Source organism: Streptomyces sp. HmicA12 (assembly GCF_000373565.1).
Classification (GTDB): domain Bacteria; phylum Actinomycetota; class Actinomycetes; order Streptomycetales; family Streptomycetaceae; genus Streptomyces.
The window spans coordinates 55,804-171,146 of record NZ_KB891806.1 but is presented as its reverse complement, the minus strand read 5'-3'; the positions used below and the strand labels follow the sequence as shown (position 1 = coordinate 171,146).

Sequence of the window (115,343 nt, the reverse complement as noted above, 5' to 3'; positions counted from 1 at the left end):
CGCGCTCCGGGACGAAGCGGACCGTCGGGTCCGGGGTGTCGGGGGCGTTCACGAAGGAGACGAAGCGGGCCAGGCGCTCCGGGTCGTTGATGGTCTGCGACCACTCGTCGCGGTAGCCCGCGACGTGCTCCCGCATCAGGGTCTCCAGCTCGTCGCAGAGGCCGAGCGAGTCGTGCACGACGACGTCCCGTACGTGGTCGAGGCCGCCCTCGATCCGCTCCAGCCAGACCGAGGTGCGCTCCAGGCGGTCGGCGGTGCGGATGTAGAACATCAGGAACCGGTCGATCAGCCGGATCAGCTCGGCATCGCTCAAGTCCTGTGCCAGCAGGTCCGCGTGACGGGGTGTCATGCCTCCGTTGCCGCCCACGTACAGGTTCCAGCCGTTGGCGGTGGCGATGACGCCGAAGTCCTTCGACTGGGCCTCGGCGCACTCGCGGGCGCACCCGGAGACCGCCGACTTCAGCTTGTGCGGGGACCTGAGCCCCCGGTACCGCAGCTCCAGGTCGATCGCCATCCGGACCGAGTCCTGCACCCCGTACCGGCACCAGGTCTGCCCCACGCACGACTTCACCGTCCGCAGGGCCTTGCCGTACGCGTGCCCCGACTCGAAGCCGGCGTCGACCAACCGCGCCCAGATCATGGGCAGTTGCTCGACCCGGGCGCCGAACAGGTCGATGCGCTGGCCGCCGGTGATCTTCGTGTAGAGGCCGTAGTCGCGGGCGACCTCGCCGATCACGATGAGCTTCTCCGGGGTGATCTCACCGCCCGGGACGCGCGGCACGACCGAGTACGAGCCGTTCTTCTGCAGGTTGGCGAGGAAGTGGTCGTTGGTGTCCTGCAGCGCCGCCTGCTCGCCGTCCAGGACATAGCCGTCGGCGCCGATCGAGGGCGCGAGCGAGGCGATGACCGAGCCGACGGTCGGCTTGCAGACCTCGCAGCCCTCGCCGCCGCGCGCCGCCTCACGGCCGTGCTCGTCGAGCAGCTGGGCGAAGCTCGTGATCCGCTTGACGCGCACGATCTCGTACAGCTCCTGACGGGTCTGCCCGAAGCAGCCGCACAGTCCGTCGTCGCCGGACTTCGGCAGCAGCTGGCCGATGAGCTTGACGCAACTCCCGCACCCGGTACCGGCCTTGGTGCACTTCTTCACCTCGGGCAGCGTGCCGTGCTCGCAGATCTCGCCCTTGGTGACGTTGTGGCAGGAGCAGATCACGGCCTCGGCGGGCAGGGCGTCCGGGCCGAGCTGGGCCGGACCGCCGGCCCCCGCCGGGAGCACGAGGGACTCGGGTGCGACGGGCGGCACGGTGCCGGTGAGGGCGCGCAGCGTGCTGTAGGCCTCGGCGTCGCCGACGAGGATGCCGCCGAGGAGTTCCCCCTCGCCGCCGATGACGAGCTTCTTGTACGTGCCCGAGCGCGAGTCCGAGTAGACGACGTCGAGGCAGCCGTCGGCCGTGCCGTGCGCGTCGCCGAAGGAGGCCACGTCGACGCCGAGCAGCTTCAGCTTGGTGGAGAGGTCGGCGCCGGTGAACGCCGCGTCGGCCTCGGCGATGGTGTCGGCGGCGGTCAGCGCCATCTCGTACCCGGGGGCGACGAGCCCGTACACCCGCCCGTCGGCGGCCAGCGCGCACTCGCCGATCGCGAAGACGTCCGGGTCACTGGTGCGGCACTGCTCGTCGACGCTGATGCCGCCCCGCTCGCCGACCGACAGGCCCATGTCGCGGGCGAGCTGGTCGCGCGGCCGGACACCGGCGGAGAAGACGACGAGGTCGGTGGCGAGTGCGGAGCCGTCCGACAGCTTCATCCCGGTGACCCGGCCGTCCGCGTCCGCGACGATCTCCTGGGTGCCGACGCCGGTGTGCACGTCGAGGCCCATGTCGGTGATGGTCCGCAGCAGCGCCTGGCCGCCGCCCTCGTCCACCTGCACGGGCATCAGGCGCGGCGCGAACTCGACGATGTGCGTCGCCAGTCCGAGCCCTTGCAGCGCTCCGGCCGCTTCCAGACCGAGCAGCCCGCCGCCGACCACGGCCCCGACGGTGGAGTTGTTCTTCGCGTACTCCTCGATCGCGTACAGGTCCTCGATGGTCCGGTACACGAAGCAGCCGGTCGCGTCCTTGCCGGGGACCGGAGGCACGAACGGGTACGAGCCGGTGGCGAGGACGAGCGTGTCGTACGGGACCTCGAGCCCCGAGCGCGCGTGCACGGTCCGCGTCTTTCGGTCGACGACCACGGCCGGGTCCCCGACGTACAGCTCGATGCCGTGCTTCTCGATGAACTCCGGGTCCGTCATGGACAGTTCCTCGGGCGACGTGCCCGAGAAGTAGGAGGTCAGGTGGACGCGGTCGTAGGCGGGCCGCGGCTCCTCGCACAGCACCACCACGCGGTGCGATGCGGTGAGCCCGCGCTCGGCCGCCGCTTCGAGGAAGCGCTGGCCGACCATGCCGTGGCCGACGAGGACGAGCGTGGGCATCGCCGGGGCGGGCGATGTCTTTTCGGTCGGCATGATCAGAGGCCTCCGTCGTGGGTGAGCAGGTGGAGCAGCGGCGCGGCGGTGGTGTCACCGGCGGCGGGCAGCGGTTCGTTCGACTCCCAGGCGTGCGCGAGCGCGCCGACGCTGGCGAGCTCGCCGACCAGGACGCCGCCGACGAGCCGGTCGCCGCGGACCACGACCTTGCGGTACGTGCCGCGGGTGGCGTCCGCGAGCTGGACGACGTCGTCGCCGGGCAGCGCCTCGGTCTCGCCGAACGCGGCGAGATCCAGAGGGCCCGCCGTGTGCGGCAGGGTGAGGCGGGTCAGGGCACGGGTGCCGGTGTACGCGTCCGCGCCACCGGTCAGTACGCCGGCCAGCGCGTCCGCCTGTTCCAGCGCGGGCGTCGCCAGGCCGTACACGGTGCCGGCGTGCTGCGCGCAGTCGCCGACGGCGTGGATACGGGGGTCGGAGGTGCGCAGCGCGTCGTCGACGAGGACGCCCTTGCCGACGTCGAGGCCCGCGGCCTGCGCGAGCCCGGTGCGCGGCCGCACGCCGCAGGCCAGCACGGTCACATCGGTGCCGAGCACGTACCCGTCGTGCAGTTCGACGCGGCGCACCCGCCCGTCGACGACCCCGACTCCGCGCACCCGGCACTCGGTGTGGATCTCGACGCCGAGGGCCGTCAGGTGCCGGCGCACGAGCTCGCTCGACCGCGGATCGAGCTGACGCTCCATCAGCCGCTCGGCCTGCTGCGTGAGGACGACCTGGGCGCCGCGCCGGGCCAGCGCCCGGGCCGCGGAGACGCCGAGCAGACCGCCGCCGATGACGACGGCCCGGGTGCCCTCGGTGACCGTCCCGGACAGCGCGAGGCAGTCGTCCATCGTGCGGAACGCGTGCACCCCGCCCGGCAGTTCGCGCGCCCCGGGCTCGAACAGGCCGCGCAGCGGCGGCAGCACCGGGTTCGAACCGGTCGCCAGGACCAGGGTGTCGTACGGGACCTCGGCGCCGCTCTCGCACTGCACGACGCGGCGCTCGCGGTCGACGCGGACGGCGCGGGTGCGCAGCCGGGGGCCGGGGGTGGCGGGGAGTTCGATCACGTCGGGGGTGTACGTCCCCGCCAGGACCTCGGCGAGCAGCACCCGGTTGTACGGGGCGTGCGCCTCCTCCCCGATGAGCACCGCGCGCTCGCCCAGGCGCTGGGCGAGCCGGGTGCCGGCGAGGCCGGTGCCGATGACGACGACGCGGGACCCGTCCCGGGGCGGCGTGCCGTCGTGCTCGTACGGTGCGGTCATGCTCCGCAGCCTGCGGGGTGGGTGTTTCCCGGTGGCGTCCCGCTGGTTTCTCGTGAGGAACGCGTCCCTCAGCGGTGCGGGCGGGCGGATGTGAGGGCTCGCTCCGGCACCGCCGGGGCCGCGGCTTAACCCGTGTTCAGGCGTTCCTGAAGAGGACCTTAAGGATCTCCCCGGCGGCGCTGACCAGCCCGATTCCCGGCCCGGCGGAGCCTAGTGTGCCGGGCGTGACCACCGAGGCCGTCGAACCCGAACTCTCCCGCTACCCCGCCCTGTCGGCCTACCGCCGGCAGACCGAGGGACCCGCACCCGCCCGCCCCGTACCGCCGCGCCCGCGCCGGGCCCCGCGCATCCGGCCCGCCGCCCCGGTGCGGGTCACCCCGGCGGCGCTGCGGGCCGGCATCGCCGCCGGCGCGGCCGCGGTGAGCGTCCTGTGGGCCGCGCAGGCCACCTTCTCGCCGCGGCTCGACGCGCTGTTCGCGTCCGGCGCCCATCTGACGGGGCTGCTCGCCGGGTACGGGATCCTGGTCATGCTCTTCCTCATGGCCCGGGTCCCCGCGGTGGAGCACGGCGTCGGCGCCGACCGGCTCGCCCGTCACCACGCCCGCGGCGGCCGGCACGTCCTGACCCTCTGCGCCGCCCACGTCGTCCTCGCCCTGCTCGGCTACGCCGCCCACACCGGAACCGACCTGGTCACCACGGTCACCGACCTGCTCGGCTACCCCGGGCTCGCCGCGGCGGCGGCCGGCACCCTGCTGCTCGTCACGGTCGGCGTGAGCAGCGCCCGCGCGGTGCGCCGCCGCGTCGGCCACGGCCCGTGGCGGGGCCTGCACCTGCTCACGTACCTCGCCGCCGCCCTGACCTTCGCGCACCAACTGGCCGGACCCGACATCGCGTCGAGCCCGGTGAGCCTCGGCCTGTGGTCGCTGCTGCACGCCACCGTCGCCGTCCTGCTCGTCTGGTACCGGCTCGTCGTCCCCGTACGGCAGGCGCTGCGGCACGGCCTGCGCGTCGTCGAGGTGCGGACCGAGGGGCCCGGCGTCGTCTCGGTCCTGATGCGCGGGCGCGACCTGGGCATGCTGCGCGCGGAGCCGGGCCAGTTCTTCCGCTGGCGGTTCCTCACCCGGCGGCTGTGGAGCACGGCGCTGCCCTTCTCCCTGTCCGCGCCGGTCGACGGCGACCACGTCCGCGTCACCGTGCAGGCCGTCGGCGCGCACACCCGGCGTGTACGCAGGCTGCGCCGCGGTGTCCGGGTCGTCGCCACCGGACCGTACGGCGCGCTCACCGCCCACCGGCGCACCCGCCGCAAGGTGCTGCTGCTCGCCGGGGGAGTGGGCATCACGCCGCTGCGCGCCCTGTTCGAGACGCTGCCCGGCGAACCCGGCGACCTCACCCTCCTGTACCGCGCGAGCAACGCCGAACGGCTCATCCTGTGCGAGGAGTTGGAGTCCATCGCGCGCACCCGCCGGGCCGCCCTGCACTACCTCCTCGGCCCGTCCGACGCGGCCTTCGACCCGCTCGCGCCGCAGGCCCTGCGCAACCTCGTGCCCGAACTCGCCGACCACGACGTCTACGTGTGCGGTCCGCCCGGCATGACGGAGGCCGCGACGACGGCGCTGGCACGGGCCGGCGTCCCGGCGGACCGCGTCCACGTCGAGTCCTTCACCTACTGACCCGCGCACCGACCCGTACCGACCCGCGCACCGACCCGTACCGACCCGCGCACGACCCGTACGTTCGGAACCTTCGGAGAACCCCCATGGGCCGCCACGCCAGTCCCGTCCGCACCACCCACGCCCCCACGGTCCAGTCCCGCCGCAGGCTCACCGCGGGGCTCGCCTCGGCGAGCGCCCTCGTCGCGGCCTGTCTCGCCCTGACCGTCGACCCGGCCGCACCGGCCGCCCCCGACCGGGCCACGCCCCGCGCCGGGACCGCAACCTCAGAAGAGTCTCAACTCTCCACACATTCATGGACCGCACACGTATCGCGTCCATAAGCTCGCGATCATGCCTGACATATCCCTGGCCACCATCGTGGTCCTCTGCCTCGCCGCCCTGGCGGCCGGCTGGGTCGACGCGGTGGTGGGCGGCGGGGGACTGCTCCTGCTCCCCGCGCTCCTGCTCGGCCTGCCGAACTCCGCGCACGCGGGCCCGTACGCACTCGGCACGAACAAGGCCGTCGCCATCGTCGGGACCACGGGCGCCGCCGTGACGTACGCCCGCAAGGCCCCCGTCGACGTACGCCTCGCCGTGCGCATCGGCGTCGCCGCGCTCGCGGGCTCGACCTGCGGCGCGGCCCTCGCGGCGGGCATGAGCACCGAGGTCCTGAAGCCGATCGTGATGGTGGTCCTGGTCGGCGTCGGCGCCTTCGTGATCTTCCGGCCCGCCTTCGGCACGGCCCCCTCGGCCGAGCCCGCCTCGCCCCGCCGCATCCTGGCCGCGATCGGCTTCGCGGGCCTCGGCATCGGCTTCTACGACGGACTGATCGGCCCGGGAACCGGCACCTTCCTGGTCCTCGCCCTGACCGCGATCCTCCACCTCGACCTGGTGACCGCGTCCGCCACGGCCAAGATCGTCAACTGCTGCACGAACGCGGGGGCGCTGGCGATGTTCGCGTGGAAGGGGACGGTGTACTGGCAACTGGCCGGGCTGATGGCCGTCTTCAATCTGGCGGGCGGGATGATCGGCGCGCACACGGCGCTCAAGCGCGGCGCCGGGTTCGTGCGGATCGTGCTCCTGACGGTGGTGTGCGCGCTCGTGGTGAAGATGGCCTACGAGCAGTGGGTGGCCTGAGCAGGCCTGTCGCCCCGTTCCTACCGACTGCCCGTCAGATGCGCGAACACGACGACGTTCCCCTGGTAGCCGGTCCGGCGTGAGTACGGGCCGCCGCAGGTGATCACCCGCAGCTCGGGCCGCTTCGTCGCCCCGTACACCTTCTTGTCGGGGAAGGCGTCGGCCTCGTAGACCTCCACGGCGTCGACCGTGAAGACCGCCACCGAGCCGTCCCGGCGGTCGATCTCGATGGTGCGGCCCCGGGTGAGGGCGCCGAGGCCGTAGAAGACGGCGGGGCCGACGGCGTTGTCGACGTGGCCCGCGACCACGGCCGTGCCGCGTTCGCCGGGGCGGGTCCCGGCCTCGTACCAGCCCGCGAGGTTCTTCTTCTCCGGCGGCGGGACGTCGAGGCTTCCGGCGGGCGTCAGGCCGAGGCCCATCAGCGGGGCGTCGACGTGCAGCGACGGGATGCGGACGCGGTCCGGCGGGGACGGGGACAGCGGGGCGGCGGCGGGGGAGTTCCCGGTGGGGTGGGCCTGGGCCGCGGACGGCTGGGGCGGCGGACGGCCCTCGGAGCCGCTGGTGAGGAGCCAGCCGCCCGCGCACAGGGCGAGTGCGGTGACGGTTCCTATGGCGGCGTTGACGGGGTTGACGCGGGTGCGGATGCGGGTGCGCACGGCGGCTCCTGGACGCGAGCCCCGGCCCCTCCGGCCGCGAGGGGGGGGTGCGGCCGGAGGGGCGGGGAGGTGGCGGTACCGGTGGACGAGGACGGGCGCGCGGACGGCGGAGGGGGTTCGCGCGGCCCGCCGGCGTCGTCCTTCAGATCCCATCGCCTCTCGCCCGGCGATGAAGGAGCCAGGTACCGCCCGCGGCGGCGACGGCCAAGGCCGCCACACCCGCCGCGGTCTGCACGGGGTCGGGACCGAGCGCGCCGCCGACCCCCGTCTCTACGTGCCCTCTGGGCATCTGTGCCCCCGCCGCGCCCGGCTGGGCGAGGGACACGATCAGGTCACCCGTCACCCGGGTGCCGTCGGAGCAGCGGGCGACGATCTCGTACGTGCCCGGCTGCGCGGAGGCGGGCACGGTGAACCGGCCCGCGGCGTCGGCGGCCTGTTCCTCGGGGGCGAGGGTGAAGGTGCCGGCGCCGATCGCGCCGGCGTCCCCGGACGCCATGCCGTGCGCACCGCAGGCGGTGGTGTCCACGGTGACCGTTGAGCCCGGTGCCGCCGTCGCCGGGAAGACTTCCAGGCCGCCCTGCGAGGCACCCGCGGGGGTGGCCGCGAGCCCGGTGACGGCGACGGCGAACGCGGCGGCGATCAGCGGTCGGCCTGTGCGCATCGTTGCTTGCTCCTTACGCGTGCTGCCCGGGCGTCGGACGCGCCCTGCAAGCACGAGGTAAGTGGCAGTCGCGACACCGCGCCTCCTGATGCCGCGTCAGAAACGGTGGAGCGGGTGCCTTTCTGACGGTCCGGCGGGAACATTCCAGCAGGTCATCGGCGTGTCGACGAAGAAATGCCCGAAAGGCGGCGCCCCGCGTGCGACCGGGTGATCCGGTGCGCGTCGCGGGGCGCCGTCGGCGAGGTGGCGGGGCGTCAGTTCACCGACACCGCAGCCCAGGCGGCGGCCACGGCGGCGTACTCCGTGCCGCCGGCCCCGTACAGGTCCTTCGCCGCGCTCAGCGTCGCCGTGCGCGCGCCCGCGTACTTCGTCGACGACGTCATGTAGACGGTCAGCGCCCGGTACCAGATGGCGCCGAGCTTGTCCTTGCCGATCCCGGCGACGGTGCTGTTGTCGCAGGTGGTGCCGTTGTGCTGGACACCGCCGATCACCTTGGGGCCGCTGCCCTCGGCGAGGAGGTACGCGAAGTGGTTCGCGATGCCCGAGGAGTAGTGCACGTCGAGGTTGCCGACGGACGAGCTCCAGCAGTCCGCCGAGTTCCCGTCCTTGCTCGGCCGGTCCATGAAGCGCAGCGCCGCCTTCCCGAAGCCCGGCTTGACGATCTTCTCGCCGATGAGCCAGTCCCCGGGGTCGGAGGCGTTGGCCGCGTGGAACTCGACGAGGGTCCCGAAGATGTCGGAGGTGGCCTCGTTGAGACCGCCGGGCTCACCGGAGTAGGTCAGAGCGGCGGTCTTGGACGTGACGCCGTGGGACATCTCGTGGCCGGCCACGTCGAGGGCGACGAGCGGCCCGAAGGTCGTCCCGTCCCCGTCCCCGTACGTCATGCAGAAGCAACTGTCGTCCCAGAAAGCGTTGTTGTACTTGTTCCCGTAGTGGACGCGGTTGTACGAGCCCTTGCCGTCACCGGCGATGCCGTTCCGGTGGTGGACCTGCTGGTAGTAGTCCCACGTCTGGTCCGTGCCGTACTGCGCGTCCACGGCGGCCGAGGCGCGGTCGGCGGTGGCGCCGGTGCCCCAGTGGTTGTCGGCGTCGGTGAAGAGCGTCGCGGGGGCGCGGCTGAGGCAGATGCCGAGGATGCACAGGTCGGTCTTGTTCTGGGCGTCGCCGGTGTAGGTGCCGCCGCGGGTGGCGTCCTTGAGCTGGTACGCCGATCCCGACTGCGTCGTCCGGAGGGGCACGGTGCCGGAGTAGAGCGAGGCGCCGTCGCCGGCCGCGGTCTCGATGCTGTCCCAGGCGTCGATCCGGCGGCCCGTGCGGGCGTCGGTGAGGACGGTGCGGCCCACGGGGTTGCCCAGCGAGTCCTTGCCCGCGGCGTTCGTGCGCCAGGCGAGGCGCGGGGCGCCGTGCAGGGCGTCCACCACCAGCTCGGGGCGGGCTCTGAGACCGCGCAGCACGGTGCCGGGGGTCGCCTCCCGCAGGGCGTCGGCGGCCAGGTCGGCGGCCCGGGGAGCGCTGACCTCGGGGGTGGTCGTGGGGACGGCGAGAGTGCCGCGCACCGCCCGGTCCGCGCTCTCGTAGGCGCCGTCCGGGGCGAGATGGACGACCAGATCCCCGCCGAGGACCGGCAGATGGCGGTACGAGCGGTCGTAGCGGACGTGCTGGGTGCCGTCCTTGTCGACGATCACGTCGCGTACGGAGGTGCCCTGGGCGGAGGTCAGGGAGAGCGTCGCGGCATGCCGCGTCAGGGCGGTCGCGGCGTGGGTGACGGCCTCGGCGCGGGTGGGGAGGGGGGTGTCCGTGGCGGCCGCGGCGGGGGACAGGGTCGCGGCCAGCAGGGTGGCTGCGGCCGCGACGGTCGTGGCTATGCCGGCGGTGGATCTCATCGGTCTCCTCTGCTGAGGGTGACGACTCGCTGATGGCGTTTCAGTTTTAAGCGGTCATGACAAGTCGCGTCCAGGGTGCCGGTGTGCCGGGACTGTGAAAGAGACAATGGGCGGCGTGCCGAAACCTGAACCCAGCGAGTCGTCATCCGTCCTGACCGTGCTGACCACGGTGGACACCGCCGAGAAGGCGCAGGCCCTGGCCCGCGGGGCCGTCGAGGCGCGGCTCGCCGCGTGCGCCCAGATCTCCGGGCCCGTCACGTCCGTGTACCGGTGGGAGGGGGTGCTGGAGACGGGGCAGGAGTGGCAGGTGCTGCTGAAGACGACGCGGGCGCGGTACGCGGACCTGGAATCCTGGCTGACGGAACATCATGACTACGAGACGCCGGAGATCATCGCGACGCGGGTGGAACGGGGTGCCGGTGCGTACTTGTCCTGGGTCGCGGCGGAGGTGACGCCGGCCGTGGAGTGACGGTGCGGGCCGGTGGGGCTTCTCGCGCAGTTCCCCGCGCCCCTGAAGCATGCGCTGCGCGCAGCTTCCCCTGGGCGAGCGGAGCTCGCTTCAGGGGCGCGGGGAACTGCGCGACCGGCCACGACGAGAGCCGCAGCCGCGAACTGAACCGCTGGGTCAACGGCGATCAGGGGCGCGGGGAACTGCGCGAGAAGCCACGACGAGAGCCGCAGCCGGCAACGAACCGCAACCTCACCCGTCGACCCGCTCCACCCGTACCGCGCAGACCTTGAACTCCGGCATCCGGGACGTCGGGTCGAGGGCCGGATTCGTCAGGGAGTTGGCCCGCCCCGCCCCGGGCCAGTGGAACGGCATGAACACGGTGTCCGGCCGAATCGTCCCGGTGACCCGCGCCGGAGCGACCGCGCGGCCGCGCCGGGACACCACGGCCACCTCGTCCCCCTCCACCACACCCAGCCGCGCGGCCAGCCGAGGATGCAGCTGCACGAACGGCCCCGGCGCCGCCTTGTTCAGCTCGTCGACCCGGCGGGTCTGCGCCCCCGACTGGTACTGGGCCACCACCCGCCCCGTCGTCAGGTACACCGGGTACTCCGCGTCCGGCTCCTCCGCGGCGGCGCGATGCGTCACCGGCACGAACCGCGCCCGCCCGTCCTCCGTCGCGAACCCGTCGAGGAAGAGCCGCGGGGTGCCCGGGTGTTCCGGGGCCGGGGCGGGCCAGAACACCCCGGTCTCCTCGGCGAGACGCCCGTACGAGATCCCCGCGTAGTCGGCGGGCCCCCCGGCCGACGCCCGTCGCAGCTCCTCGAAGACCTCCTCCGGATCGGCCGGGAACCCCTTCTCGAGGTGGGGCTCGAGGCGCGCGGTCAGTTCGCGCAGCACGTCGAGGTCGGACCGCACCCCCGGCGGCGGGTCGAGCGCCCGCCGCCGCAGCAGCACCCGCCCCTCCAGATTCGTCAACGTGCCCGTCTCCTCGGCCCATTGGGTCACCGGCAGGACCACGTCGGCCAGCTCCGCGGTCTCGGACAGCACCACGTCCGCCACGGCCAGGAAGTCGAGCGACCGCAGCCGCTCCTCCACGTGCGCGGCACGTGGCGCGGACACCACCGGGTTGGAGGCCATGACCAGCAGGGCCCGTACGTCACCGCCCAGCGCGTCCAGCAGCTCGTACGCCGAACGGCCGGGCCCCGGAAGGGAGTCGGGGTCCACGCCCCACACCCCGGCGACATGCGCCCGCGCCGCCGGGTCCGTCAGCTTGCGGTACCCCGGCAACTGGTCGGCCTTCTGGCCGTGTTCGCGTCCGCCCTGCCCATTGCCCTGCCCGGTCAGACAGCCGTACCCGGACAGCGGCGTGCCCGGCCGTCCGGTGGCGAGCGCGAGATTGATCCACGCGCTGACCGTGTCGGTCCCCTTGGAGTGCTGCTCGGGGCCGCGCGCGGTGAGGATCATCGCGTTCTCGGCGTCGGCGAACATCCTTACAGCGTCGCGGAGTTGAGGGACAGGAACGCCCGTCACCCGCTCCACGTACTCCGGCCAGTGCGCCATCACCCCGGCCCGCGCCCGCTCCCACCCGCGCGTCCGCTCCCGTACGTACTCCTCGTCGACCCGCCCCTCGGCGACGACGAGATGCAGCAGGCCGAGCGCCAGCGCGAGATCCGTCCCCGGGCGCGGCGCCAGATGCAGATCCGCCTGCTCGGCCGTGCGCGTGCGGCGCGGGTCCACGACGATCAACGTGCCGCCGTTCTCCCTGAGTTCGGTGAGATAGCGGAGCGCGGGCGGCATCGTCTCCGCGAGGTTGGAGCCGACCAGGATCACGCACCCCGTGCGCGGAATGTCCTCCAGCGGGAACGGCAGCCCCCGGTCGAGCCCGAACGCCTTCTGCCCGGCCGCCGCGGCCGACGACATGCAGAAGCGGCCGTTGTAGTCGATCTGCGAGGTGCCGAGCACGATGCGCGCGAACTTGCCGAGCGCGTACGCCTTTTCGTTGGTCAGGCCACCCCCGCCGAAGATCCCGCACGCGTCCGGGCCATGTGCCGTACGCGTGCGGGACATCCCCTCGGCGATCGCGTCGAGGGCCTCCTCCCAGGATGCGGGCGCGAGCCGTCCGGTGGCGGGGTCACGCACCAGCGGCTCGGTCAGCCGCACCCGGGAGGAGAGCACGGCGGCGGCGCTCTGCCCCTTGCCGCACAGCGCCCCGCGGTTCACGGGGAAGTCAGGCAGGCCCGTCACCGCCACCGTCCCGGCCGCCGCGTCCGGCGTGAGCCGCATCCCGCACTGCAGGGCGCAGTACGGGCAATGCGTCGAGACCGCGGCCGTCGAGGCGACCGTGGTGGCGGGGGAGGGCGGGGCGGGGCGCGCGGGCGAGTGCATACGGGCCAGCGTGCGCGCGCGGTGTTACACGGCGACGGGCCGGCCGGTTACGCGGCGGGGACGCGCCCCTCCCCGCGCCACGGGCGCCCCTGTGAGGTCGGCGCCCGCCCCCTCCCTACCGTGCCAGCGCCTCGCGCACACCGTTCTCCCGGTCGCCCAGGAAATGCGGGTCCGGGCGGACCGTCGCGTCGAGGAACGCCTTGCCCGCGGCCAGCACCTCGCGCGCCCCGCCCGCGTACCAGGTCACGTCGTGCGGCTCGTCGACCCCGACGCCGTACGAGGAGACGCCCGCGGCCTCGCACAGCGCCACCGCCCGGCGGACGTGGAAGCCCTGGGTGACCAGGACGGCCCGGTCGACGCCGAAGATCTTCTTGGCGCGTGCGCACGAGTCCCAGGTGTCGAACCCGGCGTAGTCGCCGACCACGGCCCGCGACGGCACCCCGTGGCGGGTCAGATAGGCGCGCATGGCGTCCGGTTCGTCGTACTCGGCGCGGCTGTTGTCCCCGGTGACGAGGACGACGCGGATCCGGCCCGCGCGGTACAGCTCGGCCGCGGCGTCGAGGCGGTGCGCCAGGTACGGCGACGGCTCCCCGTCCCACAGGCCCGCCCCGAACACCACCGCCACGTCCGTGCGCGGCACGTCCGCCACCGACCGCAGCCGGTCGCCGGTCGTCGTGAACAGCCATGTCGCGGGCAGCAGCCCCAGCACGCACAGCGCCATGACCGCCTGCACGGCATGTCGCCGGCCCCGCTGGGTACGGGGCAGGCGCGGACGGGGCAGACGCATGAGAGACCTCCGGGCAGAAAGCGGCTTCCGCAGGCACAGGACGCCTTCCGGGCCCCTGCGGTTCACGCTCACGGCGCCCATGAGCGCCCGGTGAACCCCGCGCAACGACCCGTCACCACCCCGCAACAGCCCGGCAACCCCCACCAGGCAGGATCGCTCCATGACGGATGAGTCGTACGGCACCACGCACGCTGGCACGACCCACATCGACAGCACGGCGAGCACGGCGGGACTCCTCACCATGATCAGCGACCAGCTCGGCACGCAGCTCAGCAACCGGCCCCTGCGCAGCCGCACCCGGCCCCCGGCCCTGGTGCTCGTGGCACACGGCAGCCGCGACCCGGGCGCCCTCGCCACGGTCACCGAGCTGGTGGAGCGGATCCGGGCACTGCGCCCGGGACTGACCGTCCGCCTCGGCCACATCGAGCTGAACGAGCCGCTCCTCACCGACACCCTCGCCGCCCTGCCCGCCGGACGCGCCGTGCTGGTCCCGCTGCTGCTGTCCCGAGGCCACCACGTCAAGCACGACATACCCGCGGCCGCCGACGCCGCGAGCCACCTGCTCACCCGGGTCGCCGCGCCCCTCGGCCCGCACCCGCTGCTCGTCGACGCGCTGCACGACCGGCTCGTGGAGGCGGGCTGGCCGGAGCACGGACTCACCGAGCGCGCCCGCCGCAGGACCGGGATCGTGCTCGCCGCCGCCGGGTCCCGCGACCCGCAGGCCGCCGTCGACACCGGCCGCACCGCCGGACTCCTCGCCCTGCGCCTCGGCGTCCCGGTCGTCCCCGCCTACGCCTCCGCCGCGACGCCCGACGTGACGGACGCGGTCCGCTCCCTCGCCGCGCGCGGCCGCGACCGGGCCGTGCTCGCCTCGTACTTCACCGCGCCCGGCCGGTTCGCCACCGAGTCCGCGAAGGCCGCACCCGGGATCGCGGCCGCCCCGCTGGGCACGCACCCGGCGCTGGCCCGCCTGGTCCTGCACCGCTACGACACCGCGCGGGCGGCGGCTCCCGACACCGCGCTCACCCGTCACCTCGCGTCGGCCTGATCACATCACCCTCCATTGTCGGCGGGTGCCCTTACTGTCAGTACATGGAAGGCAGCAACACGTACGACGAGGGGGCGACCGAGCGCTGGGCTCCCGAGCCCGACAAGCGCCCCGGCCGCACCGCGTTCCAGCGCGACCGGGCCCGGGTCCTGCACTCGGCGGCCCTGCGCCGCCTCGCGGGCAAGACACAGGTCGTCACCCCGGGCACCAGGAGCCGGCACTGGGACGCGAGCCCGCGCACCCGGCTGACCCACTCCCTGGAGTGCGCCCAGGTGGGCCGGGAGCTGGGCGCGGCCCTCGGCTGCGACCCGGACCTCGTCGAGACGGCCTGCCTCTCGCACGACATGGGCCACCCGCCCTTCGGGCACAACGGCGAACAGGCGCTCAACGAAGTGGCCCAGGACTGCGGCGGCTTCGAGGGGAACGCCCAGTCGCTCAGGCTCCTCACCCGCATCGAGCCCAAGCGCTTCGTGCGCGCCGAGGGCTCGGGCGAGCTGATCAGCGTAGGGCTGAACCTGACCAGGGCGGCCCTGGACGCGGCGACGAAGTACCCGTGGCCGCGCGGCGAGCACCCCACGGACCCGGCGTCCGTGAAGTTCGGGGTCTACGAGGACGACCGGCCGGTCTTCGACTGGCTGCGCAAGAGCGCCCCCGGCCGCCGCACCTGCTTCGAGGCACAGGTCATGGACTGGTCCGACGACGTCGCGTACTCCGTGCACGACCTCGAGGACGGCCTGCACGCGGGCCACTTGGACCCGAACGTGCTGCATGCCGAGCCGGAGCGGTCCGACATCTTCGAGGTCGCCATCGGGCGGTACGTCCCCGCGGACACGGACCCGGCCGAGCTGTCCGCCGCCCTCGACCGGCTCCTCGACCAGGAGTGGTGGCCGCACGGATACGACGGCACGGCGGTCGCGCAGGCCCGCCTCAAGGACGCCACCAGCCAGCTCATCGGCCGGTTCTGCCTCGCCGCGGAGAGCGCGACCCGGGTGCGGTACGGGACGGGACGCCTCACCCGGTACGACGCCGAGCTGGTCGTCCCGCGCGAGGCCCGGCACGAGTGCGCGGTACTCAAGGCGGTCGCGGACCGGTACGTGATGCAGCGCCCGCAGCAGGAGCGGCTCCGCGCCGACCAGCGGATCGTGGTCGCCGAGCTGGCCCGGGCGCTGACGGCCCGCGCGCCGGACGGGCTCGACCCCCAGTTCCGCGCCCTGTTCGACACCGCGCCCGACGACCGCGCCAAGAAGCGCGTCATCGTCGACCAGATCGCCTCTCTCACCGACGCCTCGGCCCGCTCCCTGCACGCGAGCCTCACCGCCGACCGGTCATGAGTCCCGCGTCCGACCACTGGGCGTGACGGAACGTACGCGCGAATCGAGCGCAAGGCGGGGAAAAGGTGCCCTGATCGGGCCATGCCCCCTTCCCGCATTACGCTCCGTGCGGGACGCTCGCATATGACGCCATGGCAACGAGGAGGCACCAAGTGGTCGACGCGGACCAGACGTTCGTCATCGTCGGAGGAGGACTCGCGGGCGCGAAGGCGGCCGAGACGCTCCGCTCGGAGGGTTTCACCGGGCGAGTGATCCTCATCGGCGACGAACGGGACCACCCCTACGAACGGCCGCCCCTGTCCAAGGGCTACCTCCAGGGCAAGGAGGAACGGGACAGCGTCTTCGTCCACGAACCGGCCTGGTACGCGAGCCACGACATCGAGCTGCACCTGGGACAGACGGTGACCGTGATCGACCGCGAGGCGAAGACGGTGCGCCTGGGCGACGCGACGCTCATCGGCTACGACAAGCTCCTCCTGGCCACCGGCGCCGAACCGCGCCGCCTCGACATCCCCGGCACCGACCTCGCGGGCGTCCACCACCTGCGCCGCCTCGCCCACGCCGAGCGCCTGAAGCACGTCCTGGCATCCCTCGGCCGGGACAACGGCCACCTGGTCGTGGCCGGAGCCGGCTGGATCGGCCTGGAGATCGCCGCCGCCGCCCGCGAGTACGGCGCCGAGGTCACCGTCGTCGAGCCGGAGGAAACCCCGCTGCACGCGGTCCTCGGCCCCGAGATCGGCCAGATCTTCACCGAGCTGCACAGCGACCACGGCGTCCGCTTCCACTTCGGAGCCCGGCTCACCGAGATCTCCGGCCAGGACGGCATGGTCCTCGCCGCGCTCACCGACGACGGCGAGGAGCACCCGGCGCACGACGTGCTCGCCGCGATCGGCGCCGCCCCGCGCACCGCGCTCGCCGAGGCGGCGGGCCTGACCCTGGCCGACCGGGAGCACGGCGGCGGCATCGCGGTCGACGCGGCGCTGCGCACCTCGGACCCGGACATCTACGCGGCCGGGGACGTGGCCTCCCTCCAGCACCCCCACCACACCGAGCGGCTCCGCGTCGAGCACTGGGCGAACGCGCTGAACGGCGGCCCGGCCGCGGCCCGCGCCATGCTCGGCCAGGACGTGACGTACGACCGCGTGCCCTACTTCTTCTCCGACCAGTACGACATGGGCCTGGAGTACTCGGGCTGGGCGCCCCCGGGCAGCTACGACCAGGTGGTGATCCGCGGCGACGCGGGCAAGCGCGAGTTCATCGCGTTCTGGCTGAAGGACGGACAGGTCCTGGCCGGGATGAACGTGAATGTGTGGGACGTCACCGACCCGATCCAGGAACTGATCCGCTCCGGGGCCCGGCCGGGCACGGAACGCCTGTCGGACCCGAGCGTTCCGCTCACCGATCTCCTGGACGATCTTCCCGGAGAGTGAGGCGCGGTGACGGGAGTGTCAGACCTTGCCCGTAGAATTCTGGCGTGGCAGGCAGGATCAATGACGAGGACGTGAAGGCGGTTCGGGACGCGGTCCCGATCGACGCCGTCGTCTCCGAGTACCTGCAACTGCGCAACGCGGGCGGTGGAAACCTCAAGGGCCTCTGCCCCTTCCACGACGAGAAGTCCCCGTCCTTCCAGGTCAGCCCGAGCAAGGGGTTCTTCCACTGCTTCGGCTGCCAGGAAGGCGGCGACACCATCACGTTCGTGATGAAGATCGACCACCTCTCCTTCTCGGAGGCGGTCGAGCGCCTGGCCGGCCAGGCGGGCATCACGCTGCGCTACGAGGAGGGCGGGTACAACCCCACCCACCAGCGCGGAGAGCGCATCCGCCTGGTCGAGGCGCACAAGGTCGCCGCGCAGTTCTACGTCGATCAGCTGGAGTCCCCGGAAGCCGAGATCGGCCGCGCGTTCCTCGCCGAGCGCGGCTTCGACCAGGCCGCGGCCGCCCACTTCGGCGTCGGCTACAGCCCGGCGGGCTGGGACCACCTCACCCGGTACCTGCGCGGCAAGGGCTTCAGCGACAAGGAACTGACCCTCTCCGGCCTCTCCCAGGAAGGCCGCCGAGGGCCCATCGACCGGTTCCGCGGCCGTCTGATGTGGCCGATCCGCGACATCGGCGGCGAGGTCGTCGGCTTCGGCGCCCGCCGCCTGCGCGAGGACGACAACGGGCCGAAGTACCTGAACACCCCAGAGACCCCGATCTACAAGAAGTCCCAGGTCCTCTACGGCATCGACCTCGCGAAGAAGGACATCGCCAAGTCGTCCCGCGCCGTCGTCGTCGAGGGCTACACGGACGTCATGGCCTGCCACCTCGCGGGCGTCACCACGGCCATCGCCACCTGCGGCACCGCCTTCGGCGGCGACCACATCAAGATCCTGCGCCGCCTGCTCATGGACAACGGATCGGCGCGGGTGATCTTCACCTTCGACGGCGACGCGGCCGGCCAGAAGGCGGCCCTGCGCGCCTTCGAGGACGACCAGAAGTTCGCCGCCGAGACGTACATCGCGATCGCCCCGGACAACATGGACCCGTGCGACCTGCGCCTCGCCAAGGGCGACGAGGCCGTCGCCGACCTGGTCGAACCCCGCACCCCGCTCTTCGAGTTCGCGCTGCGTCAGATCGTCTCGCGCTACGACCTGGAGACCCCGGCGGGCCGCGCCTCGGCCCTCGACGAGGCCGCGCCGATCGTCGCCCGCATCAAGAACAGCGGCGCCCAGCACGAGGTCGCCGTCCAGCTCGCCGGCATGCTCGGCATCCTCGACACCCAGTTCGTCGTCAAGCGGGTTGCGCAGCTGGCCCGTTGGGCCCGTGACCGGGGCGGCAAGGGCCCGGCGCCGGACCGCTCCGCGCAGGCCGCTCCGATGGGCGCCTCCCCGCACGCGTTCGGAGGCCCCGCCCTGACCCTGCGCAACCCGGTGTTCACCACCGAGCGCGAACTGCTCAAGCTGGCGCTGCAGAACCCGGACCTGGTGTCGCCCACGTTCGACGCGTACGGCATCGACGAGTTCACCGCCGCGCCCTACGCCGCCGTGCGCTCCGCCATCCTGGACGCGGGCGGCGCCGAGCAGGGTGTGCACGACGCGCACGCCTACCTCGTCGCGGTCCGTGAGGCCGCGCCCGACGACGCCGTGCGCGCGATGGTCACCGAGCTGGCCGTCGAGGCCATCCACCGCAAGACCGTCGACCAGGCCTACGCGGACATGCAGCTCGTCACCGTGCGCCGACGTGCCGTGGAGCGCCGCATCCGCGACGTCCAGGGCACGTTCACCCGCCTCCACTCGGCGGGCGACCCGGCCCAACTCGCTGCGGTCCAGAACGAGTTGTGGGTCCTCCAACAGTACGACCAGGCCCTCCGGGAGCGCGGCGCGGACGCGCTCTAGCTCCGCCGCCTCGGCCCGGGTCGCCGCCGCCTTGGGCTGCGCCCCCCATTTCGGGCTGCGCCCATCGCCTTGGGCAATCTGCCTTCCCCAAGCTCTCGAACTTCGCTCGAGCAGGGGAGACCCCATTGGGCGGCAGGGTGGGCAAGGCGGCACCCCGGCGCGGGGTGAGCGCTTCATCGGGCGGCCCGTACAGCGCCGTACGCGGCTGATCGCCCGGTGGGGGCTGAGCGCGCAGTTCCCCGCGCCCCTGACGGGGCTGACCCTGGCCCGCGATCCAAGCGCACCCTGACGGGGCTGACCCTGGCCCGCGCCGCAAGCGCACCCTCACGAGGCGCACAACCCTCACTACATCCCCGCGCCGTTTGTCACCGTTCGGGACCGGGAAGCGCGGGCACTCGTACAGCTCGGTAACCGTGCGGTCACGCACCGGACTCAGAAAGTCATCGCACGCCCCTCGTGGCGGCACTGTGTCGTACTCCACACTGGGTTGCGGTGCCTGAGTCCTCGGAGCGCGGCTGGAACCCGGACAACGGGTCCGACACCCCCGCGGTTCCGCTCATCGCGTACGGGACGGGCAACGGCGAAGCAGCCGTTCCCGCCCCCCTGCCGCACGCCTCAGATGCGATCACCTTGGAGGTCGCCCCCGTGCAGACCCAGACCCTCAGTCAGAGCGACAGCACAGCGCAGGCCCTGACCGATCCGGAACCCCGTTCCGATACCGCGGACGGCGACGTCCTGACCACGGTCCCGCCACAGAGCCGCGCCACGCACCACCCCGAGTCCGACACCGCCGAGCCCGTGACCTCGGACGAACCCCCGGCGCCCGAGTCCCCCCGGACCCCGGAGCGCCCGGAGTCCGTCGACCCGCCCGAGCCGGTGCGCGGCGCCCGCGCCGACACCAGCGGCCCCTCGTCCGACCTGTTCCGCCAGTACCTGCGCGAGATCGGCCGCATCCAACTGCTCACCGCCGCCGAGGAAGTGGACCTGGCGCGGCGCGTCGAAGCGGGCCTGTTCGCCGAGGAGAAACTCACCAGGTCCGGCGATCTGGACTCCCAACTCGCCCTGGACCTGGACCGTTTGGTGGTACTCGGCCGGATGGCCAAGCGCCGCCTGATCGAGGCGAACCTGCGCCTCGTCGTCTCCGTCGCCAAGCGCTACGTGGGCCGCGGCCTGACCATGCTCGACCTGGTCCAGGAGGGAAACCTCGGCCTGATCCGGGCGGTCGAGAAGTTCGACTACGCCCGCGGCTACAAGTTCTCGACGTACGCCACCTGGTGGATCCGCCAGGCCATGAGCCGCGCCCTCGCCGACCAGGCGCGGACGATCCGGGTCCCGGTCCACGTGGTGGAGCTCATCAACCGGGTGGTCCGCGTCCAGCGCCGCATGCTGCAGGAACGCGGCTACGAACCGACCCCCGAGGAAGTCGCCGCCCACCTCGACCTGCCCCACGAGCGGGTCAGCGAAGTCCTGCGCCTCGCCCAGGAACCGGTCTCGCTCCACGCCCCGGTGGGCGAGGAGGACGACGTGGCACTCGGCGACCTGATCGAGGACGGCGACGCGACGAGCCCCGTGGAGTCCGCGGCGTTCCTCCTGCTGCGCGAGCACCTGGAGGCGGTCCTCTCCACCCTCGGCGAACGCGAACGCAAAGTGGTCCAGCTCCGCTACGGCCTCGCCGACGGCCGCCCCCGCACCCTGGAGGAGATCGGCCGCATCTTCGGCGTCACCCGCGAACGCATCCGCCAGATCGAGTCGAAGACCCTGAACAAACTCAGGGACCACGCCTTCGCCGACCAGCTGCGCGGCTACCTGGACTAGGAAGGCAGCCCCGAAGGGGCGCCTTCAGGGGCGCGGGGCTGTGTCGATGTGCGGCTCCGCCGCGTGGGCGCGACCAGCCACACACGGCCGGCACCCGACAAGCCCCCACGCCCCTGCGGCGATCAGTCGACCTCAGCCACGGCCTGCGCGAACTGGGCCTCGTACAACCGCTGATACGCCCCGCCGGAGGCGACCAGCGCATCGTGCGAGCCCTGCTCGACGATCGCCCCGTTCTCCATGACCAGAATCGTGTCGGCATCGCGGATCGTCGAAAGACGGTGCGCGATGACGAACGACGTCCGCCCGGCGGCGAGCCGCGCCATGGCCTTCTGGATCAGCACCTCGGTCCGGGTGTCGACCGAACTGGTCGCCTCGTCGAGGACGAGGATCACCGGGTCCGACAGGAACGCCCGGGCGATCGTGATGAGCTGCTTCTCACCCGCGCTCACCCCCGTGCCCTCGTCGTCGATCACGGTGTCGTACCCCTCCGGCAGGGTCCGGATGAACCGGTCGGCGTGCGCGGCCTTCGCCGCGGCCTCGACATCCTCCCGCGACGCGTCCTTCGCGGCGCCGTAGGCGATGTTCTCCGCGATGGTCCCGCCGAACAGCCAGGTGTCCTGCAGCACCATGCCGATGCCGGCCCGCAGCTCGTCGCGCGACATCTTCGCGATGTCGACCCCGTCGAGCGTGATGCGCCCGCCGGTGACGTCGTAGAACCGCAGCAGCAGATTGACGAGGGTGGTCTTGCCGGCCCCCGTCGGCCCCACGATGGCCACCGTGTGACCCGGCTCCGCCGTGAGGGAGAGGTCCTCGATGAGCGGCTTGTCCTTCTGGTAGCGGAAGGCGACGTGCTCGAACTCCACGTGCCCGCGCAGGTTCCGCGGCTTCTCGCCCGGCACCGGGTCGGTCGACTGCTCGTCGGCGTCGAGGAGTTCGAAGATCCGTTCGGCGGAGGCGACACCCGACTGCACCAGGTTCGCCATCGAGGCGACCTGCGTCAGCGGCATCGAGAACTGCCGGGAGTACTGGATGAAGGCCTGCACATCACCGATGGACAACGAGCCGCTGGCCACCCGCAGACCGCCCACCACCGCCACGAGCACATAGTTCAGGTTGGAGATGAAGAACATCAGCGGCTGCATGATGCCGCTGTTGAACTGCGCCTTGAACGAGGCCTCGTACAACGCCTCGTTCTGCTCGGCGAACTGCTCCGCCGACTCCTTCTGCCGCCCGAACACCTTCACCAGCGTGTGGCCGGTGTACATCTCCTCGATGTGCGCGTTCAGCACACCCGTGGTCTTCCACTGCTGCACGAACTGCGGCTGCGACCGCTTGCCGACCTTCGCCGCGACGAACACCGACAGCGGCACCGTCACCAGCGCGACCAGCGCGAGCAGCCAGGAGATCCAGAACATCATCACGAGGACGCCGATGATGGTCAGCAGCGAGTTGAGCATCTGCCCCATCGTCTGCTGCAGCGTCTGCCCTATGTTGTCGATGTCGTTGGTCGCCCGGCTCAGCACCTCGCCGCGCTTCTGCTGGTCGTAGTACGACAGCGGAAGGCGCTGCAGCTTCGCCTGCATGTCCCCGCGCAGCTTCGCCACGGCCAGGTTGATGGCCCGGTTGGCGAGCCGGGTGCCGATCATCATCGAGAAACCGGCCACCGCGAACACGGCGAGCGCGAGCAGCAGCACCTGCCCGATCGCGTCGAAGTCCACGCCCTGGCCGGGGGTGAAGTCGACGCCGCCGAGCATGTCGGCCATCCCGCCGTCACCCTTGGCCCGCAGGCCCTCGATGACCTGCTCCTTGGTCTGGCCCGGCTCCATCTGCCCGCCGACGATCCCGCCGAACAGCAGGTCGGTGGCGTGACCGAGGATCTTCGGCCCGACCACCGACAGACCCACACTGATCACCACGGCGATCAGCACGCTCACCACTGAGGCGCGGTGCGCGGCGAGCCGCTTCAACAGCCGCTTGCCGGAGTTCTTGAAGTCCATCGAGCGCGAACCGGGCGCACCGGCCGCCATCCGCGCCGCCATCGGCCCGCTCATCAGGCGGCCTCCGCTTCCGTCAGCTGGGAGAGGACGATCTCCCGGTACGTCTCGTTGTCCGCCATCAGCTCGTGGTGGCGGCCGGTGCCGACGACGCGGCCCTCGTCGAGGACGACGATGCAGTCGGCGTCCCGGATCGTCGCGACCCGCTGCGCCACGATCACCACGGTCGCCTCTGCGGTCTCGTTGCCGAGCGCCCGGCGCAGCGCCGCGTCGGTGGCGTAGTCGAGCGCGGAGAACGAGTCGTCGAAGAGGTAGATCTCCGGCCGCTGCACGAGCGTGCGCGCGATGGCCAGGCGCTGGCGCTGACCACCGGAGACGTTCGTCCCGCCCTGGGCGATGGGCGCGTCGAGGCCGCCCTCCAGCCTGCTCACGAAGTCCTTGGCCTGCGCCACTTCGAGGGCGTGCCACAGGTCCTCGTCCGTCGCGTCGGGCCGCCCGTACCGAAGGTTCGAGGCGACCGTCCCGGAGAACAGGTACGGCTTCTGCGGCACGAGTCCCACGGTCCTCGCCATCAGCACCGGGTCGATCCCGCGGACGTCCTCCCCGTCCACGTACACGACGCCGGCGGTGGTGTCGTAGAGCCGCGGTACGAGCCCCAGCAGCGTCGACTTGCCGCTGCCGGTCGAGCCGATGATCGCGGTGGTCTCCCCGGGCCGCGCCACCAGGTCCACGGACCGCAGCACCGGCTCCTCGGCGCCCGGGTAACCGAAGTCGGCGCCCCGGATCTCCAGGTGCCCGTGCCGCCGCAGCTCGCGTACGGACGAGGCCTCGTCGGGCGGTACGACGCTCGACTCGGTCGAGAGCACCTCCTGGACGCGCTCGGCACACACCTCGGCGCGCGGCACCTGCATGAACATGAAGGTGGCCATCATGACGCTCATCACGATCTGCATGAGGTACGCGAGGAACGCGGTGAGGTCACCGATCTGCATGCCGCCGCTGTTGATCCGGTGCGCGCCGAACCACACCACGGCGATGGACGCGACGTTCACGATCGTCATCACGAACGGGAACATCAGCGCCATGATCCGGCCGGTGGCCAGCGAGGTCTCGGTCAGATCGCGGTTGGCCTCGCCGAACCGCCCCTTCTCGAAGTCGTCCCGCACGAAGGCACGGATGACGCGGTTGCCGGTGATCTGCTCGCGCAGCACCCGGTTCACGGTGTCCAGCTTGGTCTGCATGGACCGGAACAGCGGCCGCATCCTGCGGATGATCAGCGACAGCACGATCGCCATGACGGGCAGCACGGCGAGCAGCACGCCCGACAGCGGCACGTCGAGACCGAGCGCCATGATCACACCGCCGACGCACATGATCGGCGCGGACACCATGAGCGTGAAGCCCATCAGCACCAGCATCTGGATCTGCTGCACGTCGTTCGTGGTGCGGGTGATCAGCGAGGGCGCCCCGAAATGGCCGACCTCGCGGGCGGAGAAGGACTGCACCCGGTCGAAGATCCCGGCCCGCACATCGCGCCCGACGGCGGCGGCGGTCCGGGCGCCGAAGAACACGGCACCGGTGTTGCAGACGACCTGGACGACGGTGACGCCGAGCATCGCGGCGCCGTAGGTCAGGATGTAGCCGGTGTCGCCGTTGACGACACCGTTGTCAATGATGTCCGCGTTCAGAGTGGGCAGATACAGCGCGGCGCAGGTCTGCAGGAACTGCAGCAGCACCAGCAGCCCGATGGGTTTCTTGTACGGACTGAGATGGGTCCGCAGGAGTCGTATGAGCACGCTCGGTCTCTCGTGGTCGGCGATCTGGAGTGTGAGCGGTTGGGGAGGGGGACGCGCCTTCGCCGAAACGCAGACGCATGGACCCCTATCGTCGGACACTCCACCCGCGTTACCTCAACCGATTAACCCAAGAGAGCTCAAAGACCGGATCGAGTCGCTACGCGAACGCCCCGGGATGTATCTGCTCCCGCACCGCCCGGAACTGCTGGCGCACCGCCTGCCCCACCGGCAGCTCCTCGCCCGGCTCGAAGACCTGGGTGGCCGCGCCCTGCCACATCGGCAACTGGCCGGACATCGCCCACGCGGCCTGCCGGGCCGCACCGATCGCCGCGTAGTCCGCGGGCTGCGGCACCACGACCTGCGTGCCGAACAGCATCGGCGCCACGGCCTGCACGGCCTGCAGCTCGGCAGCGGCCCCGAGCAGGAACACCCGCCGCACCTCGACGCCGCGCCCGCGCAGCACGTCCATGGCGTCGGCGAGCCCGCACAGCATGCCCTCGAAGGCGGCCCGCGCCAGGTGCTCCGGCTTCATCGACTCCCGCCGCAGCCCGCTCAGCGTCCCCGCCGTGTGCGGCAGATTCGGCGTCTTCTCGCCCTCCAGATACGGCAGCAGTACGAGACCGTGGGCGCCCGGCGTCGACTTCATGGCGAGCTCGGACAGCTCTTCCGGGCCCCCGTCGAGCCCCAGCATCTCGGCCGTTCCCCGCAACGTCCGTACCGCGTTCAACGTATGCACCACCGGCAGATGCATCCCGGTCGCGTCGGCGAGCGACGTAATGGAGCCGCTGGAGTCCACCAGCGCCTCGTGGTGCACGGCCATCACGGACCCGGAGGCGCCGAGCGAGACGACGGCGTCGCCGGGGGAGACCCCGAGGCCGAACGCGGCGGCCATGGTCTCCCCTGTCCCGGCCGAGATGATCAGCCCCTCGGGGGTGGTCCCGGCCGCGTCGCCGGGGCCGAGCACCTCGGGGAGCGCGGCCCGCTGCCCGAGCGCCGTCTCCACCAGGTCGGGCCGCCAGGAGCCGGTGGCCGCGGACCAGTACCCGGTCCCCGAGGCCCCGCCCCGGTCGGTGGTCCGCCGGGTCGGGCGGCCGAGGAGCTGCCACACCAGCCAGTCGTGCGCCTGCATGAGGAAGGCCACACGCCGCGCGTTCTCCGGCTCGGCGCGCGCCATCCAGCGCAGCTTGGTGACCGGCTGCGCCGCCTGCGGTACGCAGCCCACGGCCTCGGCCCACGCCTCGCGCGAGCCGAGCCGGTCGATCAGATCCGCGGCCGCGGCCTGCGCCCGCTTGTCGCCGCCCACCAGGGCCGGGCGCACGGTGTTGCCCTGGGAGTCCAGCGGCACCAGCGCGTTCTGCTGCGACGAGACCCCGATGGCCTGCACGCCTTCGAGGAGTCCACCGCCGGCCGCCTCGCCGAGCGAGAGCAGCCAGGCCTGGGGATCGACGTCGGAGGGCCGTCCGCCGCCCTCCGGCGTCTCCAGCGGATGCGGGGCGTACCCCTGCCGGAGCACGGCCCCGGTGTCCGCGTCACAAACCACGATGCGCGTGAAATCGGGCGAACTGTCCAGCCCGGCGACTATCCCCATGCCTGAAATTCTGCCGTACCACCCGCGCGAGCGTGCCGTCAGGTGTTACTGGTGCCCCAGTCGTCGTCCTCGGGGCCGCCGCCGCGCTCCCGCAACGACCGCACCCGGTCGGCCACCGAGTCCGGAACCTTGCTCTCCACCTTCGCGCTCACCGAGTGGAACGCCTTGCCCGCGTACTCGCGCGTCTGCTGCGCGGCGGACTCCGCGGTGTTGCGCACGGCCGGGTTCTGGGAGATCTCCCGGGCGGTCTTCTTGAGCTTCTCGTACCGCTCGCGCCCGGCCCTCGTCCCCAGCACGTAACCCAGGGCCAGACCGGCGATGAATGTGAGCCGGTAGCGCATGTCGGCCACCCTTTCCGAAGTGAGGCGTCGTGGTCGTGGCGATCCTCGTGGCGGTCATCGCGGAGCCTGATGATCGCCGGGGGGATACCGATTGGCGGAGCACCCCCCTGCTTGCGCTAATGTATGTGTCGCAGCGAGCGCACGCCGCCTGGCAAGTACCCGGGTAGGTGCGTTCGAAGCAATCAAGCATTCCCCTGTAGCTCAATTGGCAGAGCAGCCGGCTGTTAACCGGCAGGTTACTGGTTCGAGTCCAGTCGGGGGAGCTCGATCTCCTGTAGCTCAATTGGCAGAGCAGCCGGCTGTTAACCGGCAGGTTACTGGTTCGAGTCCAGTCGGGAGAGCTGTGAACAAGCCCCTCGGAGTCCACTCCGGGGGGCTTTTTCGTGCCTGGTGGAACCATGTGCGCGCGCCGGGAGTCCTCAAGGTCGTGCAGAGCCGAACCATCCGAGGCAGGAGATCGTATGAGCGGCTATGCTGCGGCAGACGGCGCGCACAAATGTGCGCGGCGCGCCGTAAGGGGCGGTAGCTCAGCCGGTTAGAGCAGCGGACTCATAATCCGTCGGCCGTGGGTTCGAGTCCCACCCGCCCCACAGTGGAAAAACCTTTTGACCTGCGAAAACGCGGATTATGGGGTGATTTCCGTGTGGCGCTCGCCTCCCACGTGTGTGGTGGGGCGGGCGCCGTCGATGGGATGCGTTGTGCAGCAACCGTGCTGAGCTGCGGTTTTCGGTTCGGCTTCGACGTGGTGCCGTTGTGATCATCCCACGGCGCTCCCACGTCTCCCTCGTGTGACACGCCGCACATTATCTCGGATTGTGTGACTGTGTCGGGTGTCGTCGGGTGGACGTTCCGGCAGGGCCGGGACGGCGGCGACGTCCCGGCCCTACTGCCCTTGCCCTTGCCCTTGTCGTCCCCAGGGCGCTGCCGATCGTGATGCTGTGCGCGTTCGGATGTCGGCGCTTGCGCAACGGCCTCACGGCAGGGTTCTGCACGTGATCGGCTGGTGGGGACCGGGACTGCCTACTCCAGGGCCTGTGCCGGGTCGACCGGAATCTCGGGTGCCGTCTCCTCGGCGCGCTTCTCGGCGCCCAGCTTCCGCGCCGCGGTGTTGCAGCAGCGGTTGTACTGACTCTGCCAGTCCGTCATGAACGCGTCGTAGTCGGACTGGCCGATGAACTGCAGGTCCGACTCGTCGTTGTGCCAGATGCCGTTGCTCGTCCAGTTTGAGGAGCCGACGAACACGATTCTGGTGTCGGACGCACTCGCGTAACCTCCGCTGACCAGCATGTATTTGTCGTGTGTGTAATGCAGGGCGTTGCCGTTCGCGTCGGTGCCGCGGGTGGTGTCGTGCACGTCGATGTTCGGCTGGTCCTTCAGGTAGTCCTGCACGCTGTCATCAACCATGCCGGCGGTGAAGAGTATGTGGATCTTGACGCCAGTTCCTGCCAGACTGACGAGCTTCTTCGGCAGCTCCAGGTAGTTCCGGTCGCCCGGTTCACCGTGAGAGGTCCACTCGAACATGGCGAGGTTGATCGTGGCGGGCGCCTTGACGTTGTTCAGGAAGTCGACCCAGGTGTCGCTTCTGTCGCGTGCCTTGGGCCACTGGTAGGAGGCTGGGTACAGTTTTCGGGCGGCCAGGCCGCTGTCGGAGTTGTAGTAGTCGGGCACCAGCGGGCCCGGGCCGCCCAGTGCCCCCTTGGACATGGCTGTGAAGTAGCGGAGATAGGAGTTGTACAGGTCGACGTTGCCCTTGACGGTGGCGGCACTGTTCCATGCCGTGTTGGCCTGGGCGGAGGTGGGGTTGGCGCTGCTGACCGTCACCGTCCTGTTCGCGTCGCTCCCGCCGCTGAGCATGTAGTACTTCGCGTGCAGGGCGGAGCCGGAGAAGTGGGTCAGGCAGCCGCCCGGGCACAGCGCGGCGAAGCTTTCGGCTTGTGGGTCGTTGCCCAGTTCGGCGACCATCGACTGCCATACGGCGTTGTCGCTGTGGGAGTCCATCAGTGCCTTGACGATGACACCGCGCTGGTGTGCGGCGATCAGGGCGGCTGCGAAGTCCGGGCCCGGCTGCGTGTTGCCTATCGAGTACATGGCGACGCGTATGGTCTGCCCGCAACCAGCGCTGTTGATGGACGCGATGATGGGTCCCATGATGTTCATCTGGGCGTCGGGGTCCTCGGGGTCGCTGAACTGCGGGCCCGGTGTTGAGGTGAACGTCCGAGACTCGCAGCTGAGCGGAGACTCGGCCTGCTTGACGGCCGCCTGCGCGGTGGTCGGGGTCAGCGCGGTGAGGGCCAGCGCGGTGATCAATGTGAGTGTTCGCTTCATGAGAGTGCCTTTCGTTGGGGTGTTGGCGATGGCAAGTCGGGGTGTTGCGGTGCTGGCCGACCGATGACGTCAGCTTGGAACCAGCCCGGAGCCCTGAACGCTGAACGCTTCCCAGCGGCTGGCGAACGGGAATTGGCTCTCCAGGAAGTCGCGGAGGGTGCCCGCCACGCGCTCCAGCTCAGGGGCGGCGGTGTCGACGTCGTTGAGGCACAGGAAGTCGTATGTGTGACCCGGGCGGAACTCGTCGAGAGCCGCGGCCAGGTCCGCCTTGCCTACATCGATGTAGCGCAGTTTGAATGTGCCGGGCACGGCACGGCCGGTGAGATAGGCGTGGTGGTGGTGCAGTGAGGTCGCCATGGCGATGTCCGTCGTGGCGCGGAACCGAGACCGGCTCGTGCGCTGCACATGATCCGCGAACTGCTCGTCCAACTCGGCTAGCACGCGCCGGAGTTGGGGGTGGGGAGTGTGCTTGAACTTGCTGACGGTGAAGCGGCCGTGGGCGTTCAGCATCAGCTCGCGCACGTTCTTCCCCGCCGAGTTCGGTGCGGGGTCATCAGGGTGCGGGGCACTGATGCCGAGCTGGAAGGGTGAGAAGGGGAGCTTGGCGATGCCGTTGCCGTGGAAGAACTGGCCGGCTGAGGAGGGGCGGGTGAAGAAGACGTCGTCGTTGAGGTACAGGTAGTGCTCAGACAGGCCCGGTATGTGGTGCAGCTGGGTCTCTATGGCCTGGGAGTTGAAGACGGGCAGCACCGTCGGGTCGGTGAAGATGTCCTTGTGGTCGATGACCTGGAGCCCGACCGCTTCCGTGTCGAGCCAGGCGGGTGTCTGGCCGTCGGTGACCAGGTAGATGTTCCGCACGAACGGGGCGTACATCTCCACTGAGCGCAGGGAGTACTTGAGCTCGTCGCGACTGGTGTAGCGCGAGGCACCGGATTCGCGGGAGTGGATTCGCGGGACCGCCGCTTCGGCGCGGAAGGAGTTTCGGCGGGCCGCGAGATCAGGGTCGTCACCGTCGACCCAGGTGTAGACGAGGTCGATGGGGAAGTCGACGGTGTCGATGCGGGGACGGACGAAGCTCTCGTGGGTGGGGTGGTCGCGGCCTTCGACAGTCTGGACGGCAGCGGTGCACGCGTCGGCGGGTATCACGTCGGAGACCGCGTTGGGACGGGGGGCCACCAGAGCGTCGGCGAGCACGGCGGGCGGAGCCTGCGTACGCAGGGTGTCCATGCGGGCAGCTCCGCGTTCACTGTCGTCGAGCAGGGTCTGACCGTAATTCCAGAACTCGACGTCGCAGCCGTAGGTGAGGTCGGCGAGGATCTGTCCGGCGGGACCGAGCAGGATCTCTCCGAAGCGGATCACGTCCTGGCGTTTGAGGGCGGTGGGCAGGGAGCCGTCGGCGTAGAGCACGGCCTCTGCGGGCAGGGGCTCGCTGCTGGGTCTGAGGGCGTAGAGGGGGCTCGACCCGTGTGTGGCGCGCAGGGTGTCCAGCAGTTTCTTGCGGTCGACGCGGCGCAGGGCGACGACGTGGCGGGTGCGGGAGCGGCCGGGGACGAGGAAGTACTCGACCCCGGCCTGCTCCAGGGCGTCGGCGACAAGGGTGAGGTTGCGGGCACTGGCACCGGCGGCGGTGAACTGACTCACGACGCGGCCGTAGTAGGTGCGGTCCTCGAAGGTGACCGTGCGCACTGCGGAGTCCGAGTCCAGCATCGCGCGCCGCCGGGCCTCGATCCTTTCCGCATGCTTGCGGGCCACCTCTGCGGCCTGTGCCGCCTCGGCCTGCGCGGCTTGTTCCTCGCGGGCGCGTGTGCGCCCAGGCAGCAGTTGGTCGGCGAGGCGGTGGAGGGGGGAGGGCACGTGGGGTTTCCTGTCTGGGGTGCCGACCTGGTAGGGACTTCGACCCGTCGAGCCGGCGTGAGTGGGGGCACCTGCTGATCAGGTCGCTTGACCGCCAGTCAGATGCACGTGTGCTGTGAGGGCAGACGTGAGGTCTGATCCAGGCGAGGGCCTTCTCGGGCATGCCCGGGGATATCCGGCCGGGCGCCGCTGAGGGCGCTGCTCCCGGCGGCAGTCTCGACGGTGACTCCGTCTGTGAGCACGGATATGAAGTCGCCGTCGGAGATCAGGTGCACGGGGGTGACGTCGGCGCCGGGGGCGCGATCCTCGACGACGTTGCCCTTCCCGGTGTCCCAGCAACTCGCGTGCAGCGAGGCGTCGGTGTCTGCGGGGGAGGGGAAACAACCGGCGAGAACGGTGGCGTCGTTGTCACGGAACTTGCGCTGCTTGTCGGTGCTGGTGTCGTGATTTCCGTCGGTCCGCGCCCGGTAGGGCGAGGTGACCGGGGACAGGGCACGACTCCTCTGGCGCGATCGGTGGGCGGCCCCGTTGGCGGCGAGCGCCGTCGCGATCCGGCCACCGGCCGAGGAGCCGACGCGCTGCGGATCGAGGTCGAGCTTGGCAACGTTGTCCCTGGTGCAGTCGATGGCGGAGATCACGTCGGTGCGCCGGGCAGGCCAGGAGTCATCGAAATTCAGCCGAGAGCCGACGGAGAAGACGGCATCGACCTGGTCGGCGAAGTGGCGCGACCAGGTCGTCCACGCGGAGTTTTCGCACCAGGATCCGCAGTACAGAAAGTTGATTCCCGGCTGGCTGGAGTTCGATCTATTCCAGTCGGTGTCGATTTTCCGTCGAGTGTGCGTGCCGTATGAATACGTCGCCTCGCTGCGGACTGCAGCGGCGCTGGAGTGTGCGTCAAGGAATAGCAAACTGACGACAAGTGCCGCACGCGCAGGCAGGCACACCCGTAGGCGCTTCACTGGTTTTCCGTTTCCGTCCCGGCTCGACGGCGGGCGACGTGCAGGATGTATCGGTTCGCACCATTACGAACCCTTCGGCACGCCTCTGACGTGCCGAGATTTCGAACAGCCTGCGTGTTCCTGGTGAGGGAACTATGAAGGGCGGGCCAATGGCCAGTCAAGTGCAAACAAGCAAACTTGTCCGACTTGTCCGCGATTTGATTTAAAGGGGGCGATCCGGTTCTTTGTGGGAGTTGGGTATAATTCTTAAGCGCAAATAGGGTATGAGTTTGACATGGGAGCCGTGGGGGTCGATAACTTTACGTCCGTTTGATTGCCTGCGGCGGGAGATTCGGAAAGTTTCCGGATGCATGCATCAAGATTGGGCAACAACGACATACCGAGGGGTGGGGTGGATGACTCATGCGTAGAAGCATGAGCGCGGCCGGTCTGGCCGCGATAGTGGCCACGGTTTTGGCGACGGCCGGGGGGCTGGTTTCGCTGCAGCAGCCTGCGGCTGCTGCAGCGACGTGCACAGGCGGTACGTCGACCGATTTCAACGGTGATGGTGTGACCGACACGATCATCGCGGACCCGAATGCCACCGTGAACGGTGCCGTGCGCGCCGGCCTTGTGCGTGTGGTGCTCGGCGGCGGCAAGGGTGTCTTCGAGATCTCGCAGGCAACCGCAGGGATGAACGCGGAGCCGGAGCGAGGTGACCAGTTCGGAGCGTCCCGGGCTACGTTCGACGCAGACGGCGACGGATGCGCGGACCTGGTGGTCGGCGCGCCGTACGAGGACGTCACCAAGGACGGCACGGACCTGCACGATGCCGGTGCCGTCTACGTGATCCACGGTATGCCGACCGGGATCGGCGCGGGGTCGAAGATCGACAGCTACACCCAGGCTCAGTTCGACCCGAGCACGGTCACCGAGGAGTACGACCGATTCGGGTTCGCGCTGGCATCGGGCACGACCTCGGGCGGTTCCCCCTACCTGGTGATCGGTGCGCCCGGCGAGAACGTCACCAGCGGCGGCAAGGACTACGCGGACGCCGGCTGCATCCACTACATGCAGGGCACGACGAAGTACACGGTCAACGAGGACGACACCGGAGTACCGGGCGTCGTGGAAGCGCATGATCGCTTCGGCTACTCGCTGGCAGGAACGAACCGCTACTTCGCGGTGGGTGCCCCCGGCGAGACCATCGGCGACGACGCGGTCTTCGCCGGCGCGGTCACCGTCTTCAACCACACGATCACCGGTGGCGTTCCCACCGGCCTGGTCGGCCTCGACCAGGGCGCTTCAAGCGAGGGACTGGCTGGCGTCGCGGAAGCCAACGACCAGTTCGGCACCTCGATCGACATGACGAACTACCGCCCCAGCGACCAGACCTACAACTCGGATGCGCTCCTTGCCGTCGGTGCCCCCGGGGAGGCCATCGGTTCGGCCGCCGGGGCGGGCACGGCAACAGTCGTCCGCATTCAGCCGTCCGGTGCGTACACCGAGGTCGCACCCATCGACGCGGACAAGGCCGACGTTGAAGGCACCGCCACGGAAGGTGACTTCTTCGGGCAACGGGTGGCGATCACCAACACGGACACTTCAGTCGTCAGCAGTGATGCCACCATCCGGCTGGCCGTGGGCGTACCGGGCCGTGATGTAGGCAGCGCCAAGGACGCGGGGGCGCTGCACATCTTCCGCCCCCTGGACACCGCGATCGGCGCCAACGACAAGATCATCAGTCGCGCTGCGAGCGGCAGCGTCCTGCCTGGTACGGCGACGGCGCGCGACTACACCGGCATCAGCCTGACGTCGGGCAGCGCCAACCTCTATGTCGGCGTGCCGTACAGCAAGGAGTCCGCCACCTCGAAGGGTGTCCTGTACGTGATCCCGTGGACCGACATCAACGGCACCACCAGCACCGGGACGACGACCTTCAAGCCGGGCGCGGGCGGAATCCCTGACGCCGGTGCCTCCTTCGGCGTGGTCGGGTGACGGGCACCATGGCCAGAGAGAAGCAGAACACTGTGAACCACCGTCCCGCACGCGGCACTCGGGGTAGACGACGGGCCGTCGTGATCGCCGCGACGCTGACCGCACTTTTGGCGTCCGGCCTGGGCGCGCTGCCCAGCATCGGAGGCGACGCCCCGGCCGCGGCCGCCGCGGACAAGGACACGTCGCTGACGGCGGCGGGCAGCGGCGATGCGCAGGCCAAGGCGGCCAAAGCTGGCAAGAAGGTCGAAGTGCTGGCCCTGCGTGACGAGCGCAGCACCACCACGGCCAACCCGGACGGCACTTTCACCACCATCGAATACGTCCAGCCCATCCGTACCCGCAAGGACGGCAAGTGGCAGGACATCGACACCACGCTCGTCAAGCAGGCCAACGGCACCTACGCGCCGAAGGCCGCGCTGACGGCCATGGCGTTCTCCGGGGGCGGGGACGAGACCTTCGCCCAGTTGGAGAAGGACGGGCGGTCGCTGTCCCTGGGCTGGCAGGCCAAGCTTCCCAAGCCGAAGATCGACGGCTCCACGGCCACGTACGCCAACGTCCTCGACGGCGTCGACCTGAAGATCACCGCCAGCGCCGAGGGATTCTCCCACGTCCTGGTGGTCAAGAACGCGAAGGCCGCGGCCAACCCGGACCTTGCCAAGCTCCAGCTCCCCGTGGACACCGACTCCGTCACGCTGAGGAAGACGGCGAGTGGTGGACTTGAGGCCAAGGACAAGACGAGCGGCGGCACCGTGTTCGAGGCGCCGCAGCCGATGATGTGGGACTCCAGCCGCGGCACGGCACCGGACGGCGACGCATCGGCCAGCCCGTCGCCGACGGCGACCGCCTCGGCCACGGCCGGCACGGACGAGGGCGACACAGTCACCCCGCCGGACGGCGCCCAAGTCGCCGACGTGGCATTGGACGCCTCCGCGGACAGCGTGACCCTCACCCCCGACACGGATCTGCTCCAGGGCAAGGACACCGTCTACCCGGTCTACATCGACCCGGTCTACAAGACGGCGAACCGCACTAGTTGGACGATGGTGTCCTCGTACTGGTCCGGCAATTCCTACTGGAAGTTCGACGACCACGAAGGCGTGGGGCACTGCCCCTCCGACGTCTCGTACACGTGTGCCGACCCCAGCGACGTGAAGCGCCAGTTCTTCGCGCTTCCGACCGGCTCGTTCGAGGACAAGGACATCGTCGCTGCCGAGTTCGCGGTCACGATGGTGCACACCTACAGCACCTCCGCGCGTTCGGTGGAGCTCGGCCGGGTCAACTCCTCCGGCGCCAGCGCCATCAACTCCGGTACGACCTGGAAGAACCAGCCTTCGCTGAAGGACGCGATCACGTCGCAGTCGCCCACCAACCCGGCGGGCTCGTGCACGTCCACGAACCAGAACGTGCGCTTCAACGTGAAGAGCACCGTGCAGAAGGCCGCCGACAGTGGCTGGGACACCACGACGTTCCGGCTCAAGGCGGGCAGCGAGAGCGACACGTCCTACTGGAAGCGGTTCTGCGGCAACGCCCACCTCGAAGTCACCTACAACCGTCCGCCGTTGCAGCCGGGCATGGACGACCTGACGATGGCCCCGGGCGGTGTGTGCGAGTACGGAAACGCCGCCGAGCACTATGTCGCCGAGGCGCCGAAGCTGACCGCCGTCATCAAGGACCTCGACCACGGCGACACGGGCAGCAACACCGAGACTCTGCAGGCCCAGTTCCACGTGTGGTGGACCTCCGGCAGCACAACCGTCGACAAGTACACGCTATCGAAGAAGATCACCACGAGGGACGCCACATCCAGCGGCCAGACCGGACAGGCGACGTTCAACTACACGGCGGGCACGAACTCGGCGGACGACCCGAACGACGCGGCCTACACCATTCCGCAGAACGCCACCATCGGCTGGGCGGTACGGGGCAGCGACGGCACCTCATGGGGGCCGTGGTCGACGACCGGTGACGCCACACGCTGCGAGTTCATCTACGACTCCACCGCCCCCAAGGCCCCGGTGATCGCCTCTAGCGCATACCCGAATGACGACGTGGCGCATGCGGGCGTGGGGGACTACGGCAGCTTCACCTTCGACTCGCCGTCCGCAGACGTGGCGTCCTACAAGTACCGGTTCAAGGGCGACAGCACCTGGACGAGTGTGAAAGCGGAGTCCACCGGTGGTCCGGCCACCGTGCGCTGGATGCCGCCGGACGAGGGCACGATGTACGTGGAGGCGAAGGCGGTGGACGGCGCGGGCAACGCGGAGCCGACGCGCAATGCGTACACCTTCCTGGTCAGCGACGGCCGGGCCCCGGCGGCCGGCTGGACGCTCGGTGACGCGAAGGGCTCCACTGCGGCGGTTGGTACGTCCGGTTCGCCGAACGCGACGCCCGGCTCCGGCGTGGCCTTCGGCAACGAGGGCCCGCTGGGACCGACCGACACGGCCGCGACGCTCGACGGTTCAAGCGGCGCCTACCTCGACGCGGGCAAGGCGGCGGTCGACACCAGCAAGACGTTCTCGGTGAGCGCCTGGGTGAACCTGCCCGAGAGGCCCACCGACGACGTGACCATCGTGAGCCAGGACGGCACCGGAGCGCCCGGCTTCGACCTCGGCTACGACGTGGACACTCAGTCCTGGACGTTCCGTACGCCCATGAACGACATGGAAGGCATGGGCACGTGGAAGGTGTCCGGCGCGACTGCTGTCCCTGGCAGCTGGATGCACCTCATCGGCGTCTACGACGACGAGCTCGGCACGCTGAGCCTCTTCGTCAATGGCGATCTGTTGGAGGAAGACGTCCAGAAGCGCCGCACGACGTGGAACGCGACCGGGCCGCTGCAGATCGGACGCAAGCTGTCACTGGACGGCTACACCAGCAACTTCAAGGGCAGCATCGCCGACGTCAAGGTCTACGACCGAGTCGTTCCCGAGGCTGAAGGCGAGGAGCTGGGCGGCATCTCCGCGAGTCAGCTCGCCTACTGGCAGGTCGACTCCGCGACCGGCGGCGTCGCCCCGGAGGACACTGGCGGAACCGGTCTGACGCTGGGAGGCGGCGCCTCCATCTATCTGCCGGACGACTCGTGCGACCCGGCGGAAGACCCGGATTGCGTGCCGCCTGCCGAACCGCTATCGGGCGATGGCCACTTGTCTCTCAACGGCACCGACGCCTACGCGACCCGGGCTGCAGGCCTGTTGGCCAAGGAGGACAGTTTCACCCTCACCGCGCGGGCCAGGCTCGCCACCGCCGGATCGACGAAGGACCAGACGGTTCTGTCCCTGGCGGGTGCGAACGGCAGCGCGGCCACGGTGAAGTACCTGGCATCGGCTGATCGCTGGCAGCTGACGACCACCGACAAGGACGCCACCACGGCGGTCTCCTCGGCTGTGAACGCCGAGGGCGTACTGCCCAGCAGCGAGGGCGACGGCGACCACCTGGCTCTCGTCTACTCGGCGGTCTTCGGCGACGTACTCCTGTATGTGAACGGAACGCTCGCCGCGCAAGCTCCCTGGGACAACGCGTGGGACTTCACCACCGCGTCGCTCCAGGTCGGACGGACCCTCTCCGGCTCCACCGGGTCCGCCTACTTCGATGGCGCCGTCGACGAACTGCGCGTGTATCGCGGTGCGTTGGACGCGAGCATGGTGCCCACGGTGGCCGTGCTCCCGGCAGGCGCAAGCATCGAGGAAACCGTCACCTGACAGAAGTGACACCAGGCGGGTGTCCAGCGACCAGGCCATAAGGCCGGTCGCAGGACACCCGCCCCTCTTCGTGATGCCTGATTCCAGGTCTCTGTCATGTCAACAGTCCATTTCTCCCTACGGAGTTGTGATGCAATCGCCCTTCCGGTCACGGTGGCGAATACCGGCGCGGAGCACTGTGCTCGGCGTTGGTATCGCCCTGGCCGTCGGCTTGTTGCCGCAGTACGCCCCCACGGCTGCGGCCAAGGACGGCGGTCTGGCCAGACCTGCAACCCAGAAGAACCTCGACGATCCGGTCGACGGCAAGAACATCAAGGCCAAGAAGTACGGCAAGACGGATCTGGCCGCCAGAGCGGCGGTGAAGTCTGCCGACGACGTGAAGTGGCCCAAGGCCGCAACCGACGACATCACCTTGGCTCCTGCTGCGAAGGCCAAGAAGACGGCCGCTCAGGCTGACGGGCTACCGGTCGAGGTGGCCGCCACCGGCGAGACCAGCCCCGGGTCGGTGCGCGTGGCCATGCTGGACCGCAAGAAGTCCAAGGCCGCCGGCATCGACGGGCCGCTGATGACGCTGTCCCGTACGGACAGCGAGGACAAGTCCGCGCCCGTACAACTGGCTCTGGATTACGCAGCCTTCGCGAGCTCCTACGGCGGTGGCTACGGCTCGCGGCTGCGCCTGGTCCAGTACCCGGCGTGTGTGCTGACGACGCCGCAGAAGAAGGCGTGTGCCACGCCGAAGCCGCTGGCCAGCAGCAACGACACGACCAAGCAGACGCTGACGGCCAAGGTGACCGCGGCCGCTGACACGTCCGGTACCAGCACCCAGCTGGGCAGCGCGGACTCGGCGTCCAACGACGCCGCCTCAGTGACGGTCCTCGCCGCGACGGCAGGCTCCTCCGGCGACCAGGGTGACTTCGCGGCCACGCCGCTGAAGGCTTCCTCGAAATGGAGCGTGTCCAACGCCTCGGGCGCCTTCAACTGGTCCTACCCGATCACCGGCCCGCCGGTGCCCGGTGGTCTCGCACCCGACGTATCGCTTGGCTACAGCTCCCAGTCCATCGATGGCCAGACTGCAACCACCAACAACCAGGGCTCGTGGATCGGCCAGGGCTTCAGCTACGAGCCCGGCTACATCGAGCGCCGCTACAAGCCGTGTGCCGACGACGGACACGACGACACGTACGGCGACCAGTGCTGGGGTGGCGACAACGCCACCATCTCGCTGAGCGGTGGCACCTCCGGCGAGTTGGTCAAGGACGACACTACCGGCGAGTGGCGCATCAGTTCCGATGACTTCTCCAAGGTCGAGAAGCTCACCGGCGCCACGAACGGCGACAACAACGGCGAGTACTGGAAGGTCACCACCAAGGACGGCACCCAGTACTTCTTCGGCCAGAACCGCCTGTCGGGCTACGCGTCCGGCGACGAGGAGACGGACTCCGCCTGGACCGTCCCGGTATACGGCGACGACTCCGGTGAGCCCTGCTACGACGCAACCTTCGCGAACGCGGCTTGCACGCAGGCGTGGCGCTGGAACCTCGACTACGTCGTGGACCCGCAGGGCAACGCCATGTCGTATTTCTACGGCAAGGAGACCAACTACTACACCCAGGGCCTGAAGACCGACGAGAACGGCAAGTCGTACGTCCGCGGCGGTTACCTCAAGCGCATCGACTACGGCCAGCGCGACGGCAAGGTCTACGACACCAAGCCCGCCGCCCGTGTCGCCTTCACCACCTCCGAACGCTGTATCGGCGACCTGACCGACTGCTCCGCCTCCGCGCTGACGGACTCGACGGCGGCCGACTGGCCGGACGTCCCGTGGGACAGCAACTGCAAGGTCGACACCAAGTGCGCCGGTCAGAACTCGCCCACGTTCTGGACCCGCAAGCAGCTCGACAAGATCACCACACAGATCCGCACCGGCGACTCCACCTACGAGGACGTCGACGCCTGGACCCTGGGCCACGTCTTCACCGACAACGGTGACGGCTCCAAGTCCCTGTGGCTGAACTCGATCGACCACACGGGCAAGGTCGGCACCGACACGAACGTGCCCTCGGTGAAGCTGTACGGCAAGCAACTGGCCAATCGCGTTGACGTCGCAGGGGACAACATTCAGCCGTTCATCCGCTTCCGCATGTCGGCGGTGGAGAGCGAGTCCGGCAGTGTGATGTCCGTCAACTACGCGGACAAGCAGTGCACTTCGTCGAACCTGCCCACCCCGGGCAAGTCGACCGTGCGCTGTTACCCGGTCAAGTGGAACCCTCCGGGCGAAGAGGACCCGATCACGGACTGGTTCCACAAGTACGTCGTCTCCTCCGTCGTGGAGCAGGATCTGGTGACGGGCAGCCCCGACCAGGTCACCTCGTACACCTACCTCGGTGATGCGGGCTGGCGGAAGGCCAAGGCCGACGGCTTCACCAAGTCCGAGTACCTGACCTGGAGCGACTGGCGCGGCTACGGCAAGGTCCGCGTCGAGACCTCCGACGGCACCGAGAACGCCTCCAATACCAAGACCGAACACGTCTTCTTCCAGGGCCTGGACGGTGACACCGACCCCGACGGCGGCACCAAGGCGTCGACGGTGAAGGACTCCACGGGCGCCAGCTACACCGACTCCGACTGGAAGTCCGGCATCGAGCTGGAGACCACGACGTACGACGGGGACAAGGTCGTCTCCAAGTCGATCAACACGCCGTGGACCAAGGTCACCGCCACGCACGCTGAGGACTGGGGCACCCGCTACGCCCGGTTCGGCGGGATCGAGCGGACCGACAACTACGAGGCGCTCGCCGCCGGCGGCTGGCGTCAGACGGCCTCAGTCACCACCTACGACGACACCACTGGACGCGTCACCCAGGTCAACGACCTCGGTGAACTCGACGTCGCCGACAACCAGTGCACCCGCACCGAGTACGCCGACAACGCCTCCAAGCACCTGTACGCGTTCACCGCACGGGTGGAAGTGGTCAGCGTCGACTGTGCCACCACGCCGGACCGCACCAAGCAGGTCCTCTCCGACGACGTGACGCTGTACGACGACACCACGACCGTCGGCGCTGCCCCCACCCTGGGCAACGCGACCACCGTCAAGCGGCTCGCCTCGCACAACGGTGTGACCGGCACCTACCAGACGGTGTCCACGACGAAGTACGACGAGTACGGCCGTCCGCTCAAGGTTACGGACGCGCTCGGCACGCCGAAGACGATCGCCTACACCGACACCTACGGTCTGGCGACCGGCAAGACCGAGACGAACGCGCTCGGCTGGATCACCAAGACCGAGTACGCCCCCGAGTGGGGTGCCACGGCGGCCCAGGTGGACGTCAATGGCAAGCGCACCGACTTGGCCTACGACGGCCTGGGCCGCCTGACCTCGGTCTGGCTCCCCGACCGCCCGAAGGCGTCGAGCTTCTCCGCGTCGCTCAAGTACACGTACGGCATCCGCACCACCGGACCCAACTACGTCAAGACGGAGCGGATCGAGAACGGCGGAACCACGTACGGCAGCGAGTACACGCTGTACGACGGCCTGCTCAGGCCCCGCCAGGTCCAGACGGAAGGCCTGGACGGCAGCCGTCTGATCGCCGACACCTACTACGACGGCTCCGGCCGCACGGTCAAGACGAACGACACGTACTCGACGACCGGAGCCCCCAGCTCCACGCTCTTCGAGCCGCTGAACGCGGACATCGACGCGCAAACCGTCACCGAGTACGACGGCGACAGCCGCACCAAGGCCACCATCTTCAAGGTCGCCGGCCAGGAGAAAAACCGCACCACGTACACCTACGGCGGCGACCGCGTCCACATGGACCCGCCGACCGGGCAGACCCCGACCACCACGATCACGGACGCCCGTGACCAGACGGTCGAACTGCGCCAGTACAAGGGCGACACCCCGCTGCCCCTGGGCACCGCGTCCGACTACGTCTCCACGAAGTACGGCCACACGCCCGACGGCCAGCTCAACAAGGTCACCGACAACGACGGCAACACCTGGACGTACGCCTACGACCAGCGCGGCCGCAAGACTCAGGCCGTCGACCCGGACACCGGAACGACAACGTTCGGCTACGACGACCTGGACCGCCAGACATCGGTCACCGACGCCCGCAAGAACACCACGACCACGGTCTACGACCAGCTCAGCCGGGTGAAGTCGACCTGGCAGGGCGCAGCGGACACCGGGACGAAGCTGTCGGTGTCGACGTACGACACGGTCGCCAAGGGCGAGTTGTATGGCACCTACACCTACAAGAACGGCGCCGTCTACTCGTCGGTGACCTATCCGGTCCTGGACGAGAAGAATGACTACAAGCCGACCTCGACCAAGTACCTGCTGTCCAAGACGGCGGAGCCGGAGCTCGGCGGCACATACGAGTTCAACACGCAGTACAACGACGACGGCACGGTACAGGGGACCAACTTCCCTGCGGCGGGCGGCCTTGAGGCCGAGGCCGTCTCCTACCAGTACGACGATCTGCAGCGTCCGACAGCCCTGAACACCTCGCTCGGCGGCGGCACCTACGTCTCCGACACGTCCTACTCGCCCACGAGCCAGCTCGAACAACTGGAGCTGTCCACAGGCGATTCGGGTGCGAAGAAGACGTGGCTGACCTACTCCTACGAGCAAGGCACGAAGCAGCTCACCAACGCCCGCGTCGATGTCGAGGGCGCCACTTCGGTCGCGTACGACGCCGACTACACGTACGACGACGGCGGCAACGTCACCTCCATCGTCGACAACCCCACGGGCGGCACCCGTGACGTGCAGTGCTTCCGCTACGACAGCCTGCGCCGCATGACCGCGGACTGGACGTCCTCGCAGACCCCCGATGGCGCTGTCGGTACCGGTGGCACGGACGCGGCCTGCAAGCCGGATGCCTCTTCGACCACGGTCGGTGGCGCGTCCCCGTACTGGAACGCCTACACGTACGACAACACCGGCAACCGTAAGACGGAGACCAACCACGGCATCAACGGTGGCGCGACCTCGACCAAGTCGTACACCTACGGCGAGAACGGCGACGGCCCGCACCAGCTGACCACGGCGGTCACCGACACCACGGCCACCAGCACCACGCCGGCCGTCAAGTCCCAGAACACCTACACCTACGACGACGCGGGCAACACCGAAACCCGTGTCCTGGGCGGAGACACCCAGAGCCTCACCTGGGACAAGAACAACGACCTCACCAAGGTCACCAACGCCGACGGCAGCGAATCGTCGTACACCTACGACGCGAGCGGCTCCCGCCTCCTGCGCACGTCAGCGTCGGAGAAGACGTTCTACCTGCCCGGCATGGAACTGAGTCTCGACACCTCCACCAAGGCGGTCACGGCCAAGCGGTACTACTCACTGGGCGACCAGACGGTGGCAGTCCGCGACTCCAAGGGCGTCACGTTCCTGGCGGGCGACCATCACGGCACGTCGCAGCTCGCCATCAACGCTGCTACCGGCGAAACCCAGCGCCGCCGCCTCGACCCGTTCGGCAACGGCCGTGATGACAACTCCGCCGACAGCTCGGACTGGGTGGACGACAAGGGCTTCGTCGGTGGCACAAACGACACCACATCGGGCCTGGTGACCCTGGGCGCCCGTGAATACGACGCATCGACCGGCCGCTTCATCTCGGCCGACCCGATCGTCGACTACACGGACCCGCAACAGATCAACGGGTACGCCTACAGCAACAACAACCCGGTCACCCTCTCCGACCCCGACGGTCTCAAGCCCGACGACTGCATCAGCGTCGGTGTCCAGTGCAATCTGAACGACAAGGGCGGCTGGGACGTCAAGGTCACCAAGACCTACTACACGTACTACGGCGTCCAGGCACCGAAGGAATCCACGGCCAGCTACAAGGCCCGCCAGGAACAGGCCAAGGCGGACGCGGCCAAGCAGCGCGCGATCGCCATCGCCAAGGAACTCGGCAAGATCATCGCCGATGAACTCGGCATCACTGATGCGCTGGACTGCTTCACCACGGGCTCCCTGGGCGCCTGTGGCGCCACGGCGGGCAACATCGTCATGTCGCTGATCGGCGGCGGACCGGTCACCAAGCTGATCGGAAAGTACTGGTACCGCGTCAACAAGGCGTACGCCCTGGGTAAGCGGATTGTGAACCTGGGCAAGCGGCTGTGGGGGGCGTTCAAGGATTGGAACAAGAGCCGGAAGCTCGCGAAGGCGTGCAACAGCTTCGTGCCCGGCACCTTGGTCTTGATGGCCGACGGCAGTACAAAACGCATCGAGGACGTCGACATCGGCGACAAGGTGCTGGCCACCGATCCCAAGACCGGCGAGACCAAAGCCGAGACAGTCACGGCCGAGATCAAGGGGCAGGGCCTCAAGCACCTCGTCAAGGTCACCGTTGACACCGACGGGAAGAAGGGCAACAAGACCGCATCGATCACGGCCACCGACGGGCACCCCTTCTGGGTCCCTGAGCTCGGGAAATGGATCGACGCGACCGAGCTGAAGACCGGTGAGTGGCTGCGCACCAGCACGGGGACTCGCGTTCAGATCAGGGCGATTGAACGATGGACGGCCCAGAACGCCACCGTTCACAACCTCACCGTCGCCAGTGAGCACACGTACTATGTGGAGGCCGGGGGCACCCCGGTATTGGTTCACAACACTAAGTACGGCACTCCTGGGGAACTTTGCACGGTCCGGCCCGGCTTCACGCCAACGGAAGGGCGCGGCGGAGGGCCTGGGACGCGAGCTGGAAAGAAATTCACGCCCGCCGGCAAAGATGAGGTTATTCAGCGCAATGCGCTGGGGCAGGAAGATGGGATCGCGAGATGCGTGAACCCAAACTGTAATGTCGAACTCGTCTACCCAGCGAAGTCGCAGACTGGTGTGACGCCTCCTACCAATGAGGCGCAAGTGGATCACATAGAACATGAAGCCGGTGGTGGTTCGGGTGATCCATCAAACGGTCAAGCGACGTGCCGCGTTTGCAACAGGGATAAAAGCGACGGTCCGCAACCGTGGTGAGCTTGCGCCTGGCTTGCGCGGCAGATGAAGAAAGGTGACTCATGGAGCACGCGACCAAGGTTCACGTCCGATTGGCTGTCGAAGGCGGATGGCCACCGGTCGCCTTCGAAGAGGTAAGCGTGAAGGCCTTGGGGGATCACCTCTACGAACTCGCCTCCCCGCCCGCTTTCGCCAACCGGTTGGCGGTCGGTGACGTCGTCCGCGTCGTGCATCACGGATCGCCGGAGCAGGTCTGGGTAGATTCCATCATCGAGTCGAGTGGTCATTCGACGGTACGTGTGGTCTTCTTTCGGGCTGCCGGTCAGGACTCGGAGGATAATCTCAGGCGTGAGCTTGTGCGGCTCGGAGCGAAGATTCATGAGACTACCTTGGACGGGATGATTTCAGTAGATATTCCCGCCGAGGTGGATTATGAGGCTGTGCGCACCGTTTTGCAGGAAGGGGAATCTCGGAACTTCTGGGAGTTCGACGAAGGTGCGATTTCGTCTCTGCACGACCGTGATGCATAGAATAGTGCCTTGCGATTCGATTCATTAGAGTCGTCGAAATGAGATCGCAAGGAACTGCTAGGTCGATGCCATTCGTCGAATAATCGAAGACCCCCTACATGATCCTATTGTGGAGGGGGTCTTTGTCTTTCTGACGCTGAGTTGAAAGGTCAGGGTGACGAGGTGCCGAGGGTGAGTCCGGTTTCGGTGATGAGTCCGGAGAGTGGCGGGCGCTTCTACTGACTGACCGTAAACCGAGATCGCAAGCGGGGTTAAGCTGGGCATCAGCCTCAAGCATAACTGGGACTACGAGTGGTCTCTGCGCGCGCAGGGATGGGCCCGACGTGGCGCAGTCGGCCGGGAACCAAGCCGCTGTTCCCCGCCCTAGTACTCCAGCAGCGTTTCGCTATCTGGCCTGGTCAGAGGCATCGTCGGGAGTGTAGTGGGCTGATGCCGTGTCAGGGGCGGTCTTGCCGGAGCGCCCCTCCAACGAGTGGCATCGAGAACTGTCCGAGCTGTGATGAGGGCAGCCTCCCCGAGTGATCGACGACCTTGCCGACGCGACCTGGGACCGTGAACTCGACGACCTCTTCTTGCGTATCGGCCACCGCTTCGGCCGCGCCGACCTGCGACGCCGCATGCGCGACTACGTCCGCGCCCTGCTGGGCCCGGTCGGCCGCAAAAACGGCTGGCAACTGGCCGAACATGCAGGCCACCGCACCCCGACGGCCTGCAACGGCTGCTGAACGGAGCCACCTGGAACGCCGACGACGTCCGCGATGACCTGCAGACATGCGTTGCCGACAAGCTCGGCGAAGCCGACGGGATCCGCATCCTCGACGACACCGGCTTCGTCAAGAAAGGCACCACCTCCGCGGGCGTGCAGCGCCAGTACTCCGGCACCGCCGGCCGCACCGAGAACTGCCAGATCGGCGTCTTCGCCGCCTACGCCACCACCCGCGGACGCGCCCTGGTGGACCGCGAGCTGTATCTGCCCAAGTCCTGGACGGACGACCGCGAACGCTGCCGCGCCGCCAAGATCCCCGACGAGAGGACCTTCGCCACCAAACCAGAACTGGCCAGGGCCATGGTGCTGCGCGTACTCGCCTCGCCGCTGCCGATCGCGTGGGTGACCGCGGATGCCGCCTACGGCCAGGAATGGCGCTTTCGCCGGATGCTGGAAGAAACTGCCGTCGGCTACGTGCTCGCCGTCCCGAAGTCTCAGCAGGTGCCGCGCTTTGGCCGCATCGACCACCTCTTCACGCAGGCGCCGGACGAGGCGTGGGAGAAGCGCTCGTGCCGCGACGGTGCCAAAGGCCCGCGTGTCTATCACTGGGCGGCCCTCCAGCTTCCCGTGATCGAGGAGTTCGACGGCGAGCGGCCCACCCATCACCGCTGGGCGCTGGCCCGGCGCAGTATCAGCAGACCCGATGAGATCGCCTACTACCTCGGATACGCGCCGGTGGGCACAGGCGTCGACCGGCTCGTGCGCGTCGCCGGGCGCCGGTGGGTGATCGAGGAGTGCTTCCAGGCCGCGAAGAACGAGTGCGGCCTGGATCAGTACGAGGTTCGCCGTTACGTCGGCTGGATGCGGCACATCACCCTGGCCATGCTTGCGCACGCCTTTCTCGCGGTCACGGCGGCGCAGGCGGCGGCAAAGGCGGCTGCAGAAACGGTTCCACCTTGGTTCCGCTCACCGTGGCGGAAGTCCGCCGGCTGCTGGCAACTGGCCTCGCGCACCGAGCCTGCCCGCCGCTTCGCATCCACGCAATGAGCTGGTCGCGGTGGCGGAGAAGGCGTCAGGCCGTCGCCAGACACTGCCACTACCGGCGACGATGCCACTCGTTGGAGGGGCGCTCCGGCAAGACCGCCCCTGACATGGCATCAGCCCACTACACTCCCGACGATGCCTCTGACCAGGCCAGTTAGCGAAACGCTGCTGGAGTACTAGTGCCGGCGACGGACAACACTGATCGAGCCCTCGTGATGTGGTGCGGTCGCACGGTGCACTGGAAGGCGGGGTGGTTGCCCTGTGCCGTACCCCCTGGAGTTGCGCGGCTCAAACAGCGGCACTTCTGGCAGCGGTCATATTTGATCAGTGAGCCTGTTCCAACTTGCCTGAGTGGCTTGCGCGTTGGGCTGACGGCGCGAAGAAGCCCTGCTAGACGGGTTTTCGACCATGAGAACCGGATCCACCAGAGGCTTCGCGTGCTTGTCTACCGCTCCGGCATCGACCTGTCCAGCTCCACGGTGCGCTTCCTGGCCGGCCAACTTCGCTCTCGGCATCGACAGCAGGGCACGCGGTGGCGGCGCCTGCCGCCGGGCCGCCAGGCCCTGCTGGTCCTGGCCCACCTGCGCAAGGGCGACACCTACGCCCAGCTTGCTGCCGGGTTCGGCATCGGCACCGCCACGGCCTACCGCTACATAGGCGAGGCGATCGATGTCCTGGCCGTCCTCGCCCCGACCCTCCAGCAAGCCATGGACGAGGCCCGGCGCAAGGCGTTCCTGATCCTGGACGGCACGCTCCTGCCGATCGACCGGATCGCGGAGGACCGCCCGTACTACTCCGGAGAACACAAGCGTCACGGAATGAACGTGCAGGTTATCGCCGATCCGCACGGCAAACTCCTGTGGGCCTCGCCTGCGTTGCCCGGTGCCACGCACGACCTGACCGCCGCCCGCACCACCGGCATCATCGAGGCGCTGAGCAGCACCGGGCTGAAGACCTGGGCCGATCGCGCGTACCAGGCGGCGGGGCGGCACATCCGGGTGCCGATCCGCGGCCGGAAACTCAAACGATGGCAGCGCCGCTACAACACCACCCACGCCAAGATCCGCTGCGTCGGCGAACAGGCCGTCGCCACGCTGAAGGGATGGCGAATCCTCCGCAAGATTCGTTGCAGCACCAACCGGATCACCAACCTCGTCCGAGCCGTCCTCACACTTCATCTGGCCAGCTCAACGCCAAGATGAAATGTGCTCAGTGGCACCCGTGGACGGATCGCTAGAGTCGTGGCTGAGCTTCGCGTGCTCGCGCGGGCCTGAGCGGTGAGTGTGTGGGGGCGGTGTGGCGAACGCCTAACGGCCCCCTGTTCGAGCGGGATCGAGGCGGATGCGGCGGGGTGGAAACAGGCTTAAATGTCCGCCCGTCGGCGTTTTCGCAGGTGAGACGCGTCACTGGTTCGGGTTCGAGTCCCACCCGCCCCACCACACGTTCGTGGCGCAGAAACGATGCGACCAGGCTGAACGTAACCTGATGGCCCGTCATGCAAACCGTGACGGGTCATCTGTCACTCAGGAGGCGGCCTCCGCCACGGCGTGTCGTTCACCGGGCCGCTTTTCGGCCGGCTCACCAGCCGGTCAGCAGCAGATGGTTCAGCAGCAGTGCGAGCGCGGCCTGGGCGGTGAGCCAGGCGCGTGGGCCCGGCAGGAAGGCGCAGGCCGCCGGGAGCCAGGCCGCGAACGGCAGCCAGATGCGTTCCGTCTCCGCCTTGCTCATCCCCGACAGGTCGGCGAGCAACAGCGCGGCCAGCGCCGCGGCGGACAGCAGCGCCAGACGGCGCGCGGACCCCGCGGGCGCGCCCGGCGCACGTCGCAGACCCGCGACGGTGGCCGGGCCCACGATCAGGACCGTGCAGGCGAGATTGGCCCACACCCAGTAGCCGTACGGGCGGATGCCGCCCGCGCCCTCGTAGTACCGCTCCACCAGCAGGCGGTACGCCTCCCACCAGTTGAAGCCCATGAGGGTGAACACGGCGGGGACCACGACGAGGCCGGCCAGGGCGTACGGCAGGGGCCGCAGGCGGTGGCGGGTACCGAGGAGGACGATCACGGCCGCGATGAGCGCGAACAGCGTGAGGCCGTACGAGAGATAGAGGGTCAGGCCGAACAGGAGGCCCGAGGCGAAGCCGGTGAGGCAGGGGCGGCGGCCCGTCACCGCGAGCGCGAGGAAGGCCAGGGACCAGGCGGCGACCGCCGTGAAGTAGCCGTCCGCGGACGTGCCCATCCACACCGCCGCCGGGGCGAGCACGAGGAACGGGGCCGCCCTGCGGGCCAGGTCCTCGGCGGCCAGGGCCCGGACCGTGATCAGCACCGCCACGCACGCCGAGGCACCGGCCGTGATCACCCAGGCGCCCGCCCACGCCCCGCCGCCCAGACCGATCCGGTCCAGCAGGACGAAGGTGAGCGTGGCCGCCGGAGGATGGCCCGCCACATGCGGGGGCCAGTGGTCGGGGGAGTGGAGAAGGATGTGTCCCGTGAAGTCGCGCAGGGTCGCCGGGATGTCCTGGAAGCGGTCGATGACCTGCAGGTACTCGTACTTGGTGGTGAGCCGGTTCGCGATGCCGCGGTGCCAGCCGTCGATCAGGGCCAGGGACCAGACCCAGGCCATCGCCGTGGCCCAGGCCGTGACGAGCAGGGCCCGCCAGGAAAGGCGGGCCGCGAGGGACGGGCCGTACGCGACGACGGCGGCCGCCACGGCGAGCGCCGCCGGGGTGCCGGGGCCCAGGTGCGGGGACCAGCGCGCGTACAGGGGCGGCCGGCCCACGTGCAGGGTGCCGTACGTGTGCTCGATCCAGGTGCCGAGCAGTGCGGCCGTCGTGACGAGGAGGGCGGCGGCCGCGACGGCGAACAGGTCGTGGCGGACGGCACGGGGGAGATTGCGGATCACACCGAAACGCTAGGTCGCGCCGCCGGTGCGAAGGGGGGTACGCGGGTGGATGTCAGCGTTTCGTCATGTGTTCCGGAGGCTCGGGCGGGGGTCGCGCGGCCTACGGTCGGCGCATGTCACCGAAGTTCGACCCGGATGCCCTGCCGACCTCGCCGGCGTTCTGGCGCAGTCCGCTGCGCGGGCCGTGGTTCACGTCGGCGCTCGGTGTGGTCCTGCTGTTCGGGATCACCGTGCTGTTCGTGACGGGGCTCCTGTCCTACGCCGCGTACAACCCCGGGCTCTCGCCGGTCAACGACAAGACACCGGACAAGGGGCTGCTCGGCTTCTACCTGTTCGCGTGGCCGACCCGGCCGTCCTGGCTGTACCGGCTCACCCAGGGCGTGCACGTGACGCTCGGCATCACGCTGGTCCCCGTACTGCTCGCCAAGCTGTGGTCGGTGGTGCCCAAGCTGTTCGCGCTGCCGCCCGCCCGCTCGATCGCCCACGCGCTGGAGCGGATCTCGCTGCTCCTGCTGGTCGGCGGGGTGCTCTTCGAGTTCGTGACCGGGGTGCTCAACGTGCAGCTGGAGTACGTCTTCCCCGGGTCCTTCTACCCCCTGCACTTCTACGGGGCCTGGGTGTTCTTCGGCGCGTTCGCCGTGCACGTGGTGCTGCGGGGACCGGCCGCCGTGCGGAATCTGCGGGACATGAGGAGTGGGCGGCAGCCGGAGAGCGGGGACCTCGTCGCCGTCCGGCCCGCGGCGCCGACCATGTCGCGGCGGGGCGCCTTCGCGGTCGTCGGGGGCGCGTCGGCGCTGCTGTTCGGGACCACGGTGGGGCGCGGCTTCGACGGGCCGCTGCGGCGCACCGCCCTGCTCGCGCCGCACGGGTGGGCCGAGCCGGGCAGCGGACCCGGCGGCTTCCAGGTCAACAAGACCGCCGCGGCACGGGGGATCGCCGCCGACGAGGTGGGGGAGGACGCGTGGCGGCTGGTCGTGACCGGGCCCGGGGGGAGGCGTGCGCGGTTGAGCCGGGACGAGCTGCTTCAACTCCCGCTGCACAGTGCCGCGTTGCCCATCGCCTGCGTCGAAGGGTGGTCCACGGGCGACCAGTTGTGGCGGGGCGTGCGGCTGCGGGACCTCGCGGAGCTCGTCGGGTACGCGGCGGACGAGGCGCCCGACGCGCTGGTGGAGTCGCTGCAGCGGCGCGGGGCGTTCCGGCGGGCCGCGCTGCGGGCCAACCAGATCCGCGATCCGCGCTCGCTCCTCGCGCTCGAGGTGAACGGTGCGGCCCTGACCGCCGACCACGGGTACCCGGCGCGGATCATCGTGCCCGCCGCGCCCGGGGTGCTCAACACGAAGTGGGTGGCCAGGATCGAGTTCGGTGACCTCGGGAAGGTGGCGGGATGAAGCGGGCGGTGCGTGGGATGAAGGCGGGCAGTCCGCTTCAACTGCTCTTGCTCGCCTGCTCGTTCGCGCTCGCCGGGTACGCGGGGGTGCGGCTGCTCGCCGGTGACTGGTTCGCCGTCGCGCTGTGGTTCGTGGGGGCGGCCCTCGTGCACGATCTCGTGCTCGTGCCGCTGTACGGGGCGGTGGACCGCGGTGTCGTACGGGCCCTCGGCGCCGTCGGTACGGGCGGGCGGCGGGAGTGGGCCGGGTACGTGCGCGTACCGGCCATGCTGTCGGGGCTGTTGCTGCTGGTGTGGTTCCCGATGGTCAGCGGCTGGTCCGCGGCCCCCTACGCGTCGGCGACCACGCTGTCGGGGGACGGGTTCCTCGGGCGCTGGCTGCTGAGCACCGCCGTGCTCTTCGGCGGCTCGGCCCTGCTGTTGCTGGTGCGGCTGCGCAGGGCCACGAAGCAGCGGCCGTCCGCCGACCACTGAGCCACCGGCCGCCAGCGCTGCGGGCGGGCCGCCCGCAGCAGGGCGGGCGTGCCGATCCTGGCCCACGGGAACGGATCGGTCTCCGCCGCGTCCCCGCCCACGATCCGTACGCGCACCCGCTCGTCGACGTCGAACGGGGCCGTCTCGGCGATCAGCATCCCGCCGGGTGCGAGGAGCTGGGCCGCCCGGGTGAGCAGGGCGCGCGGGTCGCCGCCGATGCCCACGTTGCCGTCGGCCAGCAGGACCGTGCCCCAGCGGCCCTCGCCGGGCAGCGGCGCGAAGACGGACCGCAGCAGGGCCTGACCGCCGCGGTGCGCGGTGTGCGCGACGGCGGCCTCGCTGACGTCGATGCCGAGGGCGGGGGTGCCGCGGGCGGCCAGCTCCGCGACCAGCCGGCCCGGGCCGCAGCCGACGTCGAGGACCGCGCCCTCGCACAGGTCGAGCAGCGCGCGGTCCACGGAGTCGGCGCGGGTGCACCAGCGCTCCACGTCGAGGGGGAGCAGCCAGCCGTCGTCACGGCGCAGGTGGAGCGGGCCGCGGCCGGTACGGAGCGCGTCCGCGTAGGGGTCCGCCGACCAGGGGCGCGGGGGCGTGTCGAGTTCGTGTGCCGTGGTCATCGCGGGGTGACCGCCCCGAGCCGGTGCAGCCGCGCGGCGAAGCGGGTGTCCGGGGCCGCGGCGGCGACGGCCCGGGCGTCGGCGGCCGTGTCCACGTCGCGCAGGGGCGGCAGGTCGCGGACGCGCAGGCCCGCGGCGACGAGCCGGGCGCGCTGGGCGGCGCCGGTGGTGGGGGTGGACATCGGGACGCCGCGCAGCAGGGCGGGGTCCGGATGCGCGAGGCCCAGGGCCCAGAAGCCGCCGTCGTCGGCGGCGCCGATACACGCGTCGTACGTCTCCCCTTCGAGGTCCACGGTGAGCAGTTCCGGGGTGACCTGGGGGGTGTCCATGCCGATCAGCAGGGTCGGGCCCGTACAGGCGGCGAACGCGGCGGCGAGCCGTTCGTCTAGGGGGCCCGCGCACTGCGGTACGACGTCGAAACCGGGCGGCAGCCACGGGCCCGGGGTGCCGTCGAGGGCGAGGACGCGGCGGTCGGCCGGGGTGGCGGCCACCGTGTGCAGGGTGTCGGTGAGGGCGGCTTCGGCGAGGGCGGCCGCCTCCTCGGGGGTGAAGGGAGGTGTGAGGCGGGTCTTGACGCGGCCTGGGCGCGGTTCCTTGGCGATGACGAGCAGGGTGGTCATGGGCGGCGTGGGCCTTTCGCGGGGCGGGCGGGGCGGGGCTGGTGGGGTGGAGCGGGGTCGGGGCCGGGGCCGGTCGAGCGCTCGCCCCGCGTCGAGGTGCCGGGCGGCCGGCCGGGGTGTTACGTGGGCGGGGGCTCGGCGAGGACTCGGCTCATGTCGCGTACCGCCTGCCAGGTGCCGCGCCAGGTGCCGGTCACCTTCGAGGTGCCGGTGCGCGGGCGGTACGGGACGTCGTGCTCCGTCACGCGCCAGCCCGCGTCGGCGGCGCGCACCACCATCTGCAGCGGGTAGCCGCTGCGCCGGTCGGTCAGCGCGAGGGCGAGCAGCGCCTCGCGGCGGGCGGCGCGCAGCGGGCCCAGGTCGTGCAGGCGCAGACCGGTGCGGCGGCGCAGCATCCGGGACAGGGCGAGGTTGCCGACGCGGGCGTGCGCGGGCCAGGCGTCCCGGGACTGGGGTCGGCGCCGGCCGAGCACCAGGTCGGCCTCCCCGGCCCGCACCTCGCGGACGAACGGCACGAGCAGGGCCGGGTCCAGGGAGGCGTCGCAGTCGCAGAAGCAGACGTACGGGGCCGTCGCCGCGGTCAGTCCCGCGTGGCAGGCGGCGCCGAAGCCGCGCCGCGCCTCGTGCACGACGGTGGCCCCCAGATCGCGGGCGATGTCGGCCGAACCGTCGGTCGAGCCGTTGTCCACGACGATCGCCCGCCAGCCCGGCGGGATGCGGGACAGGACCCAGGGCAGCGCCCCGGCCTCGTTCAGGCACGGGAGGACGACGTCGACGCCCTCGGGGGACGGGGGAGAGGAAGGGGTTCGCACGGGTCTCACCCTACGAACACCAATCGGGCATAACGGACTTCAGCTCCTTACGAAACGCGGACGTCCGGGGCGGTGGGGCAGGCGCCGGGCGACGGGGCGTCCGGGGCGGTGCGACGCTGGAGGCATGGAGCAGCAGCAGTCGCAGGAGCGGGGGGCGGGCCGGGTTCTCGTCGTCGACGACGACCCCACCGTCGCCGAGGTCGTCACCGGGTATCTGGAGCGCGCCGGGTATCTGGTGGACCGGGCAGGGGACGGGCCGACCGCGCTCGCCGGCGCCGCCGCGCACCGGCCCGACCTGGTCGTCCTCGATCTGATGCTGCCCGGCATGGACGGCCTGGAGGTGTGCCGCAGGCTGCGGGCGCGCGGGCCGGTGCCGGTCGTCATGCTCACCGCGCGCGGCGACGAGGACGACCGGATCCTGGGCCTGGAGGTCGGCGCCGACGACTACGTCACCAAGCCGTTCAGCCCGCGCGAGCTGGTGCTGCGGGTCGAGTCGGTGCTGCGCCGCGCCCGGCCGAACGCCCATGTGCGGCCGCTGGCGGCGGCCGGGCTCACCGTCGATCCGGCGGCCCGCCGCGCCACCAGGGACGGTGCCGAACTCGCCCTCACCCTGCGCGAGTTCGACCTCCTCGCCTTCTTCCTGCGCAACCCGGGCACGGCGTACAGCCGCGAGGACCTGATGCGGGAGGTGTGGGGCTGGGACTTCGGCGACCTGTCGACCGTCACGGTCCATGTGCGCCGTCTGCGCAACAAGGTCGAGAGCGACCCCGCCCGCCCGCGCCTCGTACAGACGGTGTGGGGCGTCGGCTACCGCTTCGACCCGGCGGGCGACACCGACGACACCGACGACGCGGACAAGACCGACCACGCGGGTGCAGCCGGATCTACCGGCCAGGAAGGGGAGTGATCGTGCGCGACACCCTGCTCATCGCCCTCTTCGCCTTCCTCGGCGCCGCCGCGGCCGGACTGCTCGGCGCGGGCGCGCTGTGGCTGCTGCGACGGCGGTCGCTGACCGCGTCGGTCGCGGTGGTCGCCGCCGTCGCCGTCGGCGCGATGTTCGCGGGCACGCTCGCCGTGGCGCAGGCGATGTTCCTGTCCCCGCACGACCTGAGCGTCGTCACGACGGTCGTCGCCATGGCGGCGGTCGTGTCGCTGGTCACCGCGCTCGTGCTCGGCCGTTGGGTCGTCGCCCGCAGCCGTGAACTGGCGCTGGCAGCCCGCTCGTTCGGTGACGGCGGCGGCTTCACGGCGCCCACCGGACCGGCCACCGCCGAACTCGCCGCCGTCAGCCGCGAACTGGCCGCCACCAGCGACAAGCTCGCCGCCTCACGGGAACGCGAGCGGATGCTGGAGGCGTCGCGGCGCGAGCTCGTCGCCTGGATCTCGCACGATCTGCGCACCCCGCTGGCCGGACTGCGCGCCATGTCGGAGGCGCTGGAGGACGGCGTCGCCGCCGAGCCCGACCGCTACCTGCGGCAGATCCGCACCGAGGTCGAACGCCTCAACGACATGGTCGGCGACCTCTTCGAACTCTCCCGGATCCACGCCGGCGCCCTCACCCTCGCCCCCACCCGGATATCGCTGTACGACCTGGTGGGCGACGCCCTGGCGGGGGCCGACCCGCTGGCCAGGGAGCACGGGGTGCGGCTCGTGGGCGACGGCGTCGAACCGGTGCCGGTGGACGTCGACGGCAAGGAGATGACCAGAGTCCTGGGGAACCTGCTGGTCAACGCGATCCGGCGGACCCCGGCCGACGGCACGGTCGCCATCGCCGCCGAGCGGAGCGCCGACAGCGTCGTGCTCTCCGTGTCGGACGGCTGCGGCGGCATCCCCGAGGCCGATCTGCCGCGGGTCTTCGACACCGGCTGGCGCGGCACGCACGCCCGCACCCCGCCGGCCGGCGCGGGCCTCGGCCTCGCCATCGTCCGCGGGATCGTGGAGGCCCACCAGGGGCGGGCCTCCGTGCGCAACATCCCCGGCGGCTGCCGCTTCGAGGTGACCCTGCCCACGGCCGCGGCCTCAGGCTGAGGCGCCCGCGAACTCCCGCATGCCCTCGGTGAACCCGACCTCCGGCTTCCAGCCGAGCTCCGCGCGCAGCCGCGCCGAGTCCGCCGTGATGTGCCGGACGTCGCCGAGCCGGTACTCGCCGGTCACGACCGGCGCGGGCCCACCGCACGCCGCGGCCAGCGCGTGGGCCATCTCGCCGACGGTGTGCGGGGTGCCGCTGCCGGTGTTGTACGCGGTCAGCGCACCCGGCGGCGTCGCCGTGCCCAGCGACTCCAGCGCGGTGGCGTTGGCCTCGGCCACATCCCGTACGTGCACGAAGTCCCGCCGCTGGAGCCCGTCCTCGTAGACCCGCGGCGCCTCACCGCGCGCCAGCGACGAGCGGAAGAACGAGGCGACACCGGCGTAGGGGGTGTCGCGCGGCATCCGCGGCCCGTACACGTTGTGGTACCGCAGCGACACCGCCGTGCCGCCCGTCGCGCGCGCCCACGCCGCGGCCAGATGCTCCTGGGCGAGCTTGGTCGTCGCGTACACGTTGCGCGGGTCGACGGGCGCGTCCTCCGTCACCAGACCAGGCGCCAACTCCCGCCCGCACTGAGGACATTCGGGCTCGAACCGGCCCGCGTCGAGCGCGGCGACCGCCCGCGGGCCCGGCCGCACCACCCCGTGCCGCGCGCACGCGTACCGCCCCTCCCCGTAGACCACCATCGACCCGGCCAGCACCAGGTGCCGCACGTCCGCCGCGGCCATGGCGGTGAGCAGGACGGCGGTGCCCAGGTCGTTGCGGGAGACGTAGGCGGCCGCGTCGGCGAAACCGGTGCCGAGGCCGACCATCGCCGCCTGGTGGCACACCGCGTCCACGCCGTCCAGGGCGCGGGCGACGGCCTCCTCGTCCCGGACGTCCGCCGCGGGATCCTCCCGTACGTCGAACACCACGGGCTCGTGCCCGCGCGCCGCCAGCGCCTCGACCACATGGGACCCGATGAACCCGGCACCGCCGGTGACCAGTACACGCATACGGCCACGCTAGGCCGCCCGGCCCGCGCGCCCCAGTGGCGCGCCCGTCACGTCACCGGTCCGTAAGACACCACCCGTACCGTGCGCGCCGGACGGCGCGCGGTGTCCGTGCGCCGAGTGCCTGCGCTTTCCGGACAGCCCTGCGCTTTGGGGAGTGACCGGCGCCGGTCCGGCCGCGTACGCTCTTCGACGACCGCAACCGACTCATCCCTGGGTCGAGAGTCGAGATCTCCCGACGAGCGGTGATCGAGCGGTGTGCGTCAGGGGATGAGCGGAGTCGGCGCCGGTCATCCCCGAAGCATCACGGGCTCACTCCCCCAAGGCCCGGACCTCACCCCCACCCCCAGCGCTGCTCAGGTGCCGCTTCAGTGCTGTCGCAGTGGTGACTGCCACGTCATCGTCGTGCCCGACCTTGCCTGTGTGTCCGTCCCGTCGCCGCCCGCCCCGTCGTCCTCGACGGTCAGCCGGACACCGGGGCGGCCGTCCGGCAGGGTGGCGAGCGCGTCGACCACGACATCGATACGGGAGATCGCGCCGCGCCGCGACGCGGTGGCCAGCGCGCGGCGCAGCGCCGCCAGCAGATGCCCCTCGACCGCGTCGCCGAGCACCCCCTCGACCGGGCCCGTGAAGTGCACCGACGGGGCGAAACCCAGGATCGCGGCGGCGCCCGCCGTCTCGCGGAGCACCTTGCCCCGGAAGGTCGTCGGCGCCTCGGCGGGCGGCTGCTGGAGCGCGAAGATCGTCGTACGGACCTCCTGGATCGTCGACTCCAGTTCGTCGACGGCGCGCGCCAGCGTCTCGCGCTCGTCGCCGACCTCGGAGCGGCGCTGCGTGGACTCCAGCATCATGCCGGTCGCGAAGAGCCGCTGGACCACCAGGTCGTGCAGGTCACGGGCGATCCGGTCGCGGTCCTCGAAGACGGCGAGACGTTCCCGGCCGGCCTGCGCGTCGGCCAGGACCAGGGCGAGCGCCGCCTGCGAGGCGAACTGGGTCGCCAGCAGGTGGTCGACGGAGGTGTAGGGGCGGGCCCCGCGCTCGCGCGGCAGGGCGAGCGTGCCGATGAGCTGCCCCGCGGCCTGCAGCGGTAGCATCATGCTCGGCCCGAAGCGGCCCCGCACCTCGGTCGTCATCCGGGGGTCGGTCGCCGAGTCCTCGATGAACACCGGCTCACCGGTGAGGAGTTGGGCCAGTACCTCGCTGCCCGGCCGGATCGTCGCGCCGAGCAGGCCGTCCACGTCGTCCGTGGTGGAGGCCGCCACGATCGTCATGCCACCGTCCTCGGTGGGCTGCAGGACGACCCCGGCCGCCGCGTCGGCGAGCAGCCGGGCCCGCTCGGCGACCGCGGTCAGGGCGTCGTCCGCACGGCCGGTGAGCAGCGCCGTGGTGACCGCGGCGGCCCCCTCGATCCACCGCTCGCGCTGCTGGGCGGTCTCGTACAGGCGCGCGTTGCCGATGGCGATGCCGGCCTGGGTGGCGAGGACCCGGAGCAGATCGTGGTCGTCGTCGGTGAAGCCGGCCCCGGTCAGCCGCAGCCTGCCGAAGTCCGTCTCCTGGACGAGGACGGGGACGGTGAGGGAGGCCGCCGCGTCTGCCTCGTCCGTCGCCGGGCCCGTGGTGACCGTTTCGAGCAGGCTGCCGTGGCCGGGGTCGACGACGTCGAGCACCCCGTGCGCGGCACCGGTCAGCGTGACGGCGCTGTCCACCAAGTGCTGGAGCGTGGCGCGCAGTTCGAGCTCGGTGCCCACGTTCAGCACCGCCTCGAGAAGAACCGAAAGGCCGGAACCCGGCCGTACCGCTGGTCGCATGACCGCCTCAGTGACCGGGGGCGCGCGGCGTGCGGCCCCGCGCCTTGTTGATGAGACTCACCGCGGACACGATCATCCACGCTCCTTCGAGCAGCAGGAAACCCCACTGCTTCTCATGGAGCGCGTCGCCCGCGGTGAGCGCCGAGCCGGCCAGGTTCAGCCACAGGTACGACCAGGCGGCCGGGTCCATCCGGCCCGCCTGCGCGAGGAGGAAGGCGAGCAGGATCAGGACGGACCCGGTCATCTGGACGGTGAGGGACACGCGGGACCTCGGCGAAGGCTCGGAGGAGTGCTCGACGGAGTGCTCGGCAGGGGCCGCTCAGCCGGCCAGCGGGTCCAGGACCAGCGGCTGGATCTTGCCCTCCATCATCGCGCCGAGGCCCTGGACCGCGCACACGTCGGGGCGTTCGGCGATGTGCACCGGCATGCCCGTCGCGTCGCGCAGCATCTGGTCGAGCCCCGGCAGCAGGGCCGAGCCGCCGACCATCATGATGCCGCGGTCCGCGAGGTCGGCGACCAGGTCGGGCGGGCAGTCGCGGAGCACCTTGCCGATGCCGTCGAGGACCGCGGTCAGCGGGGTGTGGATGGCGTGCCGGACCGCCGCCGTGTCCACGTGCACCGAACGCGCGAGGCCCGTCGCCACGTCACGGCCGTGGATCTCGGTCTGCTCGGGTCCGTGCGGGGTGAGGCCGTTGCCGCTCAGGGCCAGCTGCAGAGGTCGTACGGACTGCGAGGGCAGCATCAACTCGTGGTGCTGGCGAAGGTGTTGGACCACCGCGTGGTCGATGGCGTCGCCGCCGACGGGAACCCGGTCGGCGGTCACGATCGCGCCGAGGGAGAGGACGGCGATCTGGGTCGTGGCCGCACCACAGACGATGATCATCGTCGCCTCGGGCTGCTCGACGGGCAGCCCGCAGCCGACCGCGGCGGCGATCAGCGTGTCGACGAGCTCGACGCGGCGCGCGCCGAGCCCGACCAGGGTCTCCACGGCCGCGCGCTGGGCCAGCGGATCGGCGTCGTGCGGGGTGCATGCCGCCGCGCGCAGACGGGGCTTGCGGCGCAGGGTGCGGCGGAGCTTCTCCCCGATCAGGTGGCGCAGCATCCGCTGGGCCATCTCGATGTCGACGACGGTGCCGCCGGAGACGGGACGCACGACGCGGATGTAGCTGGGGGTGCGGCCGGTCATCTTCTCCGCGAACTCGCCGACCGCGATCAGCGCGCCGGTGCGGGTGTTGACCGCGGCGCAGCTCGGCTCGTCGACGACGAGACCCGCACCCTTCACATACACGCGGGTGCGCGCGGCACCCAGATCGACGGCGAAGTGGCAGCGGCGCAGCTGCTCCAGACTGACGGTCATGGCAGTTCCTCCCGAGAGCGCAGACCGTGGGCGGGCCGCGGGTCCGCGGTCCTTTTGGCATCGTGCGGCGGAGGGGCGGATACCGCGCGCTGAGGTAGGCCGTACGGGGCGGAATTGCGCCGGGCGCGCGCGTGAACAGGTCAGTGCCGGTCACATTTCTGACGCTGCGCCACTTTGCCGGACGGCTCCTACGAGGCACTTCCGCGCACGGCGTCGACCAGCTGCGACAGGTCGCGTACGACGAGGCGGGCGCCCAGCCCCGTCAGAGTGCTCGCGTGCTTGGCCGACGCCGCGTAGCCGATGAATGGCAGGCCGATCGCCCGCGCGGCGAGCAGCTCCGCCGGGGACGAGCCGATCAGGACGCCGTGCGGGGTGGGGGAGCCGGGCCGGTGCAGCGCCCGGTGCAGGGCGTCGGGGTGCGGCATCAGGAGGGCCGGATCCGCGGAGCGCCCGTGCACCCCAGCGCGTACCGCCGGTGAACGGCTTGCCAGGTACGCCGAGATGACGTGCGGCGACACGTCGGAGACGACCGAGACCGGGCGGCCCGTGGAGTTCAGGGTGCGCACGAGGAGGTCGGCGTCGCGGGTCGGCCGGGCGGTACGCAGAGCACGGAGCTCGATCTCGTCGAGGCGGGCGCGCAGGGTGCGGGCGAGGCGGGGGGTGCGGGCGAAGGTCCGCAGAACGTCGAGGGGGTGGATGTCGAGTTCGAGGGGCTCCTCCAGGGGTACGCCGGTCAACGCGTCGTCCGGGTCGCGGAGTTCGGTGGCCAGGGCGGTGAGTTCGCGGGCGGCGTCGCGGGCGCGGGCGTAGAGCTGTACGAGGGGGCCGTCGAAGGCGAGGAGGTAGGACTCGGCGGTGGCCAGGGCGCGGGTGAGACGGTCACCGCTGTCGGCTCGTGTGTCCGTGTCCGGGCGTGTGCGGGCCCGCACGAGGGCGGACGGCGACGACAGCTCCCAGCGCACCACGTACCCGGGCACCGGCCAGCGGTTCAGGCGGCGCAGCACTTTCTCGACGTCGAGGGGTGACGGGAGGCGGGCGGCCTCGGTCTCCAGGCGTTCGGCCAGCGTGGAGGCCAGGTCGAGGGACGCGTTCTGGACGGCCTGTACCGGGTCACTGACCTGGACCCGGGTGAGGACGCCCTCCTCGACGGGGATCTCGCGCTCGGTGAGATCGACCTCGTAGTACTCCCACAGCAGGTCGGACTCGTCGGGCGGGTCCAGGCCGAGGCTGCCGGAGGGGTGGCGGTAGACGAGTGCCGTGCGGTCGTCGAGGGCAGTGGGCGCAGTGCTCTCGGACGGCATGGGCAGCGGGCCGCGGATCAACGGTTCCTGGAGCGGGTCGGCCTCCACGTGGCCGAGGCGCCGCTCACATTCCTCGGCGGCGTCCGGACCCAGGACGATGGCGACGGTATCGATCAGCGCCCGTTCGCCGTCGGCACTGCTCAGCGCCACGCTCGCCAGGATGCGTAGGTCTGCCTCGGCGTCGTCGCCGGGCACGTGGACGCGGCGATCCAGTTGTGTGCTCAGCTCGCCCGCGAGCCGGTCGCGGGTGTCGAAGTCCGCCATGGCGGGCAGCGCGCCGAGCGCCGCCACCACGTGGTCGCGGTCGTCCTGGGTGAACCGGGTCAGCGAGCGGTACCAGTACGAGGACGTGGCGTCGACGCGCCTGGTGTGCAGGCCCAGCGACGTGGCCGTGCCCCGGTCGATGATCGCGGGGTGCGCGGCTACCTGGGACAGGGCTCCGGTGCCGACGAGTTCCTCGCCCACCGCGTCGCGCTCCGCCCGGCGCCCGGGGCCCGCCGGCCAGAAGACCGCGGAGAGGTGGGCGTCCGGCGGAAGCTCGGTCACCGTCGCGGTGAGGAGCCGCACGGTGGCGTCCGCCGTACTGAGCTGGATCTCGTAGCCGTGCGGATGCGGGGCCGGCCGGGGCGAGTGCGGGGTCAGCTGCGCCATCAGCATCAACCGGTCCAGCTGGTGACCGAGTTCTGGAGTCGCTCCACCGGGGCTCTCGAACAGGACGATCGTGTGGCCCGCGGCCACATCGCGTGCTGCCATCAGGTCCCGGCGCAGTTCCGTCAGGACCGCCCCGACGCGGCCGTTCTCCGCCAGGTACCCCTCGTAGTCCTCGAACGACTCCAGCGCCTCGTCGATCCTGCCCAGCTGCCGCAGGGCGATCATCTGGAGGCGCCGGAAGTCCTCCCGGGAGGGGTGCTCGCGGACCAGCCCGGCGAGGGCCTCGGCGGCGCGCTCCGGTTCGCCCAGGTCGAGGTCGAGTTCGGCGCGCTGTCCGAGGAGGGCGAGGCGGAGCTGGGTCAGGCGGGTGCGGGCGGTGGCCGCGGCGGGGCCGGGGACTCCGTCGAGGGGGGTGCCGCGGTACAGGGAGAGGGCTACGGAGAGGTGGTTCCGGGCGGACTGGAGGTCGCCCGCCGCGCGGTCCCGTTCCGCTTCGGTGACGTGGGTCTGGAGACGGATCGCGTCCACGGTGTCGGTGCTGGTGTGCAGGGCGTAGGCGTCGGGGAGGGTCGCGAGCCCGAAGGCGTCGGGACGAAGGCGCAGGCCCAGGGCGGTGTCTTCCACCGACGGTGTGGTGGCGCCGGGGGCTGCATCGCCCCGGATGCCCTGGGCGAGTTCGGCCATCGGGACGGGGAGGCCGGGTTTGAGCAGCAGCATGCACAGCAGGGCTTGCTCGTCCGGTGAGAAGTCGTCGAGGAGCCGCGTTCTGCCGTCGGGCGTCGTGCGGGTGACCTGGACCCGGCCGAGCAGCTCGTAGGCGTACCGGGAGGACCGCGGCAGAGGTGGCACGTCTCGGGCGAGGCGACTCAGGGCGTTCGTGCGGGTCGGCGCGTCGGGGGCGATGAGCTCGTTCCCCAACGGAGCGCCCAACTCGACGAGCAGGGAGTGGAGTTTCGCGCAGTCGTCCGCGCGCCCGGCCGCCCTTCGGAGCAGTCCGGGTTCGAACAGGGAGAGCTTCACCGTGCCGTCCGGCAACAGCATCACCCGGGGCAGGCCGATGCGGCCGTGCGCGCAACCCGCCTCGTGCACCGTCGTCAGGGCGTGGGCGAGCGACTGGGTGATCCGGCCGAGCAGGTCCCCGGGCAGTTGGTGCAACCGGTACGCGTCGGACGGTACGAGGGAGTCGAGCGGAATGCCCTCCAGATGTTCCACGACCGTGTACGGATCGCCGTCCTCGGTGAAGCCGAAATCGAGCAGCCGCGCGACGCCGGGGTGGTCGATACCGGCCAGGACCCGGGCGTCCCGCAGAAAGGCGTCTCGGTCGGGCGCGGCGTGCAGCTTGACCAGCACCGGGCGATCCAGGCGCAGGTCGTGTGCCATGCGCACCATGCCACCGCGCAGCCTGCGCCCGAGCCGGTACCGGTCGGGGAGGGCGCGGGTCCCGGCACCGGCCATCCGCCGCACACTCTCCACCCGCACCGCCGCGAACGCCTCCTCCCCCTCCGCGCCCCGCGTACTCGCCCGGAACTCCCCGGCCGCCGCCCCCACCCGTTCGTCGATGAGCCCGCCCACCCGGGCCAGGAAGGCATGGGTGCGGGTTCGGGACGTGCGGGGGAGGGAGCGCAGGAGCAGGTCGCGGACGCCGGCGCGGAAGGCGTACGAGCCGGGCGGGCCGGAGGCCGTGGTCAGCAGGCCGCTGAGGATGACCTCGGCCAGGTGTTGCGGGCGCGGGTCGGGTTCGAGGGCCGCGTGGACCAGGCGCATCACGGGCAGGTGCGGGACGCCGACGGCCAGGTGGCCCGCGAGACGGTAGGCCTCGGGGGACGCCGTGGCGCGGAAGGCGCGGACCAGGTCCTCCGGAGTGCGGGGGAGGGGGCCCGCCTCGGCCGGCGGGGTGGGGTGAGGCCTCAACCATGCCGCCGTGCCCGGGACTTGGGCGCCGCCCGGCGCTCCGACCAGCCGGGACCAGTTGGCCAGCCAGGGTGCCGACGTCTCCAGGACCGGGAGGGGGAGGGCGCCGTGGGGGAGCGCGTCCTCGGCGTCGTACGGAGTGAAGCGGAGCGCGGGCAGTGGGGCCGCCGGGTGCGGTGCCGTGAAGCGGCCGGGGGCGGTCGGCAGGGCCGTCGTGCGCCAGAGGTGTTCGGGGAGGGGCTGGAGGAGGGCCAGCGGGGTGTGGCTCGCCAGGGTGTGCAGGGTGCGGTACCAGCGGGTTCCCGCCGGGCCCCGGTGCCACTGCGGGCCGGTGCCGTCGCTGAGCAGCAGCACCGCGGTGCGGCCGTCGCGCGGCAGCGCCAGGTGCGGGACGCGGCCGTCGGGGGTGGCCGGGTGCACGGTGATGGTGCGGAAGATGCCGGACTGGGTGAGTGCGGTGTGCAGTTCGCGCAGGAGCGGGCGCCAGACGGGCATCGTCGGGCCCGTGTCGTGGATGAGGGCCAGGCGCAGCCAGCGTTCCGGCGCGGGGTGCAGCACGGGCAGCCACATGTCGTGGGCCGCGCCGAGCCGGGCGATGCGGTTCGCGGTGGCGGCCTCGTCCAGCACGGGGCGGCCTGTTCTGGCCGGCACCCGGCGCTTGAGCGGGCGCAGGGCGCGTTGCAGCGCGAGGGGGTGGCGCAGCATCGGGGGCGTAGGGGCGAGCAGGGAGGCGGCCGTCGGCTGCGGGGACGGGTCCACGTAGAGCGGGACACGGTCGGGTTCGGGGTTCGGGTGTGGGTGCGGGGGACCGGGCGGGGCGGACGGGACGGGTGGTGGCGGCGGTGGTACGTCCGCGGGGGACGGGTGTGCGGGGGCCCGGAGCGGCGGCTCGGGTGTCTGCTGTGGTGGAGGCTCGATGGAGGAGCTCTCCGGTCCCGTCAACTGCCGTGCCAGCCACAGCACTTCCGCCAGCTCGCGCGCCGTCGGGGCCGTGCCGTCGTCGGTCGCGGACCGTAACAGCTCGGCCAGCCGGGCCAGTTCAGAGTGCATCGGTGTCCGCGAGCCGTCCCAGGCCCGGCATCAGGTGTGCGGCCAGCTCGTCGCGGGTGGCGGAGTCCAGGCCCGCCGCCCGGGTCAGATAGATGGCGTTGAGGAGCTGGTCCGTGGCGAGTTCGCCGGTGTTGGCGCGGGCGAGGAAACGGGAGATCAGTACGTCGGCCTGGTCGACCGTGTCGCCCAGATGGGCGCGGACGATCTCGGTGAGCTGGTCCCGCTCCGGCCGGTCGAGACGGAGCGTGACGCAGCGGCGCAGGAACGCGGGCGGGAACTCCCGCTCGCCGTTGCTGGTCAGTACGACGAAGGGGAAGGCGCGGCAGCGGACCCGGCCGGAGACGATCGGCACCCGCTGGTCCGTGCCGTCGGCCCGCACCCGCGCCTCGCCGCCCGCGCGGACCAGCTCGGGGATCTCGTACTGGCCCTCCTCCAGGACGTTGAGCAGGTCGTTGGGCAGGTCGAGGTCGCTCTTGTCGATCTCGTCGACGAGCAGGGCGCGCGGCCGGTCGTGGGGGAGCAGTCCGGTGCCGAGCGGGCCCAGACGCAGGTGATCGGCCACCCCGGAAGCTCCGCCCCCTCCGGTCCCTTCGTCCGCGCCGTCCGCACCCTGCTCGCGCGCCGCGTACAGCCGGGACAGCGGGTCGTACTGGTAGAGGCCGTCGGCGAGCGTGGAGCGGCTGGTGATGTTCCAGCGCAGCACCGGGCCCAGCTTCAGCTCGCGGGCGACCGCGTAGACGAGGGACGACTTCCCGGTGCCGGGCGGGCCCGTGACGAGCAGCGGGCGCCTCAAGTACAGGGCAGCGTTGACGAGTTGGACGCTCTCGGCGGTTGCCCGGTAGGTGCGCGCCCGGTGCGCCCGGTCCGGTGAGACGGCCGCCGCGTCGTCCGCGTCGGTGGGCGTGGCCAGCGCCGGGCCGCCGTCGAACGCGCGCCACGGCGGCGGTGGAGGCAGCCGGTCGACGCCGTCGTGCGGCTCGTTCGCGCCGGTGTACACGGGCCACTCGGACATGACTCTCGATCTTTCGTCGGCGGGAGATTCGGCGGGATTCGGTGCGGGATTCGGCGGGGGATTCGGTGGGCGGTCAGGCTACGGGCGAGCGGTGACGGGCCGGGCTGTCGCGCGGGTCGGGCAGACAGTGCGGGGCGTCCCACAGCAGCTGCACGTCACCGGCCCAGTGATCGTTGTCGGAGTCCGCCTCTTCGCGTAACTCCTTCATCTGTTGGGGCAGTTCCGTGAGGTCGGTGCCGGAGAGGAACGGTTCCAGGCGGTCCAGGAACGTCGCGCCCGCGCACTCCGTGCCCGGTTCGTGCGGCGCGCCGCAGTCGCCGCGCGGCCACAGCAGCGCGGGCACGGGCTTGGTCAGTGCCGCGTCGAAGCTCGGGTCGGGGGCGGTGCCGGGCGGCCGGGCGAAACCGATGACGTCGGCGTCCCGCAGCGCGTCCTGGCCGACCGGCGTGGCCCGGTCGCAGGCCACGCGCCCCACCGTGCGCACCGGCCGACCCATGGCCTTCTCCCAGCGGTGCGCGAGCCGGCGGTGCTTGCCGATGTGGCGGCGGGCCGGGTGGATGACGACGACGGGGTAGGCGCAGCCCAGTGTGGTCGGCTCATCGGGGCCCGCGGGCCAGCGGTCCACCGGCCAGTTCAGCCATGCCGACGGCAGCGTGAAGGCCACCAATTCGGCTGTGCCGAGCGGGAGATGGGCCAGTGCGTCATCGATGACGTCACGCACGTACACGGACACCTCCGCGGTGTGGACAGTGGTCGAGGCGACCGGGCGGAGCACACCCCCGCTGTACGCCGACACCTCCACGAGCGCCTGGTCAGCGCCCGCGCCGCTGCGCTGCACGTCGAACAGGACGGGTGTCCAGCGCGGGCGGGCGGCCGGGGCGGCCGGGGCGTTCAGCAGTCGCTCCAGCTCCTCGGCGAAGCGCACCACCGACTCCTCGTCGGCCTCGGCCAGCAGCCAGGCCGCGGCCGCCCACAGCGAGTCGAAGCCGCCGGGCGGCAGATCCTGGCCGAACTCGCCCACCGCATACCGGAAGAGCTTGTCCGGCCCGCAGTCGATGCGGGCGCGGGTCACCTTCTCGACCAGGGCGAGCACCCGCCGGGAGTCGGGGGCCGGCGCCGACAGCTGCTCGGCCAGTTCCGGGCAGTGGCCGGCCAGCACGTCGAGCGGCAGCATCCGGCCGCCGCGGCCGTTGATCGCGGCGACGGCCATGCCGACGACCTGGTGCGTGGTGGCGAGCGTGACCGCCGATCCGCTGAAACCCTCCTCCAGGACCTGGCCGTGGCCGTCGTACGCCTCCAGCTCCACCCAGTGGCCGCGCACCCGCAGATCGGACTTGGCGCGGTACACCGCGATCGTGCCCTCGTCGAACCTGCGGGGGAAGCCGAGCGCCAGCAGTCGGGGTGCCGGGTGGCCGAACGCGGCCTCGGGCGGCGCGAGTTCGGCCGGTGGTACCGGCGCGTCCCGGTCCAGGGCGAGGACGGCGACGTCGCCGGGGTGGCCGCGGTCGTCCTCCGTCCAGCCCCCGTGGCTCTCCAGACGGGCCGGGACGGGAGCGCTGCCGTACCGCTGGGTGAAGGTGACCGTGACCGGGGCGCCCGGGGTGAGGTTGTGGGCGCAGGTCAGGATCTTGCGCGGGGTGATCAGGAAGCCGGCGCCGGTGCGAGGGCCGCTCTCGACGCGGACCTGCCAGTTCGCCGCGCTCATGGCCGGGTGGTGTCCGCCGGGTCCGGGGCGGTGGGTGGCTGCTCGCGCTCCCGGGGCCCCTGAGGAGTCCAGCTCAGCCGCACCACGAGGTGGCCCTCCGCCGTGCCCTTCGCGATGACCGCGCCCGCCTCCGCCGACATCTTCACACCGAACTCGAGCTCGACGCCGTCGGGTCGGAGGGCGCCGTCGCGCAGCACGCGCAGTGCCGACTCCGCCGCCGAGCGGACCGAGGCCAGGGACGACTCGAACGAGTTCGTGGCGCGGACCGCGCCGGTCTCGCGGGAGATCAGCCGGGCGCCCGACGCCGCGTCGTCCTCCATCGCCCTCTCGAACAGGACCGGTGTCCCGTCGTCGCCCTGAACCTGGAACTCGACCAAGCCGTCCATACCGAAAGCCCCCCGTGCGCTGTTGCGTAGCCGCTCCCATTGTGGCCGCCGGTGGCGGGAAGACGCCAGGGCAGCACCCGCCAACCCACGGCAACTTCCCCGCAACACAAGCCCCCTGACACTCTTCGCAGCACTCGGGCACCACCCCCGGTCCGAGGCGCCTACGAAGAGAGGCAACGATGTCCAGAGGACCTGCCGCGAGACGCGGCGCGGCCCTGTTGTCCGCCGGGCTGGCGTTCGCGCTGCTGCCCGCCGGCGGCTCCCACGCCGCCCCGGGAGCGACCCCCGCCAAGGCGGCCGGCGCCGCGCACACCGTCACCCTGGTGACCGGTGACAAGGTGACCGTCACCGAGGTCGGCGGCGGGAAGAAGGCCGTCACCGTCGACCGGGCGAAGGGCGCGACCGGCGCCGTGCGCACCCAGGTGTCGGGCGGTGACGTCACGGTCGTACCGGACGAGGCCCGGTCGTACATCGCCGCCGGCGTTCTCGACCAACGGCTCTTCAACGTCAGTGAGTTGATACGGCAGGGGCTCGCCGACGGCAAGGCCGACGCGACGCCCCTCATCGTGACCTACGCCGGACGGAGCGCACGCGCCGCGGCCGCCGTCCCGAAGGGCGCCGAGCGGACGCGGACGCTGCCCAGCATCGGCGGCGCCGCCGTCGACGCCGACAAGGGGCGGGCCTTCTGGAAGGACCTGACCGCCCCGTCCGGTACCGAACTCGGCGCCGGAGTGGGCAAGGTCTGGCTCGACGGACGCGTCACCGCCGACATGGCCGACAGCAACGCGCAGATCGGCACTGCGCAGGCGTGGGAGGCCGGGCTCACCGGCAAGGGCGTGAAGGTCGCCGTCCTCGACACCGGGTACGACCCGTCGCACCCCGACCTCGCCGCGCGCGTCAGCGAGTCCAAGTCCTTCATCGAGGGCGAGGAGGTCGCCGACGCCAACGGGCACGGCACGCACGTCACTTCGACGGTCGGTGGCTCCGGCGCCGCCTCCGACGGCAAGGAGAAGGGCGTCGCCCCGGACGTCACCCTCGCCGTCGGCAAGGTGCTCGGCAACGGCGGCTCCGGCAGCGAGTCGCAGATCATCGCCGGGATGGAGTGGGCCGCCAAGGACATCAAGGCGAAGATCGTCTCGATGAGCATCGGCTCGGACGGGGCCAGCGACGGCACCGATCCGATGGCCGCCGCCGTCAACTCCCTCTCCGCGGAGACCGGCGCCCTCTTCGTCATCGCCGCGGGCAACTACGGCGCCCCCGGCACCATCGGCTCGCCCGGCGCCGCCGACGACGCCCTCACCGTCGGCGCCGTCGACTCCGCCGACGAGGCCGCCTACTTCACCAGCCAGGGCCCCCGCGTCGGCGACAACGCCCTCAAGCCCGACCTCTCCGCGCCCGGCGTCGACATCCTCGCCGCACGTTCTTCCCTGGTCGAGGGCAGTGGCTCGTACGAGACCATGAGCGGTACGTCGATGGCGACACCGCACGTCGCCGGTGTCGCGGCCCTGCTCGCGCAGAAGCACCCGGACTGGACCGGCGCGCGGCTCAAGGACGCGCTCATGTCCAGCAGCAAGCAACTCGACGCTTCCGTCTACGCGTTGGGGTCGGGGCGGGTGAGCGTGCCGGACGCCATCGGTGCCGACATCACCGCCACCGGCAGCGCCGACCTCGGCTACTACAAGTGGCCGTACGACAGCAATCAGCCGGTGACCAAAACCGTCACCTACTCCAACTCGTCCGACTCAGCTGTGGAGTTGAGTCTTGCCGTGCAGGACGCGCCCGACGGGGTCGCCACCCTCGCCGACTCCACGCTGACCGTGCCCGCGCACGGCACCGCGTCCACGACGGTCACCGGCGACGGCGCGAAGGCGGCCGTCGGGAACACCAGCGGGCAGATCGTGGCGAGCGCGGGCGGCAGGGCCGTGGCGCACACGGCCGTCGGCCTGGTGAAGGAAGAGGAGCGGTACACGCTGACCGTCCACGTGAAGGACCGGGACGGCGCGCCCGCCGAAGCGTTCCTCGCCGTGCAGCAGCTCGTCGCGCACACCGACCCGCAGAGCGCCGTCACCGGTGACGACGGCACGGTCGAGTTGCGGCTGGCGCCCGGCACGTACTACGTCGACTCGTTCCTCGACGTCCGCGGCAGCCACGGCAAGGACTCGCTCGGCCTCGGCTATCTCGCGAACCCGGAGATCAAGCTCGACCGCGACCGTGACATCACCCTCGACGGAAGAGAGTTGAGAGAGGTCGCCGCCGACGTCGGGCGGACCGCCGAGACGCGGCAGATCGTCATGGAGGCCGACCGGCAGGCGAACGGCGCCGAGCTCATGAACGCCGTCCAGGTCCCCATCAAGTACGACAGCCTCTTCGCCGCCCCCACCCGCAAGGTCACCGAAGGCGGCTACGAGTACCGCACCGTGTGGCGGCTCGGTAAGCCGGTGCTCCAGGTCGACGGGGTACGGGACGCCGTCGTGCAGAGCGGCGGCACACTCACCGAGGGCCGCCGCACGCTCTCCGTCGTCGACGCGGGTGCCGGTACGGCCGCCGACTACGCGGGCAGGAACGTGCGCGGCAAGGCCGTCCTCGTGCGCGCCGGTGACACGACGACCCCGGCCGAGGTCGCCCAGGCTGCCCAGGACGCGGGCGCCGAGGCACTGTTCGTGACCGACGACGCGGCGGGCCGTCTCAACACCTACTTCGGTACCGACGACTACACCGACCGGCCGCTGCAGATCGCGACCGTCGACGCGCAGGGCGCCGCCGTCCTCGCCGCGGCCGCGAAGAAGGGCCGCGAGATCGGCATGACCGGCACCCGGTACACGCCGTGGGTGTACGACCTCAGCGAAGGGCACCAGGGTTCCGTCCCCGACGGCTCGCTCGTCTACCGCCCCGCCGCGGGTGAACTCGCCGTGCGTGACGTGAAGTTCCACGCGGTGAAGCCGCAGGACGGCGGCGAGTTCCGTTACTCGCTCACCGACACCTTCGCCGTCGGCCTCGGCTTCCTGGAGAGGGTGGCCTTCCCGGCCGAGCGCACCGACTACGTCTCCACGGGCGCCGGCCAGAAGTGGCACGAGTCCGTGCAGGCGGGCCCCGCGCTCTCCTGGGAGCAGCGCAGCGGCCTGATCAGCTACCGGGGCGGTACGCGAAAGGAGCTGGACTGGTTCAAGCCGGTCTGGCACCCGTGGCTGGGCACCGGGCTCACTTGGGGCCAGGAGCGCGCGGGCAACAACATCTCGCTGAACACGCCCGGTTGGGGCGACTCGGGACCGGACCACACCGGCTTCGGCGACGCGTACAGCTCCGACTCCGGGATGACCCAGGAGACGGCGGTCTACGCCGACGGGGTCGAGGTCGACCGCAGGACGAGCTCGGGCGCGTACGTGTGGGACGCCGCCCCGGCCGAACGCACGTACAAGGTGACGACGGACACCGGGCTCGACGCCGGGCTGTGGGGCCTCGCGACGAAGGGGCACGCGGAGTGGACGTTCAAGTCGGCCGCGACACCCGCGGACAGGTCGACGCCGCTCACCCTCATCAACCTCGGCTTCGACCTGGACACCGGCCTCACGGGCGCGGTGCGGGGCGGGAAGCGCCTCCCCGTCGGGATCTTCGCCGAGTACACGGCGGGCGCCACGGCCACCGGAAAGCTCGGCGGGGGCAGGCTGGAGGTGTCGTACGACGACGGCGCCACCTGGAAGTCCGTGTCCCTGAAGGGTGAAGGGGCCTCCTGGAGTGGGGAGTTGAACGTGCCGCGTGACGCGAAGTACGTCTCACTGCGGGCCTCGGCGCGCGACGACAAGGGCGCGGCCGTCTCGCAGGAGGTCGTCAGGGCCGTTCCCGTCCAGTAGGAGACGGCGGGAAACACGCGGCGGCGCCGCCTCCCCGTGGGACCGGGGGAGACGGCGCCGCTTGCGTGCTTTCCGACGGTGTTGCACCGCGGTGTTGGACCGGGTGTTACACCAGCCAGCCGACGAAGTGGACGATGCCGGCGAGGATGTCGGTGAGCAGGTTCATGGTGGTACTTCTCCTCGGTATTGCGTCTTACGTGTGTGGGACGTGCACGTGCATCGCGATGCGTTTCGCTACGGTCTGCAGCCCGTTGCTTGCGCCCCGTAAGCATCGTTGGTGACGCGTGCCCCATGCAAACTCTGGAGCGACGATCACCTGTTCCAGGGAACAACTGCTCCCTTGTTCGTTTTCGCGGGCGCTACCGGGCTGCCTCCGCGATGCCCCGTGCGACCCCCAGGTCCACCAAGTCCTGCGGCCGGACGCGGAGTTGATCCGCGGTGTGTTCCGCCTGGTCGGGCGGGCGTTTGAGGATCGCGGCGGCGAGCTCCGGCGCGATGACGGAGAAGTACGCGTCCGGCGCCACCCAGGTGCGGTCCGGCGCCGCGAGCGCCAGGGCCCCGCCGGAGCCGCCCTCGCCGATCACCAGCGTCGTCACCGGCACCGGTGACTCGGCGACCGCGAGGAACACCTCGGCGATCGCCGGTCCCGCCCCCGCTCGTTCGGCCGCCGCGCCGTTCGCCGCGCCCGGGGTGTCCACGAGGGTGAGCACCGGGATGCCGAGACGGCCCGCGAGACGGATCAGGCGTGCCGCGGTCCGGTACCCCGCGGGGGTCGTCGCCGTCCCGCACTGGGCCGCGTACGCGACCGTCCCCGTCCCGTGCGTCCCGAAGCCGCAGAGCACGCCGTCGTCGGTGCCGCCCGCGCGGTCGCCCCGCAGGTCCTGGCGGTCGGTGAAGTAGGCATCCAAGTAGGCGCGGGCGCGCGGGCGTTGTGGGTCGCGGGCGCGCCGCACCGCCGCCCAGCCGGTGGGCGGGAGGTCGGTGCGGCCCAGGGCGTGCGGGACCGCGGCCGGGCCGGAGCCGGGCCGGGTGAGCAGGCGCAGCCAGTGGCCGAGCGTGGTGCGCAGTGCGGCGGGGGCGACGATCGCGTCGATGGACCCTGCCGCAAGCTGGCCCTCCGCCGTGTACGCCGACGGGTCCGCGTCCGGCGGGCGGACCCGGGAGCCCGCGAACCCGATCTGCGCGCCCGGTACGGCCAGCGTGACGTCGGCGCCCGCGCCCAGGGTGGCCCAGCCGCCGCCGGTCGTCGGATCGTGGGCCACCGTGATCTGCGGCAGGCCCGCGGCCCCGGTGAGCGCCATCTGGCCCGCCACGCGCTGGAGTTGGGTCAGCGCGATCATGCCCTCCTGCATGCGGCTGCCGCCCGTGGCGACCGTCGTCACCACCGGGAGGCGGTGCCGGCGGGCGTGTTCGTGGGCCGCGACGATCCTGTCGCCGGTCCGCCGGCCCAGGGAACCGCCCAGGTAGCCGAAGGTGAACGTGATCAGGACCGTCGGGGTGCCGTCGACCGTGGCGGTGCCGGTGGTGACGGATTCCGTCGCGCCGCTGCGGGCCGCGGCGCGGGTTCGGGCCGCGTCGTAGTCCGGCCAGTCGAGGGGATTGGGGTCGGTCGGTGGGGGCGGGTGCGGGAGTTCCCGGAAGCTGCCGGGGTCGGGGATCGCCATTTCGCTGTCGGCGGTCGGGGGAGCGGCGGCGGGCGCCGCGGCGTCGTGGTCGGTCGCGCCCCTCGCGGGGCGCTTCTCATCGGCCATCGGACAGGGACCGCTTCAGGATCTTGCCCATGTCGTTGCGGGGCAGGGACTCCAGGTGGTGGACCGTGCGGGGGCGCTTGTGCGGGGACAGCCGGGACGCGACGTGGTCCGCCAACTCGGCCTGTGTCGGCGGGTGTTCGGCGTCCGCGGGGACGATCCATGCCACCACGCGCTCGCCGAGGTCGTCGTCCGGGGCGCCGGTGACCGCCGCCTCCTTCACGCCCGGGTGCTCCAGGAGCGCGTTCTCGATCTCGCCCGCGCCGATCTTGTAGCCGCCGCTCTTGATGAGGTCGGTGGCCTTGCGGCCGATGATGCGGACGTAGCCGTCGGGGTCGCGGACCGCCATGTCGCCCGTACGGAACCAGCCGCCCGGCGCGAACGCCGCCTCGGTCGCGTCGGGGCGGTTGAGGTAGTGCAGGAACAGGTTCGGGCCGCGGACCTGGATCTCGCCGACCGCCTCCGGGTCGTCGGGGGCGACCTCGGTGGTCCCGTCGTCCTCCGTCAGACGTACCTCCACGCCGGGCAGCGGCACGCCCACCGTGCCGGGGCGCGGCTCGCCGTCCGCGCGCACGCTGGTGTTCATCAGGGTCTCCGTCATGCCGTAGCGCTCGATGACGCGCCGACCGGTGGCGGAGGTGATGCGCTCGTGGTCGTGGACCGGGAGCGCCGCCGACCCCGAGACCAGGAGCCGCGCCGAACCGAGGGCCTTCGCGAGCGCCGGGTCCGTGGGCAGGGACTCCGCGACGCGGTGGTACATCGTCGGGACGCCGAACAGCATCGTCGCCCCCGTGGACAGCTCGCGGGTCACGCCCTCCGTGCTGAAACGGCCCAGGTGGCGCACCGCGCCGCCGCGCCGCAGCGGGCCGATGACGCCGAGGATCAGGCCGTGCACGTGGAAGAGCGGCAGCCCGTGGGTCAGGGTGTCCGCGTCCGTCCACTGCCAGGCGTCCCCGAGCGCGTCGATCGTGGAGGAGACCGCGCGGCGCGGCAGCACCGCGCCCTTCGGCGGGCCCGTCGTGCCGGAGGTGTAGACGACGAACGCGGGGGTCTCCGGATCGGCCGGCTCCGGCGGCAGCGCGGGAACCGTCGCCGTCACGGGCGCGTCCGCGGCCACGTCGATCCGAGGCAACTCGGCGAGGGCGTCCGGGAGTTCGGCGTCCGGCGCCGCCAGGATCGCCTCCGGGGCGCTGTCCGCCACGATGTGGCCGAGCTCGCCGCCGCCCGACTTCGGGTTCAGCGGCACGGCGGCGACCCCGGCGAGCAGCGCCGCGACCACGCCGACCGCGGTCTCCAGGGTGGACGTCGCCCACACGGCGACCCGGGCGGACCCGCTGATCCGGGACGCGAGCGGCGCCGCCACCGCCGCCAGCTCGCCGTACGTCAGGGCGCGGTCGCCGAAACGCAGGGCGGGACGGTCGGGGGTGTCGAGCAGGGCGGGCAGGAGGGGGGTCGGGCGTGCTGGCACGGGTCGCTCCTCGTGATGCGGTGCATCTGGATTGGCTGATTGGCTCAGCCAATCCGAGCGTGCCGTGTGGCAGGCGCCGACGTCAAGGACGTACGCTGCCGGGCACATGACGAGGAAGGGCCAGGATGACCGACGCACTGCGGCCGATGGGGGCGCGCCCGCGCCTGTACGAGCAGGTGCTCGACCGGCTGCGCGCGTACGTCGCCGAGGGCGGGCTGCGCGCGGGCGACCGGCTGCCCACCGAGCGTGACCTCGCCGCGCGACTCGGCGTGAGCCGGGCCTCCGTGAAGCAGGCCATCGTCGTTCTCGAGGTGCAGGGCCTCGTCGAGGTGCGGCACGGCGGCGGCACGTATCTGGTGCGGGACGGGCTCGATGTCGCCGAGCCCGTCGAGCGGCTCGTCGAGCGCAAGAAGCGGCTGCCGGACGTTCTCGAGGCGCGCGAGGCGCTGGAGACGAAGCTGGCCGAGCTCGCCGCCGAGCGGCGCACCGACGCCGACCTCACCGCGTTGCGCTCGGCTCTGGACCGGATGGCCGAGGACATCGGGGCGGGCGGGCTCGGCATCGAGGGGGACCGGCTCTTCCACGCCGCCGTGACCGCGGCCGCGCACAGTGCGCTGCTCGCCGCGTTCATGGCGGAGATCGACGAGCCGATCGCCGAGTCGCGCAGCGAATCGCTGCGGCAGCCCCGGCGGCCCGGGCGGTCGCTGGCGCAGCACCGGGCGATCCTGGAGGCCGTCGAGGCGGGCAACGGGCGCGGCGCCGCGGCGGCCATGCGGCGGCATGTGCGGGCTGTGGCCAAGGTGCGGTTGCTTGAGTGGGAGCCGGGGATCGACGGGGCCTGAGATGCGGTAACTCGCCGTCTCGGGTGGGGTGTTCGTTGTCGGGTGTGGCGCCGTCGTGGTTGCTCGCGCAGTTCCCCGCGCCCCTTTCGGGGGCTTAAGCTCAGGGCTTCATCACCGTAGAGCCATGTGCTCGGTGACGGAGTCGGTGTGGAGTGCGCGTCCCCGCTCCATGCCCGTAAGGGAAGGCTTCAGGCGCTGTCACGGGTCGGCCATCCGGACGCCGACGGCCCCGTTGTGACGCGTCCCGCCGGGCTTCGAAAGGGACGTGCCGTGCCGTCGGCGAACTATCGCACCCTGCTGCGCACTCCAGGTGCCGCCGCCTTCTTCCTCACCGCCTGCGTCGGGCGGGTCGGGCTCGCCATGACCGGGCTCGGCATCGTCTGGCTGGTGCACGCGCGCACCGGGTCGTACGGGGCCGCCGGCCTCGTCACCGGATGCTTCGCCGTCACCGACGCGCTCGCCGGGCCCCAACTCGGCCGTCTCGTCGACCGGTTCGGGCAGACCCGCACCCTGCCGTGCACGGTGATCGCGCACGCCGGGGCCGTGGCGCTGCTCGTGACGGGGGCCGTGCCGGACCCGGTCGCCGGAGCACTGGTCGGGGCCACACTGCCGCAGATCAGTGCCTTCGCCGCCGCCCGCTGGTCCGCGCTGCTGCACGACGGGCCCGACGGGGCGCTGCCGCGCGCGTACGCCCTCGAATCGCTCGCCAACGGGCTCTCCTTCCTCGCCGGTCCCGCCCTCGTCAGCTCCGCCGGAGCCGCCGGGCATCCACGCCTCGGCACCCTGCTCGCGGCGGCCCTCGTGGTCGGCGGCGGGCTCGCCCTCGCCGCGCAGCCGCGCACCGCGCCGCCGGTCGAGGGGCGGGCGGCGCGACAAGGCGCCGGACGCGCGCTGCTCAGCCCCGCCTTCGGCCGGCTCGTCGCGGTCACCCTCGCCCTCGGCGTCTTCTTCGGCGCCCAGCAGGTGTCCATCGGCGCCTACGCGGTGGAGCGCGGCACCCCGGATCTCGCGCCCCTGCTCTACGCGGTCTCCAACTGCACGTCCCTGGTGGGTGGTTGGCTCTACGGGCTGCGGAAGTGGCCGCTGTCGCCGGTGCGGCAGCGGACCGCCGTCTGCGCCGCGCTCGCCGTCGTCGTCCTGCCGCTGACCGTGCTCGACGCACCGCTGCCGATCGCCGTCTGCCTCGCCCTGACCGGACTCGCCGTGCCGCCCCTGCTGATCCTCTTCTCGCTCCTCACCGAGTCGACCGTGCCGCGCGCCGTCCTCACCCAGGCGTTCACCTGGGGCGGCTCGGCGAGCGCGGCGGGTGTCGCCGTCGCCGGTGCGCTTGCGGGGCGGGCGGTGGATGCGGGTGGGGCGCATGGAGGGTTCGCGGTGTCGGCGGCGGCGACGGTGGGGATGACGTTGATCTCGGGGTGGCGGGGTGGTCGCCTCGGGTGATCCGCCTTCGGGGCTGACGGGTGCGCCCGGTATGCGGCTGGCGGGTCTCGTCGTGGCCGGTCGCGCAGTTCCCCGCGCCCCTGAAAGATCTGCGTCTGCCCCACGGGTGTCTCGTCGCGATCCGACGGCCGGTGGTCCTGCTTCGCGCAGTTCCCCGCGCCCTGAGAGGCCTGCGGCCTTCAGGGGCGCGGGGAATCAGCCACGACGAGACCCGCAGGCCGCACACCGGGCGCACCCGGCAGACGCGAAGGCGCCCCGCGTTAGCCTCGGGACGAGAACCGCAGTCCGCACCCCGAGGAGCAGTCCCGCATGTCCCGCATAGCCCTCGCCACCTACCGGCCGGGACCCGACCAGCCCGTCGACCCCGATCTGCCGCTGCTCGTCGCGGAGCTGGGGCGGCGCGGCGCCGACGCCGCCGCCGTGGAGTGGGACGACCCGGAGACCGACTGGGCGTCGTACGACCTCGTCGTCGTCCGGTCGACCTGGGACTACAGCTGGCGGCGTGACGAGTTCCTGGGCTGGGCCGCGCGGTGCGCCTCCGTCACCCGGCTCGCCAACCCCGTCGACGTCATCCGCTGGAGCACCGACAAGCGCTACCTCGGCGAACTCGCCCGCGCCGGGGTGCCCACCGTGCCCACCTCGTACGTCGCGCCGGGTGACACCCCCGAGCTGCCGGACGACCGCGCGTACGTGATCAAGCCGACGTCCGGCGCCGGTGCCCGGTACGCCGCCCGCTACACACCCGGCGAACGGGCGACCGCGCTGGGCCAGTTGGCCCGGATGCACGCCGAAGGGCTGACCGCGATGGTGCAGCCCTACGTCTCCGGGATCGACATCAGCGGCGAGCGCGCCGTGCTGTTCTACGGCGGGCAATTCCTGCACTCCATACGCAAGGGTGCGGTCCTCTCCGAGGGAACGGCCTTCGACGTGCGGAAGGTCGCCCATCCGTCACTGGAGGCGTGGCGGCCCAGCGAGGCCGAATTCGCCGTCGCCGAAAGGGCGTTGGACGCCGTGCCGGGCGGGCGGGATCAGTTGTTGTACGCGCGCGTGGATCTGGTCGACGGGCACGACGGGCAGCCGTGCGTGATGGAGCTGGAGCTGGTCGAGCCGAACCTGTTCCTGAGCGCGGTGCATCCCGGTTCCGTGCCGGTCGTCGCGGAGGCGATCCTCAAGGTCGCTTCCTAGATCTGCGTCCAGCGCTGCAGCAACCCGTACGTGAACTCCGCCCGCACCGCGTGCGGCGTGCCCGACGCGTCCGGCGCGGTGAAGGCGAGCCCCCACCGCGTCGGCGCCGATCCCTCCAGGGGGCGGGCCGGCGGGAACGCGCGGGCCGCCTCGTCCACCGTGCAGGACCACGGGGTCAGGTCCGCGAGCGTGCGCAGGGCCGGGCCCGGGGCGCCCGGGGTGCGGATCAGCCAGTCGTTCCAGACCGCGCCCTGCGGGGAGAGGAGCACCTCGAAGCGCAGGTCGGGCCAGAGCGGCACCGGCCACAGCAGCGCCTCGCACTCCATGTCGCCGATGCGGCGGATCAGCCGCCGCTCCGGGGCGCCGAGCACCGAGCGGTAGCGGGAGACCGCCGCCCTGGCGCGCGGGGAGCGGACCATCGCCTGCCAGCGCCGGTTCGCCTCCCGCATGTCGGCGACCGAGACGCCGAGGTCGGCGCGGGCCGTCTCCACGAGCTCCGGGTTGTGGTCGGCCATCCGGCGCAGCAGCACCAGCTGGAAGTGGAGCGGGGTGAAGGGCTCAGCGGGGCCGGTGGACGGTGTGGGACGTGGCATGTTCCCCATGGTCGCGTACGCCGCCGGGTCCCGGGGTCCGCCCGTCGGGGAGGAACAGCACCGAGTTCACGTAGCGGGGGCGGCGGCCCGTCGGGGTCAGCGCCCGGCGCAGCAGACCCTGCGCGGCCAGGTGCGCGGTGCCGCGCTGGTGCGCCGCCAGATCGAAGGCGGGCAGCGGAAGCCAGGTGGCGCCCGGCAGCACCCAGCCCTCGTAGTCCAGCGCCCGCAGGTGGTCGATGACCGGGCCGATCGGCTGGATGCGAGTCTCCAGCTCGATGAAGAGCGCCGGGCGGTCGCGGGCCAGCACCTCGCGGGCCCCGCGCAGGACGCGCAGCTCCGCCCCGTCCACGTCGATCTTGACGAAGTCGATGTCGTGGAGCGGGAGTTCGTCGAGGGTCACGCACGGCACGGGGTGCGGCGCGTTCGCGTGCAGGCCGTCCCGGCGGACCAGGGACGACACCCCGCGCTCGCCCCGCGCGTCGTTCGGCGGCTGCCACAGCAGGGCCGTGCCGTGCCGGTCGCCGGCCGCCGCCTGCAGCACCCGTACGTTGTCGGGCGCGGCCGCGGCGAGAGTGCGGGCCAGGTGCGGCACCGGTTCCAGGGCGACCACGTGCCGGGCGCGGGCCGCGAGGCGGTGCGTCCACGGCCCGTACCAGCCGCCGACGTCCACGGCCGTGCCGCCGACCGGCACCATGTCGGCGAGGCGGGCCAGTTCCGGCTCGAAGCGGGGATAGAGCGCGCGGGCCGCGGCCGCGGTCAGCCGGGCGGGCAGATAGGGGGCGACGCGGGCTGCGAGGGTGGTCACGGGAGCACCCGGCGCGCCTGCTCCATCCGTTTCAGGATGCGCTCGTGCTCGTCCTCGGAGACCTGCTCGCCGGACGCGGGGAGCAGCTGCGGGATGCCGTCGACGATCGGGTAGCGGCGGTGCAGGCGCGGGTTGTAGAGCGCGTCGTCGTCCGGCAGGAGCGCGAGCGGGCCCTTGTCGAGGGGGCAGGCCAGGATCTTCAGCAGCGGGTCGTCAGGGTTCATGAGGCAACAACTCCCTTGGTTTCGTGGCGGGTTCGTCCGGTTGCGGGGTGTCGTGCTTCGGCATCAGCAGGAGCACGGCGACGGCGAGCACCGTGCCGGTGACGCGCAGGGCGAGCCGCACCGGCTCGTGCGGCAGCGACTCGCCGAACGCGAGGGTGCCGAGCACGGCCGTGAACAGGCAGGTCACCGTGGTGCACACCGGCACGATCAGCGAGGCGCGGCAGCGCTGCAGCGCCGCCTGCGACATGACGAGCCCGCACGCCCCCGTGCACAGCAGCAGATACGGGTACGGGGACGCGAACAGGCGCGGGATGTCGGGGAGCACGCCCGACGCGCCCTTGATCGCGAGCGAGCTGACGCCGTAGAGCAGGCCCACCGCGACGCCGTACTCGACGCCGGTGGTCGGCATCCGGTGCCGGTGCCGGGCACGCCGCTCGGCGGCCGCGTACAGGTACAGGCCCGCGCCGAGCGAGGGCAGGCAGACGGTCAGGATGAGCGGGGCCGGGGCGTCGCCGCCGATGGTCTCGCTGCCCTGTCGCAGCGACAGGACGACCATGAGGAGCGCGGCCAGGATCGCGGCGATGGCGTACCGCTCGCGGCCCGAGGTGTGCTCGCCGAGCAGCCGCGAGGACAGCAGCAGCAACAGCACGAGCCCGGAGACGAAGATGCCCTGCGCCGCGGCGATGGGAAGCGTCCGGTAGACGGCGAGCTGGGCGCCGAACCCGGAGGCCAGGGCGATCGACCCGGCCAGCCACAACGGGCTGGTGACCACGTGCCGCAGAAGCAGTACGGGGCGGCGCACGCTCACCTCGGGCAGCCGGGTCAGGGCGCGCTTCTCCAGGACGAAGCCGACGCTGTACAGCGCGTTCGCGAGCAGGGCCGCGCCGACGCCCCACGCCACGGCGGGCATCGCCGCTCACGTCCTTCTGGCGTGCAGCAGCAGGATCGAGGCGAGGGACGGCGCCGCGCAGGCGAGCCGGTCCAGGGGACGCAGGGGCCGCGGCACTCCGTGGAACGGCGCCCCTGACAGCCGTACGACGTCGAAGCCCGCGGCCGTGACGAACGCGCGCAGGGCACGCGGTGTGTAGAGCCGCAGGTGGCCCACCACCTCCCGGCCGGGGCGGCCGTGGATCGCGCGCAGGCTCACCTCGGAGAACACGGGCTGCACCCCGGCGAGCAGCAGCGCCCGGTTGTACCAGGCGGCCAGGTTCGGGGTGGAGAGCAGGAGATGGCCTCCCGGGCGCAGGACCCGGCGGATCTCGTCGAGCGCGGCGTCCGGGTCGACGAGGTGCTCGATCACCTCGCTGAACACGACGGCGTCGGCGCTCGCGTCACCGAACGGCAGCCCGTGGCCGGTGAGTTCACCCCGTACGACATGCGGTACGCGGGTCGCGGCCCGGCGCAGGGCGTCCTGCGACCAGTCGACGCCGACGATCCGGTGCCGGTCGGGGAGCAGCCGGGCGGCGGTGGCCGTCGCGGTGCCGTCGCCGCAGCCGATGTCGAGGACCGTGGACCGGGTCCCGGCCAGCGCGGCGGCCAGCACACGGGTCTGGCGCAGGGTGCGCGGGGCGCCCGAGGCGACGGGTGTCGCGGGGTTCTCGTAGAGGTCGCGGAGGTCCTTCGGGTCCTTCAGGGGAGTGGTCATGGTGCCTCCTCCTGTGTCGCGTGGAGGTGGTGCTCGAACAGGTCGCGCAGCCGCGCCCCGTCGCCGTGGCTCAGGAGCGTGCGCGACCAGCGCAGGGCCAGGTGCAGCCGGCCCGCCGTGGACGCGGTGGTGACGGTGAGGCCGCGCGGCATCCGGGCCGGCGCGGAGAACCAGACGGCGCTCGCCCGGCCGCCGTCGCCGAAGTCCAGCGGGTACGGGATGCGGCCGATGTTGCTGAGCAGCGTCGTCGAGGTCCAGGGGCCCGCGGCCGTGCGCAGCGCGCGGGTGGCGGCGGCCCGCCAGGCGACCGGGGCGTACGGGGTGGTCAACAGCGCCGCTCCGTGGCCGAGTTGGGGGCGCACGAGGGATTTGAGGGCGGCGGTGCGGGCCGCTGTCCGCTTCAGCAGTTCCGGGGTCGGGAGGTTCAACTCGGCCGCCCCGAAGGCGACTTCCACCAGCCGGGTGCCGTTGCCGATCGGCATCGAGGCGTCCCGGGGGCGGTCGTCCACCGGCATCGTGATGCGCAGGGGGCGGCGGGGCCGGTGCGCGCCGTGCTCCTCGTTCCAGTCGGCGATCGTGCGGGCCGTGGCGACCATCAGCTGGTCGTTCACCGTGTAGGGGGCGCCCTTGGGCCGGCGTGGCACGGACAGCTCGCAGACGAGGAGGCCGTTGCCCGGCCGGGGCTCGGGCGTGCCCGGGGCGACGCGGGCCGGGCGGGCCCACGACGAGGGTGGGGTCGCCGGGGGTGGGGGTGCGGGAGGTGCGGGAGGTGCGGGTGGCGGGGGCGTGATGGGCGGCGGGCTGTGGTCGCGGCCGCCGTACAGCTCCGCCGCGGTGGCCAGGACGCGCAGGCAGGCGGGGCCGTCGAGCGCGGTGTGGTTGATGGTGAGTACGAGGACGGTGGTGCCAGTGGTGCCAGTGGTGCCGTTGGTGCCGGTGGCACCTGTGGTGCTGGTGGTGTTCGTGCTCGGGGCCTCGATCGCCTCCACGCGGATCGGCGGGGACGTGGTGAGGGGCGGCGCCTCGTCGAGGCACCGGGTGCGGGCCCGCTTGAGCGCGTCGGGGGTCGGGGCGGGGAACGACACCGGGTGGACGTCGGGTCCCTCGGTCAGCTCCCACTCGTACCGCCTGCCGAACCAGCGGCGCTCCGCTTCCCGTACGAGGATGCGGGGGTGCCGGCGCAGTGCCTCGCCGAACGCCGCGCTGAGCCGGGCCGGGTCGAGCCGGCCCGTGAGATGCACCTCGATGTGCACGGTCTCGGGTTCCCGGTCCTGCAGACAGTGCCGGGAGACTTCGTCGACGGTGGGGAAGGGGATCCGCGTGCCCGCGGGGGAGCGGGTGGGCTGGTTGTCCAGGGTGGTCATGACTCGGCCCCTTTGGGGGCGCGGGGAACTGCGCGCTCGGCCCCCACCGGCCCGTCACCCGGCGACGATGCTGAGCCCCCGGGGCTCTGCCCCGGACCCCGCTCCTCGATCGACGGAGGGGCTTGATGGGGCCTGCCCACCGACACCAGCGCCGCGAACAAGGAGATCAGCGCCAAGAGCTGCGCCGCGGAGCTGAACGCACCCTGCCCCTCGCGCACCGGCTCACCGGAGGCCACCGCGGCGACGATCCCGGCGGAGCCCATCGCCAGGAACGCCAGCGGCATCAGCAGCGCGTGCCGCCACCAGGCCACCAGCGCGAGTGCCGGGACCAGCGCCGCCCACGGTCCCGCGATCACCACCCCGATCAGGGTGAGGACCACCGTGCCGAGGATCCAGCCGGGGGCGGGCGGCGGGGCCGTCGCCTCCGGGAGCTCGTCCGGGTCGCGCCGCCACAGCGCGAGGCCCACCAGGAGCACGAGCGCGACCACGGCGCCGATCAGGCCCGCGTCGTACGTCGTCGCCGGCTCGTAGGACAAGGAGATCGTGCCTCCCGCGCCCTCGGGCACGAGCCACGCCTGCTGCCAGCCGTCGAGCCGGAGCGCGGTCAGCTTCTTGCCGTTCAGCGTCGCCTGCCAGCCGTCGTTGGCGTTCTCGTACATGGTCAGGTACGTGGCCTCGCCCGCGCCGACCCGGACCGTGCGCCGGTCGCCGAGCCAGTCGCGGATGACCAGCTCGCGCGAGGTGGCCGTGGCCTTCGGCGCGTCCACCGCGACCGTGCCGGTGAGCGTGACGGACGTCAGCGCCAGGGCGCCCCCGCGCGCCGCCTCGAAGGTGTGCGGGCCCGCGGACAGGTCGAGGCCGCCGCAGAGCGTGATGTCGACCGGGCGGCGCTCGGTGAGGTCGGCGACGGTGCCCTTGGCCGAGGTGCGGTACCGGGTGCCGTCGATCACGACGGCCGGGCCCTTGCCGCAGGGGAGCGTGAACTTCCTTCCGGGGGAGGGCTGTTCGACCCGGTACTGGTCCAGCGTGGGGATGTACGCCTCGGTCAGGCCGACCGGCAGTTGCAGGTCCGCGTCGGCGAGCGGGTTGTGGACCTTGAGCGGCGCCGACTCGGTGATGGTGACGTCGAGCCGGTCGGTGGTGATCGGGTCGAAGGTGGCCACCCCGTTCTCGTCGACGCCCGCGACGGCGGCACCGTCCGGGCTGCTGATCTCGATCTTCTGCGGGCGGGTGGACAGACCCCCGGCCGCGGGGAGCACGAGGGTGGAGACGGGCTGCTTGCCGGGCCAGCGGAGATGAATGGTCGGCCGGTCGCCGCCCGCGACCCAGGCCGTGGTCAGGTCGCCGTCGGTGAGGTTGCGGGCGCTGGTGTCGGTGCCGATCCGGGCCGTGGAGTCCGCGGTGGCAGTGATCCTGCGCTCCTGGTCGGGCGCGACGCCGTAGAGGAGCTTGTCGAGCGCGGCGGTCGGGGTCGGCGTGGCCGTCGCCCGGAACGTGTACCGGCCGGAGTCGTCGGTCGTGAAGGCCCGGCGGAACGACGACTCGGTGTCCGTGAGGGTGAGCGCCCCGCCGCCCGTGGCCCGGTGGAACGTGAACTGGCCGGCGTCTGCCGAGTCCGCGGGCAGCCGCAGCGTGCGCGTCACCCGCACCCCGGGGACACGGATCTCGGAGAAGCCCGCGCCCGTCAGTCCTGGCCGGGCCCGTTCGGTGTCGAGGATCGTCACCTTCAGCCACTTCGCTTCGGAGGACGGCGACTTGACCGTCTGGCGGCTGCCGTCCGGATGGAGGTCGACGGTCGTGGAGCCCTTGTCCGTCTCGATCCGGACGCGGGTGGGTGCCGCCCGCACCCCGTCCTGGGGGAGCGGCGTCACCTGGAGCGTGTCGGGGATGGTGGTGGGCTGGTCGAAGGCGATGCGTAGCCACTGCCCGTTCGCCGAGTCCGGGGACCCCTCCGCCCACGCCGTGTCCGGGTCGCCGTCGAACGCGTTCACCGGGTCGAACTGGGGTAGTTTCAGTAGCCAGTTGCCGTACGAGGACGCGGTGACCGAGCGGGCGCCGTCGATCCGGGCCGTGGTCTGGTGGCCGATGCCCGAGCCGGGCAGGAGCTGCTTCGGTTCCTCGCCGGGGTTGGTGGTGGCGTCCGGGCCGTTGCGCCCGTTCGGTGTGTACGGGTACGAGGTGTTGGCGTTGACCAGGCCGAAGTCGGTGTCCGCGCGGCGCAGACCGTCGACGGCCGTGCTCAGGGCGGGCGTTCCGATGCCGGGATGGTTGTCCCCGGTGAGTACGGCGGGCCGGTCCCGGAAGGCCGGGTCGGCGGAGAGCGGCAGCAGCGACTCGGGGCCGCCGCTGACCTCCGCCGTCGCCCGCACCGGCAGCAGACTCGCCTGCCCCGGGCGCTCGACGGCGGTGTCGGGCGCGTAGATCTCCACGGCGCGCGACCGCGGGTACAGGCCCTCCACCTGGACCGGGGTGTTCTCGGCGATCCGGCCGCCGGTGACGACGGGGCCGAAGCCCGTGACGCGGTGGAAGCCGGACTCGTCGAGGGTGCGCTTGACCGTGGCCGTCGGGACGTAGCCGAACTGGTCCGGGTCGAGGTCGTTGCGGACGACGACGTAGTACAGCCCGGACCGGCTCAAGTAGTCCTGCAGGCCCGGAACTTCGTCTCCCGACATCAGTGCCTGCTCGATCGCGTCGAGGGCGCGCCGGTTGCCCGCGGTGCCGAACGGGACGTAGTCGCGCTGCGCCCACCGCGAGTCGGCCAGCACGTCGAGGGGCTGGTCGATGGGGGAGCCCCAGGTGTAGATGCCGTGGGCCGTCGCCGGGACCACCAGGGCGCGCGAGTCGGGCGAGTACGTGTGCAACCAGTCCGCCGTGGTCTCCCAGTAGGCGGGCAGCCTCTGGAACGGGCCGGGCTGCAGGATCGAGCCGTTGAGGTACGGCCAGGCCAGGCCGGGCAGGATCAGGATCGCGGCGATCAGCGGCGCGTGGCGGCGGCCGCGCACCGGGCGGGCGCCGCGAGGGTCGGCGGCCACGCCCACCAGATGGGCGATCCCCAGCGCGAGCGCCAGCGCGAGACCGGTCTGGAACTTGTACACGTTGCGGAACGGCGACAGGCCGCCGTCCAGCCACGCCCTGACCGTCTCGTGGAAGGGAGCGCCGAGCGAACCCCCGTATCCGGCAAGGGTGATGAGGGCCGCGATCATCACGGTCAGGATCAGCCAGCGGCGCTCCGGGAGGTCGCGGCGGGCCAGCCCGGCCAGACCGAGCCCGGCGGCGAGCGCCGAGCAGACGATGACGACGGCGGCCGTGGCCACCGTCCAGCCCGCCGGCAGCCAGGCGTCACCGAGGTGGAGGTACGCCACCCAGTTGCCCGCGCCGCGCAGGGTCTCCGTCGCCGCCATCGTCTCGGTCGTGGTCTGTGAACTCTCCACGTACGGCAGGAAGTTCTCGCCGTGGATGCCGAGCAGGAGGAGCGGGATCACCCACCACGCCGTCGCGAGCACCACGAGCGGGAACCACCACGCGATCTGCTGCCGTTTACGCGGCGACGGCGGCCGGGACAGCAGATACAGGCCCACGGGAAGCAGCGAGGCGAGCGTCGCCGCCGCGTTCACGCCGCCCATGAACGGGATCAGCAGCGCCGAGCGTGCCGCCGAAACCCGTGGCGTGGTGGCGGAGTTGGCGAGCGGGAGCAGGACCCAGGGCAGGAAGGCGCCGGGCAGGGCCGCCGCCGACGTCGAGCCGACGACGATCGTGAACGTCGGCCACAGCGCGTACGCGACCGCGCCGAGCAGCCTGCCGCCCGGCGAGCCGACCCCGAGCCGTTCCGCGAGCCGCAGCGCGCCCCAGAACGCCGCCGTCACGACGATCGACAGCCACAGCCGCTCGGCCAGCCAGACCGGGACGTGCAGCAGATCGGCCACGCCGTAGTACGGCAGCATCGGGAACGCGTAGCCGATGTACTGGTCGGCGAGGCCGCCGAACCCCGCCCGGTCGTGCCACAACTGGCCCAGGTCCCCGATGAACCGCCACGGGTCGAACGCGACACCGAGCTTCGTCTCGAACGTCGCCCGGCCCGGCCGCACCGCGCAGAACGCCACGAACACCACGGCCCAGAAGGCCAGGAGCCAGCGGCGCGAGCGCGGGGCGGGCTCCGGGTCCGGGCTGGTCGCCGCGGCGGGAGGGGCCTGGACCATGGTCGTCATGGGGGACACCGCCTGAGGATGAGGAGGAGGTTCCAGGTGGCGAACTCGCGCACCCCGGGCACCCGCGCGACCGCCTCGGTGAGGAACGGCCAGTAGCGGGAGCGCGCCGAGACGACCGTGATGTCGTCGCGGGCCCGGACATGGCGCAGCGTCGGCCCGATGTGATGGGCGAAGAGGTTCTCGCCGAAGGTGTGCTTGGGGGCTCTGCCGGTACGCCGCCGGTAGCGGGCCTGCGCCCGGCGGGCGCCCAGATAGTGCCAGGGCGCCCACTCGTGACCGCCCCAGGGGGAGAGCCAGTTGGTGAACGACACGTAGATCAGGCCGCCGGGCCGGGTCACCCGCACCAGCTCGCTGAGGAACGTGTCGCGGTCGGCGACGTGCTCCAGGACGTTCGAGGAGAACGTGACGTCCGCCGACGCGTCGGGCAGCGGCAGCAGATACCCGTCGGCCACCACCGTCGCCGAGGGCGGATCGGAGCCCAACTCCCGTGTGTCGGGTTCGAAGAGGACCCCGGTCGCGCCGCGCGCCCGGAACTCCCGCGTGAAGTGACCGCTGCCGCCGCCCACGTCCACGACGACCTTCCCGGCCACCTTCCCGTACGCCTCGACCTGGTCGGCGGCGTCCCGGGCGAGCAGCGCGTAACAGGTCTCGGGGTCCCGCTGCTCCCGAAGGAACGCCCGGAACAGCGTCAACGACCTCTGCAGGGAAGGGTCTTTGAGGGGCGTGGGCGTCCGAGCCGTCATGGCGTCCAGCCCCTGAGGGGCTGTGCCTGCGCCACCGCCTCCGCCGCGACCGCTCCGAACTGCCGTACCGTGCGCGCCCAGCGGTAGCCGGCGGCGCGTTCCTCCGCCGCCTTGCCCATCAGCTCGCGGCGGTGCGTGGACAGGGCGAGGGTGCACCAGGCCGCCGCGAACGACGACTCCCCGTGCGCCAGCAGCCCGGTGACCCCGTCCTCGACGGAGTCGCGCACCCCGGGGACGTCGAAGCCGACCGCGGGGGTCCCGCGCGCCGCGGCCTCGGTCACCACCAGGCCCCAGCCCTCGACGGCCGACGGGTGCAGCAGCAGCCACGCCTCGCACAACAGCCGGTGCTTGTCGGCCTCCGAGACGTGACCGGTGAACTCCACGTCCGGGCCGGCGAGTTGGCGCAGCCGGCCGGCCTCGGGGCCGTCCCCCACGATCACCAGGCGGCCCCCGGTGACCGGCCGCACCCGCTCCCACAGGCGCAGCAGCAGATCGATCCGCTTGTACTCGACCAGGCGGCCCATCGCCAGGAACAGCGGCTCGGCGGAGCGGCCGGCGCGCGGGCCCGGGTCCTCGACCCCGTTCGGGACCAGCCGGATCCGGGCCGGGTCCACACCGATGGCGTGCAGGGCGTTCGCCGTCGACGGCGACACGGCGACGAGCAGATTGCGCCGCTGAGCCCCGGACAGCGCCCAGTGTTCGAGTCTTCGGCCGAGATGGGCCGCGGGCGCCAGCGGGCCGCGCAGTCGCATCCGCCACAGGTCCGTGTGCACGTGGTTGACCAGGCAGAGGGTGGGGCCGCGATGCCAGAGCGGAGCGAGGTACGGCATGCCGTTGCACACCTCGACCAGCAGATCGCAGTCGCCGACCTGCCGGGCGAACGCCGAGCGGGCGCGCAGATAGTGGCCGGCCTGTCCGCCCGCCGACACGACCCGGTAGTCCCGGAAGGCGCCGTGCGCGGCCGGTCCGCCGCACAGCAGCGTCACCTGGTGGCCGAGGCCGGTCAGCCCGTCGGCCAGCCGGTCGACGAGGAGTTCGGAGCCGCCCGCGGCGGGATTGCCGAGATCGCGGTGGGCGAGGAACACGATCCGGCGCGGGGCTCTCGGGTGCTGGGCGCCCGGTGGGGCGGCGGCGCGCAGCGGTACGGGCACGTGCTGGGGCATAGGTGCTCCAACTCGTCTCAGGGTGCGGAACCTTGAGGGCGTGGGGGGTGTCAGCGGTGTGCGGGCATGGCAGGTGCGGTGCGTGGCGCCGACTCGGCAGGGTGCGGGCTGCCGAGGCGAACCGGCGGGTACTGTGCCGGGGTTGTGCGCGGTCTGTGCACGGGGTGGGGTGGGACAGTTTTCGCCCAGCTGTTCGGCGCGGCTACTCACCCACGTGACAAGTTTCGGGCTTTCCTGACCTGACGTACCGTCACATCGTGGATGTTTCCAGGGTCGTCGGGGACGTATCGGGATCCGGTCGCTCCGGCCCTTCGGAGGTCGTGCGGCCTCCCCTTCCCCGGGCGACGAGAACGGCCCCGGCCACCACGAGGAGCCCGCCCAGCGCACCCGCCACGACAGGCAGCGTCGTCCCGAGCAGGGTGAGGCGGTCGTTGTCGTCCCGGGCGAACGCGACCTGTGCGCGTTGCGTGGCGGGCGTGAACGCGATCTTCTCGCTGTCCAGGAGTACCGCCGCGTCCTTCGTCGAGCCGGGCGCGCGCAGCGTCTTGCGCGGGCCGATCGCCGCGTACAGGATCCGGCCCGTGGTCGGGTCGGCGACGAGCTCGACGCCGTGGTTCGCGTACCACTCCTCGGCCAGCACCTGGCCCTTCCTCGGCTGCCCGACGATCCGGCCCGGCACCAGACGCGAGCCGGTGCGGGCGGCCTCGACGGTGCCGGTGAACCGGTAGCCCTCGAAGCCCTGGACCTTCGTCGTGCCGCTGAACCGGAGCGGGACCGTCGCGCCGAGCGTGTTGTCCCACCAGGTGTACGTGCGCTTCTCCACGTGGAAGGGGAACTTCAGGTACGCCTCGCCCTGGAAGGCGGGCTGTTCGCCGCAGCAGTGCACCGGAGCGTTCGTTCTCCGGTCGGTGACCCAGCGCTCCAGGGTCCACTGCAGCGCGTCGTGCGGATCGGACGCCGGCAGCGACCTGTCGGTGTCGACGGACGTCACGACGTCCCACACCGCCCGCCCGCTGCGCTCGCTCTCGGCGACGTCGCCGCGGACCTGCCGGGTGATCGTGAGGGGCTTGTCCTTCACGGTTCTGATCTTCGCGGTGTCGAAGTAGCTGCCGGTCCCGGTGAACTCCGTCGACGTGTCGATGTCGATGCTGGTGCGCTCGGCGCGCGGCTCCACGTACCAGGCGAGAAGCCCCGCGAGGACGAGCAGGAACGTGCCGAGTCCGACGAGGACCAGCGAGAGGGGTGAGGCTGTTCGGCGCATCCGGCACTCCTGGGAATTCGGGGCGAGTGGGTGGCCTGCCGTTCTGGGCCGGGAACCGTAGACGCACTCTTGACGGGGTGTCAATCAACTGTCGAGACTGGGGAGTTACCGGGACGCACAGGGTGGGGACCGACCTCAGTACGCCGTCAGCACGTCGTCAGTGCTACGCACGAGAGGCTGACCCTGCGATGAACCGACTGCTCTTCGCCGCGCTGTCCGCGGCCGCCGGGGCGGCCCTCGCCGTCGCCGCGGCCTTCGGCGTGCTCGCACTGATCAACGCCACCCCGGACCAGCCGAACACGCCCCTGGTGACGTACGAGACCGCCGGCCAGGGGCGCTGACCGGCCGTGCCCGCCACCGCGCGGTCCGCCTGGTGCGATGTGCCGCGGCTGCAGGTCAAGCAGTTCGCCGCGCTCGCCATGGACGAGGCGCCCCGGCTCGCCCAGGACATCCTCGACGAGGTCCGCCGCGAGTTCCCCGGCCTGCCGACGGTGCTCGGCGCGACGGGGGAGCCCCTCGCCCTGATCGGCATCCGGCGCGCCATCGAGGGCTTCGTGCGCCGCCTCGTGGAGGTGTCGGCCGTACCGGCCGTGCCCACCGCCTCGCCCGCGGACCCCGAACCGCCACAACTGCCCGTCGTGTTCCAGGAGTTCGGCCGAGACCAGAATCTGCACGGGCGCAGCCTCGACTCCCTCCAGGCGATGTACCGGCTCGGCGTGAAACTCGCCTGGCGCCGCCTCGCCGACATCGGCCAGCGCCTGCGCATCCCGCCCCCGGCGATGTACGAACTCGCCGAGTCCGGATACGAGTACCTCGACGGCCTCGTCGACCAGTCCGTCCGCGGGTACGCCGAGGCCGCCGCCCGCCAGGCCGGTGAACGCCTGCGCCAGCAGAGGAAGTTGATGGACCTCCTGCTCAGCGGCAGGTCCGCGGCCCCGCCCGACCCGGTCAAGGTGCTCACCGAACGCGCCGCCCGCATCGGCTGGCCGGTGCCCGAGCGGGTCGCCGTCGGGCTGCTCCTGCGCCCCGCCCGCGACGCCGTCGCCCCGGCCGTCGGCCCCGAGATCCTGCTCGACATGGAGACCGAGCGCCCGCGCCTGGTCGTCCCCGACCCCGACGCGGCGGGCCGCCCCGAGCTGCTGCGCCGCGCCCTGTCCGGCTGGAGCGGCGCCATCGGGCCGCCCGTCGCGCTGCCCGACGCCGCGAAGTCTCTGCGCTGGGCCGAGGCGGCGGTCGCGCTGATGGAGCGGAACCTGCTCCCCGCCACCGACGTCCTGCACTGCACCGAGCACACCCAGGCCCTCGTGCTGCTCCAGCCCGAGGAACTCGTCGACGACCTGGCCCGGCGCGCCCTCGCCCCGCTCGCCCACTGCGGGCCCACCCACGCGCGGCGCCTCGCCGAGACCCTGCTGGCCTGGCTGGAGACCCGCGGCGGAGCCCCCGAGGTGGCGGCCCGGCTCGGCGTCCATCCGCAGACGGTGCGCTACCGGCTGCGCCAGATCCGCGAGCTGTGGGGCGCCGAGGTCGACGACCCGGACCGCCGCTTCGAGCTCGAACTGGTGCTGCGGGCACGGCGTCTTCGGGGCGAGCTCGGACCTGTCTAGGCCGTGGCCGCAACCTTCGCCTCAGTTGAACCATTGCCCGGCCGTCGGCCCTCTGCATAGCCTATGTTCGCTATACCGATCGTCTGTTGAAATATCGAACATAGGGAGGGGATCGGTCGTGGGACGCCTCGTACCAGCCGTGACCCGGGCTCTGGACATCCTGGAGCTCTTCCTGGACGGGGACGGCACGCTGTCCGCCCCCGACATCGTCCGCAAGCTACAGCTGCCGCGCACCACGGTCCACGAGCTCGTCACCACGCTCGCCGCCCGCTCGTACATCGTGCAGGTCCCCGGCCAGCCGGGCCGCTACCGCCTCGGGGTGCGCCCCTACCAGCTCGGCAGCCGGTACGCGGAACAGCTCGACCTCGCCGCCGAGGGCCAGCAGGTCGCCCGCACGGTCGCCGAGACCTGCGACGAGACGGTACACGTCGCGATCCTCGAAGGCACCGATGTCATCTACATCGCCAAGGTCGACTCCACGCACGCGGTGCGCATGGTCTCCGCCGCGGGCCGCCGTCTGCCCGCCCACTGCACCTCGGTCGGCAAGATGCTCCTCGCGTCGCTGCCCGAGCCCGAACTGACCGCCCGCATCCCGGACGGCGTCACGCTCACGGGCATGACCGAGAACTCGATCACCGACCCGGCCGCCCTGCGCGAGGCCCTGCACACGATCCGCGAGCGGGGCGTCGCCGTCGAGAGCCGCGAGTCCAACCCGGACGTCTCCTGCGTCGCCGCGCCCGTGCGCGACCGCACCAACCGGGTCGTCGCCGCCCTCTCCATCTCCGTACCGATGATCCGCTGGACGGACGCCCGCGAGGAGGAGCTGGCGCAGCTCGCCGCGAAGGGCGCGGCCGACCTGTCGGAGCGCCTCGGGCACCGGGGGGCGCCGTGAGCGTCGAGGTGGCGGTGCGGGAGACCGCCGAACTCGGCGAGGGCCCCACCTGGGACCCGGCGGCCCGGCGCCTGATCTGGGTCGACATCCTCGGCTCGCGCGTCCACACGTACGAGCCCGGCGGCGGCCGCCGCACGGTCCTGGCGACCGAGCAGCACGTGGGCGCCGCCAAGCCCCGGAAGGACGGCGGTCTCGTCGTCAACCTCCGTGACGGCATAGGCGGTTACGGCCCTGACGGCGCCTTCGCCTGGCTGCACCGCGACCCGGTCCCCGGGCGCCGCGGGAACGACGCGGCGGTCGCACCCGACGGCGCCCTGTGGGCGGGCTCGATGGCGTACGACGAGACGCCCGGCGGCGGCAACCTGATCCGCCTCGCCCCCGACGGCGCGGCGGCCGAGGTCCTCGACGATGTCACGATCTCCAACGGCACCGGCTGGAGCCCCGACGGCACGCTCATGTACTACGTCGACACGGCCACCAACCGCATCGACGTGTTCGACGTGGCGGGGCAACAGGTCACCAACAGAAGGGAGTTGGCGACCGTCGAGAAGGGCGCCGGCCACCCGGACGGTCTCACCGTCGACGCCGACGGCTGCGTGTGGGTGGCCCTGTGGGACGGCGCGGGCCTGCGCCGTTACACCCCGTCCGGCACGCTCGACCGTGTCGTCCCGCTGCCGGTGCGACGCCCCACGGCCTGCGCCTTCGGCGGGCCCGGCCTGCGCGATCTCTACGTGACGTCGGCGCGGGTGGGCCTTGACCGGCCGGCCCCGCTGGCGGGATCGCTGCTGGTGCTGCCCGAAGCGGGCCAGGGTCTGCCGCAACCCGCCTTCGGGTAAGCCCCGTAAGGGGCGCGAGCACGTACGGACAAGCCGCGGACGCGTCCGCTCATCGACTGAGCGGACGCGTCCGCGGCTTTCGCCTTGCCAGGCCGAAACTTTCCGCTGTCCAACCCATTGACGGTCGAAGCGCTTCAACCATACGGTCCCGTTCGAAGTTACGGGCAGCAGCCGAAATCTCGAACGATCACCTTCGAACAGTAAGGGCAGGGCATGGGACGACCTGGCCTGAACCGCAGGCAACTCCTCGCCGGACTGGGCGGGTTGACCGTCGCCGGCAGCGCCGCCTTCGCGGCGCTCGGGACCGGGGCCGACGCCCTCGCCTCCGGAGCCGACACCCGCGTGCGCTACTGGAACCTCTTCAGCGGCGGCGACGGCGCCAACATGATCGCGATGCTGGACTCCTTCCGGAAGGAGCACCCGGACATCGCGGTGAAGGACTCCACGCTCCAGTGGGGCAACCCCTTCTACACGAAGCTCGCGATGGCCGCCGCGGGCGACCGCGCCCCCGAACTCGGCGTCATGCACCTGGGCCGGGTCGCGGGCTTCTCGCCGGGCCGCCTCCTGGACCCCTGGGACCAGCAGTTGCTCGCCAAGTACGGCGTGCGCAAAGAGGACTACAACCCGGCGCTGTGGAACCGCGGCGTGATCGACGGCAAGCTCTACGCCCTGCCGCTCGACATCCACGTACAACTCTGCTTCTACCGCAGGGACGTACTGAAGAAGGCGGACCTGCTCGGCGACGACGGCCGGATGATCGACGTCAGCTCCACCGACGCGTGGTTCGACGTCCTGAAGAAGGCCAAGAAGGTCCAGAAGAAGGGCCTGCAGACCATCGGCCTGTGGACCAACGACCAGAACTTCCAGTGGTGGTTCTTCGTCGCCTTCTACACCCAGCTCGGCGGCCAGTGGTTCAACGACACCGACACCGAGGTCCTCTTCGACGCCGACAAGGCCACCCAGGTCCTGGAGTTCCTCCGGCAACACGTCACCGACGGCTACGTCATCCCGGGCGCCCCGACCGGCGAACAGTTCATCAACGGAGCCCCCTTCACCTGGGAGGGCAACTGGTCGGTGCCCGTCTTCTCCGGCGCCAAGCTCGACTACGGCGCGACACCGCTGCCGCCCGTCTTCGGCAGGAAGGCCACCCACGCCGAGTCGCACTCCTTCGTCCTGCCGCACCAGGCGGGCCGCGGCGGCGCCACCAACGAGGCCGCGCACGAACTCGCCGCCTACGTCGTCACCCACGCCCAGCAGTGGGCGGCCGGCGGCCACATCCCCGCCTACACGCCGACGCTGTCCACGGCCGCGTACAAGAAGCTCACCCCGCAGAACGAGTACGTGAGCGCCATGGACCACCAGGCCACCGAGCCGAAGGTGTGGTTCGCGGGCTCCACCGGTGTCCTCGCCCAGGACCTCGGCCCGATGGTCGTCTCCTCGACGATGGGCTCGGCCAAGCCCGCCGCGGTGGCGGAGCGCATGAAGAAGGAGCTGGTCAAGCTCCTCGCCTCGAAGAACCCGATGGACGGCACGACTGCCGCGCAGGGAGGTGCGGTCGCATGACGACGACCAGCGCAGAGACGACCGTCGTCCCGCCGTCGCGGGCCAGGAGCGCGACCGCGACGGCGACCGTCCGCCGCAAGCAGGGCTTCCAGCACGGGGGCTGGTTCATCGCCCCGTTCCTGCTGCTCTTCGTCCTGTTCGTGATCTGGCCGCTGGTGCGCGGCATCTACCTCAGCTTCACCGACGCCAACATCTCCGGCGAGAGCGCGAGCTTCGTCGGCCTCGACAACTACCGCGAGGCGCTGGGCGACGCGGCGATGTGGGACGCGCTCGGACACAGCGCGTACTTCACGCTCCTCGTCGTCCCGTGCATCACGGTCCTCGCCTTCTTCCTCGCGATGCTCGCGCACCACATCGAGCGCGGGAAGTGGCTGTGGCGACTCTGCTTCTTCGTCCCGTTCCTGCTGCCGTCGACGGTCGCCGCCAACCTGTGGCAGTGGCTGTTCACCCAGGGCATCGGCCTGTTCAACGAGACCTTCGGGCTCACCACACCATGGCTGACCGACAAGTCGTACGCGATGCTCGCCATCGTCATCGAGACGCTGTGGTGGACGGTCGGCTTCGCCTTCCTGCTCTACCTCGCGGCGCTGCAGGGCATTCCCGTCCACCTCTACGAGGCCGCCAAGCTGGACGGCGCGAACGCCTGGCACCGCATGGTCCACATCACGCTGCCCATGCTCCGCAACATCACGGGCCTCGTCATCGCGCTCCAGATCCTGGCCTCCCTGCAGCTCTTCGACCAGGCCGTCGTGATGATGGACTTCAGCCCGGGGCCGGAACTCTCCACCCGCTCCTTCGTGCAGTACACCCTCGAACAGGGCTTCACCAGCTACCGCGTGGGCTACGCCTCCGCGATGTCCATCATCTTCTTCGTGATCATCGCGGCCGTCGCCCTCGGGCGGATGGTGCTGCTGCGCAACCGTGAGGAGGGCACCCGATGAGCACCACCCAGGTCCGCCTGAAGTCCCGCAAGCCGTGGACGCCCAGCCAGATCGTCCTGACCCTCCTCGGCGTCGCCGTCTCCGCCGTCTTCGTGGCACCGATCGCCGCGGCCCTGTTCACCTCGCTCAAGTCCGAGGCGGAGGCGGCCGAGATCCCGCCGCACTGGCTGCCGAAGGTGTGGACGGGCCAGGCGTGGAAGGCCCTGTGGCAGACCGGCAACGTGTCGAACTGGTTCGTCAACTCCCTGGTCGTGTCGGTCATGGTGACCGCCATCGTCCTCATCGTCGCCGCCCTCGCCGGATACGGCTTCGCCCGCACCGAGTTCCGGGGCAAGTCGGTGCTGATGGGCGTGGTGATGGCGGGCCTGATGATCTCCCCGGCCGTCCTCGGCGTCCCCCTGTTCACCACGGTCCAGCAGATGGGGATGGTCGACACCTACTGGGGCATGATCCTGCCGCAGTGCGCCCCGGCCGCCATGGTCTACATCCTCTACAAGTTCTTCCAGGGCATCCCGCGCGAGCTGGAGGAGGCCGCCTTCATCGACGGCGCGGGCCGTTGGCGCGTCTTCTTCACGATCATCCTGCCGCTGTCCCGCCCCTCGCTCGCGGCGGTCGGCATCTTCACCTTCATCAGCTCGTGGAACAACTTCCTGTGGCCGTACATGGTCACCAACAACCCCGACCTGATGACCATGCCGAACGGCATCGCGACCGTCATGAACTCCTACGGCATCCAGTGGGCCCAGCTCATGGCCGGCGGCCTGATGGCGGGCCTGCCCCTGATCGTCGTCTTCGTCTTCTTCCAGCGGCAGATCGTGGCGGGCGTCGCCCACACGGGATTGGCGGGCCAGTGACCGCACGAAGAGCGCTGGCCGCCGCGGCGGCGGCCGGTTTCCTCGCCGTCCTCCCCAACACGGCCCAGGCGGCGCAGAGTTACCCGGACCCGCAGCCGATCACCGGCCAGCAGATCATCCACGATCCGACCGTCATCAAGCTGAGGGACGGGCGGTACGTCGCGTACTCGACGGGCGGCGTGATCGGCGCCCGCCTCTCGAAGGACCGGGTGAACTGGACGGACGAGGGCAACGCCTTCGCCGAGCCGCCGAGCTGGTGGTACGAGTACAACGACACGGGTGATCCGTGGGCCCCGGACATCTCGTACCGCGACGGCACGTACTGGCTCTACTACGCGGTCTCGTCCTGGGGCACGAACCACTCCGCGATCGGCGTCGCCACGTCCCGCACCGGCCTCCCCGGCACCTGGACCGACCACGGCAAGGTGTTCGCCTCGGAGACGACGGACACCTGGAACGCCATCGACCCGGCGATCGTGCGGGCCGGCGGGAAGCTGTGGATGTCCTTCGGCTCGTACTGGACCGGCATCCGCATGGTCGAGCTCAACCCCCGTACCGGCAAGGCGGTCCCGGGCGCGACGGTCCACCACCTGGCCACCCGCCCCGACGCCCCGTACGCGGTCGAGGGCCCGTCGGTGGTCAAGCACGGCCGCTACTACTACTTGATGGCCTCGTACGACGCCTGCTGCTCCGGCGTGAACTCCACGTACAAGATCCGGGTCGGCCGCTCGACGTCCGTCACCGGCCCGTACGTCGACCGGGACGGCACGCCGATGCTGGACGGCGGCGGCACGCTCCTCCTCGCCGGGCACGGCCGGTTCATCGGCACCGGCGGTGAGTCCGTGTTCCGCGACAAGGGCCGGGACGTCCTCGCCTACCACTACTACGACGCCGAGGACTCCGGCACTCCCAAGCTCGGCCTGAACGACCTCAGTTGGGCCGCGAACGGCTGGCCCGTGCTGAACGACACGAGAGGAAAGCATTGAGTACCGCCCGCTTCACCCTGGACCCCGCCTTCACGGTCGGCACGGTCGACCCGCGCCTGTTCGGCTCGTTCGTCGAGCACCTCGGCCGCTGCGTCTACACCGGCATCTTCGAGCCCGGCCACCCGAGCGCGGACGAGGCGGGCCTGCGCACCGATGTCCTGGACCTCGTACGGGAGTTGGGCGTCACGGCCATCCGCTACCCAGGCGGCAACTTCGTCTCCGGCTACAAGTGGGAGGACTCGGTCGGCCCCGTCGAGGACCGGCCGCGCCGCCTCGACCTGGCCTGGCGCACCACGGAGTCGAACCGCTTCGGCCTCTCCGAGTACATCGCGTTCCTGAAGAAGGTCGGCCCGCAGGCCGAGCCGATGATGGCGGTCAACCTGGGCACGCGCGGCGTCGCCGAGGCCATCGAGCTCCAGGAGTACGCCAACCACCCGCAGGGCACGGCCCTTTCGGACCTGCGCGTCGAGCACGGCGACAAGGACCCCTTCGGCATCCGCCTGTGGTGCCTGGGCAACGAGATGGACGGTCCCTGGCAGACCGGCCACAAGACGGCCGAGGAGTACGGCCGGATCGCCGCCGAGACGGCCCGCGCCATGCGCCAGATCGACAAGGACGTGGAGCTCGTCGCGTGCGGCTCCTCCGGCCAGAGCATGGACACGTTCGCCGAGTGGGAGGCGACGGTCCTCCAGGAGACGTACGACCTGGTCGACTACATCTCCCTCCACGCCTACTACGAGGAGCACGACGGCGACCGCGACTCGTTCCTCGCCTCGGCGGTGGACATGGAGTCGTTCATCGAGAACGTCGTCGCGACCTGCGACCACGTGGGCGCCCGTCTCAAGTCGAAGAAGAAGATCAACCTCTCCTTCGACGAGTGGAACGTCTGGTACATGTCGCGGACGGAGGCCCAGGTCTCCGCCCTCGACTGGCCGGAGGCCCCCCGCCTCCTGGAAGACGTCTACTCGGTCACCGACGCCGTCGTCTTCGGCTCGCTGCTCATCGCGCTGCTGCGGCACGCGGACCGCGTCACGGTCGCCTGCCTCGCCCAGCTGGTCAACGTCATCGCGCCGATCATGACCGAGCCCGGCGGCGCGGCCTGGCGCCAGACGACGTTCTTCCCGTTCGCGCAGGCCGCCAAGTACGGTCGCGGCGAGGTCCTCGACGTACGGGTCGCCTCGCCGACGTACGAGACGAAGCGCCACGGCACGGCCGACCTCCTGCACGCGACGGCGGTCCGCGCCGAGGACGGCACAGTCACCGTCTTCGCCGTCAACCGCAGCCAGACCGAGCCGCTGCCCCTCGAAGTCGCCCTGAACGGCCTTGACCTGACGTCGGTCGTCGAGCACTCGGTCCTGTCCGACGCCGACCCGGACGCCCGCAACACGCTCGCCGACCCGGAGCGGGTGGCACCGCACGCGGCGACGGGGACGGTCCTGGCGGACGGGGTGCTGAAGGCAGGGCTCGAGCCGCTGTCGTGGAACGTGATCCGGCTCGGCTGAGCCGCCGACGGGTGCGGCCGGAGGTCTCTCCGGCCGCCCTGTTGTCAGTCCTTGGAACGTGCCGGCTCATAGGCCTCGCGGACGCTTGCCGGTACACGGCCCCGGTTGTGCACGACGTAGCCGTGCGCACGGGCCCAGGCGTGGATGGCGTTCGTGTCCTGCTGCCCGCCGGGGCGCGGTGCGGTGGACGGTGCGAAGGAGGGACCGGTCGGCAGGCCTTCGGGGAACAGCGGTACCCGGATGCGGCCGCTGAGCACGGCGGTCAGGGAGGCGACCAGGCCGCTGCCCTCCTCGAAGGTGAACCACCCAGGACCGTCACGCTCGCTCACCGCGACGCGCCACCGGTCAGGCTCGTCGCGCGGCTCGGTGACCCAGAGCAGGTGGTGGGTGTTGGTCACACCAAGGGCGAACAGGCTGTGCGGATCGTGTGGTACGGGCCGGCCGTTCTCCCGGGCCTCCAGCAACCGGCGGCCGACGGTGTCGGCCATGGGCCCGGTCAGCGAGAGCCATTCGGTACTGCCGAGCGGATGCCGCACGTCGATGAAGTCGCCGAACGAGCCCGGCCCGTACGTGTCGCAGAGCCACTTGTAATCGGCGGGGAGGTGTACGCCGAGCGCGGCCTCCGTCGCGGGCCAGTCGGTCGTCGGAGGCGTATCGGCGGGCGGCGGGCACAACCGGGTCAGGTCGTCGAGCGCGGTCATGCGGTGGACGTTACTGGAAGCTGAGCCGGTGCGGATGCGCAGGGTTCGCGGGGCAGGTGAAGACGCGCATCTCGTCGCGGCCCAGGTGCACCCCGGTCGGGGTGGCGGCGCCCGGGACGCCGATCGACTCCCGGTCCTCGTGAGGCACCCAGGTGGTGATGCCGTCCCACTCCCCGGCGTCGACCGTGAGCAGCGGCCGCATCGGCGTACCGCAGGAGCCGCAGTCGACGCGGGCCGGGTCGGTGAGATGCCACGAGGCGTAGCCGCCGACCTTCCAGCCCGGGGCGATGGACAGGTGGTGCCAGTAGGAGAGGATCTCGGGCTGTTCGGGGTAGGCCGCCGCGGCCGCCTGATACTCCTCGTAGGAGGCGAAGTCGCGGTAGTCGGGCTCGCCCTCCGCCCACGCCTCCTCCCGCCCCGTCTGCGAGTCCTCCCAGGCGTGGACGGCCTTGCGGAGCTTGCGAGGCAGCAGGTCCGCGTACTCGTACTCCACGATCCGCTCGGGGTCGAGCACGCACGGCCGGGGGACGCACGCCTCGCGGCCCACGACCTCGGGCGCCGGCAGGCCGTCGCCCGGCAGCGGATCGACGACGTCCGCCGCGCGCCGCCACCGCAGGACGACCTCGACGGTCCGGTCCGGGCCGTGCGCCTCGAACGGACACCACAGCACCTGAAGCAGATCGCAGCCGTCCGGGCCCGCGGGCAGATCCGGTACGTCGCGGGCGTACAGCTGTGCCGCGGCCAGCAGCGGGACCGGGTCCTCGTCGGCGATCCAGGGCGCGTGCTTGCCGCGCCGCGCGCCGTCACCGGCGCGTACGTCCGCCAGCAGGTACCCCCGCCCCTTGCGGTGCGGCGCCGTGCACACCGGCCAGGGCTCGCCGGCCGGCCACAGCAGCGGGCCGCCCACCGAACTCTCCGCGACCGTCGGCGTTCCCGGCCGCGGATGCAGGCGCGTACAGGTGCGCCGGTGCGCCTCGATACCGGGGAAGAGCGCCTCCGGGTCGAGGGGGCGCGGGGGAGTCGTGCGGGTCACGGGGCGGGGGTCTCCACTGTCCGGGTTCTGTCGAGATGCTGTCGGGTTGCCGTGAACCAGTGTGCCGCCTGTGAGCCAGGTCAACTACCGCCCATCTACTGCTCGTCGAACCGACCGGATTGCGCAAAGCGGAGGTCTGGATTCACTCACCACCCTGTTGAGGTGCACGCGCCAAGCAGATGATCGTGCGCAGCCGCCGAGGACAGCGCATCGGCGGCCATGACACCCGCACTGCCCCTGTCCACCCTTCTCAGGAGGCTGTACGTTGCGTGACTCCATCCCCCCAAGACGGCACCGCGGTCGTCGCCGCACAGGCGCCGGCATCGTCGGCGTCGCGGCCCTCGTGTTCGCCGGGCTCGGCACGGCCGCCCAGGCAGACGCCGCCACCTCGCCCACCCCGCACGTGACCTGGAAGCGGGCCTGCTCCGCGCCCGCCAAGGCCGGCGAGATGGCCTGCGGCGCCAAGCGCGTGACCGGCGGCACCACCGCGTACGCACTCCAGCGCGCCAAGGCCGGGCACGCCGCCCCGGACGCGGCCGACGCGTCCACCCCCTCCGGGTACGGCCCCGCCGACCTCCAGGCCGCGTACGGGCTGACCTCGGCGGCCGCGGCCAACGGCACCGGTGAGACGATCGCCGTCGTCGACGCCTACGACGACCCGAACGCCGAGGCGGACCTCGCCAAGTACCGCTCCAACTACGGCCTTTCGGCCTGCACCACGGCCAACGGCTGCTTCAAGAAGGTCAGCCAGACCGGCTCCACGACCTCGCTGCCGAGAGCCGACAGCGGCTGGGCCGAGGAGATCTCCCTCGACCTCGACATGGCGAGCGCGGTCTGCCCGAAGTGCAGCATCCTGCTCGTGGAGGCCAAGTCCGCGACGATGGCCAACCTCGGCACCGCCGTGAACCGGGCCGTCACCCTCGGCGCCAAGTACGTCTCCAACAGCTACGGCGGCTCCGAGTCGTCCTCGGACAGCTCCTACGACTCCTCGTACTTCAACCACCCGGGCGTCGCCATCACCGTCAGCGCGGGCGACGAGGGCTACGGCGCCGAGTACCCGGCGGCCTCCCGCTACGTCACCGCCGTCGGCGGCACCGCCCTCACCAAGGCCACCTCCACCACCCGCGGGTGGACCGAATCCGTGTGGCGGACCAGCAGCACCGAGGGCACCGGCTCGGGCTGCTCCGCGTACGACACCAAGCCCACCTGGCAGACCGACACCGGCTGCGCGAAGCGGACGATCGCGGACGTCGCGGCGGTCGCCGACCCGGCCACCGGCGTCTCCGTCTACGACTCGTACGGCATCACGGCGGGCTGGTACACCTTCGGCGGCACCAGCGCCTCCTCGCCGATCATCGCGGCGGTCTACGCGCTCGGCGGCACCCCGTCGTCCGGCTCGTACCCGGCGAAGTTCCCGTACACCGTGGCCGGGACCTCCGCCCTGAACGACGTGACGTCCGGCAACAACGGCAGCTGCTCCGGCAGTTACCTGTGCACCGCGACGACCGGTTACGACGGGCCGACCGGATGGGGCACGCCTCAGGGCGTGTCCGGCTTCACCGGCTGATCGTCACCAATTGATCACGGGGTGACGGGGGAACGGGGGCGGGGCGCGGGTCACGGCGGGGAAGCGCCGTGACCCGCACCCTCATGCCCGTCCGCCTGCTGAGATCCATCGGCCTTTCATACCTTTCCCCTAGGGAAGGTGTGCATAGTGGCGGCCATGGACTTCTCGTGGACGATCGTCGTCGCCGGGGCCCTGGTCGGGCTCGCGGTGGGCCTCACCGGTATGGGCGGGGGCGCCCTGATGACCCCGATCATGGTCATGTTCTTCGGGGTCAACCCCACCGCCGCCATCGGCAGCGACCTGGCGACGTCCCTGTTCATGAAGCCCTTCGGCGCCGCCGTGCACCACAGAGCGGGCACGATCCGCTGGGACATCGTCCGCTGGCTGCTGCCCACCGCCCTGCCCGCCGCCTTCGGCGGAGCCCTGCTCCTCCAGGCGCTCGGCGACGGCGAGACGCTCCAGACGCGGGTGAAGTACGTCATCGGCGGCGCCCTGCTGCTCGCCGTCATCGGCATGGTCGCCCGGATGTGCCTCGACCGGCGCCGCGGCCTCGGCTCCGACACCGCCGAGGACGCCGACGTGCGGGTCAGGCCGGTCGCCACTCTGCTGATCGGGCTCGTCGGCGGTGTCGTGGTGGGGATGACCTCGGTCGGCTCCGGCTCCCTGATCATCGTCATGCTGATGCTCGCCCACCCCCGGCTCAAGGCGAACCACCTGGTCGGCACCGACCTGGTGCAGGCCGTCCCGCTGGTCGGCGCCGCCGCCCTCGGCCACTTCCTCGTCGGCGACGTCTCCCTCGGCCTCGCCGGCACCCTGCTGATCGGCGCGATACCGGGCGTCGTGGCCGGGGCCCTGCTCTCCACCCGCGTCTCGGGCGCCGCGCTGCGCTGGGCCCTGATCGTGCTGCTGACCGGCTCGGGTCTCGCCATGTGGGGCGTCTCGGGCATGCCGCTGGTCCTGGTCTGCGTGGCGGTCGCGGCCGTGGGGGTCACGGTGACCCTGCGCACCCGTAAGGCCCCGCGGCCCGAGAAGACGGACGCCGACGACACCCGGACCGAGGAACGCGAACCGTCCCCGACAATGACTGCATGAGGATTTCAGCCCGAGCCGACTACGCCGTGCGCGCGAGCCTGGAACTGGCCGTCCGCGCCTGCGACGAACCGGTCAAGGCGGAGACCGTCTCCGCGGCCCAGGACATCCCGCACAAGTTCCTGGAGGGCATCCTCAGCGACCTGCGGCGCGGCGGCATCGTCGTCAGCCGCCGCGGCGGCAACGGCGGCTACCTGCTGGCCCGCGCCGCCGACACGATCACCGTCGCCGACGTCGTCCGCGCCGTCGAGGGCCCCATCGTCTCCGTGCGCGGCGAGCGGCCCAGCGCCCTCGCCTACACCGGCGCCGCCGAACCGCTGCTCCCGCTGTGGGTGGCCCTGCGCGCCAACGTCCGCAAGATCCTCGAAGGCGTCACGCTCGCCGACCTCGCCCACGACCGGCTCCCGGACCCGGTCCGCCAGCTGGCCGAGGACCCGGCGGCCTGGCACAACCCCTGAGCTCTGAGCGGGGTCACGGCCCGACGGGGGTCACCAGCCGGTCCACCGCCGCCGTGCCCGAGCTGTAGGCGGTCCCTCCGACCAGCTCGGGCACGACGGCTCCCCTCCCGCCCCCCAGGAGGACGCCCTCCAGACCGGACACCAGGCGCATGACGTCGGTCTGCGGGCGCACCACGAGGCGCAGGAAGCCGCTGGAGGATCCGATCTTGTTGCCGCACTCGCGGACCAGCACCCCGTGCTGGTGCAGGAGCTGGTCGCGCAGCCCGGCCCCGTCGATCCCGTCCGGCAGACGCACGTACAGGAAGTTTCCCTGCGACGGGTACACGGTGAGGCCGGGCAGCCGGGACAGGTGCCAGCGCATGTCCTGGCGGTCGCGGCACACCTGTCGGATGCTGTCGGCGTACTCCTGGCGGTGATGGCGCAGCATGAACACCACGGTCTCCGCGAAGGAGTTCAGGTTCCACTTGGGGAGGGCCGCGCGGACCCGGCCCGCGAGGCCGGGGTTGGCCACCAGATAGCCGAAGCGGATGCCGTGCAGTCCGAAGTTCTTGCCGAGGCTGCGCAGCACGATGACGTTCGGCCGGAGCACCCCTTCCTGTACGAGGCTCGGGTCCTGGCCGCCCTCCCACTCCGCGAAGTCCAGGAACGACTCGTCGACCACGATCAGGTCCAGGTGGCGCAGTTCGTCGATGAGGGTGAGCAGCGAGCGGCGGGGGAGCATGCCGCCGTCGGGGTTGTTGGGGTTGCAGATCACCGCGACCCGCGATCCCCGCGCGTGGATGAACTCGGCGTACGCCGCCGGGTCCAGGGCGAATCCGTCGCGCTCCCGCAGCGGGAACATGTCGACTCGCTTGCCCGTCTCCATCGGCTGGTCGGTCCACCGGCCGAAGGTCGGCACGGGGACGGCCAGTGATTCCCGTACGAGCAAGTGGTCGATCCACGTGATGAGTTCGGTGGAGCCGTTGCCCATCGCGACCGTCTGCGGGTTGAGGCCGAGGACCTGGCACAGCTCGGCGGTGATCGTCGCCGCGTCGCTCGGGTAGTACGTCAGGATCTCGTGCAGCCGCCCGCGCAGCGCGTCCAGCATCGGCGGCGTCGGGAAGTACGGGTTGCAGGGGATGCAGAAGTCGGTGACCGCCCCGCCGGCCCCCGCGGCCGCCCCGGCCCGCGTGAGCTGGCCGTAGGAAGGGGAGTGGGCCGTGCTGCCCTGGAACAGCGAAACGACGCTCGCGCTCATCAACTGCCTCCGCCCGTATCCGTGTTGTCGGGAGTTACGGATACGGGCGGGGCATTGTTCAACGGCAGTTGCTCAGGAGGCGCTGAACGAGTGCACGGTCGTCGTCCGGTACGTCTCACCGGGGCGCAGCGTGGTCGACGGGAACGACGGCTGGTTCGGCGAGTCCGGGAAGTGCTGGGTCTCCAGGCACAGGCCGTCGCCCTGCCGGTAGGTGTGCCCGGACGGGCCGACGAGGGTGCCGTCGAGGAAGTTGCCCGAGTAGAACTGCAGGCCCGGCTGGTCGGTGGCGATCTTCAGGGTGCGGCCCGAGCCCGGGTCGCGCAGCGTGACGACGTGCTGCGGCCCGGACGTGACGCCCTTGTCGAGGACGAAGTTGTGGTCGAAGCCCTTGGCGGTGACCAGTTGGGCGTGCCCGGCGCGGATGTCCTTGCCGATGAGCTTTCCGCGCTGGAAGTCGAAGGGGGTGCCCGCGACCTTCGCCAGCTCCCCGGTCGGGATGAGGCCCGCGTCGGTGGGCGTGTAGCGGGCGGCGGCGATGGTCAGCTCGTGGTCGTGGATCGAGCCGCTGCCCTCGCCCGCCAGGTTGTAGTAGGTGTGGTTCGTGAGGTTCACGACCGTGGCCCTGTCGGTCGTAGCCGTGTAGTCGATCCGCCAGTCGCCGGACGAGGTGAGGGTGAAGGTGACCTTGGTCTTCAGCGTGCCGGGGTAGCCCATCTCGCCGTCGACCGAGGTGTAGTACAGGTGCAGGCCGACGTCCGGGCCGGACGTGAAGCCCTCCACGTCGAAGACCCGGGTGTTGAAGCCCTTGGCGCCGCCGTGCAGCGAGTTCTCGCCGTCGTTGACGGACAGCTGGTACGCCTTGCCGTCGAGGGTGAACTTCCCCCGGGCGATGCGGTTTCCGTAGCGGCCGATGGTGGCGCCGAAGAAGGTCGTGCCCGCGACGTACGACGCGATGTCGTCGTAGCCGAGGGAGACGTTCGTGTACCGGCCGCGGCGGTCGGGGATCTCCAGGGACTGCACGATGCCGCCGTAGGAGAGGACCTTGAGGCGGGTCCCGCCGTTCTCCAGGCTCCAGCGGTAGATCTTCGTCCCGTCGGCGAGCTTGCCGAAGAGCTCCTTGGTGGGGGCCTTGCGGCCGTGCGCGGAAGCGGTTCCCGCTGCTGTCATCGCGATGCCCGCGGCGGCGGCCCCGGCCAGGACGGCACGTCTGCTCGTACTCATGAAGCGGCTCTCCAGTCGACGAAGGTGCGGTGAGGGTGCCGGCCCACGGGAGCGCGCCCGTGGGCCGGAGGTGCGTTTCGTGCGAATGGGTGCCGGGAGGTGCTAGCGCCCACCCCTGCGCTTGTTCCAGACGTCGAAGCCGACCGCGGCGAGCAGGGCCAGGCCCTTGATCACCGACTGCCAGTCGGAGCCGACGCCCAGCAGGTTCATGCCGTTGTTCAGCACGCCGAGGACGAGACCACCGATGATCGCGCCGAGCACGGTGCCGACACCGCCGCTCATGGACGCGCCGCCGATGAACGACGCGGCGATCGCCTCGAGTTCGAAGTTCAGACCCGCCTTCGGCGAGGCCGCGTCCAGCCGGGCCGCGACCACCAGACCGGCCAGGGCCGCGAGCACGCCCATGTTCAGGAAGACGTAGAACGTGACCTTCTTGTCCTTCACACCGGACAGCTTGGCCGCCGGCAGGTTGCCGCCGATGGCGTAGATGTGGCGGCCGAAGACGGAGTTGCGCATCAGATAGCCATAGCCGACGACCAGCACGCCGAGGATCAGCAGCACGATCGGCACGCCCTTGTAGCTGGCGAGCAGCAGCGTGACGACGGCGATCGCCGCGATGATCGCGATCAGCTTCAGGATGAACAGGTTGCGGGGGACCACATCGAGGGAGAACTCCCGCTGCCTGCGCCGGTCGCGCACCTCCTGCCAGCCCACCGCGACGGCGAGCAGCACGCCGAAGAGCAGCGTCAGGTTGTGGTAGTTGGTGTTCGGGCCGACCTCCGGCAGGAAGCCGTTGCCCAGGTCACCGATGCTCGACGGGAACGGGCCGAGTGTCTGCCCCTTGAGCAGGATCTCCGTGAGTCCGCGCCACACCAGCATGCCGGCCAGGGTCACGATGAACGACGGTATGCCGCCGTACGCGATCAGCCAGCCCTGGATGGCACCGGCCGCGCCGCCCATCACCAGGCACACGATCAGGGCGATCGGCCAGGAGACGTCGTTGTTGACCATGAGCACGGCCGCGGTCGACCCGACGAACGCCGTCAGCGAGCCGACGGACAGGTCGATGTGGCCCGCGATGATCACCAGCATCATGCCGATCGCGAGGATCAGCACGTAGGCGTTCTGGAGCACCAGGTTGGAGACGTTGTGCGGGGTGATCAGGGTGCCGTCGGTCCACACGGCGAACACCGCGATGAGCAGGCCGAGCGCGATCAGCATGCCGTACTGGCGCATGTTGCGGCGCAGGCCGTCGACGACGAGCCCGAGCAGGCCGCCCTCCGTGCCGGTGCTCCCGCCCTTGCCCGGCGGCGCCGCCGCCGGGGTCTTCGTCACGTCCGTACTCATCGCGCTACCTCTTTGTCCTTCGTCATCAGGCGCATCAGCGATTCCTGCGTCGCCTCGGCACGCGGCACCTCGCCGGTCAGGCGGCCCGCGGCCATCGTGTAGATGCGGTCGCACATGCCGAGCAGCTCGGGCAGTTCGGAGGAGATGAAGACCACCGCCTTGCCCTGGGCCGCGAGCTTGTCGATGACCGTGTAGATCTCGTACTTGGCGCCCACGTCGATACCGCGGGTCGGCTCGTCGAGGATGAGCACCTCGGGACCCGCGAAGATCCACTTGCTGAGGACGACCTTCTGCTGGTTGCCGCCCGACAGCTTGCCCGCCGGTTCGAAGACCGTCGGGGCCTTGATGTTCATCGACTTGCGGTACTGCTCGGCGACCTGCCGCTCCTCGTGCTCGTCGACGACGCCGCGCTTCGCGACCTTGCCGAGAGCGGCGAGGGAGATGTTGCGGTTGATCGTGTCGATGAGGTTGAGGCCGTAGTGCTTGCGGTCCTCGGTGGCGTACGCGATCCCGTGGCCGACCGCGTCGGAGACCGTCCTCGTCCGGATCTCCTGGCCGTCCTTGAGGACCGTGCCGCCCGCGTACCTGCCGTAGGTGCGCCCGAAGACGCTCATCGCCAGCTCGGTGCGGCCCGCGCCCATCAGGCCCGCGATGCCGACGATCTCACCGCGGCGGACGTGCAGGGACACGTCGTCGACGACCTTGCGCTCCTGGTCGATGGGGTGGTGCACCGTCCAGTTGCGGATCTCCAGGGCGGGCGCCGCCCCGGCCTCCGGCTCGTGCGGAGTGCGGTCGGGGAAACGGTTGTCGAGGTCGCGGCCGACCATTCCGGAGATGATCCGGTCCTCGGTGGTCTCGGGGGCCTTCACATCGAGCGTCTCGACGGTGCGCCCGTCGCGGAGGATCGTCACCGAGTCGGCGACCTTGCGGATCTCGTTGAGCTTGTGGGAGATGATGATCGAGGTGATGCCCTGGTTCTTCAACTCCAGGATGAGATCGAGGAGTTTGTCGGAGTCCTCGTCGTTCAGCGCGGCGGTCGGCTCGTCCAGGATGAGCAGCTTCACCTCCTTGGAGAGCGCCTTGGCGATCTCCACGAGCTGCTGCTTGCCCACACCGATGTCGGCGACGGCGGTGTTGGGGTTCTCGTCCAGGCCCACCCGGCGCAGTTGACGCGTCGCGTGCCCGAGGGTCTCGTGCCAGTCGATGAGCCCGCGCGAGGCGTGCTCGTTGCCGAGGAACATGTTCTCGGCGATCGACAGGTACGGGACCAGGGCCAGCTCCTGGTGGATGATGACGATGCCGCGCTTCTCGCTGGCGTTGATGTCCTTGAACTCGCAGGACTTGCCCTCGAAGAGGATCTCCCCTTCATAACTTCCGTGCGGGTGGACGCCGGAGAGCACCTTCATCAAGGTGGACTTTCCGGCGCCGTTCTCCCCGCAGATGGCGTGGACCTCGCCCGTGCGGACGCTCAGGGAGACGTCCGACAGCGCCTTGACGCCCGGGAAGGTCTTGACGATCGAGCGCATTTCCAGGACGGGTCCCGCCATGGCTGTGCCCTTCAACTAGTCGACGGTCGGGGAATGTCCGGGCTACTTCAGGCCCAGGTCCTTCTTGGTGTAGTAGCCACCGTCGATGAGGGTCTTCTCGTAGTTCTCCTTGGTGACGGCGACCGGCTGCAGGAGGTACGACGGGACGACCTTGGCGCCGTTGTCGTACGTCTTGTCGTCGTTGGTCTCCGGCTTCTTGTCCTTCAGCACGTCGTCGACCATGGTCACCGCGCGCTTGGCGAGCTCACGGGTGTCCTTGTAGACCGTCGAGTACTGCTGGCCCGCGATGATCGACTTGACCGAGGCGACCTCGGCGTCCTGACCGGAGACGGCCGGCAGCGGCTTGGCCTTGGTGCCGTAACCGTCCGACTTCAGGGCGGAGATGATGCCGATCGAGATGCCGTCGTACGGCGAGAGCACCGCGTCGACCCGCTCGCTGGAGTACTTCGACGTGAGGATGTCGTCCATGCGCTTCTGCGCCGTGGCGCCGTCCCAGCGCAGCGTGGTGACCTGGTTCATCTTGGTCTGCTTGGACCGGACGACGAGCTGCTTCTTGTCGATGTAGGGCTGGAGCACCTTCATCGCGCCGCCGAAGAAGTACTTGGTGTTGTTGTCGTCGTTGGAGCCGGCGAACAGCTCGAGGTTGAACGGGCCCTTCTTGCCGCTGGTCAGACCCAGCTTCTCGACGAGGGAGGTGGCCTGTAGCTGGCCGACCTTCTCGTTGTCGAACGTCGCGTAGTAGTCGACGTTCTTGGAGCCCAGGATGAGGCGGTCGTACGCGATCACCGGGATGCCCGCGTCGTGGGCCTCCTGGAGGACGTTGCCCAGCGACTTGTTGTCGATCGCCGCGACGATCAGTGCCGAGACGCCCTGCGTGATCATGTTCTCGATCTGCGAGACCTGCTGGTCGGGGTCGTCCTCGCCGAAGGCCAGCTTGGTCTTGTAGCCCTTGGCCTTGAGCGAGTTGACAACGTTGTTGCCGTCCGCGATCCAGCGCTCGGAGGACTTGGTCGGCATCGCGATGCCGACGGTGGACCCCTTGGCGTCACCCTTGTCGCTCTTGCTGCCGCCCTCGCTGTCCTGGCCGCAGGCCGTGAGGGCGAGGGCGAGGGTGGCGGTCGCGGCTATCGCGCTGACGGCGGCTCGGCGGTTTCGCATGGTCATCATCCTTGATGTGTGTGTGCGAGCTCGGTCTGCGGTGCGAAGTCGCTTGCGCGGGGCGGGGATTGACCGAGTAGAGGTGTGTCGGATTGTGCGCGGCTCTGTTGTGGCCTGTGAAGTTGTGTTTCCGGAACGTTATTGACTGGTGTCGAAGCGCCGGAGATCGCCGGGCAGCCGCGAGCCGAGCGGCGACATTCCGCCGTCCGCCCCGTGCCGCTCCAGCAGGTCGAGCGCGAGCCGGCCCCTGCGCACCCGCTCGCGCGCGGTGTCGAGGGTGACGTCCCGCAGGTGGGCGCCGTACGGGTAGATGGCGGGGGCCTTGGCGAGCCCGAACTTCAGGTACAACGGCGCGCCGCGGCGCACCAGTTCGGCGATCTCGTACATCCGGACGTACCCGCCCAGGTCGTCCGGAGCCTCGACATACATGTCCATCGGCGCCGCCGACACCCGCCGGATCTCCGTGAGATGGGCCAGCGTCAGGTCCGAGGGCACGTTCAGCGAGTCGGCGCCGAGCTGCTCGTACACGGCGTACGAGGCCGGGTTCACGGGCCCGACGAGCGCGGAGACCTTGAGGGTGGTGTCGGCGGGGATGATCCCCTGGACCCGCGCCCGGTGCAGCGTCCACAGCACGCCCTCGTCGGCGACGAGCAGGCACTTGACGCCCAACTCCGTTGCCCGGACGGCGTCTTCGACACATCCGGCGACGGCGTCGTGGCCCCGGGCGCGCAGTCCGGCGCCGCGCGAGTCGGTGCGCACGGAGGCGCCGGTGTCCCAGGTGCCGCGCGGCCCGGTGAACAGGCACAGCTCGATGTCGCGCTCGGCGGTCGCCTCGACCATCTCCTGGATCTCGGCGTCGCGCAGCATCCAGACGCCGCTGCCCTGGCTGATCCGGTGGATCGGCACGTCGAGCCGCGAGGCTTCCTTCAGGACGGTCCCGACGGCCTCGGGCCCCTCGACGGAAGGAATCTCGACACGCCAGGTGCCGCCGTCGGGAAACGTGTGGGGCGAGGCGTCCGCCGGGTCGAGCGCGGGGGCGCTCAGCCCGAGGGCGGAGAGGGCGGGTTCGCCGGGGAGGCGGGGTGAGTCGGTCACGCGCATTCCTTTACGTTCAACAGGGTTCGACATTTCGAACGAGGTTCGGATCATCAGGGGCGCGGGCTGTACCGATATGCGGCTCCGCCGCGTGGGCGCGGCCGGCCACGACGAGACCGGAAGCCGGCCACGCAGCTCCCCTCCTGCGGGGAGCAGAGGGACACGACCTAGGGCCGCAACAGAACCTTCCCCACCTTCTGATCCCCGGCCCCCACCCACTCGATGGCCTCGGCGAAGCGTTCGAGCGGCACCTCGTGCGTCACGAGCGGCATCGGATCGAGCAACCCCGCCCCGAACACCCGCACCGCGTGCGCCCACGCGTCGGGCGCCGCGCCGAACACGGTCTGCACCTCCAGCTGCCGCACCACCAGATCCGTCGGGTCGAGCCCCTCGGCCCCGGCCGCCGGAAGACCGGTGAGCACCAGCCGCCCACCCCGACGCAGCAGCGAGGCCGCGGTCCGGGCGGCGGAGGCCGACCCGGCGGTCTCGATCACCACGTCGAAGTCGTCCGGCAGATCCTCGGTCCGGAGCCGGAAGTCACTCGCCCCGAACTGTCGTGACAGCGCCGCCCGTTCGTCCCGGGTCCCGACCACCAGCAGCTCCGCGGGGGAGCCCGCCGCGAGGAACTGCACGGCGAACATCCCGAGCGTCCCGGTCCCGACGACGGCCACCCGCTGCCCGGGCTGCGCCTTGGCCTTGAGCGCGGCGGCGGCGATGCAGGCGGCCGGCTCCAGCAGCGCCGCGGCCGTCAGATCGGCATCGTCGGGCAGTACGTGGAGCAGCCGCGCCGGCAGCACCAGCGTGGCCGCCATGGCCCCCGGCTGCGTGAAGCCCGTCTCCTCGTACCCGGCGGTGCACAGCGTCGTCTCACCGGCGTGGCACCGGTCGCACACCTGACAGTTGCGGAACCCCTCGCCGACGACCTTCCGGCCGACCAGCGCCGCGGGCACCCCGGCGCCGACCGCGTCCACGACGCCGGACCACTCGTGGCCGGGGGTGAGCGGGTAACGCACGTACCCCTCGGGCCTGTTGCCCTGGTACAGCTCGCGGTCGGAGCCGCAGATCCCCACGGCGTGCACCCGCACCCGCGCCTCCCCGGGCCCGGGCTCGCCGGGCTCGTGCGGGACCACCCGGTGGGTGCCCGGTGCCTCGACGACGACGGCGCTGCTCACTTCGAGCCGCCCTTCGCGCCGTCCTTCGGGTCACGCTTCTCCCAGCCCTCGGCCCACAGGTCGAACCGGGCCTGCTGCTGCGGGAACTCGGCGGCGGCGTCCACGTCGAGCTCGACGCCGAGGCCGGGCTCGTGCGACAGCTCGAAGTACCCGTCCACGACCTGCGGAGCGCCCTTGACGACCTTCTTGATGTCGGCGTCGGCGAAGTCGTTGAAGTGCTCCAGGATCTTGAAGTTGGGCGAGGTGAAGCCCACTTGGAGCGAGGCCGCGGTCAGCACGGGGCCGCCGACGTTGTGCGGGGCCACGAGCATGTAGTGCGTCTCCGCGGTGGCCGCCAGCTTCCGCGTCTCCCAGATGCCGCCGATGTGGCCGACGTCCGGCTGGATGATGTCCACGGCCTGGCTCTCGAACAGCTCGCGGAACTCGATCCGGTCGTGGATCCGCTCACCGGTCGCGACCGGCATGTCCACCTTCGCGGCGACCTTCTCCAGCGCCTTCAGGTTCTCCGGCGGCACCGGCTCCTCCAGCCACGCGGGCTTGAACGGAGCCAGGTCGCGGGCGAGCCGGATCGCCGTGGCGGGGGAGAACCGCCCGTGCATCTCCAGCATCAGCTCCGCGTCCGGGCCGATGGCGTCGCGCACGGCCTCGATCAGCGAGACGGCGTACAGCGACTGCTCGTGGTCCAGCTCGAAGTGCCCGGTGCCGAACGGGTCGATCTTGAGCGCCTTGTACCCGCGCTCCATCACCCCGCGCGCGGCCTTGTGGTACGCCTCCGGCGTCCGCTCGGTCGTGTACCAGCCGTTCGCGTACGCCTTGACCCTGTCGGTCACCTTGCCGCCGAGCAGCTGCCAGACCGGCACGCCGAGCGCCTTGCCCTTGATGTCCCAACAGGCCATCTCGATGACGGCGATGCCGGACATGACGATCTCGCCGGCCCGCCCGTAGTCGCCGTACTTCATCCGCTTGACCAGGTCCTCGACGGCGAACGGATCCGAGCCGAGAATGTGGTTGGCCTTCGCCTCGTTCAGGTACCCGATGAGCGCGTCGGTGTGGCCCAGCATCCGGGTCTCGCCGACGCCCGTGATTCCCTCGTCGGTGTGCACCTGGACGTAGGTCAGATTCCGCCACGGAGTACCGACGACGTGTGTGCTGATTCCCGTGATGCGCAAGGCAGTTGCCCCCTGTGCCGTTCGATATTTCGTCACTCGTTCGAAATGCTGGCGTGACAGTAAGGACGCGGCCGCGGGGGTGTCAATGGGTGTGCACGGACTGGACGTCTTCGAGCGGTGAACGGGAACCCCCTGTTCCGTGCAGAAGCTTCACACCACCAGCAACTTCCGTCACTCTTCCGCCTCTAGCCTCCCTACGTCATGGACTACTGCCACCCGTGTCGCAGACACCTCAACGGCGCCCTGGCCTGCCCCGGCTGCGGCACGCCCGCCGATGCCGTGCGCGCCTACGCCGAGACCGTCGCCGCGCACGAGACGGCGGCGGAGGAGGACGACACGGCGTACGAGGGGGAACCGGCCCGCGGCCCACGCGGTCGCGACCGCGGCCGCCGCCGTGCCCGCAGACCGCACCGCCGTCGCAGACGCCGCATCCTGCTCGCCACGGCGGGCCTGGCGCTCGCGGCCGGCGGCCTGGGCCTCGCGGAGCTCGGCACGGAGGGACCCGGCGACGGCGGAGCCGGTGCGCAGGCGGCCCCCGACCTGTCCGAGGACGCGTCCGACGTCCGTACCGGCGAGGCGTCGCCCGCCGCGTCGGACCCCGCGTCCGCGCAGCAGTCCGAGCCCGCCTCGCGCTCCTCGGCCCGCGCCTCCGCCGTGCCGTCCGCGTCGGCGTCCGCGTCCGCGTCGGCCCAGGAGGGTGTGGCGTCCTCCGCCCCGGCCGAAGCCACTCAGGTCAACTCCACCACGGCCGCGGCCAGTTCGCCGCAGGACACTCCGTCCACGTCCCGCCCCGCAACGACCCCGCGCCCGACGACGGCGTCCCCGACCGCGGAGCCGAGCCCGTCGGAGACGTGCGACCGGTTCCTGTGGTGGTGCACGTGACCGTCCGCACGTGACCGCCTGCGCGTGACCGACTAGTCGTCGGTGGGCTCGATCCCGAGCATCCTGCGCAGCATGTCCCGGAACGCCGTACGTTCCTCACGGGACAGCCCGGCCAGCGGCTCCCGCGCGAAGTCGAGGGACTCCCGCAGGCCGCGAGCCACCCGCTTCCCCTCCTCGGTGGGCGCGGCGACCTTCACCCGCCGGTCCCCGGGCGAC

At 71.3% G+C, this 115,343-nt stretch carries 80 protein-coding genes, 3 tRNA genes and 3 pseudogenes (2 of these 86 only partly in view); 37 read left to right on the top strand and 49 right to left on the bottom strand.

Going from position 1 to position 115,343, the window contains the following annotated elements; all coding sequences use genetic code 11:
* Both nirB and B072_RS0116090 read right to left on the bottom strand, forming a co-directional pair.
* On the bottom strand, positions 1-2,497 hold the 5' portion of the coding sequence (nirB, locus tag B072_RS0116095) for a nitrite reductase large subunit NirB (protein WP_018530989.1). Its footprint begins 56 nt before the window's first position; the window shows 2,497 of its 2,553 coding nt (coding positions 1-2,497); the start codon lies at positions 2,495-2,497; its stop codon lies off the left edge, out of view.
* A gap of 2 nt (positions 2,498-2,499) precedes the next feature.
* Entirely contained in the window at positions 2,500-3,756 is a 1,257-nt protein-coding gene (locus tag B072_RS0116090) for an NAD(P)/FAD-dependent oxidoreductase (protein WP_018530988.1), read from the bottom strand.
* 215 nt (positions 3,757-3,971) lie between these two features.
* Here B072_RS0116090 and B072_RS0116085 point away from each other — a divergent pair, with 215 nt between their 5' ends.
* Together B072_RS0116085 and B072_RS0116080 are read left to right on the top strand one after the other, a co-directional pair.
* A complete protein-coding gene (locus tag B072_RS0116085; RefSeq protein WP_018530987.1) occupies positions 3,972-5,426 on the top strand; it encodes a ferredoxin reductase family protein in 1,455 nt (484 codons plus the stop codon).
* A gap of 333 nt (positions 5,427-5,759) precedes the next feature.
* Complete coding sequence (locus B072_RS0116080) at positions 5,760-6,545, top strand: sulfite exporter TauE/SafE family protein (RefSeq protein WP_018530986.1); 786 nt, start codon at positions 5,760-5,762, stop codon at positions 6,543-6,545.
* 20 nt (positions 6,546-6,565) lie between these two features.
* On the opposite strand, the gene B072_RS0116075 is transcribed toward B072_RS0116080, so the two are convergent.
* From B072_RS0116075 to B072_RS0116065, 3 genes are all read right to left on the bottom strand, one after another.
* The gene (locus B072_RS0116075; RefSeq protein WP_018530985.1) at positions 6,566-7,201 is read right to left on the bottom strand and encodes a class F sortase; all 636 of its coding nucleotides are present in this window, start codon (positions 7,199-7,201) and stop codon (positions 6,566-6,568) included.
* Positions 7,202-7,343: 142 nt separating this feature from the next.
* Complete coding sequence (locus B072_RS0116070) at positions 7,344-7,862, bottom strand: hypothetical protein (RefSeq protein ID WP_018530984.1); 519 nt, start codon at positions 7,860-7,862, stop codon at positions 7,344-7,346.
* 254 nt (positions 7,863-8,116) lie between these two features.
* Positions 8,117-9,745: a M4 family metallopeptidase gene (locus B072_RS0116065; RefSeq protein ID WP_018530983.1), complete on the bottom strand. Its 1,629-nt coding sequence runs from the start codon at positions 9,743-9,745 to the stop codon at positions 8,117-8,119.
* A 106-nt stretch (positions 9,746-9,851) separates the two neighbouring features.
* Here B072_RS0116065 and cutA point away from each other — a divergent pair, with 106 nt between their 5' ends.
* Positions 9,852-10,214 carry a divalent cation tolerance protein CutA gene (cutA, locus tag B072_RS0116060; protein ID WP_018530982.1) on the top strand — a complete coding sequence of 121 codons (363 nt, stop codon included), beginning with the start codon at positions 9,852-9,854 and terminating at the stop codon, positions 10,212-10,214.
* A gap of 231 nt (positions 10,215-10,445) precedes the next feature.
* Here cutA and B072_RS0116055 read toward each other — a convergent pair whose 3' ends face one another.
* Positions 10,446-12,581 (bottom strand): molybdopterin oxidoreductase family protein, encoded by a 2,136-nt coding sequence (locus B072_RS0116055; protein WP_051127195.1) that lies wholly within the window; start codon positions 12,579-12,581, stop codon positions 10,446-10,448.
* A 115-nt stretch (positions 12,582-12,696) separates the two neighbouring features.
* Positions 12,697-13,368, bottom strand: coding sequence for a SanA/YdcF family protein (locus tag B072_RS0116050; protein ID WP_043244063.1), 672 nt, complete (start codon positions 13,366-13,368; stop codon positions 12,697-12,699).
* Between the two features lie 160 nt (positions 13,369-13,528).
* Here B072_RS0116050 and B072_RS0116045 point away from each other — a divergent pair, with 160 nt between their 5' ends.
* The 5 genes from B072_RS0116045 to B072_RS0116025 all read left to right on the top strand — a co-directional run bounded on the left by B072_RS0116045 (position 13,529) and on the right by B072_RS0116025 (position 20,935).
* Positions 13,529-14,416 carry a sirohydrochlorin chelatase gene (locus B072_RS0116045; protein WP_018530979.1) on the top strand — a complete coding sequence of 296 codons (888 nt, stop codon included), beginning with the start codon at positions 13,529-13,531 and terminating at the stop codon, positions 14,414-14,416.
* A gap of 44 nt (positions 14,417-14,460) precedes the next feature.
* Complete coding sequence (locus B072_RS0116040) at positions 14,461-15,747, top strand: deoxyguanosinetriphosphate triphosphohydrolase (protein WP_018530978.1); 1,287 nt, start codon at positions 14,461-14,463, stop codon at positions 15,745-15,747.
* Between the two features lie 152 nt (positions 15,748-15,899).
* Positions 15,900-17,177 (top strand): NAD(P)/FAD-dependent oxidoreductase, encoded by a 1,278-nt coding sequence (locus tag B072_RS0116035; RefSeq protein ID WP_018530977.1) that lies wholly within the window; start codon positions 15,900-15,902, stop codon positions 17,175-17,177.
* Between the two features lie 44 nt (positions 17,178-17,221).
* On the top strand, positions 17,222-19,120 hold the full coding sequence (gene dnaG / locus B072_RS0116030) for a DNA primase (RefSeq protein WP_026245890.1): 1,899 nt from the start codon (positions 17,222-17,224) through the stop codon (positions 19,118-19,120).
* A gap of 492 nt (positions 19,121-19,612) precedes the next feature.
* Entirely contained in the window at positions 19,613-20,935 is a 1,323-nt protein-coding gene (locus B072_RS0116025; RefSeq protein ID WP_018530975.1) for an RNA polymerase sigma factor, read from the top strand.
* 122 nt (positions 20,936-21,057) lie between these two features.
* Here the strand turns inward: B072_RS0116025 and B072_RS0116020 are convergent, their stop codons facing one another.
* From B072_RS0116020 to B072_RS0116005, 4 genes are all read right to left on the bottom strand, one after another.
* Entirely contained in the window at positions 21,058-22,986 is a 1,929-nt protein-coding gene (locus B072_RS0116020; protein ID WP_043244061.1) for an ABC transporter ATP-binding protein, read from the bottom strand.
* Positions 22,986-24,725 (bottom strand): ABC transporter ATP-binding protein, encoded by a 1,740-nt coding sequence (locus B072_RS0116015; protein WP_018530973.1) that lies wholly within the window; start codon positions 24,723-24,725, stop codon positions 22,986-22,988. The genes B072_RS0116020 and B072_RS0116015 overlap by 1 nt, the downstream gene beginning before the upstream one ends.
* A gap of 157 nt (positions 24,726-24,882) precedes the next feature.
* Positions 24,883-26,313, bottom strand: a complete 1,431-nt coding sequence (locus B072_RS0116010; protein ID WP_078506444.1) for a xylulokinase — start codon at positions 26,311-26,313, stop codon at positions 24,883-24,885.
* A 38-nt stretch (positions 26,314-26,351) separates the two neighbouring features.
* Positions 26,352-26,654, bottom strand: a complete 303-nt coding sequence (locus B072_RS0116005) for a YtxH domain-containing protein (protein ID WP_026245888.1) — start codon at positions 26,652-26,654, stop codon at positions 26,352-26,354.
* A gap of 190 nt (positions 26,655-26,844) precedes the next feature.
* On the opposite strand from B072_RS0116005, the gene B072_RS0116000 reads away from it, so the two are divergent.
* The 3 genes from B072_RS0116000 (at position 26,845) to B072_RS0115990 (ending at position 27,244) form a co-directional block, all read left to right on the top strand.
* Positions 26,845-26,917 (top strand) — tRNA-Asn (locus B072_RS0116000).
* A gap of 5 nt (positions 26,918-26,922) precedes the next feature.
* Positions 26,923-26,995 (top strand) — tRNA-Asn (locus B072_RS0115995).
* Positions 26,996-27,170: 175 nt separating this feature from the next.
* Positions 27,171-27,244: transfer RNA gene (locus B072_RS0115990), tRNA-Ile, on the top strand.
* 430 nt (positions 27,245-27,674) lie between these two features.
* Here the strand turns inward: B072_RS0115990 and B072_RS0115985 are convergent.
* The 3 genes from B072_RS0115985 to B072_RS48185 form a co-directional block, all read right to left on the bottom strand.
* A complete protein-coding gene (locus B072_RS0115985) occupies positions 27,675-28,979 on the bottom strand; it encodes a phospholipase D-like domain-containing protein (protein WP_026245887.1) in 1,305 nt (434 codons plus the stop codon).
* 69 nt (positions 28,980-29,048) lie between these two features.
* On the bottom strand, positions 29,049-30,833 hold the full coding sequence (locus B072_RS0115980; protein WP_018530969.1) for a stealth family protein: 1,785 nt from the start codon (positions 30,831-30,833) through the stop codon (positions 29,049-29,051).
* A 98-nt stretch (positions 30,834-30,931) separates the two neighbouring features.
* On the bottom strand, positions 30,932-31,792 hold the full coding sequence (locus B072_RS48185) for an alpha/beta hydrolase fold domain-containing protein (protein ID WP_158689196.1): 861 nt from the start codon (positions 31,790-31,792) through the stop codon (positions 30,932-30,934).
* 414 nt (positions 31,793-32,206) lie between these two features.
* Between B072_RS48185 and B072_RS0115970 the strand changes: the two genes are divergently transcribed.
* From B072_RS0115970 to B072_RS0115945, 6 genes and pseudogenes are all read left to right on the top strand, one after another.
* The gene (locus tag B072_RS0115970) at positions 32,207-33,769 is read left to right on the top strand and encodes a VCBS repeat-containing protein (protein WP_086020357.1); all 1,563 of its coding nucleotides are present in this window, start codon (positions 32,207-32,209) and stop codon (positions 33,767-33,769) included.
* A gap of 80 nt (positions 33,770-33,849) precedes the next feature.
* Positions 33,850-37,467 (top strand): LamG-like jellyroll fold domain-containing protein, encoded by a 3,618-nt coding sequence (locus B072_RS0115965; RefSeq protein ID WP_018530966.1) that lies wholly within the window; start codon positions 33,850-33,852, stop codon positions 37,465-37,467.
* A gap of 178 nt (positions 37,468-37,645) precedes the next feature.
* Complete coding sequence (locus B072_RS0115960) at positions 37,646-44,473, top strand: polymorphic toxin-type HINT domain-containing protein (RefSeq protein ID WP_018530965.1); 6,828 nt, start codon at positions 37,646-37,648, stop codon at positions 44,471-44,473.
* A gap of 41 nt (positions 44,474-44,514) precedes the next feature.
* Positions 44,515-44,982: a DUF4265 domain-containing protein gene (locus B072_RS0115955; protein ID WP_018530964.1), complete on the top strand. Its 468-nt coding sequence runs from the start codon at positions 44,515-44,517 to the stop codon at positions 44,980-44,982.
* Between the two features lie 617 nt (positions 44,983-45,599).
* Positions 45,600-46,735, top strand: a pseudogene (locus B072_RS43295) (IS701 family transposase).
* 434 nt (positions 46,736-47,169) lie between these two features.
* A complete protein-coding gene (locus tag B072_RS0115945; RefSeq protein ID WP_018530961.1) occupies positions 47,170-47,934 on the top strand; it encodes an IS5/IS1182 family transposase in 765 nt (254 codons plus the stop codon).
* A 376-nt stretch (positions 47,935-48,310) separates the two neighbouring features.
* Here B072_RS0115945 and B072_RS0115940 read toward each other — a convergent pair whose 3' ends face one another.
* Positions 48,311-49,630 (bottom strand): hypothetical protein, encoded by a 1,320-nt coding sequence (locus B072_RS0115940; RefSeq protein ID WP_018530960.1) that lies wholly within the window; start codon positions 49,628-49,630, stop codon positions 48,311-48,313.
* Between the two features lie 113 nt (positions 49,631-49,743).
* Here B072_RS0115940 and B072_RS0115935 point away from each other — a divergent pair, with 113 nt between their 5' ends.
* Positions 49,744-51,018: a molybdopterin-dependent oxidoreductase gene (locus tag B072_RS0115935; RefSeq protein ID WP_018530959.1), complete on the top strand. Its 1,275-nt coding sequence runs from the start codon at positions 49,744-49,746 to the stop codon at positions 51,016-51,018.
* Between the two features lie 328 nt (positions 51,019-51,346).
* Here the strand turns inward: B072_RS0115935 and B072_RS0115930 are convergent, their stop codons facing one another.
* The 3 genes from B072_RS0115930 to B072_RS0115920 all read right to left on the bottom strand — a co-directional run bounded on the left by B072_RS0115930 (position 51,347) and on the right by B072_RS0115920 (position 53,549).
* Complete coding sequence (locus tag B072_RS0115930; RefSeq protein ID WP_018530958.1) at positions 51,347-52,108, bottom strand: class I SAM-dependent methyltransferase; 762 nt, start codon at positions 52,106-52,108, stop codon at positions 51,347-51,349.
* Positions 52,105-52,728 carry a TIGR04282 family arsenosugar biosynthesis glycosyltransferase gene (locus B072_RS0115925; RefSeq protein ID WP_018530957.1) on the bottom strand — a complete coding sequence of 208 codons (624 nt, stop codon included), beginning with the start codon at positions 52,726-52,728 and terminating at the stop codon, positions 52,105-52,107. The genes B072_RS0115930 and B072_RS0115925 overlap by 4 nt, the downstream gene beginning before the upstream one ends.
* A 119-nt stretch (positions 52,729-52,847) precedes the next feature.
* Entirely contained in the window at positions 52,848-53,549 is a 702-nt protein-coding gene (locus B072_RS0115920) for a glycosyltransferase family 2 protein (RefSeq protein ID WP_420707541.1), read from the bottom strand.
* Between the two features lie 115 nt (positions 53,550-53,664).
* On the opposite strand from B072_RS0115920, the gene B072_RS0115915 reads away from it, so the two are divergent.
* Entirely contained in the window at positions 53,665-54,447 is a 783-nt protein-coding gene (locus B072_RS0115915; protein WP_018530955.1) for a response regulator transcription factor, read from the top strand.
* Positions 54,448-54,449: 2 nt separating this feature from the next.
* Positions 54,450-55,568 (top strand): sensor histidine kinase, encoded by a 1,119-nt coding sequence (locus B072_RS0115910; protein ID WP_043244081.1) that lies wholly within the window; start codon positions 54,450-54,452, stop codon positions 55,566-55,568.
* Here the strand turns inward: B072_RS0115910 and B072_RS0115905 are convergent.
* From B072_RS0115905 to B072_RS0115870, 8 genes are all read right to left on the bottom strand, one after another.
* Positions 55,560-56,561, bottom strand: coding sequence for an NAD-dependent epimerase/dehydratase family protein (locus B072_RS0115905; protein ID WP_018530953.1), 1,002 nt, complete (start codon positions 56,559-56,561; stop codon positions 55,560-55,562). The genes B072_RS0115910 and B072_RS0115905 overlap by 9 nt on opposite strands.
* A 365-nt stretch (positions 56,562-56,926) precedes the next feature.
* Complete coding sequence (locus B072_RS0115900) at positions 56,927-58,366, bottom strand: GAF domain-containing protein (RefSeq protein ID WP_026245885.1); 1,440 nt, start codon at positions 58,364-58,366, stop codon at positions 56,927-56,929.
* A gap of 7 nt (positions 58,367-58,373) precedes the next feature.
* Positions 58,374-58,628: a CBU_0592 family membrane protein gene (locus B072_RS0115895; RefSeq protein ID WP_018530951.1), complete on the bottom strand. Its 255-nt coding sequence runs from the start codon at positions 58,626-58,628 to the stop codon at positions 58,374-58,376.
* A 57-nt stretch (positions 58,629-58,685) separates the two neighbouring features.
* The gene (locus B072_RS0115890) at positions 58,686-59,723 is read right to left on the bottom strand and encodes a rod shape-determining protein (RefSeq protein WP_018530950.1); all 1,038 of its coding nucleotides are present in this window, start codon (positions 59,721-59,723) and stop codon (positions 58,686-58,688) included.
* A 188-nt stretch (positions 59,724-59,911) separates the two neighbouring features.
* Positions 59,912-64,636: an SAV_2336 N-terminal domain-related protein gene (locus B072_RS45550; RefSeq protein ID WP_158689195.1), complete on the bottom strand. Its 4,725-nt coding sequence runs from the start codon at positions 64,634-64,636 to the stop codon at positions 59,912-59,914.
* The gene (locus B072_RS0115880) at positions 64,626-65,648 is read right to left on the bottom strand and encodes an AAA family ATPase (protein ID WP_018530949.1); all 1,023 of its coding nucleotides are present in this window, start codon (positions 65,646-65,648) and stop codon (positions 64,626-64,628) included. The genes B072_RS45550 and B072_RS0115880 overlap by 11 nt, the downstream gene beginning before the upstream one ends.
* Positions 65,649-65,721: 73 nt before the next feature.
* On the bottom strand, positions 65,722-67,353 hold the full coding sequence (locus B072_RS0115875) for a trypsin-like peptidase domain-containing protein (protein WP_018530948.1): 1,632 nt from the start codon (positions 67,351-67,353) through the stop codon (positions 65,722-65,724).
* Positions 67,350-67,739, bottom strand: a complete 390-nt coding sequence (locus B072_RS0115870) for a CU044_2847 family protein (RefSeq protein ID WP_018530947.1) — start codon at positions 67,737-67,739, stop codon at positions 67,350-67,352. Before B072_RS0115870 ends, B072_RS0115875 begins: the two co-directional genes overlap by 4 nt.
* A gap of 179 nt (positions 67,740-67,918) precedes the next feature.
* Here B072_RS0115870 and B072_RS0115865 point away from each other — a divergent pair, with 179 nt between their 5' ends.
* Positions 67,919-71,587, top strand: coding sequence for a S8 family serine peptidase (locus B072_RS0115865; RefSeq protein ID WP_026245884.1), 3,669 nt, complete (start codon positions 67,919-67,921; stop codon positions 71,585-71,587).
* Between the two features lie 359 nt (positions 71,588-71,946).
* Here the strand turns inward: B072_RS0115865 and B072_RS0115860 are convergent, their stop codons facing one another.
* Positions 71,947-73,251: a carboxyl transferase domain-containing protein gene (locus B072_RS0115860; RefSeq protein WP_043244076.1), complete on the bottom strand. Its 1,305-nt coding sequence runs from the start codon at positions 73,249-73,251 to the stop codon at positions 71,947-71,949.
* A 76-nt stretch (positions 73,252-73,327) separates the two neighbouring features.
* Entirely contained in the window at positions 73,328-74,803 is a 1,476-nt protein-coding gene (locus B072_RS0115855; protein WP_018530944.1) for an acyl-CoA synthetase, read from the bottom strand.
* A gap of 125 nt (positions 74,804-74,928) precedes the next feature.
* Between B072_RS0115855 and B072_RS0115850 the strand changes: the two genes are divergently transcribed.
* From B072_RS0115850 to B072_RS0115840, 3 genes are all read left to right on the top strand, one after another.
* Positions 74,929-75,645, top strand: coding sequence for a FadR/GntR family transcriptional regulator (locus B072_RS0115850; protein WP_018530943.1), 717 nt, complete (start codon positions 74,929-74,931; stop codon positions 75,643-75,645).
* 270 nt (positions 75,646-75,915) lie between these two features.
* Positions 75,916-77,085, top strand: a complete 1,170-nt coding sequence (locus B072_RS0115845) for an MFS transporter (protein ID WP_018530942.1) — start codon at positions 75,916-75,918, stop codon at positions 77,083-77,085.
* A gap of 309 nt (positions 77,086-77,394) precedes the next feature.
* Positions 77,395-78,270, top strand: coding sequence for an ATP-grasp domain-containing protein (locus B072_RS0115840; RefSeq protein ID WP_018530941.1), 876 nt, complete (start codon positions 77,395-77,397; stop codon positions 78,268-78,270).
* Here the strand turns inward: B072_RS0115840 and B072_RS0115835 are convergent.
* From B072_RS0115835 to B072_RS0115790, 10 genes are all read right to left on the bottom strand, one after another.
* A complete protein-coding gene (locus tag B072_RS0115835) occupies positions 78,267-78,863 on the bottom strand; it encodes a hypothetical protein (protein ID WP_018530940.1) in 597 nt (198 codons plus the stop codon). The two genes, B072_RS0115840 and B072_RS0115835, sit on opposite strands and share 4 nt — an antisense overlap.
* Positions 78,829-79,668 (bottom strand): FkbM family methyltransferase, encoded by an 840-nt coding sequence (locus B072_RS0115830; RefSeq protein ID WP_018530939.1) that lies wholly within the window; start codon positions 79,666-79,668, stop codon positions 78,829-78,831. Before B072_RS0115830 ends, B072_RS0115835 begins: the two co-directional genes overlap by 35 nt.
* A complete protein-coding gene (locus B072_RS0115825; RefSeq protein WP_018530938.1) occupies positions 79,665-79,892 on the bottom strand; it encodes a Trm112 family protein in 228 nt (75 codons plus the stop codon). Before B072_RS0115825 ends, B072_RS0115830 begins: the two co-directional genes overlap by 4 nt.
* A complete protein-coding gene (locus B072_RS0115820; protein ID WP_018530937.1) occupies positions 79,882-80,802 on the bottom strand; it encodes a hypothetical protein in 921 nt (306 codons plus the stop codon). The genes B072_RS0115825 and B072_RS0115820 overlap by 11 nt, the downstream gene beginning before the upstream one ends.
* Before the next feature lie 6 nt (positions 80,803-80,808).
* Positions 80,809-81,537 (bottom strand): class I SAM-dependent methyltransferase, encoded by a 729-nt coding sequence (locus B072_RS0115815; RefSeq protein ID WP_018530936.1) that lies wholly within the window; start codon positions 81,535-81,537, stop codon positions 80,809-80,811.
* A complete protein-coding gene (locus B072_RS0115810; RefSeq protein ID WP_018530935.1) occupies positions 81,534-82,901 on the bottom strand; it encodes a hypothetical protein in 1,368 nt (455 codons plus the stop codon). Before B072_RS0115810 ends, B072_RS0115815 begins: the two co-directional genes overlap by 4 nt.
* Positions 82,898-87,106, bottom strand: a complete 4,209-nt coding sequence (locus tag B072_RS0115805) for an alpha-(1->3)-arabinofuranosyltransferase domain-containing protein (RefSeq protein WP_018530934.1) — start codon at positions 87,104-87,106, stop codon at positions 82,898-82,900. Before B072_RS0115805 ends, B072_RS0115810 begins: the two co-directional genes overlap by 4 nt.
* Positions 87,103-87,849 (bottom strand): class I SAM-dependent methyltransferase, encoded by a 747-nt coding sequence (locus B072_RS0115800; RefSeq protein WP_063746447.1) that lies wholly within the window; start codon positions 87,847-87,849, stop codon positions 87,103-87,105. Before B072_RS0115800 ends, B072_RS0115805 begins: the two co-directional genes overlap by 4 nt.
* A complete protein-coding gene (locus B072_RS0115795; RefSeq protein ID WP_018530932.1) occupies positions 87,846-89,012 on the bottom strand; it encodes a glycosyltransferase family 4 protein in 1,167 nt (388 codons plus the stop codon). The genes B072_RS0115800 and B072_RS0115795 overlap by 4 nt, the downstream gene beginning before the upstream one ends.
* Before the next feature lie 250 nt (positions 89,013-89,262).
* The gene (locus tag B072_RS0115790) at positions 89,263-90,273 is read right to left on the bottom strand and encodes a DUF3068 domain-containing protein (protein WP_018530931.1); all 1,011 of its coding nucleotides are present in this window, start codon (positions 90,271-90,273) and stop codon (positions 89,263-89,265) included.
* A gap of 188 nt (positions 90,274-90,461) precedes the next feature.
* On the opposite strand from B072_RS0115790, the gene B072_RS48685 reads away from it, so the two are divergent.
* The 9 genes from B072_RS48685 (at position 90,462) to B072_RS0115745 (ending at position 99,451) form a co-directional block, all read left to right on the top strand.
* Complete coding sequence (locus B072_RS48685; RefSeq protein WP_018530930.1) at positions 90,462-90,614, top strand: hypothetical protein; 153 nt, start codon at positions 90,462-90,464, stop codon at positions 90,612-90,614.
* 6 nt (positions 90,615-90,620) lie between these two features.
* A complete protein-coding gene (locus B072_RS0115780; RefSeq protein ID WP_018530929.1) occupies positions 90,621-91,877 on the top strand; it encodes a PucR family transcriptional regulator in 1,257 nt (418 codons plus the stop codon).
* A 118-nt stretch (positions 91,878-91,995) separates the two neighbouring features.
* Positions 91,996-92,769: an IclR family transcriptional regulator gene (locus tag B072_RS0115775; RefSeq protein WP_026245882.1), complete on the top strand. Its 774-nt coding sequence runs from the start codon at positions 91,996-91,998 to the stop codon at positions 92,767-92,769.
* Positions 92,766-93,605, top strand: a complete 840-nt coding sequence (locus B072_RS0115770; RefSeq protein WP_018530927.1) for an SMP-30/gluconolactonase/LRE family protein — start codon at positions 92,766-92,768, stop codon at positions 93,603-93,605. The genes B072_RS0115775 and B072_RS0115770 overlap by 4 nt, the downstream gene beginning before the upstream one ends.
* 213 nt (positions 93,606-93,818) lie before the next feature.
* Positions 93,819-95,168, top strand: coding sequence for an extracellular solute-binding protein (locus tag B072_RS0115765; protein WP_026245881.1), 1,350 nt, complete (start codon positions 93,819-93,821; stop codon positions 95,166-95,168).
* Positions 95,165-96,109: a carbohydrate ABC transporter permease gene (locus tag B072_RS0115760; protein ID WP_018530925.1), complete on the top strand. Its 945-nt coding sequence runs from the start codon at positions 95,165-95,167 to the stop codon at positions 96,107-96,109. Before B072_RS0115765 ends, B072_RS0115760 begins: the two co-directional genes overlap by 4 nt.
* Positions 96,106-96,963, top strand: a complete 858-nt coding sequence (locus B072_RS0115755; protein WP_018530924.1) for a carbohydrate ABC transporter permease — start codon at positions 96,106-96,108, stop codon at positions 96,961-96,963. The genes B072_RS0115760 and B072_RS0115755 overlap by 4 nt, the downstream gene beginning before the upstream one ends.
* Complete coding sequence (locus tag B072_RS0115750; RefSeq protein ID WP_018530923.1) at positions 96,960-97,949, top strand: arabinan endo-1,5-alpha-L-arabinosidase; 990 nt, start codon at positions 96,960-96,962, stop codon at positions 97,947-97,949. The genes B072_RS0115755 and B072_RS0115750 overlap by 4 nt, the downstream gene beginning before the upstream one ends.
* Positions 97,946-99,451 carry an alpha-N-arabinofuranosidase gene (locus B072_RS0115745; RefSeq protein ID WP_018530922.1) on the top strand — a complete coding sequence of 502 codons (1,506 nt, stop codon included), beginning with the start codon at positions 97,946-97,948 and terminating at the stop codon, positions 99,449-99,451. The genes B072_RS0115750 and B072_RS0115745 overlap by 4 nt, the downstream gene beginning before the upstream one ends.
* 44 nt (positions 99,452-99,495) lie before the next feature.
* Here B072_RS0115745 and B072_RS49170 read toward each other — a convergent pair.
* Positions 99,496-99,621: pseudogene (locus B072_RS49170) on the bottom strand (Lsr2 family DNA-binding protein); the annotation flags it as partial.
* 541 nt (positions 99,622-100,162) lie between these two features.
* Complete coding sequence (locus B072_RS0115735; RefSeq protein ID WP_018530920.1) at positions 100,163-101,185, bottom strand: hypothetical protein; 1,023 nt, start codon at positions 101,183-101,185, stop codon at positions 100,163-100,165.
* A 265-nt stretch (positions 101,186-101,450) separates the two neighbouring features.
* On the opposite strand from B072_RS0115735, the gene B072_RS0115730 reads away from it, so the two are divergent.
* The 3 genes from B072_RS0115730 (at position 101,451) to B072_RS0115720 (ending at position 104,299) form a co-directional block, all read left to right on the top strand.
* Positions 101,451-102,752: a S53 family peptidase gene (locus B072_RS0115730; RefSeq protein ID WP_018530919.1), complete on the top strand. Its 1,302-nt coding sequence runs from the start codon at positions 101,451-101,453 to the stop codon at positions 102,750-102,752.
* 156 nt (positions 102,753-102,908) lie between these two features.
* Entirely contained in the window at positions 102,909-103,844 is a 936-nt protein-coding gene (locus B072_RS0115725) for a sulfite exporter TauE/SafE family protein (RefSeq protein ID WP_051127198.1), read from the top strand.
* Complete coding sequence (locus tag B072_RS0115720) at positions 103,841-104,299, top strand: RrF2 family transcriptional regulator (protein WP_026245880.1); 459 nt, start codon at positions 103,841-103,843, stop codon at positions 104,297-104,299. Before B072_RS0115725 ends, B072_RS0115720 begins: the two co-directional genes overlap by 4 nt.
* Positions 104,300-104,327: 28 nt before the next feature.
* Here the strand turns inward: B072_RS0115720 and B072_RS0115715 are convergent.
* The 8 genes and pseudogenes from B072_RS0115715 to B072_RS0115680 all read right to left on the bottom strand — a co-directional run.
* Positions 104,328-105,536, bottom strand: a pseudogene (locus B072_RS0115715) (pyridoxal phosphate-dependent aminotransferase); the annotation flags it as partial.
* A 72-nt stretch (positions 105,537-105,608) separates the two neighbouring features.
* Positions 105,609-106,757, bottom strand: a complete 1,149-nt coding sequence (locus B072_RS0115710; protein ID WP_018530915.1) for an aldose epimerase family protein — start codon at positions 106,755-106,757, stop codon at positions 105,609-105,611.
* A gap of 102 nt (positions 106,758-106,859) precedes the next feature.
* Positions 106,860-108,104: a multiple monosaccharide ABC transporter permease gene (mmsB, locus tag B072_RS0115705; protein ID WP_018530914.1), complete on the bottom strand. Its 1,245-nt coding sequence runs from the start codon at positions 108,102-108,104 to the stop codon at positions 106,860-106,862.
* Complete coding sequence (mmsA, locus tag B072_RS0115700) at positions 108,101-109,651, bottom strand: multiple monosaccharide ABC transporter ATP-binding protein (protein WP_018530913.1); 1,551 nt, start codon at positions 109,649-109,651, stop codon at positions 108,101-108,103. The genes mmsB and mmsA overlap by 4 nt, the downstream gene beginning before the upstream one ends.
* A gap of 42 nt (positions 109,652-109,693) precedes the next feature.
* Complete coding sequence (chvE, locus tag B072_RS0115695; protein ID WP_018530912.1) at positions 109,694-110,809, bottom strand: multiple monosaccharide ABC transporter substrate-binding protein; 1,116 nt, start codon at positions 110,807-110,809, stop codon at positions 109,694-109,696.
* Between the two features lie 138 nt (positions 110,810-110,947).
* Positions 110,948-111,910, bottom strand: a complete 963-nt coding sequence (locus tag B072_RS0115690; RefSeq protein ID WP_086020356.1) for a hypothetical protein — start codon at positions 111,908-111,910, stop codon at positions 110,948-110,950.
* A gap of 161 nt (positions 111,911-112,071) precedes the next feature.
* The gene (locus B072_RS0115685; RefSeq protein ID WP_018530910.1) at positions 112,072-113,076 is read right to left on the bottom strand and encodes a zinc-dependent alcohol dehydrogenase; all 1,005 of its coding nucleotides are present in this window, start codon (positions 113,074-113,076) and stop codon (positions 112,072-112,074) included.
* Positions 113,073-114,245 carry a mandelate racemase/muconate lactonizing enzyme family protein gene (locus B072_RS0115680; protein WP_018530909.1) on the bottom strand — a complete coding sequence of 391 codons (1,173 nt, stop codon included), beginning with the start codon at positions 114,243-114,245 and terminating at the stop codon, positions 113,073-113,075. Before B072_RS0115680 ends, B072_RS0115685 begins: the two co-directional genes overlap by 4 nt.
* Positions 114,246-114,446: 201 nt before the next feature.
* Between B072_RS0115680 and B072_RS48180 the strand changes: the two genes are divergently transcribed.
* Positions 114,447-115,127 carry an SCO2400 family protein gene (locus B072_RS48180; protein ID WP_026245879.1) on the top strand — a complete coding sequence of 227 codons (681 nt, stop codon included), beginning with the start codon at positions 114,447-114,449 and terminating at the stop codon, positions 115,125-115,127.
* A 32-nt stretch (positions 115,128-115,159) separates the two neighbouring features.
* On the opposite strand, the gene B072_RS0115670 is transcribed toward B072_RS48180, so the two are convergent.
* Positions 115,160-115,343 carry the end of a MarR family transcriptional regulator gene (locus B072_RS0115670; RefSeq protein ID WP_026245878.1) on the bottom strand. 284 nt of this gene lie beyond the right edge of the window, so 184 of the gene's 468 nt are visible here — the last part of the coding sequence; the start codon falls outside the window, past its right edge; it ends in the stop codon at positions 115,160-115,162.

What these genes read in the sequence shown, in the direction of transcription:
- B072_RS0116090 (WP_018530988.1), bottom strand. Translation starts at nt 3,756, where the DNA reads ATGACCGCACCGTACGAGCACGACGGCACGCCGCCCCGGGACGGGTCC.
- B072_RS0116080 (WP_018530986.1), top strand. Translation starts at nt 5,760, where the DNA reads ATGCCTGACATATCCCTGGCCACCATCGTGGTCCTCTGCCTCGCCGCC.
- B072_RS0116070 (WP_018530984.1), bottom strand. Translation starts at nt 7,862, where the DNA reads ATGCGCACAGGCCGACCGCTGATCGCCGCCGCGTTCGCCGTCGCCGTC.
- B072_RS0116065 (WP_018530983.1), bottom strand. Translation starts at nt 9,745, where the DNA reads ATGAGATCCACCGCCGGCATAGCCACGACCGTCGCGGCCGCAGCCACC.
- cutA (WP_018530982.1), top strand. Translation starts at nt 9,852, where the DNA reads ATGGGCGGCGTGCCGAAACCTGAACCCAGCGAGTCGTCATCCGTCCTG.
- B072_RS0116055 (WP_051127195.1), bottom strand. Translation starts at nt 12,581, where the DNA reads ATGCACTCGCCCGCGCGCCCCGCCCCGCCCTCCCCCGCCACCACGGTC.
- B072_RS0116050 (WP_043244063.1), bottom strand. Translation starts at nt 13,368, where the DNA reads ATGCGTCTGCCCCGTCCGCGCCTGCCCCGTACCCAGCGGGGCCGGCGA.
- B072_RS0116045 (WP_018530979.1), top strand. Translation starts at nt 13,529, where the DNA reads ATGACGGATGAGTCGTACGGCACCACGCACGCTGGCACGACCCACATC.
- B072_RS0116040 (WP_018530978.1), top strand. Translation starts at nt 14,461, where the DNA reads ATGGAAGGCAGCAACACGTACGACGAGGGGGCGACCGAGCGCTGGGCT.
- B072_RS0116020 (WP_043244061.1), bottom strand. Translation starts at nt 22,986, where the DNA reads ATGAGCGGGCCGATGGCGGCGCGGATGGCGGCCGGTGCGCCCGGTTCG.
- B072_RS0116010 (WP_078506444.1), bottom strand. Translation starts at nt 26,313, where the DNA reads ATGGGGATAGTCGCCGGGCTGGACAGTTCGCCCGATTTCACGCGCATC.
- B072_RS0116005 (WP_026245888.1), bottom strand. Translation starts at nt 26,654, where the DNA reads ATGCGCTACCGGCTCACATTCATCGCCGGTCTGGCCCTGGGTTACGTG.
- B072_RS0115985 (WP_026245887.1), bottom strand. Translation starts at nt 28,979, where the DNA reads ATGAAGCGAACACTCACATTGATCACCGCGCTGGCCCTCACCGCGCTG.
- B072_RS0115970 (WP_086020357.1), top strand. Translation starts at nt 32,207, where the DNA reads ATGAGCGCGGCCGGTCTGGCCGCGATAGTGGCCACGGTTTTGGCGACG.
- B072_RS0115955 (WP_018530964.1), top strand. Translation starts at nt 44,515, where the DNA reads ATGGAGCACGCGACCAAGGTTCACGTCCGATTGGCTGTCGAAGGCGGA.
- B072_RS0115935 (WP_018530959.1), top strand. Translation starts at nt 49,744, where the DNA reads ATGTCACCGAAGTTCGACCCGGATGCCCTGCCGACCTCGCCGGCGTTC.
- B072_RS0115930 (WP_018530958.1), bottom strand. Translation starts at nt 52,108, where the DNA reads ATGACCACGGCACACGAACTCGACACGCCCCCGCGCCCCTGGTCGGCG.
- B072_RS0115925 (WP_018530957.1), bottom strand. Translation starts at nt 52,728, where the DNA reads ATGACCACCCTGCTCGTCATCGCCAAGGAACCGCGCCCAGGCCGCGTC.
- B072_RS0115915 (WP_018530955.1), top strand. Translation starts at nt 53,665, where the DNA reads ATGGAGCAGCAGCAGTCGCAGGAGCGGGGGGCGGGCCGGGTTCTCGTC.
- B072_RS0115905 (WP_018530953.1), bottom strand. Translation starts at nt 56,561, where the DNA reads ATGCGTGTACTGGTCACCGGCGGTGCCGGGTTCATCGGGTCCCATGTG.
- B072_RS0115900 (WP_026245885.1), bottom strand. Translation starts at nt 58,366, where the DNA reads ATGCGACCAGCGGTACGGCCGGGTTCCGGCCTTTCGGTTCTTCTCGAG.
- B072_RS0115890 (WP_018530950.1), bottom strand. Translation starts at nt 59,723, where the DNA reads ATGACCGTCAGTCTGGAGCAGCTGCGCCGCTGCCACTTCGCCGTCGAT.
- B072_RS45550 (WP_158689195.1), bottom strand. Translation starts at nt 64,636, where the DNA reads ATGCACTCTGAACTGGCCCGGCTGGCCGAGCTGTTACGGTCCGCGACC.
- B072_RS0115880 (WP_018530949.1), bottom strand. Translation starts at nt 65,648, where the DNA reads ATGTCCGAGTGGCCCGTGTACACCGGCGCGAACGAGCCGCACGACGGC.
- B072_RS0115875 (WP_018530948.1), bottom strand. Translation starts at nt 67,353, where the DNA reads ATGAGCGCGGCGAACTGGCAGGTCCGCGTCGAGAGCGGCCCTCGCACC.
- B072_RS0115870 (WP_018530947.1), bottom strand. Translation starts at nt 67,739, where the DNA reads ATGGACGGCTTGGTCGAGTTCCAGGTTCAGGGCGACGACGGGACACCG.
- B072_RS0115865 (WP_026245884.1), top strand. Translation starts at nt 67,919, where the DNA reads ATGTCCAGAGGACCTGCCGCGAGACGCGGCGCGGCCCTGTTGTCCGCC.
- B072_RS0115860 (WP_043244076.1), bottom strand. Translation starts at nt 73,251, where the DNA reads ATGGCGATCCCCGACCCCGGCAGCTTCCGGGAACTCCCGCACCCGCCC.
- B072_RS0115850 (WP_018530943.1), top strand. Translation starts at nt 74,929, where the DNA reads ATGACCGACGCACTGCGGCCGATGGGGGCGCGCCCGCGCCTGTACGAG.
- B072_RS0115840 (WP_018530941.1), top strand. Translation starts at nt 77,395, where the DNA reads ATGTCCCGCATAGCCCTCGCCACCTACCGGCCGGGACCCGACCAGCCC.
- B072_RS0115835 (WP_018530940.1), bottom strand. Translation starts at nt 78,863, where the DNA reads ATGCCACGTCCCACACCGTCCACCGGCCCCGCTGAGCCCTTCACCCCG.
- B072_RS0115825 (WP_018530938.1), bottom strand. Translation starts at nt 79,892, where the DNA reads ATGAACCCTGACGACCCGCTGCTGAAGATCCTGGCCTGCCCCCTCGAC.
- B072_RS0115820 (WP_018530937.1), bottom strand. Translation starts at nt 80,802, where the DNA reads ATGCCCGCCGTGGCGTGGGGCGTCGGCGCGGCCCTGCTCGCGAACGCG.
- B072_RS0115815 (WP_018530936.1), bottom strand. Translation starts at nt 81,537, where the DNA reads ATGACCACTCCCCTGAAGGACCCGAAGGACCTCCGCGACCTCTACGAG.
- B072_RS0115810 (WP_018530935.1), bottom strand. Translation starts at nt 82,901, where the DNA reads ATGACCACCCTGGACAACCAGCCCACCCGCTCCCCCGCGGGCACGCGG.
- B072_RS0115805 (WP_018530934.1), bottom strand. Translation starts at nt 87,106, where the DNA reads ATGACGACCATGGTCCAGGCCCCTCCCGCCGCGGCGACCAGCCCGGAC.
- B072_RS0115800 (WP_063746447.1), bottom strand. Translation starts at nt 87,849, where the DNA reads ATGACGGCTCGGACGCCCACGCCCCTCAAAGACCCTTCCCTGCAGAGG.
- B072_RS0115795 (WP_018530932.1), bottom strand. Translation starts at nt 89,012, where the DNA reads ATGCCCCAGCACGTGCCCGTACCGCTGCGCGCCGCCGCCCCACCGGGC.
- B072_RS0115790 (WP_018530931.1), bottom strand. Translation starts at nt 90,273, where the DNA reads ATGCGCCGAACAGCCTCACCCCTCTCGCTGGTCCTCGTCGGACTCGGC.
- B072_RS48685 (WP_018530930.1), top strand. Translation starts at nt 90,462, where the DNA reads ATGAACCGACTGCTCTTCGCCGCGCTGTCCGCGGCCGCCGGGGCGGCC.
- B072_RS0115765 (WP_026245881.1), top strand. Translation starts at nt 93,819, where the DNA reads ATGGGACGACCTGGCCTGAACCGCAGGCAACTCCTCGCCGGACTGGGC.
- B072_RS0115760 (WP_018530925.1), top strand. Translation starts at nt 95,165, where the DNA reads ATGACGACGACCAGCGCAGAGACGACCGTCGTCCCGCCGTCGCGGGCC.
- B072_RS0115755 (WP_018530924.1), top strand. Translation starts at nt 96,106, where the DNA reads ATGAGCACCACCCAGGTCCGCCTGAAGTCCCGCAAGCCGTGGACGCCC.
- B072_RS0115725 (WP_051127198.1), top strand. Translation starts at nt 102,909, where the DNA reads ATGGACTTCTCGTGGACGATCGTCGTCGCCGGGGCCCTGGTCGGGCTC.
- B072_RS0115720 (WP_026245880.1), top strand. Translation starts at nt 103,841, where the DNA reads ATGAGGATTTCAGCCCGAGCCGACTACGCCGTGCGCGCGAGCCTGGAA.
- B072_RS0115710 (WP_018530915.1), bottom strand. Translation starts at nt 106,757, where the DNA reads ATGAGTACGAGCAGACGTGCCGTCCTGGCCGGGGCCGCCGCCGCGGGC.
- mmsB (WP_018530914.1), bottom strand. Translation starts at nt 108,104, where the DNA reads ATGAGTACGGACGTGACGAAGACCCCGGCGGCGGCGCCGCCGGGCAAG.
- mmsA (WP_018530913.1), bottom strand. Translation starts at nt 109,651, where the DNA reads ATGGCGGGACCCGTCCTGGAAATGCGCTCGATCGTCAAGACCTTCCCG.
- chvE (WP_018530912.1), bottom strand. Translation starts at nt 110,809, where the DNA reads ATGCGAAACCGCCGAGCCGCCGTCAGCGCGATAGCCGCGACCGCCACC.
- B072_RS0115690 (WP_086020356.1), bottom strand. Translation starts at nt 111,910, where the DNA reads ATGCGCGTGACCGACTCACCCCGCCTCCCCGGCGAACCCGCCCTCTCC.
- B072_RS48180 (WP_026245879.1), top strand. Translation starts at nt 114,447, where the DNA reads ATGGACTACTGCCACCCGTGTCGCAGACACCTCAACGGCGCCCTGGCC.